This window comes from Brevibacterium sp. NPDC049920, from assembly GCF_040656435.1.
GTDB lineage: Bacteria > Actinomycetota > Actinomycetes > Actinomycetales > Brevibacteriaceae > Brevibacterium > Brevibacterium pityocampae.
The window spans coordinates 230,687-319,351 of the sequence record NZ_JBFAMF010000002.1 but is presented as its reverse complement, the minus strand read 5'-3'; the positions used below and the strand labels follow the sequence as shown (position 1 = coordinate 319,351).

Below are 88,665 nucleotides of genomic sequence, written 5' to 3'. Positions count from 1 at the left end.
GGCTCGGTGGCGAACGCGGCCTTGCGCCGCTCGGCCAGCTTCCGTCGCTCCCGTTGGTACTGCGCGGGCAGAATCAGCCCCTCGTCGCGCAGGATTCGCAGCACGGTCGCCTCGGAAACCACATGCCCGTCGTGGCGGACCATCGCCCAGATCTTCCGATGCCCCCACGCCGGATGGGCCAGCGCGTGCTCGACCACCAGTTCGCTGGCGGCCTGCCGTGCCGGTTGCGGCCACGGTCCCTTCACCGCCGTCCCGGTGCGGGCCTTGGCCTGCCAGCGGCGCCAGGTCCGCTCGGGCATGTCGAAGAGCTGGCAGAACCTCGCGGTCGACATGCCCGCTTCCACGCGGATCACCTCGAGGTCCTCGAAGGGCCCAGCCGGCCCTCCGCGGACTTCTTCCACACCCTGGCTTCCAGGTGTGCCTCGCCCAAGGCCTGGGTCAGCTCGGCGACCTCGGCCTCCAGCTGTTCCTCTCGGGAGGATGGTCCGGACCTGCCGGCCGCCAGGGCGGTCTTGCCGGCTTCCAGGAACTCGGCCTTCCACCGTCCGATGGAATGCTCACTGACTTTCTCCTTGCGTGCCGCTTCGGCGATGGACATCTCGCCGGCCAGCACGCTCAGCACTATCCGGGTCTTCTTCTCCGCCGGAATCGAGGGTGGTCTACCCATGTCTGACTCTCCTTCAGGACCTACATAACGGCCCTGCCACTAAATCTGACGCGCGACACTGCGTGAGCTCAGGCGACGCAACCGGCTGCTGGCAATCAGACTTCACCCACGTCCGACTCGCCGACGACACCGACGTCGAAGTCATCACCTGGCTCGATGACTACTCCCGCTACGCGCTGCACATCTCCGCCCACCCGCGCATCACCGTCAACACCGTGGTATCCACATTCACCCGCACCACCAGCAGCCACGGCCTCCCGGCAGCCACCCTGACCGACAACGGACTCGTCTACACCGCCCGCTACCGCGGCGACATCAACCGCTTCGAGAAACACCTGCGCGCCCACGACATCGAACAGCGCAACGGCACCGGCAACCACCCCCAGACCCAAGGGAAAGTCGAACGCTTCCAACAGACGATGAAGAAATGGCTCGCCGCCACCGAACCGGCCACCACGATCGCAGAGCTCAACACCCGACTCAACGCGTTCGCCACCATCTACAACACCCAGCGCGTTCAGAGCGCGAAGAAGACCACCCCCTACGCCGCCTACATCAGCAAACCCAAGGACACGCCCTCACCACTGCCGGCCGACACTACCCGCTACCGCCACGACCGGATCGACAGAACCGGGAAAGTCAGCCTCCGCTACGACTCCCGCATGTACTCCATCGGCGTCGGCCGAACCCACGCCCGAACCCGCGTCGTCCTCATCATCAAAGACCGCCACATCACGATCGTGGACAAGACCACCGGAGAAGTCATCCGCGACCTCACCCTGGACCCCACACGCCGTTACCAGAAGCAATGAAAAACACCCCGAACCATGGGTTCGGGGTGTTTCCGATGTACTGAGACATCACACTGTCGGGCTAGCGGGATTCGAACCCACGACCTCTTGACCCCCAGTCAAGCGCGCTACCAAGCTGCGCCATAGCCCGATTGGTCCGCCCTGCGGCGAAACGATCCTGGACAACCTTATACCCCGCCCGCCGTGCGGGCAAAAACGGCCGGCACCCCGCGGGCCGGTGACGCGTAGACTGGCCCGATGTTCGTCATCTTCGGTTTCGGCAAGCGGCAGAGACCCCAGGGCCCCGGCGCGCTGCGCGACTGCCCGCGCTGCCACAACACCACCCGGTGGAACCGGATGCGCGAGTTCTCCCGGTTCACCCTCTTCTTCATCCCTATCGCGCGCTGGGGCCGCCGCGAGTTCGAGACCTGCGGCATCTGCACCGCCTTGATCGAGGTGTGACCCACCCGCAGCGTGATCCGCACGGACCCCGCCGGTCCGCGCTCCTGGACTGAGTGCGACACCGGCCCGGATATGCCACGATGGGGAATCGACGCGGCATCGGGACGGACGAGACGAGGAGGGGCGCGTGGCGGACGAGCACTCCGAGGACCCCCGAGCACGCGCAGAAGGCTCCGACCGGGAGCCGCCGATCTCCGAGAGGCGCGCCGCCCTCGCCGCCTCCGACACCCGCCGCAGCCGCCGCTCCCGCACTCGCCGCTCCGATCCGGCGCGCGCCCGCCGCTTCGCCGAGCGCCGCATCTCCTCGCGCGAATCCGACCGGCCCCGCACCTCGTTCTCCGAATCCCTGCTCGAATCCCTGTGGAACCGCACTCCGGAGCCCGACTACGAGATCGCGGCGAGCAAGAAGGTGCCCCGCACCACCGGCTCGCGGATGATGTTCGGCGCTGTCGCCGTCGTGCTCGGGCTGACCTTCACCGTCGCGGTCGTCCAGCTCACCCGCACCGAGGACGGGGAGCGGGGCACCGCCGATTTCCTCGCCGGGCAGATCGAGTCCCGGCAGCAGGACAACGAGCGGCTCGCCTCCGACATCGAGGAGCGCACGGCTGCGCTCGCCTCCGCTCAGCGCTCGGCGCTGACCGAGGAGCAGAGCCGCGAGCTCGACGCGCTCGCCCGCACTGCCGGCGCCGAGGAGCTCACCGGCCCCGGCACGATCATCACCCTGCGTGACCAGGACCGGGCCGAGGCCGAGGACGACCCCCGGCAGACCACCGCCGCGGAGAACCGGGTGCAGGACATCGACCTGCAGACCGTCGTCAACGGGTTGAACGCCGTCGGTGCGCAGGGCATCGCGATCAACGGCCACCGGCTCACCTCGGCCTCGGCCATCCGCTCGGCCGGCAGCGCGATCCTCGTGAATTTCGATCCGCTCGAACCGCCCTACGAGGTCGTCGCGATCGGCGACGAGGAGCTCGGCGACCGGTTCCTCGCCGCGCCCGCCGCCGACTACCTCACGACGATCCGGACCGAATACGGGATCGGCTCGCAGATCTCCCGCGAGGAGCGCACCCTGCCCGCGGCCGAGGTCTCCGCCCCGCGCTTCGCCGAACGCACCGACCCCGGACCGGAGGCCATTCTGTGATCGCCATCATCGGACTCGTCATCGGGATCGGGCTCGGGATCATCCTCGACCCGGCCGTCCCCGCCGTCATCCAGCCCTACCTCCCGATCGCCGTGGTCGCCGCGCTCGACGCGCTCGCCGGTGGCCTGCGGGCAGTGCTCAGCGGGAACTTCGACGACCGCGTCTTCGTCATCTCCTTCTTCTCCAACTCCCTCGTCGCCGCGCTCATCGTGTTCATCGGCGACAAGCTCGGAGTCGGCTCGCAGCTATCCACCGGCGTCGTCGTGGTCCTCGGCATCCGCATCTTCACCAACGCCGCGGCCATCCGCAGACAGCTGTTCAAGGCATGAGCACCGGCGACCTCGATCCGCGGGAGCGACCGGAGTCCGGTCCGCCCGGGCCCAACCCGGAGCCGGAGCACGCCGGCACCCGGGAGCAGGCCTGGGAGAGGCTGCGCTCCGCCCTCGGTCTCTCCTCCTGGCGCTCCCAGGCGCTCGCCGGAGTGCTCTGCGCGCTGCTCGGCTTCGCATTCGTCGCCCAGATCCAGCAGACCGAGGAATCCGGCCTCAGCCAGCTCTCGGAGACCGAGCTCGTCCGGGTGCTCGACGACATCGACGACCGCAACGCCCGGCTCGAGTCGGAGGCCTCCCAGCTGAGCCGGGACGAGCAGGAGCTCGAATCCGGTTCTAATCAGCGCGAGGCCGCCCGGCAGCAGGCGCGCGACCGGGTCGAGGCACTGTCGATCCTCGCCGGCACCGTCGCCGTCACCGGGCCGGGCATCGTCGCCACGATCGACGGCTCCGCAGGCGTCGTCACCGCGGCGAACCTCGTCACCTTCGTCCAGGAGCTGCGCGATGCCGGGGCCGAGGCGATCGACATCAACGGCACCCGGGTGGTCGTCGACACCTACTTCACCGAGTCCGAGGACGGCAGGCTGCGCGTCGCCGGCGCGGATCTCAGCCGACCGATCACCATCACCGCGATCGGCGAGCCGGACACCATGGCCACGGCGATGCGGATCCCCGGCGGCGTTGCCGATACGATCGAGCAGCGCGGGGGCACGTTCACCGTGGAGACGCATGATGCGGTGGACATCGACAGCGTGGTCGCCCCGGCCGAGGGTGAGGACGGCGACGATGGCGACGGGGGCTGAACAGGGGCGGAGCCCGGAACGATCCGAACCCGGAGGTGCGTGAACCGACGCCCGCATCATGGCTGGTCAGGTGCGCAGCCGGGACCGGCGGGCGAGCGGCCTCCGAGCGGCCTCCGAGCAGGGGTGCGGCGCCCCGCTCGACCGCGGAACAGCACCCGGATAAGGTGTGTGACGAATTCGTCGCCCGAATGTTACCTGAGGTGGGCGAACGGCTATGCTGGTGGCACCACCACACGACGCAGGAGATGACATGGCTCAGTTGGACTTCCCGGCCGACCTCAAGTACTCGCGCGATCACGAATGGGTCGCCGGTACGGGGCAGGACGCCGTCGTCCGAGTCGGGATCAGCGATTTCGCCCAGGACTCCCTGGGAGACGTCGTGTTCGTCGACCTGCCTGCCGTCGGTGACACCATCACCGCAGATGAGACCTGCGGGGAGATCGAGAGCACGAAGAGTGTGTCCAACGTCGTCGCCCCTGTCAGCGGAGAGGTCGTCACGGTCAACGACGAGGTCGTCGAGACCCCGGAGACCGTCAACTCCGATCCCTACGGCGCCGGCTGGCTCTTCGAGGTGAGGTTGAGCAGCCCCGCCGGGGCGGACGCGCTCATGGATGCAGACACGTACAGCCAGGAAGTGGAAAGCGAGGGAGCCTGATGTCCCAGCAGCACGACCCCCGGAACGACTCCGGAGTCCCGCAGGCCCCCTGGTACGGCGGCACCGACGAGGAGCGGGCTCCGAAGACCTTCCCGTTCGGGGACCAGGGCGAGCAGCCCGGTCCGCAGGGTGAGGCCGACGGCGGCGCGCAGCCGCCGACGCAGAACCACGCCCCTGTCGCGCCCGATCCGCACGCCCAGGCCGGTTCCGCGCCGCAGCACGGTCAGTGGCAGCAGCCGCAGGACCAGGGACAGTACGGCTCGCAGGGACAGCCCTACGGCCGGCAGCAGGCCCCCGTGCACCAGGAGCAGTGGCAGCAGCCGCAGAACGGCTCCCAGGGCCACGCCTACGGCACCCAGCAGGCGCAGCCGTCCGGCGACCAGGGTCAGTGGCAGCAGCCCCAGGACCAGGGACAGTACGGCGCACAGCAGCCGTACGGCTCCCAGGGGCAGCCCTACGGTCAGCCCATCGGTGCACCGGCGCCGCAGCACGGCCAGTGGCAGCAGCAGGATCAGGGCCAGTACGGTTCGCAGGGCCAGCCCTACGGCGACCAGGGCCAGTGGCAGCAGCCGCAGGACCAGGGTCAGTACGGCTCCCAGGGCCAGCCCTACGGCGCCGCCGGGGGGCCGCAGGACCACCAGACCGACTCCGGCCGGGCCGCGCCCGCGGACTCGCAGCAGTTCCAGGGGTTCCTCGACCCGCACACCGGTGAGATCCACCCGGTCCCGGATCTCGCGCACCTGCAGGATTCCGATGCGCTGCTCGTCGTGGTCTCCGGCCCGGACGCCGGTGCCCAGATCCTCCTCGACACCGATGTCGTCACCGTCGGGCGCAGCCCGAACGCCGACATCTTTCTCGACGACGTCACCGTGTCGCGCAAGCACGCGGAGTTCGTCCGCACCCCTGCCGGATTCACCCTGCGCGACACCGGTTCGCTCAACGGCACCTACGTGGGCCGGCAGCTCATCGACTCCGTGGAGCTGCAGAACGGTGCCGACGTGCAGATCGGCAAGTTCCGGATGATCTTCCAGCAGCGACCGCGGACCGCCTGAGGCGGGGCTGTCCATGGCCGCTGTCGAAGTCGAGGTCGTCGGGGTGCGCATCGAGCTCCCCGCCAACCAGCCCATCCTCCTGCTCAAGGCGGTGAACCTGCCCCGGTTCCTGCCGATCTGGATCGGCGCCGCAGAGGCGAACGCGATCGGGATCGTGCAGCGCGGGCTGACACCGCCGCGGCCGCTGAGCCACCACCTCATGCTCGACATCCTCGAAGCGCACGGCGACAGCCTGAGCCGAGTCGTGATCACCGGTCGGGAGAACCACACCTTCCTCGCCGAGCTCCGCACCGAGGCCGGCAAGACGATCTCGGCGCGCCCCTCGGACGCGATCGCGATGGCGCTCATCGCCGACAGCCCGGTCTATGCGGCCGAGGAGGTCGTCGCGGAGAACGGCATCGACGCCCCGGCGCCCGACGAGGAGGAGGTCGCGCAGTTCCGCGAGTTCCTCGACCACGTGTCGCCCGAGGACTTCGAGGGCCGGTCCTGAGCCGCCGTACGTCCCGCACCCGCCCGCCCCATCACAACGATCGAACCAGGTGAGACATCCGTGAGCTTGAATACCAGCCGACTGTACGAAGCCGCCGGACAGGCCGAGGCCAGCGAGGAGACCATCGCCGGTCTCGACGCCTGGCGTTCTCTCGAGCCGCTGCAGCAGCCGACGTATCAGGACGCCGAGGAGCTCGCAGGGGTCCTCGACCGCCTGCGCGAGGTGCCGCCCCTGATCTTCGCCGGCGAGGCCGACCGGCTGCGCGACCACATCGCGCAGGCGTCCCGCGGTGAGGCCTTCGTGCTCGCCGGGGGAGACTGCGCGGAGTCCTTCGCCAGCGCCTCCGCCGACGCCATCCGGCGCCGTGTGCAGACGGTGCTCCAGATGGCCGTCGTCCTCACCTACGGCGGATCCCTGCCGGTCGCCAAGATCGGCCGGATGGCCGGGCAGTTCGCCAAACCGCGGTCCTCGGACATGGAGACCCGCGACGGTGTGACGCTGCCGTCCTACCGCGGCGACATCGTCAACGACCACGAGTTCACCCCCGAGGCGCGCCGTCACGACCCGAACCGGCTGCTCGACGCCTACCACGTGTCCTCGTCGACGCTCAATCTCATCCGCGCCTTCACCACCGGCGGCTTCGCGGACCTGCGCCTCGTCCACGAGTGGAACCGCGGCTTCCTCGGCTCGAACCCGAACTACCACCGCTACGAGCAGCTCGCCCGCGAGATCGATCGCGCGCTCAAGTTCATGGACGCGTGCGGAGCCGATTTCGACGCGATCGGCTCCGTCCAGTTCTTCTCCGCCCACGAGGCGCTCCTGCTCGAGTACGAGCGCGCTCTCACCCGGATCGACTCCCGCACCGGCGACCCCTACGACGTGTCGGGCCACTTCCTGTGGATCGGCGAGCGGACCCGACAGCTCGACTCCGCCCACGTCGACTTCCTGTCGCGGGTGAAGAACCCGATCGGCGTCAAGCTCGGACCCACCGCCACCGCGGACGACGCGCTCGCGCTGGCCGACAAGCTCGACCCCGAGGGCGAGCCCGGCCGCCTGACCTTCATCACCCGGATGGGCGCCGAGGTCATCCGCGAGCGCCTCCCGAAGCTCCTCGGGGATATCGGCGATCGCCTGCCCCAGGTCACCTGGGTGTGCGATCCCATGCACGGCAACACCATCACCTCGAACACCGGCTACAAGACCCGTCGCTTCGAGGACGTCATGGGCGAGGTCGCCGGCTTCTTCGACGCCCACTACGACGCCGGCACGATCCCCGGCGGCCTCCACATCGAGCTCACCGGCGACGACGTCACCGAGGTGCTCGGCGGGGCCTCCGAGATCGACGAGGAAGGCCTGCGGCGGCGCTACGAGACGCTCGTCGACCCGCGCCTCAACCACGACCAGTCCCTCGAGATGGCCTTCCAGGTCGCGGAGTACCTCACCGACCGCCAGAAGACCCAGCACTGACGAGGCCGGGACCGGAGCACCGCACCGGCGGGGAACCCCCGCGACCGCGACGCCCCGCACCCACGGCATCCGCACACACCCCGGGAGGGCCCCGATGATCGATCTGCGCTCCGACACCGTCACCCGCCCCACGCCGGACATGCGCCGCGCAATGGCCGAGGCCGAGGTGGGCGACGACGTCTACGGCGAGGACCCGACGATCAATGCCCTCGAGGAGCAGGTGGCGGGGCTGCTGTCCCATGAGGCGGGCCTGTTCTGCCCCTCGGGGTCGATGACGAACATGCTCGGCATCGCCGCGCAGGTGCCCCGCGGCTGGGAGGTGCTCGCCGACCACCGCGCGCACATCCTGCGCGCCGAGTGCGGCGGGCATGCTGCGCTGGCCGGCGTCACCTCCCGCACCTGGGTGTCGGCCGACGGCACCTTCGATGCCGCGCAGGCGCTGTCCATGGTGAGCCGCCCGCGCGGCTACAACCAGGTGGGTACCGCGGTGATCTCGGTGGAGAACAGCCACAACTTCGGCGGGGGTCGGGTCGCCGACATCGAGCAGCTGCGTACCCTGCACGCGCGCACCCGCGAGCTCGGGGTCGCAGTCCACGTCGACGGCGCGCGGATCGCGAACGCCGCCGCGGCCACCGGGGTCGGACTGGGGGAGTACGGTGCGCTCGCCGACTCGGTCTCCCTGTGCCTGTCCAAGGGGCTCGGGGCGCCGGTGGGCAGCGTGCTCGTCGGCTCCGCCGAGCTCATCGCCGAGGCGCGCGTGCTCCGCAAGCGCTACGGCGGGGGCATGCGACAGGCGGGGATCCTCGCCGCGGCCGGCCTGTGGGCGCTCGAGCACAACCTCGAGCGACTGGCCGAGGACAACGCGGCCGCGGCCCGGATCGCCCGGGCCATCGCCGAGGTCGACCCGGCCGTCGTCGACCCGGACACCGTGGACACGAACATCGTCTTCATCGATCTCGGCCCCACCGGACTCGACGCGCAGGCCTACGCCGCGGCGACCGAGGCCGCCGGGGTGCGGGTGTCGGTCATGGACGAGGATTCGGTGCGGATCGTCACGCACCTCGACGTGTCCGCCGAGGATGCCCGGCGCGCCGGGGAGATCCTCGCCCGCAGCCTCGCCGAGAACGCCTGACCCGGAGTCAGTCCGTCTTCTCCTCGGACTCCGCCTCGTCCTTCTTCTCGCCGTCGGCGGGCTCCTTGCCCTTCGACACGGTGAGGATGACGAGCTCGCCCGGGCCCACCTCCTTCTCTCCGCGCGGCCACTGCGAGATCACGCGTCCCTTCTCGACGGAGTCGTCGTACTTCTCCTCCTTCGCCACGAGGAAGCCCAGGCGGGTGAGCTTGCCGAACGCGGTGTCGTACTCGAGCCCGGTGACGATCGGCACGGTGACCGGGGCGACGCCCTTCGACACGACGAGGTCGACCGCGGTGCCCGGCGGCACCTGTGCGCCGGCCTCCACCGACTGGGACATGACTTCGCCGTCGGGCACGCTCGACGAGTGCTCGCGCGACACCGTGCCGACGGTGAGGCCGGCCTCCTCGAGCGCGGTGCGCGCCTCCTCCTCGGTGCCGCCGGCGGTGTCCGGGGTGCCGAACAGCTCCTCGCCCTTCGACACGAGCACGGTGACGACGGAGTCCGGGGCGAGCTCGGTGCCCGGCCCCGGTTCGGTGCCGACGACCTTGCCCGCCGGCACCGCGGTGTTGAAGACCTCGTGGGTGCGGACCTCGAGCCCGGCATCGGTGATGGTGCGGGAGGCGTCGCGCTGATCCTGGCCGGCGACCGCGGCGGGCACCGCTGCCATCGGCTCCTCCGTGGGCGTCACGCCCCAGGCCACGAGGCCGAGCGCGACAGCGGCGGCGAGCACTCCGGCGACCCGCTTGCGCGGCCCGCGGCGACCGCCCGGACGGGTGCCCGCGCCGCCGTGGGGCCCGCCGCCGGACCCGGCGAGCATCCGGGTGCGCTTCGTGCGACCGGGACCGGTGGAACCCGCCGCCCCGTGCGCACCGGCGGAAGCACCGGCAGCGGCGACCCGGGAGTCCTGTGCGGCTCCGGTGTCGACGTCCCGCTCCGCGTCGTCGTCCTCCTCGTCGGCGAGGTAGGGGATCTCGTCGGTGCGCGCCCGCGGCTCCTTGGGCTCGGGCTGCTCTGGATCCTCGTCGATGACCATCGTCGCGGTGAGCACGGGGGAGTGGGCGGTGGGGTCGCCGTCGCAGGTGGCGAGGTCGAGCTCGGCCTCGGAGAGCGACATCCGCGCCTCGGTGAGCGCGGTGCGCAGGGCGCTCGCGCCGCCCGGCCGGTCGTCGGGCTCGCGGGAGGTCGCCCACAGCACGATCGCGTCGAGCAGGGGGCTGATCCCGGCGCGCGATTCCGAGGGGGCGGGCACCGAATCGTGGACGTGACGGTAGGCGACCTGGATCGGCACCTCGTCGGTGTACGGCTGGGAGCCGGTGAGCATCTCGTAGAACATGATGCCGAGCGTGTAGAGGTCGGTGCGCGCGTCGGCTCCCGTGCGGGTGACGAGCTCCGGGGCGACGTAGCCGACCGTGCCGATCAGCGTCTTCGTCGTCGTCGCGCTCGTCACCGCCCGGGCGAGGCCGAAATCGGCGAGCTTGATCTGGCCGTCGGTGCCGAGCAGCACATTGTCCGGCTTGAGGTCGCGGTGGATGATGCCGGCGGCGTGGACAGCCTCGAGCGCTGCGAGGATCGAGTCCATGACGACGATCGCCTGGCGCGGGCTGAGCCGGCCGCGGTGCCCCAGCTCCTTGCGCAGCGTCACCGACTCGAGGTACTCCATGACGAGGTAGACGACGTCGCCGTCGCGACCCTGGTCGTGGACGGCGACGAGGTTGGGGTGGCTGAGGCGCGCGGCGTTGATCGCCTCGCGCTTGAAGCGCTCGACGAAGGTGTCGTCGCTGAGCAGGTGGGCGTGCATGACCTTGATCGCGACCTCGCGGTCGAGCCGCAGGTCGGTGCCGCGGTACACCATGGCCATGCCGCCGCGGGCGACGACCGCCTCGATGCGGTACCGCTCGTCGAGCACGATGCCGAGCAGCGGGTCCTGGAGGGCCATCATGATTTCTGCTCCTGTGTCCTGAATCGGTCCTTCTGGACCTGCACTGCGCGCACGTAGCGCCGGGTGTCCGCGTAGGGTCCGTTCTCCTGCACCGAGCTCAGCCCCTGGTAGTAGCCCGCGAGTGCCTGCGACTCGGAGTCCGCGGTGCGGGTGAGCCAGCGCAGGATCGCCGTGCCGGCGGTGATGTTGTCCGCGGCGTCGAGGATGTCGAGATCGCGGCCGGCGAGCTGTCCCGCCCAGGCCCCGGCGGCCGGCGAGACCTGCATGACGCCGATCGCGTTCGCCGGGGACACGACGCGCTGATTGAACCCGGACTCCTGCTGGGCGACGGCGAGCGCGAGGCTCGGGTCGACGCCGAGCTGCCGGGCGATCGAGGCGACGAGCGCGGTGATCTCCGTCCGGTGCGGGGCCGGGCGGGCGGCGAGGGTCTGTTTGTTGATCCGAGCGGCGGTGTGGACCGCGGCGGGGTAGGCGCGGCCCTCGAAGGCGCGCGGCAGATGGGGGAGGTCGATGACGGCGGGCGGCGAGGGCCGCTGGCTCGATGCGCCGGTGCCGGAAAGCGCGAGGAGCTCCCCGGTGCGCAGGACCGTCGAGGTGCCCATCGCGTTCGCCCGCTGGAGCGCCGGGACGGTGGTGCCGTGCCGGTGCGCGATCGCGGCGAGCGTATCACCGGGGCGCACACGGTGCCCGGCCGGCGCCGGGACCGAGGCCTGCTCGGGCAGGGAGAGGACCTGGCCGGGGCGGACGCCCGCCTTCCCGCGCAGGCGGTTGAGCTCGAGCAGGGCGGGGGCGGACACCCCGTGCTTCGCGGCGATGGAGATCACCGTGTCCCCGGTCCGCACCTGGTAGGTGCGCCCGCCGTGGGACACCGGGACCGCGGCGGTCGTGGTGCCCGAGGTGAAGCCGGGTCCGTCGACGACGAAGGGAAGCTGGGGAGCCTCGGTGACGGGTGCCGCGGCCGCCTCGAGCGGTGCGGTGGGACCGGGAGCCGGGGCAGGACGGGAATCCGGCTGCAGCGGGGAGCCGGGGGCATCGGGGTGCGCGGCCTGAGCGGGGGCGGTGCCCGCGAGCAGGGCGGCGACCATGAGGGGCGCGGACGCGGCGGCAGTGCTGTACGCCCGTCGGGCCCGCGGTGAGGCGGGACGCGTCGCTGGAGTGCTCATGCGATGACCTGCAGTTCATAGGGGGAAGACAAGCTGCGGATGGAGTCATGACCAGCCTAGCGAGGAGACGGCGCAGAATCGGGTGAGCGTGCGCGCCCGGCGTGTCGGGCAGTACCCTGGACGGGTGAGCACAGCAGAGACCCTCGTAGAGGAATGGACGACCCTGCCCGATATCGCCGAGGACACCGGCGTCGGCATCTCGAAGGTGCGGCGCTGGGTCGAGGACCGGGCGATCGCCGGATTCAAGCACGGAGACCCGATGGTGTTCCGGGTGCCGACCCTCTTCATCGACGGCGAGGCACCCGTCCCGGCGCTCAAGGGCACCCTCATCCTCCTCGAGGATGCAGGCTACGACGCCGAGGCGGCGATCGCCTGGCTCTTCAACCCCGACGACACGCTGCCCGGGCGGCCGATCGACCTGCTCCGGGCGAACAACAAGGGCGAGGTGCGCCGCCGCGCCCAGGCCCTGGCCTTCTGATCCGGCTCCCGGCCAGCTGATCCACCCGGCTGACTCGACCCCCGGACTGCTGAGCTGCGCCGCGCTCACCGAGCCGTCGCGATCGGCGTCGCGGAGCCGGCGTCAGGCGGCGCGGCGGGTGAGCCGGAGGATGTACGCCTCGAGCAGCGCGCGGTCCGTCGCGGCGAGCGGGAGCTCGGCGAGCGCGGACTCCGCGCGGGTGGTCTCCGCATCGATCTGCTCCTCGAACGCGGCGAGCGCGCCGGTCGAGATCAGCAGCTCCTCCATCCGGCCGATCTCCGCGTCGGTGAGGTCCGCGGCGCCGAGGCGCTCGGCGAACCAGGCGGCGGTGTCCGGATCGAGGCGGGTGAGGGCGGAGCCGACGAGCACGGTCTTCTTGCCCTGGCGCAGGTCGTCCCCGGCGGGCTTGCCGGTGACCTGCGGGTCCCCGAACACGCCGAGCTCGTCGTCGCGGAGCTGGAAGGCGCGCCCGAGCGGCAGCCCGAACTCTGCGAGCGCGGCGAGCTGGTCCTCGTCCGCGCCGCCGAGCGCGGCACCGAGCAGGAGCGGGTGCTCGACGGAGTACTTCGCGGACTTGTAGGTGAGCACCTCGCGGGCGCGATCGATGAGGTCCGCGGGCTCCACCGGTGCGGCCTGGAGCCGGATGTCGAGGAACTGGCCGACCATGACCTCGCGGCGGAAGTCGTCGTGCCGGCGGACGGCCTCGGGCTCCGCGAGCCGGGAGAGCCCGGCGGAGCTGTAGATCTCCTCGCTCAGCGACAGGCACAGGTCGCCGGCGATGATCCCGGCGCCGGTGCCGTAGAGGGCGGCGTCACCGGCCCAGCCGCGCTCGGCGTGCGCGGTGCGGTGCGCGGCATGGACGGCCGGACGCCCGCGGCGGGTGTCGGAGTCGTCGATGATGTCGTCGTGGATGAGGGCTGCGGCATGGAGCAGCTCGACGGACGCGGCGACCCGGGCGATGCCGGGCTCCGCAGCCGCGTCGCCGCCGCCGAGCTCGAAGCCCCACCAGGTGATGAGCGCGCGGATCCGCTTGCCCTTCGCGGTGAACTCGCGGATCGGGTCGATGAGCTCCGCGGCGCTCGGTGAGATCGCGGCGAAGGAGTCCGCTGCGGCGCTCAGTGACTCGGCGAGCGCGGCGTCGACCCGCTCGATGACGGCGGCCGGTGGGGTGAGCCGGCTCACGGAGCGACCACGCCGCCGACGGTCACGAGGCGCTTCGCCTCGTCGTCGGGGTCGGGGCCGATCGAGACGGACACGGTCTGCGCGTCGCCCTCGGCGTGGAACGCCTGCGTGGTCACGCCGTCCTTCGACCCGGCCTCGCCGACCGCGGCGAAGCCGTGGCCCTCGAGGGACTCGGTGTAGAAGGACAGGATGTCCTCCTCGGACATGTCGGTGCGCATGACGAGCGCCGCGTTGACATGCTCGGCCGGCGCCTCCTCGCCCTCGGGGGCCTCCTCGCCCTCGGCCGGGGCGGATGCATCTGCGGACTGTCCGGCCTCCCCGGCGTCGACGGTGCCGAGCGAGGAGGAGATGATCTCGCTGTCGGGGAGCTGCTCGATCGCGGCCGGGAAATCGGGCAGCAGGGCACCCTGGGTGGTCATCACACCGGGGGTCCGCTCCTCCTCGGTCGGCTCGGCGGACTCGGCCGCCGCGGGAGAGGACTCCTCCGTGACGGGGTCCGGAGCGGTGCAGGCGGTCAGCGCCGCAGCGGTCGCGAGTCCGGCGCCCATGAGCGCGATGCGATGTATCATGCTCTCGAGTTTACCGGGCAGGGGTGAGATGAGTCGAAAGCAGCTGTCGCGCTCCGGCGGGGACCTCGCCGCCCTCGGCACCGACGACACCGGGTGCACGATCCTCCACCTCGACATGGACGCCTTCTTCGTGTCCGTCGAGCTCCTCGAGCGCCCCGAGCTCATCGGCACCGCAGTCATCGTCGGCGGTCGCAGCGGCCGCGGGGTCGTGGTGTCGGCGAGCTACGAGGCCCGCGAGTACGGCGTCCACGCGGCGATGCCGATGTCCCGGGCGGTCGCTCTGTGCCCGCACGCCACGGTGATCCCGCCCTCCAAGGGCCGCTACGGCGCGTTCTCCCGCCAGGTGTTCGAGGTCGTGTCCACGGTCACCGAGGACTACGCGCAGGTCAGCGTCGACGAGGGCTACCTCGATGTGAGCTCCGCGCTGCGCCGGCTCGGCCGCCCCGCGCGCATCGCCGCGGACCTGCGGGCAGCGATCCGGGAGCGCACCGGACTGGCCGCGTCGATCGGTGCGGCCGACAGCATGGTGGTGGCGAAGCTCGCCTCGGCCCGGGCCAAGCCCGACGGTCTGCTCGTCGTCCCCGTCGCCGAGGTCGCCGACTTCCTCCGCCCGATGCCGGTCGAGGCGCTGCCCGGGGTGGGTGCCCGCACGCAGTCGGTGCTCGCCCGCTACGGCATCCGGCAGATCGCCCAGCTCGCCGATGCCGACCCCGCCTGGCTGCAGCGCATCCTCGGCTCCGCGGGGATCACGCTCCACGGCTACGCCCACGGCCGCGACGGGCGCACGGTCCACAGCTCCGCGCGGGACCACACGATCAGCGGCGAGCACACCTTCCCGCACGACGTCGCGGACCCCGCTGTGCTCGAGCTCGAGCTGCTCCGGCTCGCCGACACCGTGGCCTCCCGCCTGCGCGGCGAGGGCAAGGCGGCGGCGGTCGTCGGGCTCAAGTACCGGCTGGCGGACTTCACCACCTTCTCCCGCTCGGTCACGCTCGCCGCCCCGTCCGACGTCGCCGCCGAGCTCCACGAGGCGCTGCTGCCGGCCCTCCACCGGCTCCGCGAGGCGCACGCGCAGCCGGTGCGGCTGCTCGGGCTGCGGGCCGCCGACCTCGTCGACATCTCCGCCGCCGGGCGCCAGTCCACGCTCGACGAGCCCGAGCACTCCCCGCGCGAGGCCGAACTCGCCCTCGACGCCGTGCGACAGCGGTTCGGGAGCGCAGCGATCAGCCAAGCATCCTTGATGCGGAGGAAGCGCGACCGGGGAGGCTGAGTGGTTCGTCAGAGATTCGGACCAATGGCTGCGGCCGGATGTCCAACTCGGCGTCGGCGGACTATGATGGGGATACTCAGTTTTCCGCGTGTGCACTAGGGGGCCGGCATGCCGCTTTCGGACCATGAACAACAGCTGCTCGATCAGCTCGAGAAGCAGCTGCGCAGCGAGGACCCCCGCTTCGCCCAGAACATCACGCAGCCGCGCAGCGAAGCCGGCTCGCCGATCTCGGCCAAGCGGTTCGTCGGCGGTGCGCTCGCGCTCATCGCCGGGGCGGCCGTGGTCGTCGCCTCGATCTATCTCTTCGAGCTCCCCTTCAACGTCATCGGCGGGGTGATCGGCTTCGCGATCATGGTGCTCGGCGGCTATTGGGCGGTCGCCGGGAACGATGCCCCGTCCGCGGCGCCCACCGGTGCCGCCGATTCCGCCACCCGTGCGCCGGGTAGGGCGAAGAGCGCCGCCGGCGGCGCGAACGGCGGCTTCATGGATCGCCTCGAGGACCGCTGGGACAAGCGCCGCCGCGGCGAATGATCCACTGCGCCCCCCTGACCCGAGCACCGCGCAGACACTGATCGGCCCCGGACACCCGTCCGGGGCCGATCCGCGTCGTGCCCTTGGTCGCCTGGCCACTCCGTCGACCTGCCGCCTGTGCTCGAGCGCGCCGAGACCCGTCGACCTGCCGCTTCTGCTCGCTCACGCCGTCGAGCTGTCGCCTCTGCTCGAGATCCGGGCCGGGAATCGAGCACGAACGGCAGTTCGACGGAGGGATCGAGCATGAATGACAGCTCGACGGGAGCGTGGACCTCGGGTCAGCGGAGGCCGAAGACGCTCGCCGGCCACAGGCGCGCGCGCACCCCGGCCGCCGTCCCGGCCTGCTTCCGCAGACCCTCGCGCAGGGTACCGAGCGTCGAGCGCACTCGGGCGCCGTCGAGCTCGGTGCGCACGGCCCCGGCGTACCGTGACTCGTCGACGGCCCGGCCGATCTCCGCCAGACCGTCGCGTTCGGGACCCGGGACGAGTTCGCCGAGCCGCTCGAGGTGCTCGTGCACCGTGATCGCCGGCGACAGCGGCATCCCGTGGTCACGGGCGAGTGCCCGGACCTCCTCCCACACCCGCTCGGGGTCGAGCGGCTCGCGCAGGCGGCGGCCGGCGGCGAGCAGCCGCAGCAGCGCCGGGAGCGCGAGGAGGACGAGTGCGAGCGCACCGAGGGTCGCGATGAGCGGCCAGGACGGGCCGGAGGATGCGGCGTCGCCGCCGGTCGTGTCCTCGGTGGCCTCGGCCGTCGGCTCACCGGCGTCCTCGGTACCGGAGTCCGGCTCCTCGGTCGTCGGCTCCTCGGTGGGTTCCGGCGAGGCGGTCTCCTCGGTGTCGTCGGAGCCGCCGGCCTCGGTCCACGGCGGGGGAGTGCCGGCCGGTCCGCCCGGGGTGGGTTCGAAGCGCACCCAGCCGGTGCCCTCGAACCACAGCTCGGGCCAGGCGTGGGCCTGGTTGATCCGCACCTCGTAGGCGCCCTCGCCGGCCGGGGTGCCGCCGGTGAATCCGACGCCGATCCGCGCCGGGATGCCGAGCGAGCGGGCCATCGCGGTCATCGCCCCGGAGAACTGGACGCAGTAGCCCTGCTTGTCCTCGAGGAAGTCGGCGAGCACGTCGCCGGAGGCCTCCTCGGGCGCATCGGTGGAGTAGGTGAATGCGTCGGAGCGGAAGTACTCCTGGAGCGCGACGGCCTTCTCCCACTCGTTCTCCGAGCCCGCGGTGACCTGGTCGGCGGTGTCGGCGATGATCTGCGGGGTGTCCTGCGGCAGCGCGAGCAGGTCCTCGAACTCCGTCGCGGACACCGGCTGGGCCTCGCGCAGGGCCTCGGCGGTGGGTTCGACGGAGAGGTAGTCGACGCCGTACTGCGCACCGGCGGTGATCTCGCCGTTGCCGACGATCGTCAAGGTCTGTGCGTCGTAGATCCAGCGCCGGGAGACGCCGTCGACGGACTGCGGAGCGTAGGGCGCCGGCAGGTGCTGCTGGTCGAGGTCGACGATGCTGATGTCGGTGCGTCGCTCGGCGGTGCGGGTGTCGGCGGACACGCCGGGTGCGCTCGGCATCCCGTCGACCGCGACGGCGAAGGGGTCGAGGTCGAACTCGGCGGGCATCCACGTGGTCCCGTCGAAATTGCTCACCGAGGTCAGCCGGATCGGCGGGGCGAGCGGGTCGTCGGTGGTGTACGTGAACGCCATCGAGTCGTCGTCGGTGCTGAGGTCCTGCTTGAGGTCGAGGAACGGGTTGATCACCGTGAGGTCGCCCTGCGCGTCGACCGGCTGATCGGGGCGCACGGCGATGTCGGGCAGGAGCACCGGCAGGCCGACGCCGAGCGCGAGCGCCAGGGCGCCGGCGGTGATCGCGGTCGCCGGGGAGCGCAGGTGCACGGACCCGACATAGCTCGAGAGCATGAGGAGGAGGAAGGCGGCGGCGATGACCGCGAAGTGCCACCACTTCAGCTCCCGCGGAGCGAGCAGCACCGGGATGATGTAGACGAGGAGCAGGAGGATGCCGGCGACCTTGGGCGCCCGGATGTCGGACACGAGGCCGTCGATGAGCATGGTGATGAGTCCGAAGCCGACGGTGAGGATCGTCCGGAAGCCCGGGGTGCTCTGCGTCGGGGCGGTGGTGCTGTAGATGTCGTCGATGCCGGTGGCGAGCTGGGCGAACAGCTGGCCGAACGAGGAGCCGCTCGGCAGCACGCCGGCGGCGAGCGTGTCCGGGACGCACAGGTAGACGGCGGCGAGCGCGGCGACGACGAACTGCGCGATCACCGTCATGCCGGTGGCGCGCAGCGCGGGCACGGCGCGGAACACGGCGCCGGTGAGCAGGACCACCGCGACCATCGCGAGGACCTGGACGAGCCACACGGTGTCGGAGAACACCGCGGTCATGCTCACCGCCGCGAGCGTCATCGCCAGCAGCACGATGAGTGCGGGCAGGAGGATCGGCGGGGTGCGCGGGGCGGTCGGGGCCGCTGCGGGCGCGGCGGTCATCGGCGGCTCCTTCGGGTGCGGCGCGTCCAGGACTCCGGCAGCGCGAGGCGGTGACTGAACAGCTCGGAGTCGAGCCCTGCGGAGACCGCGACCTCGTCTGCGGTGAGCCGGCGGACGGAGGTCTTGCGCGGCAGGTGGGCGGCGATCTCGTCGGCGCGGGCGGGGGAGGGGGCGCAGACGATCGCGGCGACGACTGCGCCGAGCCGGCCGAGCTCGCCCGGCAGCGCCCGGCCGCCGGCCGAGTAGCGGGCGGTGACGAGCCGCAGCCGGTCCTCGCCCCGACGCCCGGAGAGCACCTCGCGGCGGCCCTCGGCGTAGAGCAGGACGTCGTACCCGGCGCGCAGGTAGGCGGTCGTCAGGGAGGCGGCCCCGGAGATCAGCACCTCGGTCGGGTGGTCGCCGGCGGCGAGGTCCGCGGTGTCGAGGACGACCGCGGCGAAGGGGGTCTCCTCCTCGGCCTCCTGCCGGACCATGAGCTCGCCCACCCGGGCCGTCGAGGCCCAGTGGATGTGGCGGAGGTCGTCGCCGGGCACGTACTCGCGGGTGTGGAAGTCGCGGCTCGTGTCACCGCGCACCACCTGCGGGCTGTCGCTCATCGGCCGTGCGATCCCGGCCGAGACCGGCAGCCCGACCCGCTGGATCGGGGTCGACACGGCCACCGGGTACTCCCGGTGCACCGTCTTCGTCACGCTGCACAGGCCGAACGGCCCGTCGATGACGGACTTCACCGCCTGCAGCCCGGACATCCCGCGGCGGGCCGGGGCGAAATCGGCGTCGATGGTGATCGTGCCGCCGGGCCCCATGCCCGGGATCCGCAGGCCGCGCGTCTCGCCGAACCCCTCCTGGGGCACGAACTCGACCTCGAAGGCCCCGAGCGACAGCGGGGTCCGGTTGGTCAGGGTCGCACGCAGATCGAGCGGCGCGCCGACCTCGGCCACGGGCACGCCGTCGACCCGGCGCGTGCGCGCGTCGAGCGATGCGGCGAGCCGGGCGCCGGAGAAGAAGGCGAGGACCACGCTGAGCAGCACGAGCCCGAGCAGCAGGATCCCCGCCGGCAGCAGACCGGGCAGGGAGAACCGGTAGGCCGCCACGCACAGCGTGATGCCGGCCAGGGTGAAGACGATCCCCGCAGTGGTCAGGCGCATCAGTGCACGGGGGTGCGCGACACGACCTGGGACACGATCTCCGCCGACGCCTGCGGGTCGTCGTCGTCCTTGGCGATCACACGGTGGGCGAGCACGTCGACGGCGAGCGACTGGACGTCGTCCGGGGTGACAAAGGAGCGGCCGCTGAGCACCGCGAGGGCCTTCGCCGCGCGGAGCAGCTGCACGCCGCCGCGGGGCGAGGCGCCGAGCGCCACCCCGGGATCCCGGCGGGTGGCCTCGAGGAGCGACACGATGTACGTCCGCAGCTCCGGCGTGGCGGTGATCCGGCGCACGGTGTCGCGCGCCTGCATGATCGACTCGAGGCTCGTCACCGCCGCGAGACCGGCGAGCGGGTCGTGGTCGACATGGTGGTCGAGCATGTCGATCTCCGCCTGGGCGCTCGGATAGCCGATCGAGATCCGGGCCATGAAGCGGTCGCGCTGCGCCTCGGGCAGGCTGTACGTGCCCTCCATGTCGATGGGGTTCTGGGTGGCGACGACCATGAACGGGTCGGGCATCCGGTAAGTCGTGCCGTCGATGCTCGCCTGCGACTCGGCCATGCACTCGAGCATCGCCGACTGCGTCTTGGGCGAGGCCCGGTTGATCTCGTCGGCGATGACGATGTTCGCGAACACCGGGCCGGGCCGGAACTCGAAGTGCCGGGACTCCTGGTTGAACAGGTTGACGCCGAGCACGTCGGAGGGCAGCAGGTCGGGAGTGAACTGGACACGCCGCACCGAGCCGTCGACGACCCGGCCGAGCGACTTCGCCAGCAGCGTCTTGCCCACGCCGGGGACGTCCTCGAGCAGCAGGTGCCCGCCGGCCAGCAGCGTGATGAGGGCGAGCCGGACGGCGTGGTCCTTGCCCTCGAGCACGGAGTTCATCGCCTGCCGGGCCTGCCCGGCGATCTGCTGGACCTGCGACAGGGCGGGATCGGTCGACTGGGAGCCGACCCCGGTGCCCGCCATGAGGCGGGAGTCCCCGCCCGCGGCGGCCGGCTGCTGGGCGGCGACCTGGGGGTAGCCGCCCGTGCGGGCGGCGCGGCGCGAGGTGGGCTGGTCGGATTCGCTCGGATAGCTCATTCGTCCATTGTCGCGCACCCGGCCGCCGCGCTCCACCTCGGGCCGGATCCACTTCCCTCCCCACCGCTCCCGAGGTGCCCGCAGGGTGGTGATCGACACCCTTCCCGGGGCCCTCGCCCCACCCACCTCCACACCCCCCCCCGAGGCGCCCGCCCCACCCCGCTCCACCGCCCTCCCCACTTCCCTCCACGGAATCCCCCCCACTTCACTCCCCGGCCACCCACCGCCCCGGGAATCGGGGCGGGAATCCGGGCTCGCGGGGCCCTCGAGCCCTGCCGGACTGGGCCGCCGCGCCTCGCTCCCGCAGTGTCCAACCACGTTTCCCCCACTTTCCTCCACGCGGTTGACCTGGAGAAACAGGACTTGATAAGCGCATGCAGGGAAAATTCAGGCGAATCGTGGGGGAAAGTGGAGTACAGTGGGCAGCATCGGAGCCGACGGGTTTCGAAAGGGGTGAGACGGCATGTTCTTGGGCACGCATCTGCAGCGGCTCGATGACAAGGGCCGACTCATCCTGCCCGCGAAGTTTCGAGAGGAGCTCGCGAACGGACTGGTGCTGACCCGGGGTCAGGAGCACTGCCTCACCCTGTTCTCCGCCCGGGAGTTCGAGTCCGTCCACGAGCAGATGCGAGCGGCGCCCATGACCAGCAAGGACGCCCGCGACTATCTGCGCATGTTCCTCTCCGGGGCCTCGGCCGAGCAGCCGGACAAGCAGGGGCGGATCACCATTCCGCAGATCCTGCGCCAGTACGCCTCGCTCGACCGCGACCTCGCGGTCATCGGCATGGGCAACCGTGTCGAGATCTGGGACGCCCCCACCTGGGAGCGCTACCTGGCCGAAACGGAGCAGGGATTCGCCGAGCGCACCGACGAGGTGATTCCCGGAGTGATCTGAGCACTCGGTTGAGATCCTCGTCCGCCGCAGGTTTCGGGACACTTCCCCGGTTCCGAAGCCACGGGTCCTGTCACACTTCCCCGGTGCCAGGGCGACGGGCGGGCGAGGTTCTGGATCGAGTGAGAGATCGCAGCAGTGTCCGTGCCGACGCCGAGAGGAGGCGACCGTGATCGAGAACCGTCACACCCCCGTGCTCCTCCAGCGCTGCGTCGAGCTCCTCGGGATCGGCATCGACGCCGCCCGGGACGCCGGCCGCACCCCCGTCGTCGTCGACGCCACGCTCGGGATGGGCGGCCACAGCGAGGGCGTGCTCGCAGCCTTCGACGACGTCGTGCTCCTCGGCGTCGACCGCGACCCCGAGGCGATCGCGATCGCGAGCGCCCGGCTGGCCCCGTTCGGGGACCGCTTCGTCCCCGTCCACGGCACCGACGACATCATCCCCGCAGCCCTGGCCTCCCACGGTCTCGATGCGATCTCCGCGGCCCTGTTCGACCTCGGCGTCTCCTCCCTCCAGCTCGACGAGGACGAGCGCGGCTTCTCCTACTCCCGCCCGGCCCCGCTCGACATGCGGATGGATCCGGACGACGGGCTCACCGCAGCCGACGTCCTCAACACGTACTCCGAGGCCGACCTCGCCCGGATCATCGCCGAGTACGGCGAGGAGCGCTACGCCCGCAGGATCGCCCGGGTGATCGTCGCCGACCGGGAGCACACGCCCTGGGCCACCTCGGAGCAGCTCGCCGGGATGCTCCAGCGGGTGATCCCCGAGCCCAAGGGCGCGCGGAAGCGCTCGCACCCGGCCAAGCGGACCTTCCAGGCGCTGCGCATCGAGGTCAACCGCGAGCTCGCGATCCTCGAGACCGCGCTGCCGGCGGTCCTCGATTCCCTCCACGTCGGGGGAGTGGCCGTGGTCGAGTCCTACCAGTCCCTCGAGGACATCATCGTCAAGCGGATCTTCAGGGCCGGGACGACCTCGGCGGCGCCCCCGGAGCTGCCCGTCGTGCCCGACCACCTGCAGCCCTGGCTGCGGGAGATCACTCGCGGCGCGGAGAAGGCCGACGCCGCGGAGATCGAATCCAACCCGCGTGCGGCGAGCGTGCGCCTGCGGGCCGTGAGCAAGACGAGGGAGCCGGCATCATGAGTCCACTCGCCCAGGCCGTCCACACCGCCCCCGCCCGCAGGCGCGCGGCGACCCCGCTGCGCGACGAGGAGATCTCGCGGCTGCGGCTCGTCGTGCCGCAGGTCGCCCGGCGCCGGATGCCGTTCTCCGTGATCTGCGTCGGCATCATCGTGCTCGGCATCCTCGGCGTGCTCCTCCTCAACATCACGATCTCGCACAGCACCTACCGGGTCGAGCAGCTCACCGCCGAGCAGGCCCGCCTCCACGAGGAGCGCGACCGGCTGACCGAGGACATCTCCTACCGGGAGAGCCCGCAGAACATCGCGGCGGCCGCCGAGGAACTCGGGATGACCCGCGACCTCACCCCGGAGTACATCCGGCTCTCCGACGGCGAGGTGCTCTCCCCGGGCAGTGTGCCGGGGAACACCCTGCGAAATCCCTCAACCGTGCCGGGCCCGCGTGCCGATGCCCGCGGAGACGTCCGTCCGAACCTACGATCGGATGAGACGCTGCCCGCGGTCGGAGGAGGATCGTCCGAGATCTCCGCCCCGAGCCAGCGCAGCCCCCGATGAAGCCCGAGTGACCCGAGAAGTGCGATGAGGAAAGCGAGGAAGGTGGATGCCGACGGTGACCCCGCCCCGCAGCCGCTCCTCGCAGTCCTCCTCCGGCCGGCCCGCTGGGCGGAAGGGCGCCGGTAGATCGGGCGCCGCCCGCCGGCCCGGCCTGTTCCGCCGCCGCGGGTCGAAGCCGCAGGGCCCCCCGGATCCGCGCCGGCGCATGGCCTGGCTCGTCGTCGCCTCACTCGCCGCCCTCCTCCTGCTCGCCGGCCGGCTCGTCGCGATCCAGGGCATGGACACGATGCGGCTCGCGCAGGAGGCGCTCGATTCGCGCCTCGTGTCCAAGCCGCTGCCGGCCGCCCGCGGGGTCATCACCGCTGCCGACGGCACTGTGCTCGCGGACAACGCGATGCGCTACCGCGTCGTCGTCGACCAGCAGAACATCGCCCGCTACGAGAATGCCGAGGGCGAGCTCGTGGGCGCGTGGGGGGCGGCACAGGCGATGGCCGGTCCGCTCGACACCGACCCCGGCCTGCTGCTGCCCGAGCTCGCCGGGGACAAGCTGTGGAACCCCGTCGCCGAGGGGCTGACGAGCGAGGTGTGGAACGAGATCGACGCGCTCGACATCCCCGGGGTGAGCATGGAGGAGTACTCCATCCGCACGTACCCGGCCGGCGCGGTCGGCGGCAACCTCATGGGCTTCACGGGTTCCGACGGCCAGGCGCTCGCCGGCCTCGAGCTCGAGTACGACGAGTCCCTCCAGGGCCGCGACGGCGAGCAGCAGTACGAGCGCGGCCTGGCCGGGGACATGATCCCGCTCGGCGACTCCAACCTCGTGCCCGCCCGCAACGGCACCGGGCTCCAGCTCACCATCGACCCGACCATCCAGTACTACGCGCAGCAGGCGATCGCCGACCAGGCCGCGGAGCACGACGCCGAATGGGCCTCCGTCGTCATCGAGGAGGTCGGCACCGGCCGGATCCTCGCCGCGGCCGAGGCGCCCAGCGTCGACCCCAACGACCCCGGAGCCGTCGACGCCGAGGACCGCGGGTCCCGGATCTTCACCGGGATGTTCGAACCCGGGTCGACGGCGAAGATGATCACCGCCGCCGCGCTCATCGAGGAGGGGCTCGTCACCCCGACCACCGAGTTCACCGTCCCCGATCGCTGGACGGCGCCCAACGACGAGGAGTTCCGCGACTCGAGCGAGCACCCCGATCAGCAGCTGACCTTCGCCGGGATCCTCATGAACTCCTCGAACACCGGCACCATCCTCGCCGGCGACAAGCTCTCCCTCGAGCAGCGCTACGACTACATGCACGACTTCGGCTTCGGCGAGGCCTCGGGCATCGAGTTCCCCGGCGCGACCGGCGGCATCCTCCACCCCTACGAGGAATGGGACGGGCGCACGAAGTACACCGTGATGTTCGGCCAGGGCATGTCCGGCACCGCCCTGCAGACGACCTCGGCGTTCGCGACGATCGCCAACGGGGGAGTGCGGATGCCCCTGCAGCTCGTGTCCGGCATGGTCGACGACTCCGGCACGGTCACCCCGGTCCCGCAGGGCGCCGGCACGCGGGTGGTGTCCGAGGACACCTCCGCGCAGGTGCTCAGCATGCTCGAGGCGACCGTCGTCGACGGCACCGGTGACAACGCCGCGGTGCCCGGCTACCGGGTGGGCGGCAAGACCGGCACCTCGCAGGCGCCCGCGGACTCCGGCGGCGGCTACGACGGCTACACCGCCTCGTTCGTCGGCGTCGCCCCGATCGAGGACCCGCGCATCGCCGTCTCGGTGACCTTGCAGCGGCCGCGCAAGGGCTACTACGGTGGATCGGCTGCGGCACCCGTGTTCTCCGACGTCGCCGGATTCACCCTGCGCCACCTGCGGGTCCCGCCCTCGACCACCGACCCCGAACTCCCCCCGGAGGAATGGAACTGATGCAGATCGCCGACCTCGGCCTGTCCCCGGACGTGCGCGTCCTCGGCGACCCGCAGCGCTCCGTCACCGGGGCCTCGCTCGACTCCCGCGCCGTCGCCCCCGGCGACCTCTACGCCGCGCTGCCGGGAGCGAACGTCCACGGCGCCCGCTTCGTCCCGGAGGTGCTCGCCCGCGGCGTGCGCGCGGTGCTCACCGATCCGGACGGCCTCGAGCTCGTCCGCACCGCGCTGGCCGAGGCGGGGGATGCCGACCTGCTCGAGGAGGCCACGGTGCTCGTCGTCGAGCGGCCGCGCGCCCACCTCGGCGCGCTCGCCGCCCGCCTCCACGGTACGGACCCGGCCCACCCGCAGCTGCTCGGCATCACCGGCACGAACGGCAAGACGACGACGACGTACATGCTCGACGGGCTGCTCACCGCGCTCGGCCGCACCACCGGCGTCATCGGCACCGTCGCCACACTCATCGCCGGGCAGCGCCAGTCCGCCGTGCGCACCACCCCGGAGGCCCCCGACCTCCACGCCCTGTTCGCCCGCATGCGCGCAGCCGGCGTCGACACCTGCGCGATGGAGGTGTCGTCCCACGCGCTGAGCCAGCACCGGGTCGACGGCGCGCGCTTCCGGGTCGTCGGATTCACCAACCTGTCCCAGGACCACCTCGACTTCCACGGGTCGATGGAGGAGTACTTCCGGGCCAAGGCGCAGCTCTTCACCCCCGGCTTCGCCGACACCGGGGTCGTCGTCCTCGCCGACGACTGGGCGCGCCGGCTCGCGGCGGAGTCCCCGATCCCGGTCGCGACGATCAGCCGCGACCCGTCCGACGCCCCCGACTACCTCGTCGCCGAGGAGTCCGCGGGCGCCTTCACGCTGCGCGGGGACGGGGTCGAGCTGCGCACCCGCTCCCCGCTGCCCGGCGCCTTCAACGTCCTCAACACCGCGCTCGCCCTCGCGATGCTGCTCGCCGCCGGGGTGGACGCGGCCGAGCTCGCCGGCCCCGCCCTCGAGTTCGCCGCGCCCGTGCCCGGCCGGATGGAGGTCGTGCACCCCGCGGACCCGCGCGTCATCGTCGACTACTCCCACACCCCCGACGCGATCGCCCAAGTGCTCGCCGGGCTCGACGACGGCCCCGGCCGGCTCGCGATCGTGCTCGGCGCCGGCGGGGACCGCGACCGCGGCAAGCGCGCGGCGATGGGCCGGGCCGCCGCGCAGGAGGCCGATGTCGTCATCGTCACCGACGACAACCCGCGCAGCGAGGACCCCGCGGCGATCCGCGCCGCCGTGCTCGCAGGCGTCGCGGAGGCCCGGTCCGCCGGCACCGCGCGGGTCGCTGAGGATGCGGTCGCGGAGATCGGACCGCGCGCGGACGCGATCGCCGCGGGCATCGACGCCGCCGGACCCGGCGGCACCCTGCTCATCGCGGGCAAGGGGCACGAGACGGGACAGGAGATCGCCGGGGTCGTCCACGACTTCGACGATCGTGAGCAGACACGCGCCGCACTCGCATCACGGGGCGGCGACATCGGAACCGGTAGAGTTCGGAAGTGATATGAAGCGATTCTCAGTCCATGAGGTGGCCACAGCCCTCAAAGGCGAACTCTACGGAATCTCCCCCGAGCAGGAGCTCAGCGGAGGAGTCGTCACCGACTCCCGCGAGGTCTCCCCGGGGGACATCTACGTGGCCCGGCGCGGGGAGACCGCCGACGGCCTCGACTACGCACCGGCCGCCCTCGAGGCGGGCGCCGCGCTCATCATCGCCGAGGCGGTGCCGACCGTCGACGGCGAGCACCTGCCGACGCTCCATGTCGCCGACGCCACCGCCGCGCTCGGCCGGCTCGCCCAGCTCAACGTCGAGGCGCTGCGCGCCGCGGGCGAGCTCACCGTCATCGCGATCACCGGCTCGGCCGGGAAGACGACGGTCAAGGACCTCACCGCCGACCTGCTCGCCGGGCACGCCGAGACCGTGTGGCCGCCGAACTCGTACAACAACGAGGTCGGGGTGCCCCTCACCGCGATCCGCGCCGACGAGTCGACCCGCTTCCTCGTCCTCGAGATGGGAGCCCGGTCGATCGGCAACCTCGAGTACCTCACCTCGCTCGTGCGCCCCGACATCGCCGTCGAGCTCAACGTCGGCACCGCCCACGGCGGCGTGTTCGGGTCGATCGAGAACACGGCCCGGGCCAAGTCCGAGCTCGTCGAATCGCTGATCTCCGGCGGCCGGGCCGTGCTCAACGCCGACGACCGGCGGGTCGCGGCGATGACCGAGGTGCTCGACCCCGGCGTCGGCGTGCTGTGGTTCAGCGCCGCCGGCAACGCCGAGCGCACCCCGGCGGTGCGCGCCACCGACATCGAGACGCACGCCTCCGGCCGCACCTCCTTCACCCTCCACCTGCCCGAGGAGGAGCCCGCGGCCGTCGAGCTCGCGCTGCTCGGCGAGCACCACGTCAACAACGCCCTCGCCGCGGCCGCCGTCGCCCACCTGTGCGGCATCCCCGCCCGCTCGATCGTCACCACCCTGGGCACCTCGGGCGCGGCGAGCCGCTGGCGGATGGAGCTCATCGACTCCCCGAGCGGCGTCACCGTGCTCAACGACGCCTACAACGCCAACCCCGACTCCATGCGGGCGAGCCTCAAGACGCTCGCCGCGATGGGCCGCGGCGACGACACCACCGGTCCGCGCCGCACCTTCGCCGTGCTCGGCGAGATGCTCGAGCTCGGGGAGGACTCCGTGGCCGAGCACGACGCCATCGGCCGGCTCGTCGTGCGCCTGAACATCCACCGCACGATCGCCGTGGGCGAGGGCGCCAAGCCGATCTACCAGGCCGCGAACCTCGAGGGCTCATGGGGCAACGAGGCGGTGTGGGTGTCGAGCCTCGCGGAGGCCCGTGAGCTCCTCAACGTCGAGCTCCAGCCCGGCGACATCGTCCTGTTCAAGTCCTCGCGCGACGCCGGGCTGCGCTATCTGGGCGACGAGATCGCCGGAGTGTCGGGCCAGCAATGATCGCCGTCATCCTCGCCGCGTGCCTGAGCCTGCTCATCACGCTCATCGGCACCCCGCTGTTCATCCGGGTCCTCGTCAAGCGCGGCTACGGCCAGTTCATCCGCGACGACGGACCGGAGACCCACGCGACCAAGCGCGGCACCCCGACGATGGGCGGCGTCGTCATCATCGGCGCCGCGCTCGTCTCCTACTTCCTCTCCCACCTGCTCACCGGTTCGATGCCGACGCCCTCGGGCGTGCTCGTCCTGTGGCTCGCCGCCGGGCTCGGCGCGGTCGGGTTCCTTGACGACTACATCAAGGTCTCCAAGCAGCGCTCGCTCGGTCTCAAGCCGGTCGGCAAGCTCGTGGGCCAGGGGTTCGTCGGCATCAGCTTCGCCGTCCTCGCCCTCCAGTTCCCCAACGAGTACGGGCAGACCCCGGCGTCGACGGCGATCTCCTTCGTCCGCGACACCGGCCTCGACCTCGCCTTCGCCGGCAGCATCGTCGGCCTCATCCTCTTCATCCTGTGGGCGAACCTCATCGTCACCGCGGTGTCGAACGCCGTCAACCTCACCGACGGCCTCGACGGGCTCGCCGCCGGGGCCGCCGGCGTCGTGTTCACCGGGTTCGTCATGATCACCACCTGGCAGTCGACCCAGAACTGCCACCTCATGAGCGAGATCCGCGACGGCTGCTACTACATGCGCGACCCGCGCGACCTCACCATCGTGGGCGCGGCGATGGCCGCGGCGTGCATCGGATTCCTGTGGTGGAACGCCTCCCCGGCGAAGATCTTCATGGGCGACACCGGCTCGCTCGCGATCGGCGGCGCGATCGCCGGGCTCGCGATCATGTCGCGCACCGAGCTCCTCCTCATCATCATGGGAGGCCTGTTCGTCCTCATCACGCTCAGCGTCATCATCCAGGTCGCATCCTTCAAGCTCACCGGCAAGCGGGTGTTCCGGATGGCCCCGCTCCAGCACCACTTCGAGCTCATCGGCTGGGCCGAGGTGACGATCGTCGTGCGCTTCTGGATCATCGCGCTGCTCTTCGTCGTGGCCGCGATCGGCCTGTTCTACGCGGAATGGGTGTCCCACCTTGCATGAGGCCCCCGCCCCGGCAGAGCTGCCGCCGATCGTCCCGCCCGGGGCGGTCGCCCTCGACTACCCGGACGCCGCGGCGATCCCCGCCGCCCTCCACGGGCCGGAGTCCTCGCTCGCCGGCCTCACCGTCGTCGTCACCGGGCTCGGCGTGTCCGGGTACCCGGCGGCCGTCCACCTCGCCGAGCGCGGGGCCGAGGTCATCGTCGTCGATGCCGACACCGTGCGCGACCGCAGCGAGCAGGAGGCGATCCTCGCGGTGTTCGACGTCGACATCCGACGCGGCCCCGAGCACGTCGAGGACCTGCCGCGCCCCCGCAGCGGCCGGACCCCCGACCTCGTCGTCACCTCGCCCGGCTGGCGGCCCGACCAGCCGCTGCTCCGCGCCGCCCGGACCGCCGGCATCCCCGTCATCGGCGAGGTCGAGCTCGCCTGGCGGGTGCGCGGTGCGAACGCCGCGCCCTGGCTCGTCGTCACCGGCACGAACGGCAAGACCACGACGACGACGATGCTCGAGGCGATGCTCCGGGCGGCCGGGATGAACGTGCGCGCCTGCGGCAACATCGGCGCCCCGCTGCTCGAAGCCGTGCTCGACCCGGAGGCGGAGGTCCTCGCGATCGAGCTGTCGAGCTTCCAGCTCCACTGGCAGTTCTCGATGTGCGCCGACGCCGCCGCGGTGCTCAACATCGCCGCCGACCACCTCGACTGGCACGGCAGCGCCGAGGCGTACGCCGCGGACAAGGGGCGCGCCTACACCAACGTCCGCACCGCCTGCGTGTACAACATCGAGGATCCCGCCACCCGCACCCTCGTCGAGGACGCCGAGGTCATCGCCGGGGCCCGCGCGATCGGCTTCACCCCCGGCATCCCCGCACCTGGCGAGCTCGGGGTGGTGGAGGACGCGCTCGTCGACCGCGCCTTCATCCCGCAGCGGTACTCCGCGGCCGCGGAGCTCGCCTCCCTCGCCGACGTCGCCCGCGCCTCGGGCCAGCCCGACCGCCCCGCCCCGCCCCACCAGATCGCGAACGCGCTCGCCGCCGCAGCGCTCGCGCGCGCCATCGGGGTGCCGCCGGCCGCGGTGCGCGACGGTCTGCGCGCCCACGCCGCCGGCGGTCACCGCCTCGCCCTCGTCGCCGAGTCCGGGGACGTGCGCTGGATCGACGACTCGAAGGCCACGAACCCGCATGCCGCCGATGCCGCGCTGCACGCCTTCGACCCGATCGTGTGGATCGCCGGGGGGCTGGCGAAGGGAGCGGACTACGACGCGCTCGTCGCCGCCCACGCCCACCGCCTGCGCGCCGTCGTCCTCATCGGCGCCGACCGCACGCCGCTGCGCACCACGCTCGCCGCCCGCGCCCCCGAGGTCCCCGTGCTCGAGGTCGACCTCCCCGCCGATCCCGCCGACACCGACCCCGCCGAGCGCGGCACCGCCGTGGCCGAGCGCGCCGTCGCCCTCGCCGCCTCCGCCGCGCAGGCCGGCGACACCGTGCTCCTCGCCCCGGCGGCGGCGAGCATGGACCAGTTCCTCGACTACGCCACCCGCGGCGAGCTGTTCGCGCGCGCGGTGCGCCGCGCCGCGGGGGCCTGATGAGCAGCCCCGGCAGGACCGCCCCGCGGACCGGGTCCGCGCAGGCCCGGAGCACCCGGCCGCAGGACTTCCTGCGCGGGGACACCGGGGTGCTCGCCGTGCTCCGGCGGATCCACGACCTCCCCGTGACGAGCTACTACCTCGTGCTCGCCGCGACCCTCGCGCTCACCGGGATCGGCCTGGTCATGGTGCTCTCGGCCTCCTCGATCACCTCGTACGCGGCCGGCGAGGGGTCCTCGTTCTCCGTCGTCGGCCGCCAGGCGGCTTTCGCCGTCGTCGGCCTGCTCTGCATGCTCGGCCTGTCCTTCGTGCCGCTGCGCGGCTGGCGGATGATCGCCCCGCTCGCGATCATCGTCGGCATCGCGCTCCAGGTGCTGCCGTTCATCCCCGGGCTCGGACGGACCGTCAACGGCTCGACGAGCTGGGTGTCGATCGGCGGCATCCAGGGCCAGCCCGCCGAGTTCGTCAAGGCCGCACTCGCACTGTGGCTCGGCGTGTTCCTCGCGAACAAGGCCCACCGGCTGCGCTCGCTCAAGGAGATGCTGCCCGCGGTGCTCGTCCTCATGACCGTCCTCGGCTTCATCCTCTACGGCCGCGACCTCGGCACCGGCCTCATCATCATGGGCCTCGCGCTCGGCGCGCTGTTCGTCGGGGGAGTGCCGTGGAGGCACTTCCTCGGTGCGCTCGCCATGATCGGTGCCGTCGTCGCCCTCATGGTCGTGACGAGTGCGAACCGGATGGCCCGCGTGCGCGCGATGCTCACCGGATCCGACTCCGCGGAGATGGATCCGCTGGGCCAGCACTGGCAGTCGAACCACGGCCTCTACGCGCTCGCCTCCGGCGGCTGGTTCGGGGTCGGACTCGGCGCCAGCCGCGAGAAGTGGTCCTGGCTGCCCGAGGCGCACAACGACTTCATCTTCGCGATCATCGGCGAGGAGCTCGGACTGCTCGGCTCCGTCGTCGTGCTCCTCCTCTTCGCCGCGCTCGGCTACGGCCTCGTGCGCATCATCATGCGCTCGCGCGACCGCTTCGTGCAGACCTCCACCGCCGCCGTATTCATGTGGATCGTCGGCCAGGCGGTCGTCAACATCGGCGTCGTCGCCGGCGTGCTGCCGGTCATCGGCGTCCCCCTGCCGCTCGTGTCCTACGGCGGCTCCGCACTGCTCGCCACCCTCATCGCGATCGGCATGGTGCTGTCCTTCGCCCGTGCCGAGGAGGGCGCCCGCGAGGCGATGCGCGCCCAGTCGAACCGCGTCCGCAGCTCCCTGGCCGTCCTCGCCCGCCGACCTGCCCGACAGAAGTGAGAACCCCATGCCCCTGACAGTCCTGTTCGCCGGCGGCGGCACCACCGGCCACATCTCGCCCATGCTCGCGATCGCCGACGACCTCGCCTTCCAGGTCCCCGACGCGCAGATCCTCATGCTCGGCACCGCCGAGGGACTCGAGACCCGGCTCGTGCCCGAGGCCGGCCACGAGCTCCTCACCATCGACAAGGTGCCCGCGCCGCGCCGGATCGACGCCGGCCTCGTCCGCTTCCCCGGCCGCCTCCTCGGCACCGTGTCCGCCGTCACCCGGATCATCCGCGAGCGCGGCGTCGACGTTGTCTGCGGCGTGGGCGGCTACGTGTCGACCCCGGCGTACCTCGCCGCGCGGCGCACCGGCACCCCGATCGTCGTCCACGAGGCCAATGCCCGCCCGGGGCTCGCCAACCGGCTCGGCGCCCGGCTCACCCCCCGGCGGCGCGTCGGCTACACCTTCGCGAGCACCCCGCTCACCGGCGAGCACGTCGGCATGCCGATGCGCTCGGCGATCGAGGCCGTCGACCGCACCGACCCGGCCGCCCGCGCCCGCGCCGCCGTCGCCCTGGGGCTCGACCCGCAGCGGCGCACCCTCGTCGTCACCGGGGGCTCGCTCGGCGCGCAGGCGATGAACGAGGCCTTCCGCGCCGCGATGCCCGAGCTCATGGCCGCCGGCCTCCAGATCCTCCACATCACCGGTGCCGGGAAGGGCGCCGATCTCGCCGCCGCCGCGGAGCGCTACCACGGCTACCACGTCGTCGACTACGTCGACGGGATGGAGAACGTCTACGCCGCCGCCGACCTCCTCATCTGCCGGGCCGGCGCGGGCACCGTCGCCGAGGCGACGACCGCGCAGGTGCCCGCGATCTACGTGCCCCTGCCGATCGGCAACGGCGAGCAGCGCCTCAACGCCGCCGACGCCGCGGCCGCCGGTGCCGCCGAGATCATCGAGAACGCCGACTTCACCGCCGAGAGCATCCGCACCCGGATCATCCCGCTGCTTACCGACGACGCTCGCCTGGAGGCGATGGAGCAGGCCGCCCGGAGCATGGTGTTCCCGCAGACCGCCGCCCGCACCATGGTCGCGATGATCCTCGACGCCGCCGGACTCGACCACCCGCACCGGCCCTACCCGCCCGAGCGGCGCACCCGCGACGAGCGGGCCCGCGGCGGCTCCGACTCCCCGACCACCGAACCACCCGACAGCGAGGGACACCCATGACCGAGGCCATTGTGCCGGCCGCCGAGCTCGGCCGCGTGCACTTCATCGGAATCGGCGGAGCCGGGATGTCCGGCATCGCCCGCATCATGCTCATGCGCGGGATGACCGTGACCGGCTCCGACGCCAAGGACTCGAGCGTCGTCACCACGCTGCGCGCCCAGGGGGCGGAGGTGGAGATCGGTCAGCGCGCGGAGAACGTCACCGGCGCGGACACCGTCGTCGTGTCCTCCGCGATCCGCGAGACCAATCCGGAGCTCGCCGCGGCGCGCGCCGCCGGCCTGCGGATCATCCACCGCTCGCAGGCGCTCGCCTCCCTCATGACCGATCGGCGGACCGTCGCGATCGCCGGCACCCACGGCAAGACGACGACGACCTCGATGACGACCGTCGTCCTCCAGGCCTGCGGGGCGGACCCCTCGTTCGTCATCGGCGGGGTGCTCACCGCGACCGGCACGAACGCCCACGACGGCACGGGCGACGTGTTCGTCGCCGAGGCCGACGAGTCCGACGGCTCCTTCCTCCTCTACGAGCCCGCCGTCGGGGTCATCACCAATGTCGAGGCCGACCACCTCGACCACTACGGCACCTGGGAGGCCGTCCGGCAGGCGTTCGTCGACTTCTGCTCCCGGGTCGCCGAGCGCGGCGGCACCGTCATCGTGTGCGCCGACGACCCCGGCTCCCGCGAGATCGGCGAGCACGCCCGCGCCGAGGGCGCCCGGGTGCTCCTCTACGGGCAGGCCGAGGACGCCGACGCCCGGATCGTCGGGATCCGCCCCGGACGCACCGGCGCGGAGTTCTCGCTCGTGCTCGACGGCACGGAGCACGGCCCGATCCGGCTCCGGCAGCCCGGCGAGTACAACGCGGCGAACGCCGCCGCCGCCCTCTGCGTGGCCGCGGAGCTCGGCTTCCCGCTGTCCGACGCGATCCTCGGCGTCGAATCCTTCGGCGGCACGCGCCGCCGGTTCGAGCTGCGCGGCACCGGGAGCGGGGTGCGGGTGTACGACGACTACGCCCACCACCCGACCGAGGTCGCAGCGGTGCTCACCGCCGCCCGCGAGGTCGTCGACCCCGGCGGGCGCGTCCACGTGATCTTCCAGCCGCACCTGTTCTCCCGCACCCAGAACTTCAAGGCGGAGTTCGGCCGTGCGCTCGGGATCGCCGACGACGTCGTCGTGCTCGACGTGTTCCCCGCCCGCGAGGACCCGATCCCCGGGGTCACCGGGGCGCTCATCGCGGCAGAGGTGCCCCACGAGGACGTCGTGTTCCTCGCCTCCTTCGCCGACGCCGTGCCCTACGTGCGCGAGCGCGTGCGGCCCGGAGACGTCGTCATCACCGCCGGCGCCGGCGACGTGACGCTCCTCGGCCCCGAGCTCGTGGCGGCCCTCGAAGCGTGAGCACCGCGAGCCTCGCCGACCGGCTCGCCGCCCGTCGGCGCGCCCGGATCGGGACCTGGGCGATCGTCGCCGGAGCGGCCCTCGCCGTGATCGGTCTCGCCGCCGTCGCCTGGTTCTCACCCGTGCTCGCGCTCGAGCGCGTCGAGGTCACCGGGACCGAGCTCACCGACCCGGACGCCGTCGCGGAGTACGTCACGGACGCGCACGCCGGCACCCCGCTGCCGCAGATCCGGCGTGGCCGGCTCGAGGAGGCGATCGTCGCGGAGTTCCCCAAGGCGGACACCGTGACGGTGAGCTGGGCCGGGCCGCGGGCGCTCGCCGTCGAGGTCAGCGACCGGCAGCCGGTGCTCTCCGTGCCCGCCGGGGATGCCTTCGAGCGCTATGACATCACCGGGCGCATCATCGACAGGGTGCCGGAGGCGCCCGACGGCCTGCCCGTGCTCGGGCTCGCCGAGGGCGCGGACGCACCCGCCGCGGTCGGGGCCGCCGTCGCCTTCATCGACGCGGTGCCCGCCGCGCAGCGGGAGCACATCACCTCGATGCGCGCCGGCTCCGACCAGGACCTGCGGATGCTGTACGACCACGAGGGCACCGAGGTCACCGTGCACTTCGGCTCCCCGGAGGACACCGCCCGGAAGTTCGAGGTCGCGCTCGCCCTCATGCGCACCGGGGCAACGGAGATCGACGTGTCCGTGCCGGAGGTGCCCGTCACCCGCTGAGCCGCCCGCCGGCGGGCGGGCGGACATTTCTCGATCCCCGGCGGACACACCGGGGGCAGTGGTTGCACCCGGGCTGCGATCCCCATAGCGTCGGGTCGAAGGCAAAATCGCCGGAGCGCCCGCTCGCGGGCCAGATGCGTCGAAAGAGGAACCGACTTGGCTGAATTCCCACAATCCGGAGCGGACATCAAAGTCGCCGGCACCGGCGGCGGCGGAGTCAACGCTGTCCAGCGGATGATCGACGTCGGTCTGCGCGGTGTCGAATTCATCGCGATCAACACCGACGCCCAGGCGCTCCTCCTGTCGGAGGCCGACCTCAAGCTCGAGATCGGCCGTGATCTCACCCGCGGCCTCGGCGCCGGCGCGGACCCGGAGATCGGCCGGAAGGCCGCGGAGGACTCCGAGGAGGCCATCGAGGAGGCGCTCGAGGGCGCCGACATGGTCTTCGTCACCGCCGGCGAGGGCGGCGGCACCGGCACCGGCGCGGCTCCCGTCGTGGCGCGCATCGCCCGCTCGCTCGGCGCTCTCACCATCGGCGTCGTCACCCGACCATTCACCTTCGAGGGGCGTCGCCGCTCGGCCCAGGCCGAAGCCGGCATCGCCGCGCTCCGCGAAGAGGTCGACACCCTCATCGTCATCCCGAACGACCGGCTGCTGTCGATCTCGGACCGCAACGTCTCCGTGCTCGAAGCGTTCCAGTCCGCCGACGAGGTGCTGCGCTCCGGCGTGCAGGGCATCACCGACCTGATCTCCACCCCCGGCATGATCAACCTCGACTTCGCCGACGTGAAGTCGGTCATGCAGAACGCCGGCACCGCCCTCATGGGAATCGGCTCCGCGGTCGGCGAGGACCGTGCGGTCCAGGCCGCCGAGGCCGCGATCGCCTCGCCGCTGCTCGAAGCGAGCATCGAGGGTGCGCACGGGGTGCTGCTGAGCATCCAGGGCGGCTCCGACCTCGGCCTGTTCGAGATCAACGAGGCCGCGCGCCTCGTCCAGGAGGCCGCGCACCCGGAGGCGAACATCATCTTCGGCACCGTGATCGACGACAACCTCGGCGACGAGTGCCGGATCACCGTGATCGCCGCGGGCTTCGACTCGCAGGTCGGGGACGCCCCCGAGCCGGCCGGTCGTCCCGCCGTCGTCGAGCCCGAGCCCGAGGCCCCCGCCGCGGAATCCGCGCCCGCCGCCGAGCGCGGCCAGGACCTCCCGCAGCAGGACCGCTTCCAGCAGGACCGGCCCGCCGCAGTCCAGCAGGACTCCGAGGTCCCGTCCTCGCTCCCGGAGGAGCAGCGCCCGTCCCGGTTCGACAACTCGGATCTGGACATCCCGGACTTCCTCAAGTGACCGGGATCGTCTGAGGCCGTCCCGTGCTGCAGAGCCGCTTCGTCCTGGCGGGTGATCGCTTCACCGCGCACGCCGCCTTCACCGACAGGCGGGGCGGCTACAGCGCCGCTCCCTTCGACTCCTTCAACCTCGCCCGCCCCGTGGGCGATACCGAGGAGCACGTCGCGGCGAACCGGAGCATGCTCGCCACCGTCCTCCAGCTCCAGGCCGACCGCCTGAGCTTCGTCTCCCAGGTCCACGGCACCGCGGTGCACCGCCTGGACCTCCCGGACCCGAGCGCCTCCGTGCCGACCGCACCCGTCATCGCCGACGCGCAGATCACGACCAGCGCCGACCTCGGGCTCGTCGTCCAGGTCGCCGACTGCACGCCCGTCCTCCTCGCCGACGTCGATGCCGGGGTCATCGCCGCCGTGCACGCCGGCCGCAAGGGCATGGCCGACGGGGTCGTGCCCGCGACCCTCGAGGCGATGGGGGCCGCCGGCGCCGAACGCATCACCGCCGTCATCGGCCCCTCGATCTGCCCGCGCTGCTACGAGGTGCCCGCGGAGCTGCGTGCCGAGGTCGCGGCCGCCGAACCCGTGACCGCCTCGGTGTCGGCCCACGGAACCCCGGCTCTCGACGTCGCCGCCGGCGTGGCGGAGCAGCTGCGCCGGGCAGGTGCCGCGATCCACCAGTGGGTGCCCATCTGCACCGCGGAGGACCCTGCGCTCTACTCCTACCGGCGCGAGGGCGTGACCGGCCGGTTCGCCGGCGTGGTCTGGCTCCAGGCGCACTGACCCCGGTTCGGCGGTGCACCGGGCGCACTCCCACCCTCGACACACCCGCGCACCCTCCCGCGATCCGGTCGCCGACTGCGCTAGTTTCGGATCGAGGGAGACTCAGCGCAGACGCACCTGCGACACGAACCGCGAACCACGAGGAGACGACATGTCCGCTCTCAAGAAGATCGGCACCTACCTGGGCTTCGTCGAGGACGATATCGACGAGCCGCACACCCGCCACCAGTGCAGCACCGTCGAGACCGACGACCACGCCGACGAGTACGGCGTCGAGGACTACGACGTCGTCGAGTACGAGGAGCCCGCCGCAGTGACCCCCATCCGCGCTTCCGTGCGCCCTGTCGAATCAGCGCCGGCCTCGGCCATGCAGCGCATCCAGACGATCCACCCCCGCAGCTACAACGACGCCAAGGCGATCGGCACCGCGTTCCGCGACGGCATCCCGGTGATCATGAATCTGTCCGCGATGGACGAGGCCAACTCGAAGCGCCTCGTCGACTTCTCCGCCGGCCTGATCTTCGGGCTGCGCGGCTCCATCGAGAAAGTCACGAACAGCGTCTTCCTCCTCACCCCGGAGAACATCGAGGTGTCGACGGAGAACGAGGGCGCCGGCGACATGCAGGCGAGCTTCTTCAACCAGAGCTGAACCCGCACGCCACCCGAGGGCTCGCTGGGAGAAGCGGGTCGCGGTTCCGGTTTCCTCCGACGGCGGTCTACCCTGGTGGGGTAGACCGCCGTCGTCCATCCCATACGAAAGAGGTTCGACTCGCCCGTGGGCATCATCTTCCATCTCCTGGCGACGCTCCTGAGCCTGTACGTGTACGTGCTGCTCGCCCGGGTCGTCATCGACCTCATCCAGGTGTTCTCGCGCGATTGGCGCCCCACCGGTTTCGTGCTCGTGCTGTGCGAGGTCGTCTACACGCTCACCGATCCGCCGGTCAAGCTCATGCGCCGGATCATCCCGCCCGTGCGGCTCGGACAGATCTCGCTCGACCTCGGCTTCATCGTCGTGTTCATCCTCGTCCAGGTGCTCGCCGGCGCGCTTCGGGTGGCCGGCAACTCCTTCCTCTGAGCCGGATGCAGGGCGTCCCCGCTCGGCGGTGCGTCGTAACCGTTCCGTGACCGAAGCACGGGTCTTCGCCCACGGCGTTCCGATGCGGAAAGCCGCTGAACACGACAACACTGCGGGGGATGGGATACAGTTTCCCTGTTGCCTGTTGTATAACAGACTTGTAAAGAACATCATTGTCGACCGAAGGTGGCCTCATGGCGCTTACGCCTGAAGACGTAGTAAACAAGCGGTTCCAGCACGTGAAGTTCCGCGACGGGTACGACCAGGACGAGGTCGACGACTTCCTCGACGAGGTCGTCGTCGAGTTCCGCCGTCTCTACCAGGAGAACGACGAGCTCCGTCAGAAGCTGTCGGCCGCCGAGCAGCGCGTCAACGAACTGTCGCAGGGCGGATCCGCGCCGGCCTCGAACTCGAAGCCGGAGTCGGCCGTCGACCCGCAGGCCACCCAGGCGATGCCCGCAGCCGTGCCCGGCAACGAGCCCAAGGCCGGGGAGCGCCCCGAGCCCAAGTCGCAGACGCAGGCCTCGCCGCTCGTCGCGCCGCAGGGACCGGCGCCGCAGGCGTCCGCCCCGGCCCAGCAGCAGCCAGCACCCGTCGAGGAGCCCAAGCCCGCCGCTCCCGCACCGGAGCCGGATTCGTCCGCAGGTGCTGCTCGGCCCGCCGCAGCCGCTACGGGCGCCGCCGCCGGTGCAGCTGCCACGTCCGGTGGATCCGAGCAGGACGCCCACGGCCTCATCGCGCTGGCGCAGCGCCTCCACGACGAGCACCTCGCCGAGGGCGAGCGCACCCGTGACCGCCTCATCGCCGACGCGGAGAAGAAGGCTCAGGAGATCGTCGGAGACGCGGAGAAGAAGCGCGACGACACCCTGCGTCACCTCGAGACCGAGAAGGCCAACCTCGAGCGCGAGATCGAAGGCCTGCAGAACTTCGAGCGTCAGTACCGCACCCGTCTCAAGAGCTACCTCAGCGATCAGCTGCGCGAGCTCGAGAACTCCGGGTCCCTGGCTCCGGAGACGCTGGGCGGCAACAAGCTCGGGAACTCCCCGCAGCACTCGATCTGAGCCGCACCCCGGTTCGGTCAGCAGCGACGCGACGGCGTCGGCGAGCACGGCTCGCCGGCGCCGTCCGCTGTTCCCCGGTGCGATCCGGCACTGTTCCCAAGCCGGGCGCGGGAGCCTAGGGTGGGACCATGGTCGACTTCCACGATTTCAGCGCCGCGGTCCTCGCCCGGTCCCGGGACCACGATTCCCGGGTCGAAGCGCATGAGAGCCGCTACCGCAACCTCGAGCCGGCCTCGGCCCGCCTGCTCGCCGACCTGGTCTGCGGCCTGCGTGCGGAGAACGTGCTCGAGGTCGGCACCTCGAACGGGTACTCGACGATGTGGATCGCCCAGGCGCTGCCGCCCGGCGGGCGGATCCTCACCATCGACAACCACCCCGGGCGGGCCGCAGAGGCCGCCGGGCACTTCGCCGAGGTCGGCCTCGAGGCGCAGATCGAGCAGCGGGTCGGCGACGCGGGGGAGGAGCTCGCCGCGATCCACGGCTCCTTCGACCTGATCTTCCTCGATTCGGATCGCACCGCCTACCTCGACTACCTGCCGCAGATCCTGCGGCTGCTCGACGGGCTGCTCGTCGTCGACAACGTCATCTCCCACGAGCACGAGACCGCCGACTTCGCAGCCGCCCTGCGCGAGACGCCCGGGTTCGCTGTGCTCACGCTCGCCGTCGGCAAGGGTCTGCTCCTCGCCCAGCGCTCCGCCGAGTACTAGCCAGGGCGGTTCGGCCGCTAGACTGGGGAGCCGAATCGATCGCCGCCCGACCCGAGGAGACCCCACGGCCGTGAGCACCGCACCCCCCACCGGCAGGAGAGGGCTCCTCGTCGGAACGCTGTTCGCGATCGCCGCCGCCGTCATCGTGCTCGACCAGGTCACCAAGCAGATCGCGATCGCGACGCTCGAGGGCCAGCCCTCGATCCCCGTGATCGGCGAGCTCGCCGGCTTCACCTTCTACCGCAACCCGGGAGCGGCGTTCGGGATGGGCGCGAACTCGACGTGGATCTTCGCCGTCATCGCGATCATCGTGCTCGTCGGGATCCTGTTCGCCAGTCGGCGGCTGGGCTCGCGCGCCTGGAGCTGCGGCCTCGGCCTCCTCCTCGGCGGTCTCACCGGCAACCTCCTCGACCGCCTGTTCCGGCCGCCGGGATTCTTCCACGGCGCCGTCGTCGACTTCATCGACCTCTCGCTCTTCATCTGCAACATCGCAGACATCGCGATCTCGGCTGCCGCCGTCGTCATCGTGCTCACCACCCTGCGCGGCATCGGCCTCGACGGCACGCTCGACACCGCCTCCGGTCCGGCCGCCGACGACCAGACGAAGGAGCAGGTGTGACCCAGCGTTCGATGTTCGTGCCCGAGGGCCTCGAGGGGGAGCGGGTCGACACCGCCCTGAGCCGGATGCTCGGGCTGTCGCGCTCCGCCGCCGCGGCGATCGCCGCCGCCGGTGACGTCCACGTCGACGGCACGGTCGTCGGGAAGTCCGAACGGGTGAGCGCCGGGGCCCGCATCGACGTCGTCATGCCGGAGCCGGCGAAACCGCTGGAGATCGTCGCCGAACCCGTCGAGGGGATGCGCGTGATCTACGACGACGATGCCTTCGTCGTCGTCGACAAGCCCGTCGGGGTCGCCGCCCACGCCGCCGCCGGCTGGAAGGGCCCGACGGTGGTCGGCGGGCTCGCGGCCGCCGGCTACGACATCGCCACCTCGGGCGCGGCCGAGCGGCAGGGGATCGTCCACCGCCTTGACGTCGGCACCTCGGGCGTCATGGTGGTCGCCAAGGGCGAGCACGCCTACTCGGTGCTCAAGCGGGCGTTCAAGGAGCGCACCGTGGCCAAGACCTACCACGCGCTCGTGCAGGGCCTGCCGGACCCGGTCGTCGGCACGATCGAGGCGCCGATCGGCCGGAACCCGCGCCGCGACGGGCTCTACGCCGTGCTCACCGACGGCAAGCACGCCGTCACCCACTACGAGGTCCTCGAGGCCTACCGCTCGGCGACTCTGCTCGAGGTCCGGCTCGAGACCGGCCGGACCCACCAGATCCGCGTCCACATGGCCGCCACCAAGCACCCCTGCGCCGGGGACCTGCCCTACGGCGCGGACCCCGTGCTCGCCGGCAAGCTCGGACTCGAGCGCCAGTGGCTGCACGCGGTGCGGCTCGGCTTCACCCATCCGGAGACCGGGGAGTTCGTCGAGTTCGAGAGCAGCTATCCCGAGGATCTGCAGACCGCGCTCGACCGCCTGCGCCGCGCCCAGGGCTGACGGGGCGCCCGTGGACCGGCTGTTCGCGATCGGCCTCGTCGTCGTCATCGGCGGTCTGTTCCTCGCCGCGGTCGCCGGCCTCGCGGTCCTCGGTGTGATGCTGCGCCGGCACCGCGAGCGGCGCCTCGACCCCGCCTTCGTCGGGGCGCCGGTGGCCCACGGCACCGTGACCGAGCAGACCTTCCGGGGGCGGATCAGCAACGAGGCATACGAGCACCTCATCGTCTACGACGTCCGGCTCCCCGACGGCCGCACGTTCCGCGGCTGGGAGATCAAGCACCTCGCCCGGTGGCAGAGATCACGATTCGCCCCCGGCACCGAGCACCCGGTCGCCTGGCGCCCGGGAACGGGCGACGAGGTGCGCGCGATCGTCCGCTGAACGGACCGCGCAGGGGAGTCGGGAGCACCCCCGTGTCCGTGATCGGCGGTACCCTGGGACGAGCACAATCCGAGGCCGGGAAGAGGGATCCGTGAGCAGCGACAGCTTCGTACATCTGCACGTGCACACCGAGTACTCGATGCTCGACGGAGCGGCCCGCGTGGGCGACCTCATGGCGGCGACCAAGGAGATGGGGATGCCCGCCATCGCCACCACCGACCACGGGTACCTGTTCGGCGCGTTCGACTTCTGGAGCCAGGCGACGAGCGCCGGGGTCAAGCCGATCATCGGCGTCGAGGCCTACGTCACCCCCGGGACGTCACGCGGGGACAAGACCCGCGTCAAGTGGCGGACCGACGAGAGCCAGCGCGGCGACGACGTGTCCGGCGGCGGCGCCTACACCCACATGACGTTGCTGGCGGAGAACAACACCGGCATGCAGAACCTGTTCCGGGCGTCCTCGGTGGCCTCGCTCGACTCCGCGTTCGGCAAGTGGCCCCGCCTCGACCGGGAGCTCATCGAGAACCACGCGAGCGGCCTCATCGCCACCACCGGGTGCCCCTCGAGCGAGGTGCAGACGCGCCTGCGCCTGGGCCAGTACGACGAGGCGCTGCGCGCGGCCTCGGAGTACAAGGACATCTTCGGCGCCGGCAACTACTACTGCGAGATCATGGACCACGGGCTGTCCATCGAGCGCCGGGTCATCAAGGACCTGCTGCGGCTGGCGAAGGAGCTCGATCTCCCGCTCGTCGCGACGAACGACCTCCACTACACGCACGAATCGGATGCGAAGGCGCACGAGGCGCTGCTCGCGATCCAGTCCGGCTCCAAGCTCATCGAGCCGACCTACGACCAGGGCGGCAGCCGCTTCGCGTTCTCCGGATCCGGCTACTACCTCAAGTCGCCGGCGGAGATGCGCGCCCTGTTCAAGGAGATGCCCGAGGCCTGCGACAACACCCTCGAGATCGCCGAGCGCTGCGCGGTGTCCTTCGACACCTCGGCGAACTACATGCCGAAGTTCCCCTGCCCGCCGGGCGAGGACGAGACCTCCTGGCTCATCAAGGAGGTCGACAAGGGCCTCCACTACCGGTATCCCGGCGGGATCCCCGACGAGGTGCGCAAACAGGCGGACTACGAGCTCGAGGTCATCATCTCGATGGGCTTCCCCGGCTACTTCCTCGTCGTCGCCGACTTCATCAACTGGTCGAAGGACAACGGCATCCGGGTGGGCCCGGGCCGCGGCTCCGGCGCCGGCTCGATGGTTGCCTACGCGATGCGCATCACCGACCTCGACCCGCTCGAGCACGGCCTGATCTTCGAGCGCTTCCTCAATCCCGAGCGCGTCTCCATGCCCGACTTCGACGTCGACTTCGATGATCGTCGCCGCGGCGAGGTCATCGAGTACGTCACCCGCAAGTACGGCAGCGAGTACGTCGCGATGATCGTGACCTACGGCACGATCAAGACCAAGCAGGCGCTCAAGGACTCCGCGCGCGTGCTCGGCAAGCCGTTCTCGCTGGGGGAGCGGCTCACCAAGGCGCTGCCGCCGCCGGTCATGGCCAAGGACATTCCGCTGGCCGACATCGAGGACCCGCAGGCCAAGCGCTACGGCGAGGCCGGGGAGTTCCGCGAGTTCGTCGCCTCCGACCCGGACGCGCAGGAGACCTTCGCCACCGCCAAGGGACTCGAGGGGCTCAAGCGGCAGTGGGGCGTGCACGCCGCGGGCGTCATCATGTCCTCGGAGCCGATCATCGACGTGATCCCGATCATGCGCCGCTTCCAGGACGGCCAGGTCATCACCCAGTTCGACTACCCCACGAGCGAGGGCCTGGGGCTCATCAAGATGGACTTCCTGGGCCTGCGCAACCTCACGATCATCTCCGACGCGATCGCGAACATCGAGCTCAACCGCGACTTCCACCTCGACCTCGAGCAGCTCGCGCTCGACGACGCGGAGTCCTACAAGCTGCTGGCCCGCGGCGACACGCTCGGGGTGTTCCAGCTTGACGGCGCCGGCCTGCAGGGGCTGCTGCGCCTCATGCAGCCGGACAACTTCGAGGACATCTCCGCGACCCTCGCGCTCTACCGGCCCGGCCCGATGGGCGCCCAGTCACACACGAACTACGCACTGCGCAAGAACGACCAGCAGCCGATCACGCCCATCCACCCCGAGCTCGAGGAGCCGCTGCGCGACATCCTCGACACGACCTACGGCCTCATCATCTACCAGGAGCAGGTGATGGCGATCGCGCAGAAGGTCGCGGGGTACTCGCTCGGCCAGGCCGACATCCTGCGCCGCGCGATGGGCAAGAAGAAGAAGTCCGAGCTCGATAAGCAGCAGGTCGGCTTCTTCGAGGGGATGAAGGAGCGTGGCTTCTCCGAGGCCGCGGCGCAGGCGCTGTGGGACATCCTGCTGCCGTTCTCCGACTACGCGTTCAACAAGGCCCACTCCGCGGCCTACGGCGTGATCTCCTACTGGACCGCCTACCTCAAGGCGCACTACCCGGCGGAGTACATGGCCGCCCTGCTGACCTCGGTCGGGGACAACAAGGACAAGCTCGCGATCTACCTCGGCGAGTGCCGCCGGATGCGGATCACCGTGCTGCCGCCGGACGTCAACGAATCCGCGCAGAACTTCACCCCGGTCGGCACCGACATCCGGTTCGGGATGGGCGCGGTGCGCAACGTCGGGGCGAACGTGGTCGACGGCATCGTCGAGGCGCGCCAGGACAAGGGCGCCTTCACCTCCTTCACCGACTTCCTCGACAAGGTGCCCAGCCACGTGTGCAACAAGCGCACGATCGAATCGCTCATCAAGTCCGGCGCGTTCGACTCGCTCGGGCACACCCGCCGCTCGCTCGTCGAGGTGCACGAGGAGGCCGTCGACTCCGTCATCGGCGTCAAGCGGCAGGAGGCCGCGGGCCAGTTCGACCTGTTCGCCGGGCTCGGCGGCGACGATGCGAGCGAGACGAGCTTCTCCGTCTCGATCCCCGACCGCCCGGAGTGGGAGAAGAAGGAGAAGCTCGCGTTCGAGCGGGAGATGATCGGCCTCTACGTCTCCGACCACCCGCTCAACGGGCTCGAGGGCGTCCTGCAGAGCGAGGCGGAGGCCTCGATCGCGGAGATCGTCGACCCGGAGAACACCCGGCCGGAGGGCTCCTCGGTGAAGGTGTGCGGGATGATCACGCAGGTGCAGCGCCGGGTGTCGAAGAACTCCGGCAAGCCCTACGGCATCGTCACCGTCGAGGACCTCGAGGCGAGCGTCGAGGTGATGTTCTTCGGCGACGTCTACGAGCCCGTGGCGACGCTGCTCGCGACCGACCTCGTCGTCACCGTGACGGGACGGATCCGGCGCTCCGACGACCGCCCGGCCTCCCTCATGGCGCAGTCGATGACGATCCCCGACGTCACCGACCCCGCGGACCGGGCGCTCCACATCACCATGCCGGTGCAGCGGTGCACCCCGGAGCTCGTCGAGCAGCTCGGGGAGATCCTGCGCGCAAACTCCGGGCCCACCGAGGTCCGGCTCAGCCTCACCCAGCCCGGCCGCAGCATCGTCATAAAGCTCGATGCGAGCGTGCGGGTGACCCCGGGGCCGAGCCTGTTCGGCGACCTCAAGGCGCTCCTCGGCGCCCAGTGCCTGCAGGTGTCCTCCCCGTCGATGTTCGGGTGAGCCGATCCAGCGCTGTGGGCTCGAGCGCGAACGGCGACCAGCCGGCTGCGAGTCGTAGACTGGGGTAGTGACCACTTCACCGATCAATCGCCTCGACCTCCGCGACTCCGCACTCGACCGCCGCACCCTGCGCGCCTCTGTCCCGCGGGCCCAGGTCGACCTGTCCGACGCAGTCGCCGCCGTCGGCCCGCTGCTCGCCGCCGTCCGCGAGCACGGCCGCTCCGCCGTCCTCGAGTACACCGAGCGCTTCGACCGGGTGGCGCTCGACACCGTGCGCGTGCCGGCCGCCGAGCTCACCCGCGCCGCCGCCGAGCTCGACCCGCGGATCCGCGCCGCGCTCGAGGAGACCATCCGTCGCACGCGCGCAGTCGCCGCCGCCGATGCCCGGCCCCCGGTGACGACGAGCTTCGACGGCGGCGGCACCGTGACCACCCGCTGGCTCCCGGTCGACCGGGTGGGCCTCTACGTGCCCGGCGGGCTCGCGGTGTACCCGTCCACCGTGGTGATGAACGTCGTGCCGGCGCAGGTCGCCGGTGTCGCCTCGCTCGCGATCGCCTCGCCGCCGCAGTCCACCGGGCTGCCGCACCCCACCGTCATGGCCGCGGCCGCGATGCTCGGGGTCGAGGAGGTGTGGGCGATGGGCGGCGCACAGGCCGTCGCCGCGTTCGCCCACGGGTTCGACGACGGCGAGGTGCTCGAACCGGTCGACCTCATCACCGGCCCGGGCAACGCCTTCGTCGCCGCCGCCAAGGCCAGCGTCCGCTCGGTGGTCGGGATCGACTCGGTGGCCGGTCCGACGGAGATCATCGTCCTCGCCGACGACACCGCCGACCCGCGCTTCGTCGCCGCCGACCTCATCAGCCAGGCCGAGCACGACCCGCAGGCGGCCTCCGTGCTCGTCACCGCCTCGGAGGCGCTGGCCGACGCGGTCGCCGCCGAGCTCGCCGCACAGGTGCCCGCCGCTGCCCACCGGGAGCGGATCGCCGAGGCGCTCGCCGGGCCGCAGTCGGGGATCGTGCTCGTGCGGGACCTCGATGCCGGCATCGCCGTGCTCAACGCCTACGCCGGGGAGCACGTGCAGCTCATGGTCGCCGAGCCCCGCGCCGTCGCGGAGCGTGTGACGAACGGGGGAGCGGTGTTCCTCGGCGACCACTCGCCGGTGGCGCTCGGCGACTACTGCGCCGGCTCCAACCACGTGCTGCCGACGATGGGGAACGCGGCCCACGCCTCCGCGCTCGGCATCCAGTCCTTCCTCAAGGGCAGCCAGGTCATCGACTACCCGGCCCCGGCGCTCGCCGCCGTCGCCGACCACATCGTCGCACTCGCCGCGGACGAGGATTTGCCCGCCCACGGCGCCGCGGTGAGCCTGCGCTTCGCCGCGGATGAGGAGAACTGATGCACTGCCCGTTCTGCCGCCACCCCGATTCCCGGGTCGTCGACTCCCGCACCTCGGAGGACGGCTCGTCGATCCGACGGCGCCGCCAGTGCCCCAACTGCATGCGGCGCTTCACCACGATGGAGCACACGAGCCTCGCGGTGATCAAGCGCTCCGGGGTGTCCGAGGAGTTCTCCCGGCAGAAGGTGATCTCCGGTGTGCGCAAGGCCTGCCAGGGCCGACCGGTGGGGGAGGACGACCTCGCGAAGCTCGCCCAGCGGGTCGAGGAGAAGATCCGCAGCCGCGGGATCGCGGAGATCGACGCCGACGAGGTGGGGCTGGCGATCCTCGAGCCGCTGCGCGAGCTCGACCAGGTGGCGTTCCTCCGCTTCGCGAGCGTGTACCAGGGCTTCGAGTCGCTCGAGGATTTCGAGGCCGCGATCGCCTCGCTGCGCGCCGAGCGCGATGCCGAACCCGCCGGGGCCGCTGCGGGGACCGCTCCCTCCGAGGTTCCTGAGCAGAACTCGTGAAATCGAGTTGTCGAATCCGAGTGTTCTCGGTATAGTATGAGTTCTGCGCGCTCAGGCGCGCCCGCCGCCGGCGGCATCGGAGGGGAAGCCGACGCCGTCGGCGGCCTCTATTCACCCACCCCCCAAACCTCAATTTCCGAAGGTTCCTGAGAGCGGATCCGCAATTTCGTGCAATCTCACGCTGCGGACGGGACAGCGATCCGGGTGACCGGGCAGGCCACGTACCCGCTCAGGTGACCCGGCAGGCCCCGTCCGCGGTCAGCGGGTGAGGTACGGGCTGAGCACGGACGGCTCCGCCCCGACGACGCGCAGCCGCGAGGTCGACCGGGTGAGGGCCACGTAGAGCTCGCCGATCCCCGTGGGATCACCGGCAGGGGCTATCGAGGCGGGCTCGACGATGATGACGCTGTCGAACTCGAGCCCCTTCGCCTCGTACGGGGTGAGCACCGCGACGGTGTGGTCGATGCCGGCGGGACCGAGTCCGAAGTCCACCCCGCCGTCCTGGGTCAGCGCGTGCTCGATGAGCTCCCCGTGCCCGGCCGTCGCGATCACCGCGACCCGCCCGCCGCCGAGCAGTGCGAGCTCCTCCCGGATCATGCCCGGCAGTCCCGCGCACACCGCGGCGACATCGCCGAGCACCTCGATCTGCGGCTCCCACGTGCCCTCGCGGGCAGGCGAGGGCACGGCGAGATCCGGGAAGTAATCGCGCAGCAGCCGGTTGGCGAGCACCATGATGCGCCCCGGCGTCCGGTACGACACGGTCAGCTGCTCGAGTGCGAAGCGGTCGCCGACGTGCGGCTGGAGCATCGAGGCCCAGGTGCGATCGGGATCGACTGAGCTCGCCTGCGCGAGGTCGCCCACCAGTGTCGCCGACTTGCTCGGCACCCGGCGGAACAGCAGTCGCAGCTGCATCGGGCTGAGCTCCTGCGCCTCGTCGACGACGAGGTGCCCGTAGGTCCATTCGCGGTCCTCGACGGCGCGCTCGGCGACGGTGAGATGCGGGTCGCGGGAGTCGTAGCGCTCGGCCAGATCCGCGGCGGAGACCATGCCCTGGGTGCCGGTCATCTCGATCACCGCCTCGGCGTACTCGGTGTCGGCCCGCGGGGCCGACGCGGACTCCGCCCAGCCGCCGATGAGCTCGGCGATCTCGTCGAGCAGCGGCACGTCATCGACCGTCGGCGAGGCGCCCTTGAACCGGCGCAGCAGCGCCATCTGCTCGTAGTCGAGCAGGCCGTGGGCGGCCGCGACGAGCTTGTGGGGCTTGGACAGCAGAGCGTCGAGGACGCCGAGCGGGGTGAGCGGCAGCCAGCACAGGTTGATCGCCACCCGCACATCCGCGGCGCCGCGCAGCTCTTCGAGGAGCTCGGGCATGCGCTCCTCGTCGGCGGAGATCCCCATGGAGTCGGCGAGCGCCGGAGCGAGCTGCCGGAGCACCTGGGAGACGAAGGTCGTGCGCGCCCGGTTGTGCGGGTACCCGGTGCGCCGTGCCCGTTCGCGGGCGGTGCGCACCATCTCCGGGGTCAGGGTGAGGGTGTGGCGCCCCACCTGCAATCGGCGCGGCTCCTGCGGGACCCGCTGATAGTTCTTCACCGCCCGGGCGATGACCTGCACCATCCGCAGATCGCCCTTGACGGCGGCCGCGGCGGGACGATCGCGGGCAGTGAGGTCGAAGCCGGGCATGAGCTGGCCCGGGGTCTGCAGCACCGCGCCGGTCTCCCCGAGGGACGGCAGCACCTGCTCGATGTACTTGAGGAACACCGGCGAGGGGCCGATGAGGAGGACGCCGGACTTCGCGATCCGCTCCCGGTGCTGGTAGAGGAGGTAGGCGGCGCGGTGCAGGGCGACCGCCGTCTTACCGGTGCCCGGCCCGCCCTGCACCACGACGACACCGGACAGCGGCTTGCGGATGATGGAGTCCTGCTCGGACTGGATGGTCGCGACGATGTCGCTCATCCGGCCCGTGCGATGGGCATCGAGGGCGGCGATGAGCGCGCCCTCGCCGTGGAGCGAGCGGATCTCGGCGTCGTCGAGCGCGTCGAGGTCGAGCACGTCGTCCTCGACGCCGATCACCGTGCGGCGGCGCGTGGCGATGTGCCGGCGGCGCACGATCGAGCCGGGCTCGGCCGCAGTGGCGCGGTAGAACGGCTCGCTGGCGGGGGCGCGCCAGTCCATGAGGAGCTGGCGGCGGTCGCTGTCGGAGATGCCGATCCGGCCGATGTAGGTCGTCTCCCCGGCCGCGGAGTCGATCCGACCGAAGCACAGACCCTCCTCGGCGTTGGTGAGCCGGATGAGCTGGTCCTCGTAGAGCGTGGCGAAGGCGTCGCGCTCCGAGCGGTTCTGGTGGTGCCCGCCCACATGGGAGCGGCGCACCGAGCCGAGCTTCCCCTGCGCCTCGGCCCGCAGCTCGTCGAGGCGCGCATATACCACGTCGAGGTTCTGCTGCTCGTGGTCGATCTCTGTCTGTTCGCTCACCGTCCACCTTTCCAATCGGCAATCAATTATGCCGGGTCGCCGGGGGTCGACGGTGTCGACGCGCTCGCATCGTGAGAAGAGTTCCTCGCCCGGACACCCCGTTGTCATGTCGCGTTCCAGGTGGGAGCCGGTGCCCGCGGGTTTCAGCCGGCCCGCGATCCATGGTCGATGAATGCGTCGAGCGCGTCCCCGCAGCGCACGGACGCCACGGCGGGGCCGCGGCGCATGGCCTTCGCGAGGCCCACGGCGTCGATCGGCTCCTGCGTCCCGGCGACGACGACGTTGCCGTAGCGCCGGCCCCGGAGCTGCCCGGGGTCGGCGACGAGCGCGAGGTGGGTGAAATGGCTGCGCATCTCGCCGAGCTCCGCGCGGAGCGCGGCGTGCGGGGGCCGGTCGGCGATGTTGGCGAGGTAGAGTCCGCCGGGGCCGAGGACCCGGGCGACCTCGGCGAAGAACTCCGGAGCGGCGAGTGCCGCCGGGGTGGTGTCGCCGGCGAAGGCATCGCGCACGACGAGGCCCACCGCGGAGTCGCGAAAGGTGGCGATCTCCTCGGCGCCGTCGCCGCACCGCAGTGCGAGCGCGGGGGAGCGGGGCAGGTCGAACCACTCCCGCACCTGCCGCACGAGCTCGGCGTCGATGTCGATCGCGGTCTGGCGCGAGCCGGGCCGGGAGGCATCGAGCCATCGCGGCAGGGCGCACCCCGCGGCGCCGATGTGCACGGCGCGCAGCGTCGTCCTCGGTGCGAAGACGGTGTCGACAACCCGGGACATCCAGTCGAGGTATTCGAAATCGAGGCGCAACGGGTCGCCGACGGTGATCGAGGAGCTCGGGACCCCGTTGACGAACAGCACCCACGAATCCGGCTCCCCGGGCACCGGCTCGAGACGCGCGATCCCGGTGGAGATCGGCACTTCGCGGGCCGCGGCGGCGTGTGCGGCGCGTTTCCTCCCCATGTCCTCCACCCTACGCGTCGCCCGATGTCACAGGGACGCGCCTCGTCAGGTCACAGGTGAGCGCGTCCGCAGGTCACAGACACGCGCGTCCGCAGGTCACAACCGGCCTGGCACGGCAGCGGATATCCACAGGCGGACACGCGGCATGGTGCCGCCGGCCCGCGCGGAGTGGACTGCACCCATGAGTGCATACACCGTCACCCGGCCCACCGACCTCGTCGGCATCGTCCCCCACATCCTGGGCTATACGCCCACGGACTCCCTCGTCCTCGTCACCGGCAGCCGCAGCGGCGACCGCGGCGAGGTCGGCCTCACCGTCCGCTTCGACTTCGGGTTCTCCGAGGCCGCGCACCTCGACGCCGAGGACCTCGCCGCCGTCGTCTCCACGCTCGAGCATGCCGAGGGCGCCGCGGCGGTCTTCCCGATCCTGTTCAGCGCCGAGGTGCCCACCGCGCTCGGTCTGCTCGGCGAACCGGAGAGCGAGCTCCTCGTCGACCATTTCCGACTCCCCGTGTTCCTCATCTGTGCCGCGCTCGCCGAGGCCGGGTACGAGGTCGCCGACCCGCTGTGGGCAGGCGGCGGCTTCTGCGGCAGCCTCGACGACCCCGAGGAGCTCTACGGCCGGGCGGAGACCACCGACACCGAGGTCGCGGTGCGCCTCATTGCCGACGGGCGCAGCCATGCCGAGGACTTCGCCGCGGCGACCGCCCACCCGGTCCCGCCGCCCGAGCTGCTCACCGGCGCCGCGCGGATCCGGGCGTCCGCCCCATCGGCGGCCGCCCGCTACGACGCGGCGCTCGCAGACCTCCGTGCGCTGCTCGACCTCGCCGAGGATCCGCGTGCGACGGTCGCCCAGGTGCCCGGGGTGCTGAGCCCGGGAGGGGTCGTCGGCATGGAACTCATGTGCGCCGAGCTGTGGAGCAGGGACTGCATCGAGATGATCCTCGGCTTCGACCACCCCGATTTCTCACCCGCCCGCATCGCGGCGCTGGAGCCGGGCACCTTCGCGGCCTGGGCGCGGCCGATCGCACGCTCGGCCGCAGCGGCGGAGTCGATGATCGGACTGTCCCCGGAGCGCCCGGACTTCGCGCGGACCGCGTACTCGGTCGCCTACCTCGACTGTCTGGTCCCGGCTGTGGACGAGGCGAGCCGTCCGGCCGTCCTCGCGATGCTCGCCTGGTTGGAATGGGGCCGAGCGCGCAACTCCTTCGCCGACCACTACGCCTGCCGGTCCCTCGCGCTCGACCCCGACTACACGCTCGCCGGGCTCGTCCACGGCGCGGTGACGCGAGGACTGCCGCCGCGCTGGATGGCCGCTTCGGGCCGCTGAGCGGACACGGGGGTCCGGAGCGGATCCGGGGATCGGCGTGTCCGCCGGCCCGGCGAGCCGCCGGCGAGGATTCGCCCGAGCCGGAATATCGTGCGAGAATGGGGTGTTGACCCAGTCGTACGACTGTGCAGGGCCTGTTCTGCGCCGACGTGCTTGACATGGGTCTTACTGATGCCTCCACGGCATCGGTGGTCCGCCGCCAGACTCCCCGAAAGGTGAACTCGTGCCGACAGACGAGAAGGATTCGAGCACAGCAGCCGAAACCACCGCACAGACTGCTCCTGCTAAGAAGTCCACTCGGTCGAGTTCCACGACCAAGCGTACTGCGTCCACCACAGCGAATAAGACCGCGGCAGCGAAATCGTCGACTGCCGCGAAGACGGCCACGGCGAAGAAGACGGCCGCAGAGTCCGGCGCGGGGGAGAAGACCACCGCGAAGTCCACGACGGCGAAGAAGCCCTCTGCGAAGACCACCGCTGCGAAGACGACGGCGGCGAAGAAGCCTGCTGCCAGGTCGACTGCGAAGAAGCCCGCTGCGGCAGCGACGGGAGACGAGAAGCCCACTGCTGCGAAGTCGACGGCCGCGAAGTCGTCGACTGCGAAGTCGACCCCGGCCAGGAAGTCGACGGCGGCGAAGAAGTCGACGGCCGCGAAGTCGACCCCGGTCGAGGACACCGCCGCTGAAGCCACCGAGGCGCCGGCCAAGAAGACCACGGCCCGTCGGGCACCTGCGAAGACGACGACGGCTGCGAAGAGCACGACCGCGAAGTCCACCGGCGCGAAGGGCACGACCGCGAAGTCCGCCGCGCAGTCGGAGGCGGACGAGCCGGCCGCAGCCGAGTCGCCCGCCAAGACCACGGCGAAGAAGACGACCGCGAAGAAGACGACCGCGCGCAAGCCTGCGGCGAAGAAGACCACCGCGAAGGCGACCGGTGCCGCAGCGAAGGCGACCGAGGAAGCCGTGCCCGAACCCGGTGCCGCCGAAGAGGTCGAGGCGGTCGTCGCCAAGGAGGAGACGGAGACCAAGAACTCCCAGGAGGAGAAGAAGAACGAGGCCGTCAAGGAGGCCGGAGGATTCGTCGTCTCCGACGCCGACGACGATGCCCCGGCCCAGCAGGTCGTCTCCGCCGGCGCCACCGCCGACCCCGTCAAGGACTACCTCAAGCAGATCGGCAAGGTCGCGCTGCTCAACGCCGCCGAGGAGGTCGACCTCGCCAAGCGGATCGAAGCCGGCATGTACGCCGAGCACCTCCTCGCCGAGGGCACCGTGACCGAGGCCCGCGACACCCGTGACTACAAGTGGATCATCCACGACGGGCGGATCGCCAAGAACCACCTCCTCGAGGCCAACCTGCGCCTCGTCGTATCGCTGGCCAAGCGCTACACGGGCCGCGGCATGCTGTTCCTCGACCTCATCCAGGAGGGCAACCTCGGCCTCATCCGCGCCGTGGAGAAGTTCGACTACACCAAGGGCTTCAAGTTCTCGACCTACGCCACCTGGTGGATCCGCCAGGCGATCACCCGTGCGATGGCCGACCAGGCGCGCACCATCCGCATCCCGGTGCACATGGTCGAGGTCATCAACAAGCTCGCCCGTGTGCAGCGCCAGATGCTCCAGGACCTCGGGCGCGAGCCCACCCCGGACGAGCTCGCCAAGGAGCTCGACATGACGCCCGAGCGCGTCGTCGAGGTGCAGAAGTACGGCCGCGAGCCGATCTCCCTGCACACCCCGCTCGGCGAGGACGGCGACTCCGAGTTCGGTGACCTCATCGAGGACTCCGAGGCCGTCGTGCCGGCGGACTCCGTGAGCTTCACCCTGCTCCAGGAGCAGCTCCACTCCGTGCTCGACACCCTCTCTGAGCGCGAGGCCGGAGTGGTCTCCATGCGGTTCGGGCTCAACGACGGGCAGCCGAAGACGCTGGACGAGATCGGCAAGGTCTACGGCGTCACGCGCGAGCGGATCCGGCAGATCGAGTCGAAGACGATGGCGAAGCTCCGCCACCCGTCCCGCTCCCAGGTGCTGCGCGACTACCTCGACTGATCCGGGCCGGCGCACGGGCAGGTCAGCCGACCCGTCGACCGCGCTCCCCGAAAGTGCAACGCGAACTGCTGCGGCGGCCGAACAGGGGCGACTAGCGCGGCTGGATGACGGTGAACGCGGCGTTCTGCGAGTCGATGAACCGGCCCACCCGGCCGTGGGTGGAATTGTGCGGGGCGGCGAGCCAGTCACCGCCGAGCTCACGCACCCGGCCGGCCACCGCATCGGCGTCCTCGACCTGGATGTAGGACTCCCAGTGCGCGGGGATCCCGACGTTCGAGGTGTCGAGGATCCCGCCGCGCGGGGTCCCCGTGTCGGGCAGTGCGAACGTCGAGTAGCGGAACTCGTCGGTGTCGCTCACCGGGCTGATCTCCCAGTCGAACACCGCGCGGTAGAACTCGTGCACCGCGGGATCCTTCGTGTGGAGCTCGAACCAGCAGGCGGCACCCGTGACGTCGACGCCGGTGAGGCCGCGGTCGTCCTCGTACTCGAGGACGCCGAACGCGGTACCCGCGGGGTCCGCGACGAGAGCGACGCCGGCGGTCCCGTCGAACTCCGGGATCGCCATCATCGCCTGCCCGCCTCCCGTGTCGACGCGGGCGAGGAAATCGGTGAGCTCGGCCACCCGGAAGTACACCGACCAGAACGCCGGCTGTCCGGCGGGGGCCTCGGCCGGCTGCGGGCTGATCCCCGCGACGACCCGGCCGTCGCGGACCGCCTTGACCCCGAAGCCCATCGGACCCGGCTCGGTGAACTCCCACCCGAACAGCGAACCGTAGAAGGTCCGTGCGCTCTCGACGTCGGGGGAGCTGAGCTCGACCCAGCAGGGATGATTCGGGGCGATCGTGGTGTCGGTCATGCCTCCAGTCTTCTGGCCCCGCCGGTGATCACCAAATCCCCGCCTTTGCTACGGCGCAGTGAGGAGGTCGGTCGGCCCCCGGAGAGCACACGGAACGGAGAGGGACGATCATGCATTTCGACGCAGTATTCACCGGCGGGCGGTTCCGGACGATGGACCCCGAACGCCCCGAGGCGCACTCGATCGGCGTCATCGACGGCCGCATCCGTGCGCTCGACGACGACGTCACCCGGCTCCCGGCGCACCGGACCTACGACCTCGGCGGCGCCCCGGCGGCGCCCGCCTTCAATGACGTCCACCACCACCTCTCCATGCGCGGGCAGCGCCTCAACGGCGTCGACCTGCGGGCGAGCACGGTGTCCTCGATGGAGGATCTCTACGACGCGGTCGCCGCCGCGGCCCGCGACGCGCAGCCGGGGGAGTGGATCTACGGCTCCGGCTACGACCAGAACAAGCTCGACGACGCGCATCCCCTGGCCGCCGAGCTCGACCGCCGGGCCCCGGACAACCCGGTGTGGCTCGAGCACGTGTCCGGGCACATGGGGGTGGCGAACTCCCGCGCCTTCGAGGTCGCCGGATTCGCCGAGCTCTCCGAGGTCCCCGACGTCGACGGCGGGCACGTCGCGCGCACGGAGGACGGCCGCACCGCTGCCGGGCTCGTCCAGGAGCGAGCGATGGACCTCATCACCGGGGTGTACAAGCCCCTGCCGGTCGACGACATCGTCCGCAATCTCCGCACCGCCTCCGAGCAGGCGCTGCGTGAGGGGATCGGTTCGATCACCGAGCCGAGCATCGGGAACTCGCCGGTCGACCTCCACGCCTACCTCACGGCGTAGGAGACCGGAGCACTCGGCGTGCGCGCCACGGTCACGCCGTACCTCACGGCCCTGCACCACATCATCGGCCGCGACGACGCCTCCGGTGAGGGCCTCGACCTCGGCCGGCGCACCGGGATGGGCGACGAATGGCTGCGGATCGGCCCGGTCAAGGTGCTCACCGACGGCTCTCTCATCGGCCGCTCCGCGGCGATGACGTGCTGCTACCACGGCGAGGAGTCGAGCGGCTACATGGCCTGGGACGTCGAGGAGCTCACCGAGCTCCTCCGCGGCGCCTACCGTCTGGGTTTCCGGCTCGCCACCCACGCGATCGGCGACGCCGCCGTCGACCACGCCCTCGACATCATCGAGGGCGCCCAGCGGGACTACCCGCGGACCGACCCGCGCAACCGGATCGAGCACTTCGGCGTGGCCTCCGACGAGCAGATCGCCCGTGCCGCACGGCTCGGCCTCATCGGCGTGCCGCAGCCGCGCTCATCACCGAGATCGGCGACGGCATGGCCCGTGCCCCCGGCCCCGAGCGCACCCAGCTGTGCTACCGCGTCCGCTCCCTCATCGACGCCGGCATCCGCGTCCCCGGCTCCTCCGACGCCCCGGTGGTCGACGGCAGCCCGATCCTCGGCATCCACGACTTCGTCAACCGGCGCACCGCGGGCGGCGCGGAGTTCGGTCCGGCGGAGACGATCACCGCTGAGCAGGCGCTGCGGGCCTACACCGTCGACTCCGCCTACGCCTCGCACGAGGACACGCTCAAGGGCGACCTGTCGATCGGCAAGCTCGCGGACTTCACCGTGCTCAGCGACGACCTCCTGCAGGTCCCGGCCGAGGAGCTCAAGGACGTGCAGGTCGGCGCGACGGTGGTCGGCGGCGAGATCCGCTACGACGACGGCGCGATCCGCAGCTGACACGCATCCTTCCGGCTCAGTCCTCGAGGAACTCCTGCACCCCGGCGACGATCGCCGCGGCATAGCGCTCGCGGCCCGCGGCGCTCTCCATGAGCGCCGCCTCGTCCGGGTTGCGCATCTCCCCGCACTCGACGAGCACCGCGGGCACCTTCGCGTGGTTGAGCCCGGCGATGTCCGTCCGGGCGACGATCCCGTCGTCGCCGTAGGCGGGGTTGGGGGCGAGGTCGGCCGCGCCGAAGGCCTCGACCATGTCCTCGGCGAGCGTGCGGGAGGGCTCGTCGACGCCCGCGTGCGGCGAGTCCTCGACGACGACCATGTGGAACCCGGTCGCCGAGGTGTCCTCGGTCCCGTTCGCGTGGATGCTCACGAGCACATCCGCGCCCGCGTCCCCGGCGAACTGCCCGCGCTCGTCGACGCACGGACCCACGCCCTCGTCGTCCTCCCGGGAGAGCACCACCTCGGCGCCGAGGTCCTCGAGGCGCTCGCGCACCGCTGCGGCCACCTCCCAGTTGAATGCGTTCTCGGGATAGTCGGTGGCCGAGGCCGTCCCCGTCGTATTGCACGCCTTGATGCCGCCGCGCCCGTCCGGCACCGGCGCGGTGACCTCCGCCGGGTGCGCGGCGTTGCCGCCGTTGTGACCCGGATCGACGGCGACGACGAACCCGGTGAGGGGCTCCTCGACAGGGGTCGGCGTCGGGGTCTCGGTGGGCACCGGGGTGGCCGCCGCCGAGGTGCCCTCCGCCGGGCTCCCCACCGTGCCGGTGGACGGATTCTCCGCCGGCCCCGCTCCCGAGCAGCCGGCGAGCAGCATCGTGCTCGCGAGGAGGCCGGTGATCCAGAGGCTGCGTGACATGTGCCCCAGTATCCCACCCGGCACCTCCCCGGCATCCGGGCGCCCTCGCCCGGAGGCCCCCACCCGGCACGCACCCGAAACGTCGCCGGGGCAGCGGCATGGCAACCGGGTGCGGGCGGTGCGGACTCGTAGACTGGGGGCCGTCGATCGAGCGGAAGGAACCTGCGTGGCAGCCAGAGGAGCGAAGACCGAGGACTACGGTGCACGACAGCTGTCCGTCCTGTCCGGACTGGACGCCGTCCGCAAGCGGCCGGGCATGTACATCGGCACCACCGACTCCCGCGGCCTCATGCACTGCCTGTGGGAGATTATCGACAACTCCGTCGACGAGGCGCTCGCCGGCCACGGCGATCACATCGAGATCACGCTGCACGCCGACGGCTCCGTCACCGTCTCCGACACCGGGCGCGGCATCCCCGTCGACATCGAACCCAAGACCGGTCTCACCGGCGTCGAGGTCGTGATGACGAAGCTCCATGCCGGCGGCAAGTTCGGCGGCGGCTCCTACGCCGCGGTCGGCGGTCTCCACGGCGTCGGAGCCTCCGTCGTCAATGCGCTCTCCGCCCGGCTCGACGTCGAGGTCACCCGCGGCTCCAAGGTCCACCGGATGTCCTTCAAGCGCGGTGCCCCCGGCCGCTTCGACGACTCCGGCGGCGTGCTGTCCCCGGACAACCCCTTCACCCTCTTCGAATCCGCTTCCGAGCTCGAGATCATCGGCAAGGCCAAGCGCGGGGTCACCGGCACCCGGATCCGCTACTGGTCGGATCCGCAGATCTTCCTCAAGGACGCCCACTTCACCTACGACACCCTCGTCGACCGCGCCCGCCAGACGGCCTTCCTCGTGCCCGGCCTCGGCATCACCATCCACGACGAGCGCGGGGTCGAACGCGACGAGACCGGGGAGATCATCACCTCGCGGACCGAGGAGTTCCGGTACTCCGGCGGGATCTCGGAGTTCGTCGAGCACCTCGCCCACGACGATGCCGTGACCGACGTGTGGCGGCTGGCCGGCTCCGGTACCTTCACCGAGACGGTGCCGGTGCTCGACGAGGACGGCCACATGGTGTCCACCGCGGTCCCGCGCGAAGTCGGCGTCGACATCGCGGTGCGCTGGGGCAAGGGCTACGACACCCGGGTGAAGAGCTTCGTCAACATCATCGCCACCCCCAAGGGCGGCACGCACATGACCGGCTTCGAGCAGTCCCTGCTCAAGACCGTGCGCAGGTCCGTCGACCAGAACGCCCGCCGCCTCAAGGTCGGCAAGGACAAGCTCGAGAAGGACGACGTGCTCGCCGGCCTCACCGCCGTCGTCACCGTGCGACTCGCCGAACCGCAGTTCGAGGGCCAGACGAAGGAGGTGCTCGGCACCTCCGCGGTCCGCCAGATCGTTGCCCGCACCGTCGAGCAGGAGCTCGGTGCGCTGCTGAACTCCTCGAAGCGGCAGGAGAAGCAGCAGGTCAACCTCCTGCTCGAGAAGGTCGTGGCGGAGATGAAGTCGCGGATCTCGGCGCGCACCCACAAGGAGAACCAGCGGCGCAAGACCGCGCTCGAATCCTCGTCGCTGCCCGCCAAGCTCTACGATTGCCGCAAGACCGATCTCGACCGCTCCGAGCTGTTCATCGTCGAGGGCGATTCCGCGATGGGCACCGCGAAGGCCGCCCGCGACTCCGAGCACCAGGCGCTGTTCCCGATCCGCGGCAAGATCCTCAACGTGCAGAAGGCCTCGGTGGGCGACATGCTCGCCAACGCCGAGTGCTCCGCGCTGATCCAGGTCATCGGCGCCGGCGCCGGGCGCAGCTTCGATCTCGAGTCCGCACGCTACGGCAAGGTCATCATCATGACCGACGCCGACGTCGACGGCGCCCACATCCGCACCCTGCTGCTCACGCTGTTCTTCCGGTACATGCGTCCGCTCGTCGAGGCCGGCCGGGTGTTCGCGGCGGTGCCGCCGCTGCACCGGGTGGAGATCGTCCACCGCGGCAAGGCCAACGAGGTCGTCTACACCTACTCCGAAGCGGAGCTCTACACCCTCCTCAAGCGGCTCGACCGCACGAAGAAGGCCTACAAGGAGCCCATCCAGCGCTACAAGGGGCTCGGCGAGATGGATGCCGACCAGCTCGCGGAGACGACGATGGAACCGGGCATGCGCTCGCTGCGCCGGGTGACCATGGGCGACGCCGAGGCCGCTGAGCGCACCTTCGGACTCCTCATGGGGTCCGAGGTCGCACCGCGCAAGCAATTCATCGTGTCCGGTGCGGCGATGCTCGACGCCGAGCGTATCGACGCCTGAGCCGTCACGCTCCTGGCCGGGGCCGCTGCGGCCCGTCCGCTCCGGAGCCGCCTCGCGTCGACCCGGATCAGGCCAGCGTGGGTGCGGCGAGGATGAGCGTCGGGACGAGCACGAGGCACGCGGCCGCGACGAGCTCGACCGTCCGCACGCGGGTGCGCGCCGCGGGGAGCTTACGGTCGAGGCGGGCGAGCCGTGCCCGGGTGAGATCCGTGCTGTGCGCCCCGGGATGGACGCGTGCTCCGGTCTCGACGGCCTCCGCCAGCGGTGCGGCGCCCAGGCTCGCACGCGCCCGGTCGTCGGCCATGAACTCGATGAGCGCGGACACCGCGGCGAGCGCGGTCGAGGTCGCCGGGACGAACGGCAGCGCCCGGTTCCATGCCGCGAACGGCAGCACGAGCAGATCGTGGTGGAGGTCGAGGTGCGCCTGCTCGTGCGCGACGACGGCCCTCCGCTGCTCATCGGTGAGCACCGCGAGCAGACCGGTCGTCACCACCGTCGTGCCCGAGCCGCGGCCCGGCAGGCAGTAGGCGACCGGGCTGTCGCTGGTGAGCACCCGTGTGTTCGGCAGCTCGGCCGACGGCTCGGTGAGGAGGTCGACGAGCGCGGAATGCCGGCGCCGGTGCCTCAGGACGAGCACGGACTGCACGAGGAGCGAGCTGATGAGGCGGACGGTGAGGAGCACCGCGACGAGGAGCAGCAGCCACTGCCACCACGCGAGCAGGGACAGCGCCTGCAGGTCGGCGAGGCCGATCAGTCCGTCACCGAGCGAGCCGGCCATCGGGGCGGTCGCGAACACGACGGCGGTGCCGATGAGCGAGAGTCCGCCGGCGAGGCCCACCGCCTGCCACAGCACGAGCCGGGAGAGCGGGTCGATGAGCGGGGAGCGGCGCGCGAGCGCGACCGGCACCGGCCACGCGAGCACGAGGGCCAGCACGGCGAGGAGGGTTCCGGTGATGAGCATCGCGGGCCGCCCGGTCGGGCGTCGGTCCTCAGCGCTGGACGAGCGGGCGCTGGAGCAGCGAGGACAGGAAGGCCGTGTCGGAGTCCGACACGGAGCCGAGGAAGCGGGCGAGCACGGCGTGGCGGTCCGGGGCCTGGTCGAGGACCTCGGTCATGAGTTCGGCCACGTGGTCCTCGCGGCTCGACACGGTGAGGTAGCGGTGGGGGCGCTCGGCGCGGACCCGGGTCACCAGGCCCTTCTTCTCGAGCCGGGTGAGCACGGTGTGGACCGTGGTGAGTGCGGGATCGCGGTCGCTGAGCGCATCGCGGAGGCCGGCCGCGGTGAGGCCGGCGGGGTGATTCCACAAGGCGTTCATCACGCTGCGCTCCAGTTCACCCAGTGTTCCCACGCTCGTCGCCCCGATCAGTCAGAATGCTTGCAGTCGCGGTCTGCGGATGGCCGCGTCCACCATGCAGTGTAGTCCGGTCCACCGCCGACGCGCCACCATACGAGACGGTCAGGTGTCATTTCCGAGCACTTTCGTAGTTACCGTGGAGTCGGAGTATTCTACGGACAGTAGAAACCGCAGCAGAATCTCGAGACGTCGCCGGGCCCCGGTGCGCCCCGATACGACGGAGAACAGGGAGGCGTTCGTGGATCTCGATCCAGTCCTCATCGGCCGGTGGCAGTTCGGCATCACCACGGTCTACCACTTCTGGATGGTGCCGCTGACCCTCGGGCTCGGCCTGCTCGTCGCCATCCTGCAGACGATGTACCACCGCACCGGCAACGAGATGTGGCTGCGGGCCACGAAGTTCTGGGGCAAGCTCTACCTCATCAACTTCATCATGGGCGTCGCCACCGGCATCGTCCAGGAGTTCCAGTTCGGGATGGCGTGGTCGGAGTACTCCCGCTTCGTCGGCGACGTGTTCGGCGCTCCGCTCGCCATGGAGGCGCTCATCGCCTTCTTCCTCGAGTCGGTGTTCCTCGGCCTGTGGATCTTCGGCTGGGGCCGGCTGAGCCGGAAGCTCCACCTCGGCGTCCTGTGGGCGGCCGTCATCGGATCCTGGCTGTCGGCCTACTTCATCATCGTCGCGAACTCGTGGATGCAGCACCCGGTGGGCGTCGAGCTCATCGACGGGCGCCCGGTCATGACCGATGTGTTCGCGGTGATGACGAACAGCACCGCGCTCGCCGCCTACACCCACACGCTCGCCGGTGCCACCGCGGTCGGCGGGGCGTTCCTCCTCGGCATCGCCTGGTACCACCTGTGGCGGCGCCGCAAGGACGGCATCGACACCGTCGGCCCCGACGGCCGCGTGGTCGTCGGCTCCGCCCCCGAGGTGCCCGGCCGCGACGAGACCGACTACTCCGTGTGGTGGCGCTCGCTGCGGATCGGCGGCTGGACGGCCGTCATCGCCTTCGTGCTCGTCGCGATCACCGGCGACATCCAGGCCAAGCTCATGTACGAGCAGCAGCCGATGAAGATGGCCTCGGCCGAGGCGTCCTGCCACGACGGCACCGAATTCTCCGTGCTCACCATCGGCGACCTCAGCTCGAACAGCTGCGACGACGTCGTGCCGGTCATCGAGATCCCGGGCATCCTGTCCTTCCTCGCCAACGGCGACTTCAGCACCGAGGTGCCCGGCGTCTCCACCCTCATCCCGGAGTACGAGGAGGCCTACGGCACCCATATGCCCTCCGACGACATGTACGGGGACTACTCCGGACAGGAGATCGACTACCAGCCCTCGATGTTCATCACCTACTGGGGCTTCCGTCTGATGATCGGCTTCGGCGTGCTCGCCGCCGCCGCCGGCGCCCTCGCGCTCTGGGTCACCCGCAAGGGCACCGTGCCGTCGTCGACATTCCTCACCCACCTGGCGCTGTGGGGCATCACCGCCCCGTTCATCGCGAACTCCGCCGGCTGGATCTTCACCGAGATGGGCCGCCAGCCCTTCGTCGTCGCGCCCAATCCGGACCCCTCGGGGATCGACGGGGTGTTCCTCTACACCGCCGCCGCGATCTCCCCGTCCGTGACGCCCGGCGAGCTGCTGTTCTCCCTCGTGTCGCTCACCCTCGTCTACGGCGTGCTCATGGTGTTCGAGCTCGGCCTCATCATCAAGTACGTGCGCGGCGGGGTGGTGTCCGCGATGCCGGAGATCGATACGACCAACTACAAGCCGGTGGTCGACCGGAGCGACGACGACGTCCTGTCGTTCGCGTACTGAGGAAGGGGATCGAACGATGGAACTCATGCCGACGATCTGGTTCGTGCTCATCGCCGTCCTGTGGCTGGGCTATCTCTTCCTCGAGGGCTTCGACCTCGGCGTCGGGATGCTCCTCAAGGGCTTCGCCAAGGACGAGCGGGAGCGCCGCCTCCTGCTCAACACCATCGGCCCCGTGTGGGACGGCAACGAGGTGTGGCTCATCACCGCGGGCGGGGCGACCTTCGCCGCGTTCCCCATGTGGTACGCCTCGCTGTTCTCCGCGCTCTACCTGCCGCTCACGCTCGCGCTGCTCGCCCTGATCTTCCGGGCGGTGGCGATCGAGTACCGCGGCAAGGGCTACTCGGACCGGTGGCGCAGCGGCTGGACCTGGTGCCTGTCCGCCGGATCCCTCGTCGCCGCGTTCTGCGTCGGCGCGATGCTCGCGCTCACCACCACCGGCATGCCGCTCAACGCCAACGGCGACAACACCGGCGGGCCCTTCGCCTGGCTCAGCCTGCCGGCGATCGTCGGCGGCCTCGGAGTGGTCGGGTTCTGCCTCCTCCACGGCCTGCTCTACCTCTCCCTCAAGACCGACGGCCCGGTGCGCGAGCGCGCCCGCCGGACAGCCGCGCTCGGCGCCCCGTTCCTCCTGCTGCCGATCGTCGTGTGGGTGATCTGGGTGCAGCTGCTCAACGCGAAGCTCCTCGGCTGGGTGCTCATCGTCCTCGCCGCCGCCTGCGCGGTCGCGATGTGGGTGCTCATCCGACGCGGTGCGGAGAAGCCCGCGTTCATCGCCCAGGCGCTGTTCCTCGTCCTCGGCGTGGCCTCGATCTTCTCGAACGTCTACCCGAACGTCATGCCCTCGACGCTCGATCCCGCGTTCTCGCTCACCGTCGCGAACGCCTCGTCCTCGACGTACACGCTCACCGTCATGCTCGTCGTCGCCGCGATCTTCGTGCCGATCGTGCTCGTCTACCAGATCTGGGTCTACCGGATCTTCGCGAGCCGCCTGCGGGTCGAGCACATCCCGCCCGCCCATCAGGTCCCGGTGGCGATCCGCAGCCACCACCAGTGAGCGACCGGCAGTCCCCGGCGTCCATCGCGCTCGCCTCCCGCCAGGGGAGGCGAGCGCTGTGGCAGCTCGGAATCATCGCCTGCATCAAGGCGCTCGGCCTCGTCCTCGTCGCCGAGGGGATCGCCCGCGGGGTCGTGGGACTCATCGAGGGCCGGCCGGTCACCGCCGCGGTGCTCACCGGCGTGCTCGGAGCAGTCCTGCGCGCCGCGGCGGTGTGGGCCTCGCGGACCGCCGGGGCACGTGCGGCGATCGGGGTCAAGACCGACCTGCGCGCCGCACTCGTGCACCGCACCTTCGCCGGCTCGACCCGCGACGTGCCCGTGTCCGACGGGGCGCTGACGCTCGCCGCCACCCGCGCCCTCGACGATCTCGACGACTACTTCACCGCGGTGCTCCCCGCACTCACCGGCTCCGCGGCGATCCCGCTGCTCATCGTCGCCCGGATCGCGTTCTCCGACTGGGTCAGCGCCCTCATCATCGTGCTCACCCTGCCGCTCGTCCCCGTCTTCATGGTGCTCATCGGCCGCTACACCGCGGACCGGATCGCGGATGCGACGACTGCCCTCGACCGTCTGTCCACCGCGCTCGTCGAGCTCGCCCGGGGCCTGCCGGTGCTCGTCGGGCTCGGGCGCGTGCTCGCCCAGACCCGCGCCCTGCGGGACACGAGCGAGACCTATCGGGACACGACGATGCAGACCCTGCGGGTGGCGTTCCTCTCCGCGCTCGCGCTCGAATTCATCTCCACGATCTCCGTCGCACTCGTCGCGGTGTTCATCGGCGTGCGGCTCGTGTACGGGACGATGGAGCTCTCCGACGGCCTCTTCGCCCTCATCCTCGCGCCCGAGTGCTACCTGCCGCTGCGTCAGCTCGGCGCCGCCTTCCATTCGACGGAGAACGGGATGGCCGCGTTCGCCCGCGTCCGTGCGCTCACCGGCCGCCCCGTCGCCGCCCCGGTGGCCGCCCGGGCGGATGACGCCGGCGAGGGCATCGACATCCGCGGCCTGAGCGTCGACTACGCGGGGCGCTCCCGGGCCGCGCTGCGTGCCCTCGATGCGCACATCCCGGATCCCGGTCTCACCGTCCTCCACGGGCCCTCGGGTGCCGGGAAGTCGACACTGCTCGGCGTGCTCGCCGGGCTCGTCCGGGAGGATGCTGGCTGCCGCATCGGCGGCACGGTGAGGGGGGTGCCGGAGCGCCTCGCCCACGCGGGGCAGAGCCCCCGCACGAGCGCCCCCACCGTCGCCGAGGAGCTCGCCCTCCACGCCGCGGCCGGCGGGCCGCGGCTCGATGACGCCGTGCTCGCCCGCTGTCTGGCGATGGCGGCGCTCGCGGTCGACCCGCAGACCCCGTGCGCCGCGCTCAGCCCTGGTGAGCTGCGCCGCCTCGCGCTCGCCCGCGCCTTCGCCCGGGTGGAGGCCGGAGCCCGGCTGCTGCTCGTCGACGAGCCCACCGCGCACCTCGACGCGGACTCCGCCTCCACGGTGCGCGGCAGTCTCACCGCCGTCTCCCGGACGGTCCCGGTGATCGCCGCGACCCACGACCTCGACCTGCTCGCCGCGGCGGACACCCGGATCGAGGTCCGCCCGGGCCTCGACCCCGCGGGCCCGGCCGTTGTGCGCGCCGGAACAGCACCGCACACGGGTGCGGCGGAGCCCGCGGGTGTCGACACGGCACGACCGCCCGCCGTCGGCCCGGCAGACGCGACCGACGCCGCCGGCGCGCCGCGCGCACCGGAGACCGGCCCCCGCCCGGACGTCGCTCCCGCCGCACCGTCCGATGACTACCCCACCGCACCCGAGGTGCCCGCGCTGCCGGCCGCGACGATCCGCCGCAGGCTCTCCCGAGCCGTCGACATGCGCTCGCCGCGCTTCCTCCTCGCCGTCCTCTGCGGGGTGGGCGCCGTCGCCGCCGGCGCCGCACTCACCGGGGTCTCCGCGTGGCTCATCGTCCATGCCTCGTTCCAGCCGCCGATCATGTACCTGCTCGTCGCGATCGTCGGCGTCCGGTTCTTCGGGCTCGCCCGCACCGTGCTCAAGTACGCCGAGCGGCTCGTCCTCCACCGCGCGATCCTCGATTCGCTCACCCGGCTGCGGGAGCGGATCTGGCTGTCCTTCGCCGCGACCGGCACCGCCAACCGGACGCTGCTGCGCGGCGAGGTCGCCCTCAGCCGGCTCATCGCCGATGTCGACGACGTGCGCGATCTCGCCCCGCGGGTCGTGCTGCCGCCGGTGGTCGCGGTCGTCGTGGCGCTCGCCGCCGTCGTGACCCTCGCACTCATCCATCCCGCGGCCGGCCTCGTCATGGGTCTCGGCGCGCTGCTGAGCCTGGGCCTGGCACCGCTGCTCACCCGGCTCGCCGACCGGCGGGCGACGAGCGCAGCGCGCCGCACGCGCACCACCGTGCTCACCGCGCTCGCCGGGCTCCTCTGGGCGCGCGAGGACCTCCAGGTCAACGGAGCTGCTCCACAGGTCGTCGAGCGCTTCCTCGCCACCGATGCGCGGGCCGGGGCGCACGAGGCCCGCGCTGTCCGCGCCACCGGGATCGGCGAGGCCGTGATCACCGTCGTCGGCGTGCTCACCGGCGTGCTCATGCTCCCCGTCCTCGCCGGCGCCGTGACCTCCGGAACGCTGAGCGGGGAGCTGCTCGCCGTGGCCGTGCTCCTGCCGCTCGCCCTCATCGACTGCTTCACCGATGCGCTCGCCTCCGTCCAGCAGTGGCCCGCGCTCGTGGCCGTCCTCGGCCGGGTCGACGCCCTCGACGACGCGGATCCCGCAGCCCGGCTGGGCTCCGGCGACGGGCCCGAGGTGATCACGGACATCGAGCTCGACGATCTCGCCGCGACCTGGCCGGGTACCGACTCCCCGGTGTTCTCCGGCGTCAGCGCCCGGATCGATGCCCGGGAGTGGACCGCGGTCACCGGGCCTTCGGGATCGGGCAAGACGACGCTCGTGAGCATCCTCCTGCGCTTCCTCGACCCGAGCGCGGGGGAGTACCGGATCAACGGACGACCGACGCGGGGACTGGGCCCGATGGACCTCGCCGGCCAGGTGTCGTGGTGCCCGCAGGAGGCGCACGTGTTCGACTCGAGCCTGCGGGCGAACCTGCTCATCGGGCGGCCGAAGGACGATGCACCGACCGATGCGGAGCTGCGCGCCGTGCTCACCCGGGTCGGATTGCGCGATCTCGCCGCCGACGCCGGCCTCGATGCACGGATCGGCGCCTCGGGGGCTTTCCTGTCCGGCGGACAGCGGCAGCGTCTGGCCGTGGCGCGCACCCTGCTCGCGCATTCCGAGGTCATCGTCCTCGACGAGCCCACCGCCCACCTCGACGCCCAGATGAGCGCGGACCTCATGGGGGACCTGCGGGCCGGGCTCGACGGGGTGGCTGTCGTCGTCGTCACCCACGATCCGGGACTCGTGGGCGCCCACGACGAGCGGATCGTCCTCGCCTGAGGAGTCGTACGGCTTCGCCCGGATCAGTCGTCTCCTGGATCAGCCGCCTCCCGGATCAGCGATCGTCCGGACAGGTCGCTGCCCGGACCGGTGACTTGTCCGGGTGTGCGTCAGTCGCGCTTGGAGCCGAACATGATCTCGTCCCAGCGGGGGACGGAGGACCGGCCCTTCTTCCGCGGGGCCTCGGCTTCGCCGGGCCGCGGGATCGGCTGGGTTTCGTGATGATGGTCCGACACGCCCGGTTCGTCGAGCAGCGAGGGATGGTCCTCGGCCGGTGATCCGGGGCCCGGCTCCTCCCGGTGCGGGTCGGCGGAGACGTCGTCCTGCGGCGCCCCGGAGTGCCCTGCGGGCTCATCGGCCGGGAGCGGGAAGATCCCGGCGTCGTCGGCCTCCTCGGGGGCGCTGAGCGCCGTGTGGGCGCCGTCGGGGTGACAGGCGGGCTCGTCGGAGACGGCGCGCAGGGACCGGCGCGAGCCCGGCGGCGGGGTGTCGCGCGGTGCGCGGGCGAGGTCGCCGAGGCCGTCGGGCTCCGCGGCGGCGACCGACTGGCGGCCGCGACGGCGTCGCAGACTCTCAAGGATCCGTCCGGTCTCGGCCATGTGGCTGCCGCGCGGGGAATCCTCATGGATCCGGGTGCTGCCGTCCTCGGCCTCGATGTTGAAGACCCGCTCGGAGCCGCTGCCGAAGTTCGGGATCGGGCCGGAATCGCTCGGACCGGCGTCGGAGAGCCAGCGGGCCTCGTCGTCGAGCGGCGAGATCGAGCCGCGGGCGTACTCCCAGCCGGCCGAGCGCTCCTTGTCCGCTGCGACGAAGCTCAGCTCGACGTACCAGGTGCCCGAGGTCTGCTTCCAGGCGTCCCAGCGCATCGACCCGAGGTCGACATCACGCATCTGCAGCCGCTCGCGGCACAGTGCGAGGAGCCGCTTCGGGGTGCCGTCGGGGTTGTTCTCGGGGTAGACGAGGCACTGCCCGGCACGGTCGGCGATGTGTCGCCGCTCGGCGAGCACGGGGCCCTCGTACACGCGGACGTGGTCCGCGGTCGCGCCGGTCGCCTCGACGACCTCCTCGGTCGTCATGCCCGACCGGATCATCGCCTGGATCTCGCGGGGCCGCACGGGCTCGCCGGCGGCGCGGATCCGGGCCAGACGATTGCGGTCGCGGCGCACGGCGGCGTACAGGCTCTCGTCGATCGGGAGCAGGTAGTGGTGGCCGGCACCGTCCGACAGCACGAGGTGCTCCTCGTCGTCGTGCACTCCGCGCAGCGTCAGCTCCGTCATATGCGTCAACCTCCAGTCATGACTGTGTGCCGATCGTTTCACGAAGTCCGCACCCGGTGCGGGAAGCGCTCGGGCGAGTCGCGAGAAGGGACGTCGGCGTGCGCGCCTGCCCATCCTCCGAGACCGGGACTCTCAGCAGGGTGATCGGCGAGGAGTGGGAGCGGGGGAACGTTAGACTGGGGCGCGTGACTACTTCCAGCCTCGCGCCCTTCGATGCCCTTGTCCTCATGTCCTTCGGCGGACCCGAGTCCGAGGAGGAGGTGCTCCCGTTCCTCCAGAACGTCACCCGCGGCCGCGGGATCCCGGACGAGCGGCTCGTCGAGGTCGGTGAGCACTACTACGGGTTCGGCGGGAAGTCGCCGATCAACGACCAGAACCGGGCCCTCCTCGCCGCACTGCAGGCGGAGCTCGCCACCCGCGGGATCGACACCCCGGTGGTGTGGGGCAACCGGAACTGGGACCCCTACCTCACCGATGTGGTGCGTGATCAGCATCGGGAGCACGGCTTCACCCGCTTCCTCGCGATCGACACCTCCGCCTACTCGAGCTACTCCTCCTGCCGGCAGTACCGGGAGGACTTCGCGCAGACGACGACGGCGCTCGCAGAGGAGGGCATCGCCGTCGAGTTCGACAAGATCCGGCAGTACTACAACCACCCCGGGTTCGCCGCGGCCGAGCTCGCGTGCGTGCGCCGCGGGATCGCCGACCTCACCGCGCAGGTGGGGGAGCTCGACCCGGACCGACACCGGGTCCTCTATGTCACCCACTCGATCCCCGACACCATGCAGGACGCCTCGGCGGTGATGACGCGCGGTTACCGGGCCCAGCACGAGGAGCTCATCGAGTGGATCGCCGGTGAGCTCGGCGCGGAGCTGCCGCTCGCGTCCGAGCTCGTCTACTGCTCCCGGTCGGGGGCTCCTCACATCCCGTGGCTCGAGCCCGACGTCAACGACCGGATGGCCGAGCTCAAGGAGGAGGGCATCGAGGGCGTCATCGCGGTGCCGATCGGATTCGTGTCCGATCACATGGAGGTCAAGTACGACCTCGACACCGAGGCCGCGGAGACCGCCGCCGAGCTCGGGCTCGCCTACGTGCGGGCCGCGACGGTGGGTCTCAAGGAGGAGTTCGTGTCCGGGCTCGTCGACCTCGCGCTCGAGCGCGCCGCACAGCGTCGTGGGGAGGACGTCGAGACGCCGGCTGTGACTCCGCAGGGAGCGCTCGGGCCCGGCAGCGGCGCCTGCTCGATCGAATGCTGCCGTGGGAAGCTCGACAAGCCGGTGCTGCCGCAGTGGGAGCCCGTGGGCTGATCCCGCGCTCTGATCCGGCCGGTGCGGCACCTGCCCCCGGCCGGACCTCGCCGCGGTGTCGGCTCAGCTCGGTTCGTCGGCCGGCGCGACGATCGGGATGGCGCCGGTCTCCGCGGCCAGCACCTGCTGCAGCTGCGCGGTGTCGACGTCGTTGCGCTCGGCCAGGCCGATGAGCCCTTCGAGCTCCCCGACGAGCGAATCGACGGCGAGGTCGTTGCCCTCGGTGCGGGCACTCGCGATGAGCTTCCGCAATGCGGACACGTGTCGGTGGAGCTCGGCCTCGAATTCGCTCATGGATCATCCTTCCGCAGCGTGCGGTCCGTGGCGGCTGGGTCCCGCGGACAGCAGGTCGATTCACCGCCATTCTTCCAGATCAGGAGAGTCCCTGTCAGGCCGCGGCGAGCGGCGGCTCACCGCCGGGGAGTGAGACTGCACACTTCGGGGCAAACCTGCCTTGCCAAATCGCAGGTCACAGTGCAAAATGCTTGAGACATCGCACCCCGGCGGCACGCGAGACGCGCTTCCACCCATCACCCATTCGCGGAGAGTGATCAGTCCACATGGCGACAGACTACGACGCCCCTCGTAAGCAGGACGAGGACCTCAGCAACGATTCCATCGAGGAGCTCAAGGCCCAGCGGACGCAGCAGCAGGCGAGCCAGGTCGATGAGGATGAGGCTGTCGCGGCGGAAGGGTTCGAACTCCCCGGCGCCGATCTGTCGAACGAAGAGCTCTCCGTGCGCGTGCTGCCCAAGCAGAACGACGAATTCACCTGCATGGAGTGCTTCCTCGTCCGCCACCGCTCGCAGATGGCGAGCGAGGACGGCGGCATGCCGATCTGCACCGACTGCGCCGGCTGAGCCTCCGCGCCCACCGCACCTGCATGAAGGCCGTCTCCCTATCGGGAGGCGGCCTCATCCGTGCTGCGGCGGTCGGCGGCGCGACGGCGGACCCGGGGCAGGGGACCGTCCGCTCCCGCCTGCGGCGATCGGCGGCGCTCAGCCCCGGTTGAGGGCGGCGGCGAGCTCGTGCGGGTGCTTGGACGAGACCAGCCAGTACGGCGTCGGGTCCGCCGGGTCGTCGAGGGCGACCCGCACCACGGTCTTCACCCACGGGCGGGTCATGAGGAAGGCGCGTGCATCGAGGTGCACCCCGCGGGCGGCGAACGAGCCGCGCTCGTCGAAGGGGATCGCCTCGGCGATGAATCGCCGCTCGATGTGCGCCGGGCCGGCCCGGAACCCCGCGTCGCTGACGACGATCGGAGCCGACAGCGAACGCAGCCACAGGGCGGCGAGCACGAGGACCACCACGGGCACGATGAACGCGCCGAGTTCCCACACCGGGTACACCATCAATGAGGTCATCGCCGACAGCAGCACGGTCACCACCCACCACGTGACCGGCGGCCACAGGCGCTCGGAATAGTGCACGACGGTGTCCGATCCGGAGGAGATGCTCATGCCCCCGATTCTCCCACACCGGGCTTGGGCGAGCACCCGTCGCACCGATAGAGTGCGGCACTGTGACCATCGAACAGCAGACCATCGCACTGCGGCGCCTCGACCCCGCGCTCCCGGTGCCCGCCTACGAGCACCCCTCCGACGCCGGCGCGGACCTCTGCGCCCGGGAGGACGTCACGCTCGCCCCCTTCGAGCGGGCACTCGTGCCCACCGGCATCGCCATCGCCCTGCCCGAGGGATTCGCCGCGTTCGTCCACCCGCGCTCCGGTCTGGCAGTCCGCACCGGCCTGTCGATCGTCAACGCGCCGGGCACCATCGACGCCGGCTACCGCGGGGAGATCAAGGTCCCCCTCATCAATCTCGACCCCCGCACGCCGATCGAGCTCTCCCGCGGGGACCGGATCGCCCAGCTCGTCGTGCAGCGCGTCGTGCACGCGGACTTCGTTCCCACCGACACCCTCGAGGGCTCCGCCCGCGGGGAAGGCGGTTTCGGCTCCACCGGCGGCTTCGCGGCATCCGTCGGCCCCGCGCCCACCGGCCCGCAGGCGAACCCCGCCTGACCCGCACGCACCGCACTATCATGTGAAGTTCACAGCCCGAAGGAAGGACAGCATGGGACTCTTCGACCGCTTCCGCAAGTCCGCACCGGCGACCGACGAGGTCGAGGAGCGCGACGACCTCGACGCCGAGCGCGACGAGGACACCGGGCTCGACGCCTCGGACGACGCCGGGGCCGACGACGACGCGCGCGAGCCGTCCGACCTCACCGACGAGGATGCCGACGACGGCTCCCTCGACGACCCCGCCGAGGAGGACGAGGAGGACCTCGCGAAGGCCGCCCCGCTCGACCGGGTCGACAACGGCCCCTGGGACTCCGAGGAGGAGTTCGGGGAGGAGAACAGGATCGACCTCGGCGCCCTGCAGATCCCGGTGCGCGACGGCATGCAGGTCCGGCTCGACGCCGAGGAGGGCACCAACCGCATCCTCGCCGTCACCCTCGTCCACCAGGGCGGGGCCGTGCAGCTCCAGGCCTTCGCAGCCCCCCGCTCCGAGGGGCTGTGGAAGTCCGTGCGCACCCAGATCCGCGACAACGTCGTGCAGAAGGGCGGTGCGGTCGACGAGCTCTACACCGCGCTCGGCACCGAGCTGCTCACCCGCATCCCCGTCCGCACCAAGGACGGGAAGGCCGCCGCCCGGGTCGCCCGCTTCGCCGGCGTCGACGGCCCCCGCTGGTTCGTGCGCGCAGTGTTCACCGGCAAGGCCATCACCGACGAGGACGTCCGCGCCGAGCTCGTGCAGATCTTCCGCGGCACCGTGGTGCACCGCGGCACCGAGGCGATGCCGCCGCGCGACCTGCTCGTTCTGTCCCAACCGACCGCGGTCAAGGCGCCCGCCGCACCCGAATCCGCGGTCAGGGACGACATCGATCCCTTCGAGCGCGGCCCGGAGATCACCGAGGTCCGCTGACCTGGTGCCCGCACTCATGGACGGAGACACCCACTGAACGCGCTGACCCGCCTGCTCGAACGCTGGGGGACGAGCGCGGACAAGGACGCCGAGGCGGACGCGGACATCCACGCCGCCAGCGCGGTGCCCGGCGCGACCCCGCTGTGCGAGCTCGAGCTGCGCGCCGAGACCCGGGTGGCCGGCGTCATCGTCGCGGTGACCCGTTCGCTGCCCCACGAGGCGCCGCGCCTCGACATCGTCATCAGCGACGGCACGGGGTCGGCCGCAGCCCGGTTCCTCGGCCGTCGGGAGATCCCCGGGGTGGCCGCCGGTCGGGCGATCGTGCTCGACGGGCGGTTCTGCCGGCAGCAGGGCGAGGTGCGCACCGTCAACCCCGGCTACCGGCTCATCGCCTCAGCCGCCGACTGACGGACCCGGATCTGCCGGCGGTGCGACGCCGGACTCCGCAGGCGATCCGGCATCCCGCTGTCCGGACACGGGTGTGCGCGCGGCGGCGCCGAGGAGCTCCCTCAGCCCCTCGACTCGGTCGGGTGCGACGATGAAGAACATCTCGTCGCCGGCCTCGATGACGTCGTCGGCGCTCGGTGCGATGACCTTGGCGTTGCGGAGGATCGCGGCGAGCACCGTGTCGGCGGGCCACGACACCGAACCGACCCGCCTGCCGCTCACCTCGGCCTTCTCGCCGACGGTGAACTCCATGAGCGAGGCCTGCCCGCGCCCCAGGTCGAGCAGGTGGATGAGCCCGCCGACCTCGACGGCCTCCTCGACGAGCGAGGTCATGAGCCGCGGCGTCGACACCGCGACGTCCACGCCCCAGTTGTCGTCGAACAGCCATTCGTTGCGCGCGTTGTTCACCCGTGCCACGGTGCGCGGCACGCTGAACTCCGTCTTGGCGAGCAGGCTGAGCACGAGGTTGGTCTTGTCGTCACCGGTGGCGGCGACGACGACATCGGCGCGCCCGAGCCCGGCCTCGTTCAGGCCGCCGAGCTCGCAGGCGTCGGCGAGCACCCAGCTCGCGCCGGGCACGCGGTCGCGGCGGACCGCCGCGGAGCTGCGGTCGATGAGGACGACCTCGTGATCGCGGCCGAGCAGCTCGCGGGCGACCGAGCGGCCCACGGAGCCGGCTCCGGCGATGACGACCTTCATTCCACGTCCTCCTGGGTCAGCGGCTGGTCGAGCGTGCGGATGATCGCATCGAGGTCGTCCCGGGCACACATGAGGTGCGCGAGGTCGCCGTCCTGGACGAGCATGGACGGTGGGGCGAGGACACCCTCGCCGTTGCGGGTGATGTAGGCGACCCGGGCCGGGACCGCGGCCTCGATGTCCGACACCGGCCGGGCGATCCAATCGGGGTGGAGGTGCACCTCGGCGAGCACGAGCCGACCGGAGGCCTCCCGGTACTCAGTGACCGCTCCCTGCGGGATCAGCCGGCGCATCATCTGGTCGGCGGTCCACCGCACCGTCGCCACCGTCGGGATGCCCAGCCGCTCGAAGATCTGCGCGCGCCGGGGGTCGTAGATCCGGGCGGCGACGTTCGTCACGCCGAAGGTCTCGCGGGCGACCCGGGCGGCGAGGATGTTCGAGTTGTCGCCCGAGGACACCGCGGCGAACGCATAGGCCTCCCCGGTGCGGGCCCGGGCGAGGGCGTCGCGGTCGAACCCGATGCCGGTGACGGTGTCCCCGGAGAAGTCGGGGCCGAGCGCGCGGAACGCCTCGGGGTCCTGGTCGACGACCGCGACGGTGTGCCCGGCCGCGTCGAGCGCGGTGGCGAGGGAGGCCCCGACCCGCCCGCAGCCCATGATGACGAAGTGCATCCGCCGGTCCCCTTCCTTCGTGCCCTACCATTGGTGCTCGTGGCACGCAGTTTCTCCGATGCCGTCAAAAGACTACTCGTCGGACGGCCCTTCCGCAGTGATCACTTCCGCCGGGAAGCGCTGCCGAGGCGACTCGCCATGCCGGTGTTCGCCTCCGACATGATCTCCTCGGTGGCCTATGCCCCGGACGAGATCCTCCTCGCGCTGTCCCTCTCGGGACTCGTCGCCCTCACCGTGTCGCCGTGGATCGGCCTCGCCGTCGGGATCGTCATCCTCGTCATCGTGGCGTGCTACCGGCTCAACCTCCAGGCCTACCCGTCCGGCGGCGGGGACTACGCGGTGGCGAGGACCAACCTCGGCACCCGGGCGGGCCTCGTCGTCGCCGCCTCACTGCTCGTCGACTTCGTCCTCACGCTCGCAGTGTCGATGACGGTGTTCGCCGGGTACATCGGTGCGATGATCCCCGAGGTCAAGCCGTACAAGGTGGCGATCGCCGTCGCGGGCATCCTCGTCGTCACCCTCGCCGGGCTGCGCGGCAGCGCGAGCATCCGCCGCATGCTCGCCGTCCCCACCTACCTGTTCGTCCTCGCGGTGCTCACCACCGTCGCCGTCGGCACCTACCGGGTGGCCACCGGCGACACCCCGGTCGCCGCGACGAGCGGATACGCGGTGCTGCCGGTCGACGAGGAGGACACCGCCCTCATGGGGCTCACGGCGGTGTTCATCGTGCTGCGGGCGTTCTCCTCGGGCTCGGTCGCGCTCGCCGGTGTGCAGACCGTCGCGACCGCGGTGCCCGGATTCCGGTCCCCGCGCGGGCGCAACGCCGGGATCACCCTGCTCATCACCGGTGCGCTCTCGGCCTGCATGCTCATCGGGCTGACCTGGCTGTCGGCGAGGATCGGCATCAAGTACGTCGCCGCCCCGACGGAGCAGCTCGTCGCCGAGGCCGGCCGGCCGATCGCCGCTGACTTCGAGCAGGATCCCGTCCTCGGCCAGCTCGCACAGGCGGTGTTCTCCGGCTTCCCCTTCATGTTCTACGTCGTCGCCGGGGTCGCCGCACTCGTCCTCCTCGTCGCCGCGAACACCTCGACCGAGGGCTTCCCAGGCCTGTCCTCCCGGCTCGCCCGCGACGGCTTCCTGCCGCGCCAGCTCGCCACCCGCGGCGACCGGCTGACGTTCTCCAACGGCATCCTCCTGCTCGCCGGAGCGGCGACCGTCCTCGTCATCGTGTTCGGCGCCTCGGTCCCGGATCTCATCGAGCTCTACCTCGTCGGCGTGTTCACGGCGTTCGTGCTCGGACAGCTCGGGATGATCCGGCACTGGACGGTGCGGATCCGGCGCATGGTGTCCTCCCCGGTGCGCCGTCGCATGCAGCTCAACCGCGTCGTCAACGGGATCGGGCTCGTCCTCACCGCCGGCGTCCTCACCGTCGTGCTCGTGACGAAGTTCACCGGCGGGGCGTGGATCGCGATCGCCGCGATCGCCGTGCTCTACGTCCTCATGGGTCTCATCCACCGCCACTACCGGCGGGTGGACTCCGAGCTCGCCCCCGACGAGGACGACGTCTCCGCCCGCACGCTGCCGTCGAACACCCGTGCGGTCGTCGTCGTCACCGACATCCACAAGCCGATGCTCCGGGCGCTGGCGTACGCCCGAGCGAGCCGGCCGACGTTCCTCGACGCGATCACCGTCGCCGTCGACGAGGAGGCCGCCGAGGCGCTCCAGGACCGCTGGGACCGGATGGACCTGCCCGTCCCGCTCACCATCCTCGACTCGCCCTACCGCGAGCTCGTCCGCCCGGTGATGAACCACGTCGCCGAGCTCCGTCGGCGCTCGCCGCGGGACCTCATCATCGTCTACCTCCCGCAGTACATCGTGGGACGCTGGTGGGAGAACGTGCTCCACAACCAGACCTCGCTGCGGCTCAAGTCGCGACTGCTGTTCGTGCCGAACGTCGTCGTCGCGACGGTGCCGTGGCGGCTCAGGTCCTTCACCCGGGCCCGGGAGCAGCTCCTGCGCCGGGCCGGGGACGTCGACGCCGAATCATTCAGGGAGCTGCATTGATGACCGACACCGGGGCCGAGGCGCCCGCCGAGCTCGTCCTCGAGATCACCGGGCAGGCCGCCGGCGGGGAGTCGATCGCCCGGCACGACGGTCGCGTCGTGTTCGTCACCGGGGGGATCCCCGGGGAGACGGTGCGCGTGCGCATCACCGAGGAGCGCACGCGGCTGCTGCGGGCCGAGGTCACGGCCGTGCTCGAGGCCTCCCCGCACCGGGTGGCCGACCGCCGGGCGGCGCTCGGTGCGGCCGGGGTGGGCGGCATCGAGTTCGCCCACGTCGCGCTCGCGCACTCGCGCGCGCTCAAGCAGCAGGCGGCCGCGGACCAGTTCACGCGCCTCGGGCGCCTCGACCGGGTGCCGGAGATCGCCGCGGCGCCCCGGGAGGCCGCCGGCGGGACCGGGCTCGACTGGCGCACCCGGGTGCAGCTCGCCGTCGACGAGCGCGGCCGGCCGGGGATGCTCGCCGCGCGCTCGCGCCGCGTCGTCCCGGTGGACACGCTGCCGCTCGCGGTGCCGGAGCTCGATGCGCTCGACCTGCACCGGCTGACGCTGCCCGGGATCTCCCGGCTCGAGCTCGCCGCCGGCAGCGGCGGGGGAGCGGTGGTCGCCCACGGACGACCGACCGGGGAGGCCGAGGACGCGCTGCAGGGCGCGCTCGCCGGCGCTGCGGGGGAGTGGAGCCTCCTCGTCCGCAGCCGGGGCGCCCGGCGGAACCGGGGCGGCCGCGCCCGGACGGAGCTGCGCCAGCTGACCGGCGACGGCCGGGTGCGGCACCGGGTCGCCGGGATCGACCGCGGGTTCGAGATCGCCGCGGACGGCTTCTGGCAGGTGCACGTCGACGCCGCGGCGGTGCTCGCGGAGCGGGTCGTCGCGGAGACCGCGGGCGCGCGCCGGGTGCTCGACCTCTACTGCGGGGCCGGTCTGTTCTCCGTCGCCGTCGCCGAGACCCACGGGATCCCCGTGACCGGGATCGAGGGGTCGGCGACGGCGATCGCGAGCGCCCGGGACGCCGCGGCGGGTCTGCCGCTGGAGTTCGGGGTCGCCCGCGTCGAGGAGCTGTCCGCGCTGCCGGAGGCCGACACCGTGGTGCTCGACCCGCCGCGCGCCGGTGTGGGGCCGGAGGTCGTGCGGCTGCTCCTCGACTCCTCGGCCCAGCGGATCGTCTACGTGTCGTGCGACGGGGCGACCTTCGCCCGGGACGCCCGCGCGCTCGTCGAGGGCGGATTCCGGCTCGTGCGCACCCGGGGCTTCGATCTGTTCCCGCTCACCGCCCACGCGGAGTTCCTCAGCGTCCTCGAGCGGTAGCGCTGCGCGGCCCGCGAGGGGCAGTGCTGCGCGGCGGGACACGACGGCACCCCGCCCGAGAGGCTCGGATGGGGCGCTGTGCTCGCGGCCCCGGCGGCAGGGTCCGGCCGAGCGGCGCGGCCTCAGCTGTAGGAGACGGCGTACCCGCGCTCGGGGGCCTTGGAGTCGAGCACCGCGACGACGATGAGGGCGACCCAGGTGAAGAGGAAGCCCCAGATGCCCCACCAGAAGGTCGAGCGGTTCTTGCCGCGGGCCACCTTGCGGCAGATCCACGCGAAGAGCAGGCCGAGCAGAAGCGCGCCGAACCCGAAGCCGGCGCCGAGAGTGATGGGATCCATGGGTTCCTCCTGTGGTCGGTCATGGGCGCGGGGTGCGCCGGCCGGCCCGGTCGGGGACGGCGTGTTCACTGCGTACAACGATTCTCGCGCCCCGGAAGATTCCGCACCCGGGGGTTTTCCCACCGATCGCACAGGGCCAGGCGGTCCCGCCGGACGAGGGGGAACCCGCTTCCGGACAGCCCAGGGGCGGTGGATACCGAGGGCCGAATGCGATACGATTTATCTTGACGTCAAGATATCTTCGGAAACATTTGTGTCACCTAATTCGGCGCAAAGGCCCCATCGGCCAGGTTTCCGAGCGAAACGGGTATCGCGTGCCAATGAACTTAAGGAGTCACGATGAGCAACGTCGACAGTTTCACGTCGAAGGGCACCCTGGAGGTCGGCAGCAAGTCCTATGAGATCTACCGTCTCTCGGCGGTCGAAGGATCGGAGAAGCTGCCGTTCAGCCTCAAGGTGCTGCTGGAGAACCTGCTGCGCACCGAGGACGGTGCCAACATCACCGCAGACCACATCACCGCGCTCGCCCAGTGGGATCCCGAGGCGGAGCCCGACACCGAGATCCAGTTCACCCCCGCCCGCGTCGTCATGCAGGACTTCACCGGCGTGCCGTGCATCGTCGACCTCGCCACGATGCGCGAGGCCGTCAAGGACCTCGGCGGCGACCCGGCGAAGATCAACCCGCTGGCTCCGGCCGAGCTCGTCATCGACCACTCGGTGCAGATCGACGCCTTCGGGTCCGAGGACGCCATCGAGCGCAACATGGACATCGAGTACCAGCGCAACGGTGAGCGCTACCAGTTCCTCCGCTGGGGCCAGACCGCGTTCGACGACTTCAAGGTCGTGCCCCCGGGCATGGGCATCGTCCACCAGGTCAACATCGAGTACCTCGCCCGCGTCGTCATGGCCCGCGAGGTCGGCGGCGTCACGCGCGCCTACCCGGACACCCTCGTCGGCACCGACTCGCACACGACGATGGTCAACGGCCTCGGCGTGCTCGGCTGGGGCGTCGGCGGCATCGAGGCCGAGGCCGCGATGCTCGGTCAGCCGGTCTCGATGCTCATCCCGCGCGTCGTCGGCTTCAAGCTCACCGGTGAGATCCCCTCGGGCGTGACCGCGACCGACGTCGTGCTCACGATCACCGACATGCTCCGCCAGCACGGCGTGGTGGGCAAGTTCGTCGAGTTCTACGGCCAGGGCGTGGGCTCCGTGCCGCTCGCCAACCGTGCGACGATCGGCAACATGAGCCCCGAGTTCGGCTCGACCGCCGCGATGTTCCCGATCGACGACGTCACCGTCGAGTACCTCAAGCTCACCGGCCGCTCCGAGGAGCAGATCGCGCTCGTCGAGGCCTACGCCAAGGAGCAGGGCCTGTGGCACGATCCGAACGCCGAGATCGCGTACTCGGAGTACCTCGAGCTCGACCTGTCCACCGTGGTGCCCTCGATCTCCGGGCCCAAGCGTCCGCAGGACCGCATCGAGCTCACCGACGCCAAGTCGCAGTTCGCCAAGGACATCCACAACTACGTGGGTCCCGGCGACGAGGCCAAGTCGGCCGCGGTGTCGATGCCCGACGGCCGCAGCTTCGACCTGGCCAACGGTGCGGTGGCGATCGCCTCGATCACCTCGTGCACGAACACCTCGAACCCCTCGGTGATGATGGCCGCCGGTCTGCTCGCGCGCAACGCGCGGGAGAAGGGCCTCAACTCGAAGCCGTGGGTCAAGACCTCGATCGCCCCGGGCTCGAAGGTCGTCACCGACTACTACACGAAGGCCGGCCTCATCGACGACCTCGAGGCGCTGAACTTCTTCGTCGTCGGCTACGGCTGCACCACGTGCATCGGCAACTCCGGCCCGCTCGAGAACGAGATCTCCGAAGCGATCCAGGACAACGACCTCTCCGTCACCGCGGTGCTCTCCGGCAACCGCAACTTCGAGGGTCGCATCAGCCCGGACGTCAAGATGAACTACCTGGCCTCGCCGCCGCTCGTCATCGCCTACGCGCTGGCCGGCACCATGGACTTCGACTTCGAGAACCAGCCGCTGGGCCAGGACTCCGAGGGCGCGGACGTCTACCTCAAGGACATCTGGCCGAGCCCGGAGGAGATCCAGTCGGTCATCGACTCCTCGATCGACACCGAGATGTTCGACACCGAGTACGGCACGATCTTCGAGGGCGACGCCCGCTGGCAGCAGCTCGACACGCCCGAGGGCAACACCTTCGAGTGGGACCCGAACTCGACGTACGTGCGCAAGCCCACGTACTTCGACGGGATGACCAAGGAGACCTCGCCGGTCGAGGACATCTCCGGGGCGCGCGTGCTCGCGCTGCTCGGGGACTCGGTCACCACCGACCACATCTCCCCGGCGGGCTCCTTCAAGGCCGACACCCCGGCCGGCAAGTACCTGGTGGAGCACGGTGTGGAGCGCAAGGACTTCAACTCCTACGGCTCGCGCCGCGGCAACCACGAGGTGATGATCCGCGGCACCTTCGCCAACATCCGGCTGCAGAACCTGCTGCTCGACGGCGTGCAGGGCGGCTTCACCCGCGACTTCACGCAGGAGGGCGGCCCGCAGACGACGATCTACGACGCCTCGGTGAACTACCAGGAGCAGGGCATCCCGCTCGTCGTGCTCGGCGGCAAGGAGTACGGCACCGGCTCCTCGCGCGACTGGGCGGCGAAGGGCACCAAGCTGCTCGGCGTGTCCGCGGTCATCGCGCAGAGCTTCGAGCGGATCCACCGCTCGAACCTCATCGGCATGGGCGTGCTGCCGCTGCAGTTCCCCGCCGGCGAGTCCGCCGAGACCCTGGGCCTCGACGGCACCGAGACCTTCGACATCTCCGGGGTCACGGCGCTCAACGAGGGCTCCACCCCGAAGACGGTCAAGGTCACCGCGAAGAAGGGCGGCGGCGACACCGTCGAGTTCGACGCGGTGGTCCGGATCGACACCCCGGGTGAGGCCGACTACTACCGCAACGGCGGCATCCTGCAGTACGTGCTGCGCTCGCTCGTCGAGAACTGATCGCCTGCGCTGAGGCGCAGACGGCCGCGGGCCGGGGATCCTTCGGGATCCCCGGCCCGCGGTCTATTCACGGGTGGGCGGGGGAGGTGAAAGCGAGCCCCTGCCGAAACCGTACCGGTAACGGTACACTATTGACATTGCGAGGGGGTGTGTCCATGAGCTACCGACATGATCTGTGGGAAATCGCCGCAGAGCGGCACGGCATCGTCACCGTGGTCGAGGCCGAGGACGCGGGTGTGCCTGCGGTCGAGGTGCGCAAGCTCGCGCATCGCGGCGCGCTGCGGCCCTACGGCAAGGGCGTGTACGCGCACCGAGACATTCCGATCACCGTGTTCACCGAACCGGCGGCAGCAGTCGCGCTGGCCGGCCGGGGCGCGTTCCTCCACCGCGAAGCCGTGCTCGACCTCGTGGGGTTGGGACACTTCAACCCGCGCCGTATCCGGGTGGGCACCCGCCGTCGGGTGCGCCGGTCGCTGCCGGACTGGATGGAGCTCGAGGCGCGCACGGAGATCCCAGACGACGATCTCACAGAGCACGAGGGCATCCCGGGCACCACTGTCCGGCGCGCACTGGAGGACATGCGGTACCGGATGCCGCCGGACCGCTGGACGGCGCTCGTCGCTGAGGCCCGTCGTCGCGAGCTCATCGCGGAACGGGACTTCACCGACCCGTCGAGCAGGAGCGTCGGCGCATGAGAGCCGTGACCCCGCCGCTGAACGGCGCACAGCTCAACCGCCGACTCGCGGACATCGCGCGCGAGCAGCGAGTTACCATCGCCCGCGTCCGCCTGATGCTCTGCACTCTCGTCGTGTCGCAGATGTTGCCCGACGCCGTGGCGATCAAAGGAGGAATGGGGATCAAACTGAGGATGGGAGAGCGCGGCACTCGGGCCACCGCCGATCTGGATGTCTCCACCCGGGACCGGGGTGCGAGCTTCGAGGAGGAGTTCCGTGCGCGGCTGGCCCACGGCTGGGGCGCGGTGCCCGCCTCGACGAGAGCTCTGCGCGCGAACCCCGAAGCGCCGGACCGCGTGGCGTTCACCGGCGCGCTGCGGCTCGGACGGGTGCACGATCCCGGGCTCGCCCGACCTCAGTACGTCATGCATCCCTACCGGGTCACACTGTCGTTCCTCGGCCGGGAATGGGCCGGACTGGACGTCGAGGTGTCCGACCCAGAGATCGAACCCCGTGCTCACTCCCGACGGAGTATCGACGGCGAGCTCGCCGAACTCGGCGCAGTATTCGGCTTCGGCGAGCTGCGGCCGGTCGAACTCATCGACCTGGAGCACCAGATCGCACAGAAGATCCACGCAGTGACGGACCCCGACTTCGTCCGAGCGCACGACCTGGTCGACCTGCAGCTGCTGTGGGAGGCCGGTCCGAACCCGACCGACGTACGGCGGCTCTGTGTGCGCACCTTCGAGCTCCGTCGCGCACAGCAGTGGCCGCCGCTTCCGCTGCGGCCGATGGACGACTGGGGAGTCGCCTACGACGAAGCGCGTCAGGAGACGGAGGTCGACGGCAGCACACCGGTACTGGTCGACATCGCCGCCGCGCGGGAGTGGCTCGAGCGGGTGATCACGGAGATCGAGTCCCGCGCTTCGACGTGAACGCCACCCGATTGCAGGCGGACGAGCAGGCCACCATGCGCCGCCGCGACCGCCGCGATTCCGGGGCCGCCCTCACCCGATCCGGTAGGAGCGGTAGGGCATGATGCCGTCGAGGAGCCGGGATTCGAGGAGCGTGAGCCTGCCGGGGGCGCAGTCGGCGGGGAACAGGCGCCGGCCGCGCCCCTGCGCCCAGGGGTACTCGTAGAGCCGGATCTCATCGACCAGCCCGGCGCGCAGCAGCGCGTGGCACACGGAGATGCTCCCGGTGATGACGATGTCGCCGCCGTCGCGCACCCGCAGCTCGCGGACCGCGGCGAGCGGGTCGCGCACGACCGTCGTGTTCTGCCACCCGGGCTCGGTGAGCGTGCGGGAGACGACGACCTTGTCGACGGAGTCGAGGTAGTCCGAGATCCCCGCCGCATCGTCGGCGCCCGGCCAATACCCGCGGAAGTCCTCGAAGGTGCACCGGCCGAGCAGCACGAGGTCGCAGGCGCCGTCCTGCTCCTGGTTGAGCTCGAACAGCTCCCCGGTCTCCGGCATCCCGGACGGGTCGAACCAATCGTCGAGCATCTCGATCGAGCCGTCCGCGGTGATGTTCTGGGTGATGACGACCGAGCGCATGGGGTCCTCCAGTGGTCGGGGTGCGTCGCTGCTCCTCCCAGTGTGCGCCTCGGCCGCGGTCCGCCGTGATCCGATCCTGCGCACATCGCGCATCGCACACCCCGCCATGCCCCGCAGCCTGGGCGTCCACCCAGGGAGCGGGCAGTAGGATTGCTACGCTTGGACGAACATTTCGACAGTCGTGCCCCTACCCGGCGCACCCGAAGGAGCGAACCCGCGAATGACTTTCCTGGAGACCATCTCCTCCCCGGCGGACCTCAAAGCGCTGTCGGAGGCCGAGTGCCAGGTCCTCACCAAGGAGATCCGCGACACGCTCATCACCACCGTCGCCGGCACCGGCGGGCACCTGGGGCCGAACCTCGGGGTCGTCGAGCTCACCACCGCGATCCACCGCGTGTTCGACTCACCGTGCGACACGATCCTCTTCGACGTCGGCCACCAGACCTACGTCCACAAGCTCCTCACCGGTCGCTACGCGCAGTTCGACACGCTGCGCCAGCGCGACGGGCTCTCCGGCTACCCCTCGCGGGCCGAGAGCGAGCACGACATCATCGAGAACTCCCACGCCTCGGCGGCCCTGTCCTGGGGCGACGGCATCGCCAAGGCCCACCAGCTCAAAGGCGAGTCCGAGCGCAGCGTCGTCGTCGTCATCGGCGACGGGGCACTGACCGGCGGCATGGCCTGGGAGGCGCTCAACAACATCGCCGCCGACAGCTCCCAGCCGCCGCGCCGCCTCATCATCGTCGTCAACGACAACGGCCGCTCCTACGCACCCACCGTCGGCGGGTTCGCCGCACACCTCGACTCGCTGCGCGCGAGCTCGAACTACGAGAAGCTGCTGAGCTGGGGGCGCGACCGCCTGCAGCAGTCCGGTCCTCCCGGGCGCGCCGCCTACACCGCGATGCACGGGATGAAGAAGGGTCTCAAGGACATGGTCGCGGCACCGGCGACCGGGATGTTCGACGAGCTCGGGATCAAGTACCTCGGCCCCGTCGACGGCCACGACCTCGAGAGCATGGAGAAGGCACTGACCCGGGCGAAGAACTTCGACCAGGGCCCGATCATCGTCCACGCGATCACCCAGAAGGGCCACGGCTACGCCCCGGCGATCGAGGACGAGGCCGACCAGTTCCACGCCGTCGGCGTCATCGACCCGCTGACCGGCCGCTCCCAGCCCTCGACGGGCACCTCGTGGACCTCGGTGTTCGGCTCCGAGATCGTCGAGATCGCCCGCACCCGCACCGACCTCGTCGCGATCACCGCCGCCATGCTCATCCCCGTGGGCCTGGAGAAGTTCGCCGCCGAGTTCCCCGAGCGGGTGTTCGACGTCGGCATCGCCGAGCAGCACGCCGTCGCCTCGGCCGCGGGCCTGTCCTACGGCGGGCTCCACCCGGTCGTGTGCCTCTACGCGACGTTCCTCAACCGCGCCTTCGACCAGCTCCTCATGGACGTCGCGCTCCACCGCCAGGGCGTGACCTTCGTGCTCGACCGGGCCGGCGTCACCGGCCCCGACGGCGCCAGCCACCACGGCATCTGGGACATGGCGATGCTCCAGATCGTGCCCGGGCTGCAGCTCGCCGCCCCGCGCGACGCCACCCGCCTGGCCGAGGAGTTCCGCGAGGCCGTCGAGGTGTCCGACGCCCCGACCGTCGTGCGGTTCTCCCGTGGCACCGTCGGCACCGAGATCGCGGCCCTGCGCCGCACCGTCGACGGCGTCGACGTGCTCGCTGAGACGCCCGCGAGCCTGCCCGCCGACGTCCTCATCGTGTCCGTCGGCGCGCTCGCCGATCGCGCGCTCGCCGTGTCGGAGGCACTCCGCGCCCAGGGCATCGGCACCACCGTGGTCGACCCCCGCTGGGTGCTGCCCGTGCCGGAGTCGGTGCTCGACATGGGCAAGGAGCACGCGCTCGTCGCTGTCATCGAGGACGGGGTGAAGATCGGCGGCATCGGCTCGCAGATCCGCCAGGACCTCCGCGACGACGACTCCCGCACCGGAGTGCTCGAGCTCGGCGTGCCCGACGAGTTCCTGCCCCACGGCACCCGGGATGAGATCCTCGAGTACGCCGGCCTCGCGGTGCCGGACATGGTCGACAAGATCCTGAGGATCCTCCCGGCCGACATCGTCGACCGCGTCGAGCGCACCGCGACCCGCACCGGCTGACCCGCCGGAGACGTCGACCCGATCAGTCCCGGTCGGCCGCGGCGGCGGCCCGGGCGAGGACTCCGGCCGTCGCTTCGATCTGCCAGGGCCGGGCGCCGCGCTCGGCGAGGAACGCCGCGACGGCCTGTTCGTCCCCGATGGTGCGCCGGCCGGCGAGAGTCTTGACGTGGCGCGGGGTGAGGACGACCTCGTGCGGCATCCGCAGGTCCCGCGCGACCTCCTGGACGGCGGGCTTCATGAGATCGAGGCGCACCTTGACGCGATTCCGGTCGACCTCGGCGGGTGCCTCGGCATCCGCCGAGCGGCGATCGGGGAGCTCGGCCTCGGGCAGGGCGTCGGCATCGCTCAGGGCCTTGTGCCAGCGCAGGCGCGCCGAGCGGTCCATCCCGGGCACGCCCGGGACGCGCCGCAGGTCGTCGGGAGTGCGGGCATCGATGCCGACGAGTGCGATGAGGTGGCGGTCGCGCAGGATCTGGCTCGGTGCGAGGTCCTGCGCGGCGGCGACCCGGTCCCGGGCCGTCCACAGGGACCGGACGCGGGCCAGGCCGCGGCGGGATTTCACCGAGCCCAGGCCCTGCACGCGGCGCCACGGCTCCGCGTAGACGTTGGGGGTGAAGTCGAGGAGGTGGTCGAACTCCTGCTGCGCGAACTCGGCCTTGCCGGTCTCCTGGAGCTGCGCCTGGAGGATGTCGCTGACCTCGATGAGGAGCTCGACGTCGAGCGCGGCGTAGGTCAGCCAGTCGGGCGGCAGCGGACGGCGCGACCAGTCGACGTTCGAGTGCTCCTTCGCCAGGCGGACGCCGAGGGTCTCGCCGACGACCGCGGCGAGTCCGAAGCGTTCGAAGTCGAGCATGCGCGCGGCGAGCTCGGTGTCGAACAGGGCGTCGGGGCGCATCCCGCGCTCGGCGAGGCAGGGGAGGTCCTGGGTCGAGGCGTGGAGCACCCATTCGGCGCCGCGCAGGGCGTCGTCGACCGTGGACAGGTCCGGCAGCGCCTCGGGATCGATGAGGATCGTCCCGGCGCCCGCGCGGCGCAGCTGGATGAGGAAGGCGCGCCCGCCGTAGCGGATGCCCGAGGCGCGCTCGGCGTCGACGGCCACCGCACCGGTGCCGGCGGCCAGGTCGCGGACCGCCGTGGCGAGGGCATCCGGGGTGTCGACGATGTCGGGCACCCCGTCCGCGGGGGCGGACAGCAGCGGCAGGGATTCGTCGGTGTGGTGGGAGCTCACCGGCGGCGCCCCGGCAGGGGAGTGACGCCCTCGGGCAGCGGTGGGAGGCCGGCGACGGTGCACAGGAGGTCGATCCACGCGGTCAGGTGGTCGGCGATCTCCTCCGGCTCCTCCATCACCGGGGTCCACGAGCCCCGGAACTCGAGGTCGATCGTCGACGGACGCCCGGCGAGCGTGCCGAAGCTCTCCGAGAGCACGCGGGTGGTGGTGCCGCCGATGCTGCGCACCTCGCAGCCGTTCGTCTCGAGGGCCTCGGTGAGCCAGGACCAGGCGACGGAGCCGAGCATGGCCTCGTGGCCGAGCTCGTGCTCGAGCTCCGCGCGGATGTAGCTCACCACTCGGAACTCCCCGTCCCACTCGCTCGGACGGTCGGGGTCGTAGAGGACGACGACGCGTCCGGTGGCGAGCTCGTCGACGTCGTCGTCGGCGGGCACGACCGGGTGGTCCTCGGCGCGGACCTCGGCCCCGAGGGCGAGGGCGTAGGGGGCGAGCTTGCCCGGGGCCGGGATCTCGGAGATCGACACGTGGGGGCGGCCGGTCACCTCGCGGAGCACGGTCGAGGCACGCGCGAACGGTTCGGGCGTGCGATTGAGCGGAGACGGGATGACCACGAGTCCAGGGTAGGCAACGCCGCGGACATGTCCTAGCATCCACGCCGATGCGCCGGG

78 protein-coding genes, 1 tRNA gene and 2 pseudogenes are annotated in these 88,665 nt (G+C 71.4%); 56 read left to right on the top strand and 25 right to left on the bottom strand.

Annotated elements, in window-relative coordinates; translation table 11 throughout:
• Both AB0I45_RS03275 and AB0I45_RS03270 read right to left on the bottom strand, forming a co-directional pair.
• On the bottom strand, positions 1-353 hold a 353-nt coding region (locus tag AB0I45_RS03275), incomplete at its 3' end, for an IS3 family transposase (RefSeq protein ID WP_360316681.1).
• The gene (locus tag AB0I45_RS03270; protein WP_360316678.1) at positions 350-667 is read right to left on the bottom strand and encodes a transposase; all 318 of its coding nucleotides are present in this window, start codon (positions 665-667) and stop codon (positions 350-352) included. The genes AB0I45_RS03270 and AB0I45_RS03275, both read right to left, overlap by 4 nt.
• A gap of 62 nt (positions 668-729) precedes the next feature.
• Here AB0I45_RS03270 and AB0I45_RS03265 point away from each other — a divergent pair, with 62 nt between their 5' ends.
• Entirely contained in the window at positions 730-1,479 is a 750-nt protein-coding gene (locus tag AB0I45_RS03265; RefSeq protein WP_175406975.1) for a DDE-type integrase/transposase/recombinase, read from the top strand.
• Between the two features lie 56 nt (positions 1,480-1,535).
• On the opposite strand, the gene AB0I45_RS03260 is transcribed toward AB0I45_RS03265, so the two are convergent.
• Positions 1,536-1,609, bottom strand: a tRNA-Pro gene (locus tag AB0I45_RS03260).
• Positions 1,610-1,716: 107 nt separating this feature from the next.
• On the opposite strand from AB0I45_RS03260, the gene AB0I45_RS03255 reads away from it, so the two are divergent.
• The 9 genes and pseudogenes from AB0I45_RS03255 to AB0I45_RS03215 all read left to right on the top strand — a co-directional run bounded on the left by AB0I45_RS03255 (position 1,717) and on the right by AB0I45_RS03215 (position 8,989).
• Complete coding sequence (locus AB0I45_RS03255; RefSeq protein WP_345031196.1) at positions 1,717-1,920, top strand: zinc-ribbon domain-containing protein; 204 nt, start codon at positions 1,717-1,719, stop codon at positions 1,918-1,920.
• A 127-nt stretch (positions 1,921-2,047) separates the two neighbouring features.
• Positions 2,048-3,061 (top strand): DUF881 domain-containing protein, encoded by a 1,014-nt coding sequence (locus AB0I45_RS03250; RefSeq protein WP_345031197.1) that lies wholly within the window; start codon positions 2,048-2,050, stop codon positions 3,059-3,061.
• Positions 3,058-3,390 (top strand): small basic family protein, encoded by a 333-nt coding sequence (locus AB0I45_RS03245; protein WP_137319977.1) that lies wholly within the window; start codon positions 3,058-3,060, stop codon positions 3,388-3,390. Before AB0I45_RS03250 ends, AB0I45_RS03245 begins: the two co-directional genes overlap by 4 nt.
• On the top strand, positions 3,387-4,193 hold the full coding sequence (locus AB0I45_RS03240) for a DUF881 domain-containing protein (protein ID WP_345031200.1): 807 nt from the start codon (positions 3,387-3,389) through the stop codon (positions 4,191-4,193). The genes AB0I45_RS03245 and AB0I45_RS03240 overlap by 4 nt, the downstream gene beginning before the upstream one ends.
• A gap of 250 nt (positions 4,194-4,443) precedes the next feature.
• Positions 4,444-4,848: a glycine cleavage system protein GcvH gene (gcvH, locus tag AB0I45_RS03235; protein ID WP_360316672.1), complete on the top strand. Its 405-nt coding sequence runs from the start codon at positions 4,444-4,446 to the stop codon at positions 4,846-4,848.
• A 755-nt stretch (positions 4,849-5,603) separates the two neighbouring features.
• Positions 5,604-5,900: pseudogene (locus tag AB0I45_RS03230) on the top strand (FHA domain-containing protein); the annotation flags it as partial.
• A 13-nt stretch (positions 5,901-5,913) separates the two neighbouring features.
• A complete protein-coding gene (locus AB0I45_RS03225) occupies positions 5,914-6,390 on the top strand; it encodes a bifunctional nuclease family protein (RefSeq protein WP_137319973.1) in 477 nt (158 codons plus the stop codon).
• A 66-nt stretch (positions 6,391-6,456) separates the two neighbouring features.
• Positions 6,457-7,857, top strand: a complete 1,401-nt coding sequence (locus tag AB0I45_RS03220) for a class II 3-deoxy-7-phosphoheptulonate synthase (protein WP_295690188.1) — start codon at positions 6,457-6,459, stop codon at positions 7,855-7,857.
• A gap of 94 nt (positions 7,858-7,951) precedes the next feature.
• The gene (locus AB0I45_RS03215; protein ID WP_137319971.1) at positions 7,952-8,989 is read left to right on the top strand and encodes a GntG family PLP-dependent aldolase; all 1,038 of its coding nucleotides are present in this window, start codon (positions 7,952-7,954) and stop codon (positions 8,987-8,989) included.
• A gap of 7 nt (positions 8,990-8,996) precedes the next feature.
• Here the strand turns inward: AB0I45_RS03215 and AB0I45_RS03210 are convergent, their stop codons facing one another.
• The gene (locus AB0I45_RS03210; RefSeq protein WP_137319970.1) at positions 8,997-10,931 is read right to left on the bottom strand and encodes a PASTA domain-containing protein; all 1,935 of its coding nucleotides are present in this window, start codon (positions 10,929-10,931) and stop codon (positions 8,997-8,999) included.
• Positions 10,928-12,094: a LysM peptidoglycan-binding domain-containing protein gene (locus tag AB0I45_RS03205; protein WP_254668805.1), complete on the bottom strand. Its 1,167-nt coding sequence runs from the start codon at positions 12,092-12,094 to the stop codon at positions 10,928-10,930. Before AB0I45_RS03205 ends, AB0I45_RS03210 begins: the two co-directional genes overlap by 4 nt.
• A 124-nt stretch (positions 12,095-12,218) precedes the next feature.
• On the opposite strand from AB0I45_RS03205, the gene AB0I45_RS03200 reads away from it, so the two are divergent.
• Positions 12,219-12,572, top strand: coding sequence for an Rv2175c family DNA-binding protein (locus AB0I45_RS03200; protein WP_295690179.1), 354 nt, complete (start codon positions 12,219-12,221; stop codon positions 12,570-12,572).
• A 102-nt stretch (positions 12,573-12,674) separates the two neighbouring features.
• Here the strand turns inward: AB0I45_RS03200 and AB0I45_RS03195 are convergent, their stop codons facing one another.
• Together AB0I45_RS03195 and AB0I45_RS03190 are read right to left on the bottom strand one after the other, a co-directional pair.
• A complete protein-coding gene (locus AB0I45_RS03195; protein WP_345031207.1) occupies positions 12,675-13,754 on the bottom strand; it encodes a polyprenyl synthetase family protein in 1,080 nt (359 codons plus the stop codon).
• Complete coding sequence (locus AB0I45_RS03190; RefSeq protein ID WP_345031209.1) at positions 13,751-14,323, bottom strand: hypothetical protein; 573 nt, start codon at positions 14,321-14,323, stop codon at positions 13,751-13,753. Before AB0I45_RS03190 ends, AB0I45_RS03195 begins: the two co-directional genes overlap by 4 nt.
• Positions 14,324-14,351: 28 nt before the next feature.
• Between AB0I45_RS03190 and dinB the strand changes: the two genes are divergently transcribed.
• A complete protein-coding gene (dinB, locus tag AB0I45_RS03185) occupies positions 14,352-15,593 on the top strand; it encodes a DNA polymerase IV (protein ID WP_137319966.1) in 1,242 nt (413 codons plus the stop codon).
• A gap of 108 nt (positions 15,594-15,701) precedes the next feature.
• Complete coding sequence (locus AB0I45_RS03180; RefSeq protein WP_137319965.1) at positions 15,702-16,124, top strand: DUF3040 domain-containing protein; 423 nt, start codon at positions 15,702-15,704, stop codon at positions 16,122-16,124.
• 278 nt (positions 16,125-16,402) lie between these two features.
• Here AB0I45_RS03180 and AB0I45_RS03175 read toward each other — a convergent pair whose 3' ends face one another.
• Genes AB0I45_RS03175 through AB0I45_RS03165 form a run of 3 tightly spaced genes read right to left on the bottom strand, consistent with a single transcriptional unit; the run spans position 16,403 to position 20,729 of the window.
• Positions 16,403-18,616 carry a DUF3488 and transglutaminase-like domain-containing protein gene (locus AB0I45_RS03175; protein ID WP_345031214.1) on the bottom strand — a complete coding sequence of 738 codons (2,214 nt, stop codon included), beginning with the start codon at positions 18,614-18,616 and terminating at the stop codon, positions 16,403-16,405.
• On the bottom strand, positions 18,613-19,761 hold the full coding sequence (locus AB0I45_RS03170; RefSeq protein WP_345031216.1) for a DUF58 domain-containing protein: 1,149 nt from the start codon (positions 19,759-19,761) through the stop codon (positions 18,613-18,615). The genes AB0I45_RS03175 and AB0I45_RS03170 overlap by 4 nt, the downstream gene beginning before the upstream one ends.
• Entirely contained in the window at positions 19,761-20,729 is a 969-nt protein-coding gene (locus AB0I45_RS03165; RefSeq protein ID WP_137320503.1) for a MoxR family ATPase, read from the bottom strand. Before AB0I45_RS03165 ends, AB0I45_RS03170 begins: the two co-directional genes overlap by 1 nt.
• Before the next feature lie 577 nt (positions 20,730-21,306).
• Here AB0I45_RS03165 and mraZ point away from each other — a divergent pair.
• From mraZ to nrdR, 24 genes are all read left to right on the top strand, one after another.
• Positions 21,307-21,738, top strand: coding sequence for a division/cell wall cluster transcriptional repressor MraZ (mraZ, locus tag AB0I45_RS03160; RefSeq protein ID WP_137319962.1), 432 nt, complete (start codon positions 21,307-21,309; stop codon positions 21,736-21,738).
• Between the two features lie 169 nt (positions 21,739-21,907).
• Positions 21,908-22,879, top strand: a complete 972-nt coding sequence (gene rsmH, locus AB0I45_RS03155) for a 16S rRNA (cytosine(1402)-N(4))-methyltransferase RsmH (RefSeq protein WP_345031316.1) — start codon at positions 21,908-21,910, stop codon at positions 22,877-22,879.
• Complete coding sequence (locus AB0I45_RS03150) at positions 22,876-23,430, top strand: hypothetical protein (RefSeq protein ID WP_137319960.1); 555 nt, start codon at positions 22,876-22,878, stop codon at positions 23,428-23,430. Before rsmH ends, AB0I45_RS03150 begins: the two co-directional genes overlap by 4 nt.
• Positions 23,431-23,476: 46 nt before the next feature.
• Positions 23,477-25,354: a penicillin-binding protein 2 gene (locus AB0I45_RS03145; protein WP_345031220.1), complete on the top strand. Its 1,878-nt coding sequence runs from the start codon at positions 23,477-23,479 to the stop codon at positions 25,352-25,354.
• Positions 25,354-26,895, top strand: a complete 1,542-nt coding sequence (locus tag AB0I45_RS03140) for a UDP-N-acetylmuramoyl-L-alanyl-D-glutamate--2,6-diaminopimelate ligase (RefSeq protein ID WP_345031223.1) — start codon at positions 25,354-25,356, stop codon at positions 26,893-26,895. The genes AB0I45_RS03145 and AB0I45_RS03140 overlap by 1 nt, the downstream gene beginning before the upstream one ends.
• Position 26,896: 1 nt before the next feature.
• Positions 26,897-28,348 (top strand): UDP-N-acetylmuramoyl-tripeptide--D-alanyl-D-alanine ligase, encoded by a 1,452-nt coding sequence (gene murF / locus AB0I45_RS03135; RefSeq protein WP_360316659.1) that lies wholly within the window; start codon positions 26,897-26,899, stop codon positions 28,346-28,348.
• Positions 28,345-29,433 (top strand): phospho-N-acetylmuramoyl-pentapeptide-transferase, encoded by a 1,089-nt coding sequence (gene mraY / locus AB0I45_RS03130; RefSeq protein ID WP_295690768.1) that lies wholly within the window; start codon positions 28,345-28,347, stop codon positions 29,431-29,433. The genes murF and mraY overlap by 4 nt, the downstream gene beginning before the upstream one ends.
• Positions 29,426-31,015 (top strand): UDP-N-acetylmuramoyl-L-alanine--D-glutamate ligase, encoded by a 1,590-nt coding sequence (gene murD, locus AB0I45_RS03125; protein ID WP_345031229.1) that lies wholly within the window; start codon positions 29,426-29,428, stop codon positions 31,013-31,015. Before mraY ends, murD begins: the two co-directional genes overlap by 8 nt.
• Positions 31,015-32,319, top strand: a complete 1,305-nt coding sequence (ftsW, locus tag AB0I45_RS03120) for a putative lipid II flippase FtsW (RefSeq protein ID WP_295687465.1) — start codon at positions 31,015-31,017, stop codon at positions 32,317-32,319. The genes murD and ftsW overlap by 1 nt, the downstream gene beginning before the upstream one ends.
• 7 nt (positions 32,320-32,326) lie before the next feature.
• On the top strand, positions 32,327-33,535 hold the full coding sequence (locus AB0I45_RS03115) for a UDP-N-acetylglucosamine--N-acetylmuramyl-(pentapeptide) pyrophosphoryl-undecaprenol N-acetylglucosamine transferase (RefSeq protein WP_175406974.1): 1,209 nt from the start codon (positions 32,327-32,329) through the stop codon (positions 33,533-33,535).
• A complete protein-coding gene (murC, locus tag AB0I45_RS03110) occupies positions 33,532-34,929 on the top strand; it encodes a UDP-N-acetylmuramate--L-alanine ligase (RefSeq protein ID WP_137319955.1) in 1,398 nt (465 codons plus the stop codon). Before AB0I45_RS03115 ends, murC begins: the two co-directional genes overlap by 4 nt.
• Positions 34,926-35,648, top strand: coding sequence for a cell division protein FtsQ (locus AB0I45_RS03105; RefSeq protein WP_295687458.1), 723 nt, complete (start codon positions 34,926-34,928; stop codon positions 35,646-35,648). Before murC ends, AB0I45_RS03105 begins: the two co-directional genes overlap by 4 nt.
• A 156-nt stretch (positions 35,649-35,804) precedes the next feature.
• Positions 35,805-36,992: a cell division protein FtsZ gene (gene ftsZ, locus AB0I45_RS03100; protein ID WP_137319953.1), complete on the top strand. Its 1,188-nt coding sequence runs from the start codon at positions 35,805-35,807 to the stop codon at positions 36,990-36,992.
• 23 nt (positions 36,993-37,015) lie between these two features.
• Positions 37,016-37,768 (top strand): peptidoglycan editing factor PgeF, encoded by a 753-nt coding sequence (pgeF, locus tag AB0I45_RS03095; RefSeq protein ID WP_345031238.1) that lies wholly within the window; start codon positions 37,016-37,018, stop codon positions 37,766-37,768.
• A 151-nt stretch (positions 37,769-37,919) separates the two neighbouring features.
• Positions 37,920-38,417 carry a cell division protein SepF gene (gene sepF / locus AB0I45_RS03090; protein ID WP_360316650.1) on the top strand — a complete coding sequence of 166 codons (498 nt, stop codon included), beginning with the start codon at positions 37,920-37,922 and terminating at the stop codon, positions 38,415-38,417.
• 126 nt (positions 38,418-38,543) lie between these two features.
• A complete protein-coding gene (locus tag AB0I45_RS03085; protein ID WP_137319950.1) occupies positions 38,544-38,843 on the top strand; it encodes a YggT family protein in 300 nt (99 codons plus the stop codon).
• Positions 38,844-39,037: 194 nt separating this feature from the next.
• Positions 39,038-39,904: a DivIVA domain-containing protein gene (locus AB0I45_RS03080; protein ID WP_360316647.1), complete on the top strand. Its 867-nt coding sequence runs from the start codon at positions 39,038-39,040 to the stop codon at positions 39,902-39,904.
• A 128-nt stretch (positions 39,905-40,032) separates the two neighbouring features.
• On the top strand, positions 40,033-40,611 hold the full coding sequence (locus AB0I45_RS03075) for a class I SAM-dependent methyltransferase (protein WP_295687444.1): 579 nt from the start codon (positions 40,033-40,035) through the stop codon (positions 40,609-40,611).
• A gap of 70 nt (positions 40,612-40,681) precedes the next feature.
• A complete protein-coding gene (locus tag AB0I45_RS03070) occupies positions 40,682-41,230 on the top strand; it encodes a signal peptidase II (RefSeq protein WP_265808740.1) in 549 nt (182 codons plus the stop codon).
• On the top strand, positions 41,227-42,156 hold the full coding sequence (locus tag AB0I45_RS03065; protein ID WP_360316642.1) for an RluA family pseudouridine synthase: 930 nt from the start codon (positions 41,227-41,229) through the stop codon (positions 42,154-42,156). The genes AB0I45_RS03070 and AB0I45_RS03065 overlap by 4 nt, the downstream gene beginning before the upstream one ends.
• Positions 42,157-42,166: 10 nt before the next feature.
• The gene (locus tag AB0I45_RS03060; protein ID WP_345031250.1) at positions 42,167-42,535 is read left to right on the top strand and encodes a hypothetical protein; all 369 of its coding nucleotides are present in this window, start codon (positions 42,167-42,169) and stop codon (positions 42,533-42,535) included.
• A 91-nt stretch (positions 42,536-42,626) separates the two neighbouring features.
• Positions 42,627-46,208 (top strand): DNA polymerase III subunit alpha, encoded by a 3,582-nt coding sequence (gene dnaE / locus AB0I45_RS03055; protein ID WP_360316639.1) that lies wholly within the window; start codon positions 42,627-42,629, stop codon positions 46,206-46,208.
• A 67-nt stretch (positions 46,209-46,275) separates the two neighbouring features.
• On the top strand, positions 46,276-47,604 hold the full coding sequence (hisD, locus tag AB0I45_RS03050) for a histidinol dehydrogenase (protein ID WP_254668803.1): 1,329 nt from the start codon (positions 46,276-46,278) through the stop codon (positions 47,602-47,604).
• Complete coding sequence (gene nrdR / locus AB0I45_RS03045; RefSeq protein ID WP_137319944.1) at positions 47,604-48,113, top strand: transcriptional regulator NrdR; 510 nt, start codon at positions 47,604-47,606, stop codon at positions 48,111-48,113. The genes hisD and nrdR overlap by 1 nt, the downstream gene beginning before the upstream one ends.
• 258 nt (positions 48,114-48,371) lie before the next feature.
• On the opposite strand, the gene AB0I45_RS03040 is transcribed toward nrdR, so the two are convergent.
• Together AB0I45_RS03040 and AB0I45_RS03035 are read right to left on the bottom strand one after the other, a co-directional pair.
• A complete protein-coding gene (locus tag AB0I45_RS03040; RefSeq protein WP_137319943.1) occupies positions 48,372-50,585 on the bottom strand; it encodes an ATP-binding domain-containing protein in 2,214 nt (737 codons plus the stop codon).
• Positions 50,586-50,728: 143 nt separating this feature from the next.
• Positions 50,729-51,538, bottom strand: a complete 810-nt coding sequence (locus tag AB0I45_RS03035; protein ID WP_137319942.1) for a fused MFS/spermidine synthase — start codon at positions 51,536-51,538, stop codon at positions 50,729-50,731.
• 181 nt (positions 51,539-51,719) lie between these two features.
• Between AB0I45_RS03035 and AB0I45_RS03030 the strand changes: the two genes are divergently transcribed.
• On the top strand, positions 51,720-52,868 hold the full coding sequence (locus AB0I45_RS03030; RefSeq protein ID WP_360316634.1) for a DUF4192 family protein: 1,149 nt from the start codon (positions 51,720-51,722) through the stop codon (positions 52,866-52,868).
• Positions 52,869-53,091: 223 nt separating this feature from the next.
• Positions 53,092-54,909, top strand: a complete 1,818-nt coding sequence (locus AB0I45_RS03025; protein ID WP_360316631.1) for an RNA polymerase sigma factor — start codon at positions 53,092-53,094, stop codon at positions 54,907-54,909.
• Positions 54,910-55,000: 91 nt separating this feature from the next.
• Here AB0I45_RS03025 and AB0I45_RS03020 read toward each other — a convergent pair whose 3' ends face one another.
• Positions 55,001-55,765 carry a VOC family protein gene (locus AB0I45_RS03020; RefSeq protein WP_360316628.1) on the bottom strand — a complete coding sequence of 255 codons (765 nt, stop codon included), beginning with the start codon at positions 55,763-55,765 and terminating at the stop codon, positions 55,001-55,003.
• Positions 55,766-55,875: 110 nt separating this feature from the next.
• On the opposite strand from AB0I45_RS03020, the pseudogene AB0I45_RS03015 reads away from it, so the two are divergent.
• Both AB0I45_RS03015 and AB0I45_RS03010 read left to right on the top strand, forming a co-directional pair.
• A pseudogene (locus AB0I45_RS03015) lies at positions 55,876-57,024 on the top strand (amidohydrolase family protein); the annotation flags it as partial.
• Positions 57,025-57,098: 74 nt separating this feature from the next.
• Positions 57,099-57,506, top strand: coding sequence for an amidohydrolase family protein (locus AB0I45_RS03010; RefSeq protein ID WP_360316625.1), 408 nt, complete (start codon positions 57,099-57,101; stop codon positions 57,504-57,506).
• A gap of 16 nt (positions 57,507-57,522) precedes the next feature.
• Here the strand turns inward: AB0I45_RS03010 and AB0I45_RS03005 are convergent, their stop codons facing one another.
• Complete coding sequence (locus AB0I45_RS03005) at positions 57,523-58,359, bottom strand: N-acetylmuramoyl-L-alanine amidase (protein WP_360316622.1); 837 nt, start codon at positions 58,357-58,359, stop codon at positions 57,523-57,525.
• Between the two features lie 166 nt (positions 58,360-58,525).
• Here AB0I45_RS03005 and AB0I45_RS03000 point away from each other — a divergent pair, with 166 nt between their 5' ends.
• Positions 58,526-60,649: a DNA topoisomerase IV subunit B gene (locus AB0I45_RS03000; RefSeq protein WP_137319937.1), complete on the top strand. Its 2,124-nt coding sequence runs from the start codon at positions 58,526-58,528 to the stop codon at positions 60,647-60,649.
• 67 nt (positions 60,650-60,716) lie between these two features.
• On the opposite strand, the gene AB0I45_RS02995 is transcribed toward AB0I45_RS03000, so the two are convergent.
• Together AB0I45_RS02995 and AB0I45_RS02990 are read right to left on the bottom strand one after the other, a co-directional pair.
• The gene (locus tag AB0I45_RS02995) at positions 60,717-61,610 is read right to left on the bottom strand and encodes a M56 family metallopeptidase (RefSeq protein WP_295687405.1); all 894 of its coding nucleotides are present in this window, start codon (positions 61,608-61,610) and stop codon (positions 60,717-60,719) included.
• Between the two features lie 28 nt (positions 61,611-61,638).
• Positions 61,639-61,998, bottom strand: a complete 360-nt coding sequence (locus AB0I45_RS02990) for a BlaI/MecI/CopY family transcriptional regulator (RefSeq protein WP_137319935.1) — start codon at positions 61,996-61,998, stop codon at positions 61,639-61,641.
• Positions 61,999-62,242: 244 nt separating this feature from the next.
• Here AB0I45_RS02990 and AB0I45_RS02985 point away from each other — a divergent pair, with 244 nt between their 5' ends.
• Genes AB0I45_RS02985 through cydC form a run of 3 tightly spaced genes read left to right on the top strand, consistent with a single transcriptional unit; the run spans position 62,243 to position 68,326 of the window.
• Positions 62,243-63,820, top strand: coding sequence for a cytochrome ubiquinol oxidase subunit I (locus AB0I45_RS02985; RefSeq protein ID WP_137319934.1), 1,578 nt, complete (start codon positions 62,243-62,245; stop codon positions 63,818-63,820).
• A 16-nt stretch (positions 63,821-63,836) separates the two neighbouring features.
• Positions 63,837-64,874, top strand: a complete 1,038-nt coding sequence (gene cydB, locus AB0I45_RS02980; RefSeq protein WP_137319933.1) for a cytochrome d ubiquinol oxidase subunit II — start codon at positions 63,837-63,839, stop codon at positions 64,872-64,874.
• On the top strand, positions 64,871-68,326 hold the full coding sequence (gene cydC / locus AB0I45_RS02975) for a thiol reductant ABC exporter subunit CydC (RefSeq protein ID WP_295687396.1): 3,456 nt from the start codon (positions 64,871-64,873) through the stop codon (positions 68,324-68,326). Before cydB ends, cydC begins: the two co-directional genes overlap by 4 nt.
• 110 nt (positions 68,327-68,436) lie before the next feature.
• On the opposite strand, the gene sepH is transcribed toward cydC, so the two are convergent.
• Positions 68,437-69,603 (bottom strand): septation protein SepH, encoded by a 1,167-nt coding sequence (sepH, locus tag AB0I45_RS02970; protein WP_295687393.1) that lies wholly within the window; start codon positions 69,601-69,603, stop codon positions 68,437-68,439.
• A 185-nt stretch (positions 69,604-69,788) separates the two neighbouring features.
• On the opposite strand from sepH, the gene AB0I45_RS02965 reads away from it, so the two are divergent.
• Positions 69,789-70,910 (top strand): ferrochelatase, encoded by a 1,122-nt coding sequence (locus AB0I45_RS02965; RefSeq protein ID WP_295687390.1) that lies wholly within the window; start codon positions 69,789-69,791, stop codon positions 70,908-70,910.
• Positions 70,911-70,973: 63 nt separating this feature from the next.
• Here AB0I45_RS02965 and AB0I45_RS02960 read toward each other — a convergent pair whose 3' ends face one another.
• Entirely contained in the window at positions 70,974-71,204 is a 231-nt protein-coding gene (locus AB0I45_RS02960; RefSeq protein WP_137319930.1) for a hypothetical protein, read from the bottom strand.
• Positions 71,205-71,470: 266 nt separating this feature from the next.
• On the opposite strand from AB0I45_RS02960, the gene AB0I45_RS02955 reads away from it, so the two are divergent.
• Positions 71,471-71,770 (top strand): DUF4193 domain-containing protein, encoded by a 300-nt coding sequence (locus tag AB0I45_RS02955; protein ID WP_137319929.1) that lies wholly within the window; start codon positions 71,471-71,473, stop codon positions 71,768-71,770.
• Between the two features lie 138 nt (positions 71,771-71,908).
• On the opposite strand, the gene AB0I45_RS02950 is transcribed toward AB0I45_RS02955, so the two are convergent.
• Positions 71,909-72,370, bottom strand: a complete 462-nt coding sequence (locus AB0I45_RS02950; protein WP_295687385.1) for a DUF3093 domain-containing protein — start codon at positions 72,368-72,370, stop codon at positions 71,909-71,911.
• Between the two features lie 62 nt (positions 72,371-72,432).
• Here AB0I45_RS02950 and dut point away from each other — a divergent pair, with 62 nt between their 5' ends.
• The 3 genes from dut to AB0I45_RS02935 all read left to right on the top strand — a co-directional run bounded on the left by dut (position 72,433) and on the right by AB0I45_RS02935 (position 74,245).
• Positions 72,433-72,930 (top strand): dUTP diphosphatase, encoded by a 498-nt coding sequence (dut, locus tag AB0I45_RS02945; RefSeq protein WP_137319927.1) that lies wholly within the window; start codon positions 72,433-72,435, stop codon positions 72,928-72,930.
• Positions 72,931-72,982: 52 nt separating this feature from the next.
• Complete coding sequence (locus tag AB0I45_RS02940; protein WP_295687379.1) at positions 72,983-73,837, top strand: DUF3710 domain-containing protein; 855 nt, start codon at positions 72,983-72,985, stop codon at positions 73,835-73,837.
• Between the two features lie 123 nt (positions 73,838-73,960).
• Complete coding sequence (locus AB0I45_RS02935; RefSeq protein WP_137319925.1) at positions 73,961-74,245, top strand: OB-fold nucleic acid binding domain-containing protein; 285 nt, start codon at positions 73,961-73,963, stop codon at positions 74,243-74,245.
• Here the strand turns inward: AB0I45_RS02935 and AB0I45_RS02930 are convergent.
• Together AB0I45_RS02930 and AB0I45_RS02925 are read right to left on the bottom strand one after the other, a co-directional pair.
• Positions 74,231-74,983 (bottom strand): TrkA family potassium uptake protein, encoded by a 753-nt coding sequence (locus AB0I45_RS02930; RefSeq protein ID WP_137319924.1) that lies wholly within the window; start codon positions 74,981-74,983, stop codon positions 74,231-74,233. The two genes, AB0I45_RS02935 and AB0I45_RS02930, sit on opposite strands and share 15 nt — an antisense overlap.
• The gene (locus tag AB0I45_RS02925; protein ID WP_137319923.1) at positions 74,980-75,651 is read right to left on the bottom strand and encodes a TrkA family potassium uptake protein; all 672 of its coding nucleotides are present in this window, start codon (positions 75,649-75,651) and stop codon (positions 74,980-74,982) included. The genes AB0I45_RS02930 and AB0I45_RS02925 overlap by 4 nt, the downstream gene beginning before the upstream one ends.
• Positions 75,652-75,789: 138 nt before the next feature.
• On the opposite strand from AB0I45_RS02925, the gene AB0I45_RS02920 reads away from it, so the two are divergent.
• Together AB0I45_RS02920 and AB0I45_RS02915 are read left to right on the top strand one after the other, a co-directional pair.
• Entirely contained in the window at positions 75,790-77,715 is a 1,926-nt protein-coding gene (locus AB0I45_RS02920) for an APC family permease (protein WP_295687365.1), read from the top strand.
• Positions 77,715-79,016, top strand: a complete 1,302-nt coding sequence (locus tag AB0I45_RS02915) for a TRAM domain-containing protein (protein ID WP_295687362.1) — start codon at positions 77,715-77,717, stop codon at positions 79,014-79,016. Before AB0I45_RS02920 ends, AB0I45_RS02915 begins: the two co-directional genes overlap by 1 nt.
• Before the next feature lie 122 nt (positions 79,017-79,138).
• Here the strand turns inward: AB0I45_RS02915 and AB0I45_RS02910 are convergent, their stop codons facing one another.
• A complete protein-coding gene (locus tag AB0I45_RS02910; protein WP_265808761.1) occupies positions 79,139-79,354 on the bottom strand; it encodes a hypothetical protein in 216 nt (71 codons plus the stop codon).
• A gap of 339 nt (positions 79,355-79,693) precedes the next feature.
• On the opposite strand from AB0I45_RS02910, the gene acnA reads away from it, so the two are divergent.
• The 3 genes from acnA (at position 79,694) to AB0I45_RS02895 (ending at position 83,987) form a co-directional block, all read left to right on the top strand.
• Positions 79,694-82,378, top strand: coding sequence for an aconitate hydratase AcnA (gene acnA, locus AB0I45_RS02905; protein WP_295687360.1), 2,685 nt, complete (start codon positions 79,694-79,696; stop codon positions 82,376-82,378).
• Between the two features lie 155 nt (positions 82,379-82,533).
• Entirely contained in the window at positions 82,534-83,073 is a 540-nt protein-coding gene (locus AB0I45_RS02900; RefSeq protein WP_265808763.1) for a type IV toxin-antitoxin system AbiEi family antitoxin domain-containing protein, read from the top strand.
• Complete coding sequence (locus AB0I45_RS02895) at positions 83,070-83,987, top strand: nucleotidyl transferase AbiEii/AbiGii toxin family protein (RefSeq protein ID WP_295687358.1); 918 nt, start codon at positions 83,070-83,072, stop codon at positions 83,985-83,987. The genes AB0I45_RS02900 and AB0I45_RS02895 overlap by 4 nt, the downstream gene beginning before the upstream one ends.
• 72 nt (positions 83,988-84,059) lie before the next feature.
• Here AB0I45_RS02895 and AB0I45_RS02890 read toward each other — a convergent pair whose 3' ends face one another.
• Positions 84,060-84,608, bottom strand: a complete 549-nt coding sequence (locus AB0I45_RS02890) for a dihydrofolate reductase family protein (protein ID WP_265808765.1) — start codon at positions 84,606-84,608, stop codon at positions 84,060-84,062.
• A 220-nt stretch (positions 84,609-84,828) separates the two neighbouring features.
• Here AB0I45_RS02890 and dxs point away from each other — a divergent pair, with 220 nt between their 5' ends.
• Positions 84,829-86,769, top strand: a complete 1,941-nt coding sequence (dxs, locus tag AB0I45_RS02885; RefSeq protein ID WP_295687351.1) for a 1-deoxy-D-xylulose-5-phosphate synthase — start codon at positions 84,829-84,831, stop codon at positions 86,767-86,769.
• A gap of 22 nt (positions 86,770-86,791) precedes the next feature.
• On the opposite strand, the gene AB0I45_RS02880 is transcribed toward dxs, so the two are convergent.
• Together AB0I45_RS02880 and AB0I45_RS02875 are read right to left on the bottom strand one after the other, a co-directional pair.
• A complete protein-coding gene (locus AB0I45_RS02880) occupies positions 86,792-87,997 on the bottom strand; it encodes an HRDC domain-containing protein (protein WP_295687349.1) in 1,206 nt (401 codons plus the stop codon).
• On the bottom strand, positions 87,994-88,608 hold the full coding sequence (locus tag AB0I45_RS02875; protein WP_137319916.1) for a DUF3000 domain-containing protein: 615 nt from the start codon (positions 88,606-88,608) through the stop codon (positions 87,994-87,996). Before AB0I45_RS02875 ends, AB0I45_RS02880 begins: the two co-directional genes overlap by 4 nt.
• Between the last annotated feature and the right edge of the window lie 57 nt (positions 88,609-88,665).

Coding starts and splice junctions, on each gene's coding strand:
- nrdR (WP_137319944.1), top strand. CDS start 47,604: ATGCACTGCCCGTTCTGCCGCCACCCCGATTCCCGGGTCGTCGACTCC.
- AB0I45_RS03020 (WP_360316628.1), bottom strand. CDS start 55,765: ATGACCGACACCACGATCGCCCCGAATCATCCCTGCTGGGTCGAGCTC.
- AB0I45_RS03165 (WP_137320503.1), bottom strand. CDS start 20,729: ATGGCGGGCACCGGGGTCGGCTCCCAGTCGACCGATCCCGCCCTGTCG.
- AB0I45_RS03215 (WP_137319971.1), top strand. CDS start 7,952: ATGATCGATCTGCGCTCCGACACCGTCACCCGCCCCACGCCGGACATG.
- dxs (WP_295687351.1), top strand. CDS start 84,829: ATGACTTTCCTGGAGACCATCTCCTCCCCGGCGGACCTCAAAGCGCTG.
- AB0I45_RS02900 (WP_265808763.1), top strand. CDS start 82,534: ATGAGCTACCGACATGATCTGTGGGAAATCGCCGCAGAGCGGCACGGC.
- sepH (WP_295687393.1), bottom strand. CDS start 69,603: ATGACGGAGCTGACGCTGCGCGGAGTGCACGACGACGAGGAGCACCTC.
- AB0I45_RS02920 (WP_295687365.1), top strand. CDS start 75,790: ATGCCGGTGTTCGCCTCCGACATGATCTCCTCGGTGGCCTATGCCCCG.
- AB0I45_RS02950 (WP_295687385.1), bottom strand. CDS start 72,370: ATGAGCATCTCCTCCGGATCGGACACCGTCGTGCACTATTCCGAGCGC.
- AB0I45_RS03150 (WP_137319960.1), top strand. CDS start 22,876: ATGAGTCCACTCGCCCAGGCCGTCCACACCGCCCCCGCCCGCAGGCGC.
- AB0I45_RS02890 (WP_265808765.1), bottom strand. CDS start 84,608: ATGCGCTCGGTCGTCATCACCCAGAACATCACCGCGGACGGCTCGATC.
- ftsW (WP_295687465.1), top strand. CDS start 31,015: ATGAGCAGCCCCGGCAGGACCGCCCCGCGGACCGGGTCCGCGCAGGCC.
- AB0I45_RS03175 (WP_345031214.1), bottom strand. CDS start 18,616: ATGACCGCCGCGCCCGCAGCGGCCCCGACCGCCCCGCGCACCCCGCCG.
- AB0I45_RS02915 (WP_295687362.1), top strand. CDS start 77,715: ATGACCGACACCGGGGCCGAGGCGCCCGCCGAGCTCGTCCTCGAGATC.
- AB0I45_RS03225 (WP_137319973.1), top strand. CDS start 5,914: ATGGCCGCTGTCGAAGTCGAGGTCGTCGGGGTGCGCATCGAGCTCCCC.
- AB0I45_RS03170 (WP_345031216.1), bottom strand. CDS start 19,761: ATGCGCCTGACCACTGCGGGGATCGTCTTCACCCTGGCCGGCATCACG.
- AB0I45_RS03115 (WP_175406974.1), top strand. CDS start 32,327: ATGCCCCTGACAGTCCTGTTCGCCGGCGGCGGCACCACCGGCCACATC.
- AB0I45_RS03075 (WP_295687444.1), top strand. CDS start 40,033: ATGGTCGACTTCCACGATTTCAGCGCCGCGGTCCTCGCCCGGTCCCGG.
- mraY (WP_295690768.1), top strand. CDS start 28,345: ATGATCGCCGTCATCCTCGCCGCGTGCCTGAGCCTGCTCATCACGCTC.
- AB0I45_RS03180 (WP_137319965.1), top strand. CDS start 15,702: ATGCCGCTTTCGGACCATGAACAACAGCTGCTCGATCAGCTCGAGAAG.
- cydB (WP_137319933.1), top strand. CDS start 63,837: ATGGAACTCATGCCGACGATCTGGTTCGTGCTCATCGCCGTCCTGTGG.
- AB0I45_RS03255 (WP_345031196.1), top strand. CDS start 1,717: ATGTTCGTCATCTTCGGTTTCGGCAAGCGGCAGAGACCCCAGGGCCCC.
- acnA (WP_295687360.1), top strand. CDS start 79,694: ATGAGCAACGTCGACAGTTTCACGTCGAAGGGCACCCTGGAGGTCGGC.
- AB0I45_RS03190 (WP_345031209.1), bottom strand. CDS start 14,323: ATGATACATCGCATCGCGCTCATGGGCGCCGGACTCGCGACCGCTGCG.
- AB0I45_RS02955 (WP_137319929.1), top strand. CDS start 71,471: ATGGCGACAGACTACGACGCCCCTCGTAAGCAGGACGAGGACCTCAGC.
- AB0I45_RS03240 (WP_345031200.1), top strand. CDS start 3,387: ATGAGCACCGGCGACCTCGATCCGCGGGAGCGACCGGAGTCCGGTCCG.
- gcvH (WP_360316672.1), top strand. CDS start 4,444: ATGGCTCAGTTGGACTTCCCGGCCGACCTCAAGTACTCGCGCGATCAC.
- AB0I45_RS03030 (WP_360316634.1), top strand. CDS start 51,720: ATGAGTGCATACACCGTCACCCGGCCCACCGACCTCGTCGGCATCGTC.
- murF (WP_360316659.1), top strand. CDS start 26,897: ATGAAGCGATTCTCAGTCCATGAGGTGGCCACAGCCCTCAAAGGCGAA.
- AB0I45_RS03005 (WP_360316622.1), bottom strand. CDS start 58,359: ATGTCACGCAGCCTCTGGATCACCGGCCTCCTCGCGAGCACGATGCTG.
- AB0I45_RS03010 (WP_360316625.1), top strand. CDS start 57,099: ATGGCCCGTGCCCCCGGCCCCGAGCGCACCCAGCTGTGCTACCGCGTC.
- sepF (WP_360316650.1), top strand. CDS start 37,920: ATGTCCGCTCTCAAGAAGATCGGCACCTACCTGGGCTTCGTCGAGGAC.
- AB0I45_RS03140 (WP_345031223.1), top strand. CDS start 25,354: ATGCAGATCGCCGACCTCGGCCTGTCCCCGGACGTGCGCGTCCTCGGC.
- AB0I45_RS02895 (WP_295687358.1), top strand. CDS start 83,070: ATGAGAGCCGTGACCCCGCCGCTGAACGGCGCACAGCTCAACCGCCGA.
- AB0I45_RS03210 (WP_137319970.1), bottom strand. CDS start 10,931: ATGATGGCCCTCCAGGACCCGCTGCTCGGCATCGTGCTCGACGAGCGG.
- AB0I45_RS03270 (WP_360316678.1), bottom strand. CDS start 667: ATGGGTAGACCACCCTCGATTCCGGCGGAGAAGAAGACCCGGATAGTG.
- AB0I45_RS02995 (WP_295687405.1), bottom strand. CDS start 61,610: ATGCTCATCACCGGAACCCTCCTCGCCGTGCTGGCCCTCGTGCTCGCG.
- AB0I45_RS03145 (WP_345031220.1), top strand. CDS start 23,477: ATGCCGACGGTGACCCCGCCCCGCAGCCGCTCCTCGCAGTCCTCCTCC.
- AB0I45_RS03080 (WP_360316647.1), top strand. CDS start 39,038: ATGGCGCTTACGCCTGAAGACGTAGTAAACAAGCGGTTCCAGCACGTG.
- AB0I45_RS02930 (WP_137319924.1), bottom strand. CDS start 74,983: ATGAAGGTCGTCATCGCCGGAGCCGGCTCCGTGGGCCGCTCGGTCGCC.
- AB0I45_RS03035 (WP_137319942.1), bottom strand. CDS start 51,538: ATGGGGAGGAAACGCGCCGCACACGCCGCCGCGGCCCGCGAAGTGCCG.
- dinB (WP_137319966.1), top strand. CDS start 14,352: ATGAGTCGAAAGCAGCTGTCGCGCTCCGGCGGGGACCTCGCCGCCCTC.
- mraZ (WP_137319962.1), top strand. CDS start 21,307: ATGTTCTTGGGCACGCATCTGCAGCGGCTCGATGACAAGGGCCGACTC.
- murC (WP_137319955.1), top strand. CDS start 33,532: ATGACCGAGGCCATTGTGCCGGCCGCCGAGCTCGGCCGCGTGCACTTC.
- AB0I45_RS02960 (WP_137319930.1), bottom strand. CDS start 71,204: ATGAGCGAATTCGAGGCCGAGCTCCACCGACACGTGTCCGCATTGCGG.
- AB0I45_RS02940 (WP_295687379.1), top strand. CDS start 72,983: ATGGGACTCTTCGACCGCTTCCGCAAGTCCGCACCGGCGACCGACGAG.
- AB0I45_RS02925 (WP_137319923.1), bottom strand. CDS start 75,651: ATGCACTTCGTCATCATGGGCTGCGGGCGGGTCGGGGCCTCCCTCGCC.
- AB0I45_RS03205 (WP_254668805.1), bottom strand. CDS start 12,094: ATGAGCACTCCAGCGACGCGTCCCGCCTCACCGCGGGCCCGACGGGCG.
- AB0I45_RS02910 (WP_265808761.1), bottom strand. CDS start 79,354: ATGGATCCCATCACTCTCGGCGCCGGCTTCGGGTTCGGCGCGCTTCTG.